Source organism: Actibacterium sp. D185-2 (assembly GCF_054954595.1).
This window is the reverse complement of the sequence record NZ_JBPWNX010000004.1, coordinates 110,693-220,185: the sequence shown is the minus strand read 5'-3', so window position 1 is coordinate 220,185 and position 109,493 is coordinate 110,693. Positions and strand designations below refer to the sequence as shown.

The 109,493-nt window shown below is 65.3% G+C and carries 112 protein-coding genes, 2 tRNA genes and 1 riboswitch (2 of these 115 running past the window's edge); of the genes, 62 read left to right on the top strand and 52 right to left on the bottom strand.

The window, feature by feature from the left end:
- The 3 genes in view from ACSR1C_RS09720 to ACSR1C_RS09710 are tightly spaced (at most 40 nt apart) and all read right to left on the bottom strand, a layout consistent with a single transcriptional unit that may run on beyond the window.
- A protein-coding gene (locus tag ACSR1C_RS09720; protein WP_460259073.1) for a rod shape-determining protein MreD crosses the window boundary here: on the bottom strand, window positions 1-101 show its 5' end (the start). Its footprint begins 439 nt before the window's first position; only the first 101 of its 540 coding nucleotides appear in the window; it begins with the start codon at window positions 99-101; the stop codon falls past the left edge of the window.
- Window positions 98-1,009 carry a rod shape-determining protein MreC gene (mreC, locus tag ACSR1C_RS09715; protein WP_460259074.1) on the bottom strand — a complete coding sequence of 304 codons (912 nt, stop codon included), beginning with the start codon at window positions 1,007-1,009 and terminating at the stop codon, window positions 98-100. The genes ACSR1C_RS09720 and mreC overlap by 4 nt, the downstream gene beginning before the upstream one ends.
- Before the next feature lie 40 nt (window positions 1,010-1,049).
- Window positions 1,050-2,084: a rod shape-determining protein gene (locus ACSR1C_RS09710; RefSeq protein ID WP_460259075.1), complete on the bottom strand. Its 1,035-nt coding sequence runs from the start codon at window positions 2,082-2,084 to the stop codon at window positions 1,050-1,052.
- A gap of 436 nt (window positions 2,085-2,520) precedes the next feature.
- Between ACSR1C_RS09710 and ACSR1C_RS09705 the strand changes: the two genes are divergently transcribed.
- Window positions 2,521-3,696, top strand: coding sequence for a sugar-transfer associated ATP-grasp domain-containing protein (locus tag ACSR1C_RS09705; protein ID WP_460259076.1), 1,176 nt, complete (start codon window positions 2,521-2,523; stop codon window positions 3,694-3,696).
- A gap of 51 nt (window positions 3,697-3,747) precedes the next feature.
- On the opposite strand, the gene ACSR1C_RS09700 is transcribed toward ACSR1C_RS09705, so the two are convergent.
- Window positions 3,748-5,325, bottom strand: coding sequence for a 2-isopropylmalate synthase (locus ACSR1C_RS09700; protein ID WP_460259290.1), 1,578 nt, complete (start codon window positions 5,323-5,325; stop codon window positions 3,748-3,750).
- Between the two features lie 237 nt (window positions 5,326-5,562).
- On the bottom strand, window positions 5,563-7,023 hold the full coding sequence (locus ACSR1C_RS09695; protein ID WP_460259077.1) for an MORN repeat-containing protein: 1,461 nt from the start codon (window positions 7,021-7,023) through the stop codon (window positions 5,563-5,565).
- Between the two features lie 149 nt (window positions 7,024-7,172).
- On the opposite strand from ACSR1C_RS09695, the gene ACSR1C_RS09690 reads away from it, so the two are divergent.
- Entirely contained in the window at window positions 7,173-8,834 is a 1,662-nt protein-coding gene (locus ACSR1C_RS09690) for an NAD+ synthase (protein WP_460259078.1), read from the top strand.
- Here ACSR1C_RS09690 and ACSR1C_RS09685 read toward each other — a convergent pair.
- From ACSR1C_RS09685 to ACSR1C_RS09670, 4 genes are all read right to left on the bottom strand, one after another.
- Window positions 8,809-9,291: a GNAT family N-acetyltransferase gene (locus tag ACSR1C_RS09685; protein ID WP_460259291.1), complete on the bottom strand. Its 483-nt coding sequence runs from the start codon at window positions 9,289-9,291 to the stop codon at window positions 8,809-8,811. The genes ACSR1C_RS09690 and ACSR1C_RS09685 overlap by 26 nt on opposite strands.
- Window positions 9,292-9,295: 4 nt before the next feature.
- Window positions 9,296-10,243, bottom strand: a complete 948-nt coding sequence (locus tag ACSR1C_RS09680; RefSeq protein ID WP_460259079.1) for a 1-phosphofructokinase family hexose kinase — start codon at window positions 10,241-10,243, stop codon at window positions 9,296-9,298.
- A gap of 170 nt (window positions 10,244-10,413) precedes the next feature.
- A complete protein-coding gene (locus ACSR1C_RS09675; protein ID WP_460259080.1) occupies window positions 10,414-11,349 on the bottom strand; it encodes an MBL fold metallo-hydrolase in 936 nt (311 codons plus the stop codon).
- 88 nt (window positions 11,350-11,437) lie between these two features.
- Entirely contained in the window at window positions 11,438-11,848 is a 411-nt protein-coding gene (locus ACSR1C_RS09670; RefSeq protein WP_460259081.1) for a metallopeptidase family protein, read from the bottom strand.
- Window positions 11,849-11,908: 60 nt separating this feature from the next.
- Between ACSR1C_RS09670 and gltX the strand changes: the two genes are divergently transcribed.
- The gene (gltX, locus tag ACSR1C_RS09665; RefSeq protein ID WP_460259082.1) at window positions 11,909-13,225 is read left to right on the top strand and encodes a glutamate--tRNA ligase; all 1,317 of its coding nucleotides are present in this window, start codon (window positions 11,909-11,911) and stop codon (window positions 13,223-13,225) included.
- A gap of 71 nt (window positions 13,226-13,296) precedes the next feature.
- Here gltX and ACSR1C_RS09660 read toward each other — a convergent pair whose 3' ends face one another.
- Window positions 13,297-13,848: a gamma-glutamylcyclotransferase family protein gene (locus ACSR1C_RS09660; protein ID WP_460259083.1), complete on the bottom strand. Its 552-nt coding sequence runs from the start codon at window positions 13,846-13,848 to the stop codon at window positions 13,297-13,299.
- Between the two features lie 73 nt (window positions 13,849-13,921).
- Window positions 13,922-14,010: riboswitch (glycine riboswitch) on the top strand.
- Window positions 14,011-14,152: 142 nt separating this feature from the next.
- On the opposite strand from ACSR1C_RS09660, the gene gcvT reads away from it, so the two are divergent.
- Genes gcvT through gcvP form a run of 4 tightly spaced genes read left to right on the top strand, consistent with a single transcriptional unit; the run spans window position 14,153 to window position 18,869 of the window.
- Window positions 14,153-15,283, top strand: coding sequence for a glycine cleavage system aminomethyltransferase GcvT (gcvT, locus tag ACSR1C_RS09655; protein WP_460259084.1), 1,131 nt, complete (start codon window positions 14,153-14,155; stop codon window positions 15,281-15,283).
- 13 nt (window positions 15,284-15,296) lie between these two features.
- The gene (gcvH, locus tag ACSR1C_RS09650; protein WP_460259085.1) at window positions 15,297-15,656 is read left to right on the top strand and encodes a glycine cleavage system protein GcvH; all 360 of its coding nucleotides are present in this window, start codon (window positions 15,297-15,299) and stop codon (window positions 15,654-15,656) included.
- Window positions 15,653-16,003 (top strand): VOC family protein, encoded by a 351-nt coding sequence (locus ACSR1C_RS09645; RefSeq protein WP_460259086.1) that lies wholly within the window; start codon window positions 15,653-15,655, stop codon window positions 16,001-16,003. The genes gcvH and ACSR1C_RS09645 overlap by 4 nt, the downstream gene beginning before the upstream one ends.
- A gap of 13 nt (window positions 16,004-16,016) precedes the next feature.
- On the top strand, window positions 16,017-18,869 hold the full coding sequence (gene gcvP, locus ACSR1C_RS09640; RefSeq protein ID WP_460259087.1) for an aminomethyl-transferring glycine dehydrogenase: 2,853 nt from the start codon (window positions 16,017-16,019) through the stop codon (window positions 18,867-18,869).
- 184 nt (window positions 18,870-19,053) lie between these two features.
- Here gcvP and ACSR1C_RS09635 read toward each other — a convergent pair whose 3' ends face one another.
- A complete protein-coding gene (locus tag ACSR1C_RS09635; RefSeq protein ID WP_460259088.1) occupies window positions 19,054-19,239 on the bottom strand; it encodes a hypothetical protein in 186 nt (61 codons plus the stop codon).
- A gap of 97 nt (window positions 19,240-19,336) precedes the next feature.
- Between ACSR1C_RS09635 and trxC the strand changes: the two genes are divergently transcribed.
- Together trxC and ACSR1C_RS09625 are read left to right on the top strand one after the other, a co-directional pair.
- Window positions 19,337-19,783, top strand: a complete 447-nt coding sequence (trxC, locus tag ACSR1C_RS09630; protein ID WP_460259089.1) for a thioredoxin TrxC — start codon at window positions 19,337-19,339, stop codon at window positions 19,781-19,783.
- A 35-nt stretch (window positions 19,784-19,818) separates the two neighbouring features.
- A tRNA-Ala gene (locus ACSR1C_RS09625) sits at window positions 19,819-19,894 on the top strand.
- Between the two features lie 7 nt (window positions 19,895-19,901).
- Here the strand turns inward: ACSR1C_RS09625 and ACSR1C_RS09620 are convergent.
- From ACSR1C_RS09620 to ACSR1C_RS09610, 3 genes are all read right to left on the bottom strand, one after another.
- On the bottom strand, window positions 19,902-22,136 hold the full coding sequence (locus ACSR1C_RS09620) for a xanthine dehydrogenase family protein molybdopterin-binding subunit (protein WP_460259090.1): 2,235 nt from the start codon (window positions 22,134-22,136) through the stop codon (window positions 19,902-19,904).
- Between the two features lie 2 nt (window positions 22,137-22,138).
- Window positions 22,139-22,597: a (2Fe-2S)-binding protein gene (locus tag ACSR1C_RS09615; protein WP_460259091.1), complete on the bottom strand. Its 459-nt coding sequence runs from the start codon at window positions 22,595-22,597 to the stop codon at window positions 22,139-22,141.
- 119 nt (window positions 22,598-22,716) lie between these two features.
- Complete coding sequence (locus ACSR1C_RS09610) at window positions 22,717-22,923, bottom strand: cold-shock protein (RefSeq protein ID WP_093965738.1); 207 nt, start codon at window positions 22,921-22,923, stop codon at window positions 22,717-22,719.
- A 203-nt stretch (window positions 22,924-23,126) separates the two neighbouring features.
- Here ACSR1C_RS09610 and ACSR1C_RS09605 point away from each other — a divergent pair, with 203 nt between their 5' ends.
- Window positions 23,127-23,669: a PhnA domain-containing protein gene (locus ACSR1C_RS09605; protein ID WP_460259092.1), complete on the top strand. Its 543-nt coding sequence runs from the start codon at window positions 23,127-23,129 to the stop codon at window positions 23,667-23,669.
- Between the two features lie 51 nt (window positions 23,670-23,720).
- Here the strand turns inward: ACSR1C_RS09605 and ACSR1C_RS09600 are convergent, their stop codons facing one another.
- A complete protein-coding gene (locus ACSR1C_RS09600) occupies window positions 23,721-23,978 on the bottom strand; it encodes a hypothetical protein (protein WP_460259093.1) in 258 nt (85 codons plus the stop codon).
- A gap of 211 nt (window positions 23,979-24,189) precedes the next feature.
- Window positions 24,190-25,575, bottom strand: a complete 1,386-nt coding sequence (rimO, locus tag ACSR1C_RS09595) for a 30S ribosomal protein S12 methylthiotransferase RimO (RefSeq protein WP_460259094.1) — start codon at window positions 25,573-25,575, stop codon at window positions 24,190-24,192.
- Window positions 25,576-25,683: 108 nt separating this feature from the next.
- Between rimO and ACSR1C_RS09590 the strand changes: the two genes are divergently transcribed.
- Window positions 25,684-27,669: an AsmA family protein gene (locus ACSR1C_RS09590; protein WP_460259095.1), complete on the top strand. Its 1,986-nt coding sequence runs from the start codon at window positions 25,684-25,686 to the stop codon at window positions 27,667-27,669.
- A gap of 9 nt (window positions 27,670-27,678) precedes the next feature.
- Here the strand turns inward: ACSR1C_RS09590 and ACSR1C_RS09585 are convergent, their stop codons facing one another.
- From ACSR1C_RS09585 to ACSR1C_RS09575, 3 genes are all read right to left on the bottom strand, one after another.
- Window positions 27,679-29,016 (bottom strand): MFS transporter, encoded by a 1,338-nt coding sequence (locus ACSR1C_RS09585; protein WP_460259096.1) that lies wholly within the window; start codon window positions 29,014-29,016, stop codon window positions 27,679-27,681.
- A 77-nt stretch (window positions 29,017-29,093) separates the two neighbouring features.
- Window positions 29,094-31,607, bottom strand: coding sequence for a CHASE domain-containing protein (locus ACSR1C_RS09580; RefSeq protein WP_460259097.1), 2,514 nt, complete (start codon window positions 31,605-31,607; stop codon window positions 29,094-29,096).
- A gap of 270 nt (window positions 31,608-31,877) precedes the next feature.
- Window positions 31,878-32,477 (bottom strand): GcrA family cell cycle regulator, encoded by a 600-nt coding sequence (locus ACSR1C_RS09575; RefSeq protein WP_460259098.1) that lies wholly within the window; start codon window positions 32,475-32,477, stop codon window positions 31,878-31,880.
- 146 nt (window positions 32,478-32,623) lie between these two features.
- On the opposite strand from ACSR1C_RS09575, the gene ACSR1C_RS09570 reads away from it, so the two are divergent.
- From ACSR1C_RS09570 to argF, 3 genes are all read left to right on the top strand, one after another.
- Complete coding sequence (locus tag ACSR1C_RS09570; RefSeq protein WP_460259099.1) at window positions 32,624-33,427, top strand: ABC transporter permease; 804 nt, start codon at window positions 32,624-32,626, stop codon at window positions 33,425-33,427.
- A gap of 332 nt (window positions 33,428-33,759) precedes the next feature.
- Window positions 33,760-34,950 carry an acetylornithine transaminase gene (locus tag ACSR1C_RS09565; RefSeq protein ID WP_460259100.1) on the top strand — a complete coding sequence of 397 codons (1,191 nt, stop codon included), beginning with the start codon at window positions 33,760-33,762 and terminating at the stop codon, window positions 34,948-34,950.
- Window positions 34,951-34,972: 22 nt separating this feature from the next.
- Window positions 34,973-35,899, top strand: coding sequence for an ornithine carbamoyltransferase (gene argF / locus ACSR1C_RS09560; RefSeq protein ID WP_460259101.1), 927 nt, complete (start codon window positions 34,973-34,975; stop codon window positions 35,897-35,899).
- Between the two features lie 18 nt (window positions 35,900-35,917).
- On the opposite strand, the gene ACSR1C_RS09555 is transcribed toward argF, so the two are convergent.
- Together ACSR1C_RS09555 and hrpB are read right to left on the bottom strand one after the other, a co-directional pair.
- Window positions 35,918-36,367, bottom strand: a complete 450-nt coding sequence (locus ACSR1C_RS09555; protein ID WP_460259102.1) for an NUDIX hydrolase — start codon at window positions 36,365-36,367, stop codon at window positions 35,918-35,920.
- 104 nt (window positions 36,368-36,471) lie between these two features.
- Window positions 36,472-38,925: an ATP-dependent helicase HrpB gene (gene hrpB / locus ACSR1C_RS09550; protein ID WP_460259292.1), complete on the bottom strand. Its 2,454-nt coding sequence runs from the start codon at window positions 38,923-38,925 to the stop codon at window positions 36,472-36,474.
- Window positions 38,926-39,156: 231 nt separating this feature from the next.
- Here hrpB and meaB point away from each other — a divergent pair, with 231 nt between their 5' ends.
- From meaB to ACSR1C_RS09535, 3 genes are all read left to right on the top strand, one after another.
- Window positions 39,157-40,140, top strand: a complete 984-nt coding sequence (gene meaB / locus ACSR1C_RS09545) for a methylmalonyl Co-A mutase-associated GTPase MeaB (protein ID WP_460259103.1) — start codon at window positions 39,157-39,159, stop codon at window positions 40,138-40,140.
- Between the two features lie 94 nt (window positions 40,141-40,234).
- Complete coding sequence (locus tag ACSR1C_RS09540; protein ID WP_460259104.1) at window positions 40,235-40,657, top strand: organic hydroperoxide resistance protein; 423 nt, start codon at window positions 40,235-40,237, stop codon at window positions 40,655-40,657.
- A 6-nt stretch (window positions 40,658-40,663) separates the two neighbouring features.
- Window positions 40,664-41,119, top strand: a complete 456-nt coding sequence (locus tag ACSR1C_RS09535) for a MarR family winged helix-turn-helix transcriptional regulator (RefSeq protein ID WP_460259105.1) — start codon at window positions 40,664-40,666, stop codon at window positions 41,117-41,119.
- A 6-nt stretch (window positions 41,120-41,125) separates the two neighbouring features.
- Here the strand turns inward: ACSR1C_RS09535 and ACSR1C_RS09530 are convergent, their stop codons facing one another.
- Entirely contained in the window at window positions 41,126-41,944 is an 819-nt protein-coding gene (locus tag ACSR1C_RS09530; protein ID WP_460259106.1) for a transglutaminase-like domain-containing protein, read from the bottom strand.
- A gap of 383 nt (window positions 41,945-42,327) precedes the next feature.
- Between ACSR1C_RS09530 and rpmB the strand changes: the two genes are divergently transcribed.
- From rpmB to ACSR1C_RS09510, 4 genes are all read left to right on the top strand, one after another.
- Window positions 42,328-42,615, top strand: a complete 288-nt coding sequence (rpmB, locus tag ACSR1C_RS09525) for a 50S ribosomal protein L28 (RefSeq protein WP_460259107.1) — start codon at window positions 42,328-42,330, stop codon at window positions 42,613-42,615.
- Between the two features lie 100 nt (window positions 42,616-42,715).
- Entirely contained in the window at window positions 42,716-43,063 is a 348-nt protein-coding gene (locus ACSR1C_RS09520) for a hypothetical protein (protein ID WP_460259108.1), read from the top strand.
- 49 nt (window positions 43,064-43,112) lie between these two features.
- Complete coding sequence (locus ACSR1C_RS09515; RefSeq protein WP_460259109.1) at window positions 43,113-43,619, top strand: copper chaperone PCu(A)C; 507 nt, start codon at window positions 43,113-43,115, stop codon at window positions 43,617-43,619.
- Window positions 43,620-43,801: 182 nt separating this feature from the next.
- Entirely contained in the window at window positions 43,802-44,353 is a 552-nt protein-coding gene (locus ACSR1C_RS09510; protein WP_460259110.1) for a 2OG-Fe(II) oxygenase, read from the top strand.
- On the opposite strand, the gene ACSR1C_RS09505 is transcribed toward ACSR1C_RS09510, so the two are convergent.
- Complete coding sequence (locus tag ACSR1C_RS09505) at window positions 44,350-45,048, bottom strand: NAD-dependent deacylase (RefSeq protein ID WP_460259111.1); 699 nt, start codon at window positions 45,046-45,048, stop codon at window positions 44,350-44,352. The genes ACSR1C_RS09510 and ACSR1C_RS09505 overlap by 4 nt on opposite strands.
- Window positions 45,049-45,090: 42 nt before the next feature.
- On the opposite strand from ACSR1C_RS09505, the gene ACSR1C_RS09500 reads away from it, so the two are divergent.
- On the top strand, window positions 45,091-45,546 hold the full coding sequence (locus ACSR1C_RS09500) for a low molecular weight protein-tyrosine-phosphatase (protein ID WP_460259112.1): 456 nt from the start codon (window positions 45,091-45,093) through the stop codon (window positions 45,544-45,546).
- 7 nt (window positions 45,547-45,553) lie between these two features.
- On the opposite strand, the gene ACSR1C_RS09495 is transcribed toward ACSR1C_RS09500, so the two are convergent.
- A complete protein-coding gene (locus ACSR1C_RS09495) occupies window positions 45,554-45,853 on the bottom strand; it encodes a hypothetical protein (protein ID WP_460259113.1) in 300 nt (99 codons plus the stop codon).
- Between the two features lie 237 nt (window positions 45,854-46,090).
- On the opposite strand from ACSR1C_RS09495, the gene ACSR1C_RS09490 reads away from it, so the two are divergent.
- Both ACSR1C_RS09490 and lepA read left to right on the top strand, forming a co-directional pair.
- Complete coding sequence (locus ACSR1C_RS09490) at window positions 46,091-46,918, top strand: SDH family Clp fold serine proteinase (RefSeq protein ID WP_460259114.1); 828 nt, start codon at window positions 46,091-46,093, stop codon at window positions 46,916-46,918.
- A gap of 72 nt (window positions 46,919-46,990) precedes the next feature.
- Entirely contained in the window at window positions 46,991-48,790 is a 1,800-nt protein-coding gene (lepA, locus tag ACSR1C_RS09485; protein ID WP_460259115.1) for a translation elongation factor 4, read from the top strand.
- 76 nt (window positions 48,791-48,866) lie between these two features.
- Here the strand turns inward: lepA and ACSR1C_RS09480 are convergent.
- Window positions 48,867-48,943 (bottom strand) — tRNA-Ile (locus tag ACSR1C_RS09480).
- Between the two features lie 198 nt (window positions 48,944-49,141).
- On the opposite strand from ACSR1C_RS09480, the gene ACSR1C_RS09475 reads away from it, so the two are divergent.
- The 6 genes from ACSR1C_RS09475 (at window position 49,142) to ACSR1C_RS09450 (ending at window position 55,121) form a co-directional block, all read left to right on the top strand.
- On the top strand, window positions 49,142-50,053 hold the full coding sequence (locus ACSR1C_RS09475; RefSeq protein ID WP_460259116.1) for a lipid A-modifier LpxR family protein: 912 nt from the start codon (window positions 49,142-49,144) through the stop codon (window positions 50,051-50,053).
- An 88-nt stretch (window positions 50,054-50,141) separates the two neighbouring features.
- A complete protein-coding gene (locus ACSR1C_RS09470; RefSeq protein ID WP_460259117.1) occupies window positions 50,142-51,212 on the top strand; it encodes a Hint domain-containing protein in 1,071 nt (356 codons plus the stop codon).
- A gap of 163 nt (window positions 51,213-51,375) precedes the next feature.
- Window positions 51,376-51,996, top strand: a complete 621-nt coding sequence (gene rpsD / locus ACSR1C_RS09465) for a 30S ribosomal protein S4 (RefSeq protein WP_460259118.1) — start codon at window positions 51,376-51,378, stop codon at window positions 51,994-51,996.
- 256 nt (window positions 51,997-52,252) lie between these two features.
- A complete protein-coding gene (gene hisC, locus ACSR1C_RS09460; protein WP_460259119.1) occupies window positions 52,253-53,338 on the top strand; it encodes a histidinol-phosphate transaminase in 1,086 nt (361 codons plus the stop codon).
- A complete protein-coding gene (locus ACSR1C_RS09455) occupies window positions 53,335-54,258 on the top strand; it encodes a prephenate/arogenate dehydrogenase family protein (RefSeq protein ID WP_460259120.1) in 924 nt (307 codons plus the stop codon). Before hisC ends, ACSR1C_RS09455 begins: the two co-directional genes overlap by 4 nt.
- Complete coding sequence (locus ACSR1C_RS09450; RefSeq protein WP_460259121.1) at window positions 54,255-55,121, top strand: extensin-like domain-containing protein; 867 nt, start codon at window positions 54,255-54,257, stop codon at window positions 55,119-55,121. Before ACSR1C_RS09455 ends, ACSR1C_RS09450 begins: the two co-directional genes overlap by 4 nt.
- Here ACSR1C_RS09450 and ACSR1C_RS09445 read toward each other — a convergent pair.
- Window positions 55,118-56,086, bottom strand: a complete 969-nt coding sequence (locus tag ACSR1C_RS09445) for a DUF2125 domain-containing protein (protein ID WP_460259122.1) — start codon at window positions 56,084-56,086, stop codon at window positions 55,118-55,120. The two genes, ACSR1C_RS09450 and ACSR1C_RS09445, sit on opposite strands and share 4 nt — an antisense overlap.
- Window positions 56,087-56,153: 67 nt before the next feature.
- Here ACSR1C_RS09445 and ACSR1C_RS09440 point away from each other — a divergent pair, with 67 nt between their 5' ends.
- The 3 genes from ACSR1C_RS09440 to ACSR1C_RS09430 all read left to right on the top strand — a co-directional run bounded on the left by ACSR1C_RS09440 (window position 56,154) and on the right by ACSR1C_RS09430 (window position 59,866).
- Window positions 56,154-56,705, top strand: coding sequence for a gamma-glutamylcyclotransferase (locus ACSR1C_RS09440; RefSeq protein WP_460259123.1), 552 nt, complete (start codon window positions 56,154-56,156; stop codon window positions 56,703-56,705).
- Between the two features lie 81 nt (window positions 56,706-56,786).
- Complete coding sequence (locus tag ACSR1C_RS09435) at window positions 56,787-57,959, top strand: biopolymer transporter ExbB (RefSeq protein ID WP_460259124.1); 1,173 nt, start codon at window positions 56,787-56,789, stop codon at window positions 57,957-57,959.
- A gap of 2 nt (window positions 57,960-57,961) precedes the next feature.
- Window positions 57,962-59,866, top strand: coding sequence for a peptidoglycan -binding protein (locus tag ACSR1C_RS09430; RefSeq protein WP_460259125.1), 1,905 nt, complete (start codon window positions 57,962-57,964; stop codon window positions 59,864-59,866).
- On the opposite strand, the gene ACSR1C_RS09425 is transcribed toward ACSR1C_RS09430, so the two are convergent.
- The 3 genes from ACSR1C_RS09425 to gloB form a co-directional block, all read right to left on the bottom strand.
- The gene (locus tag ACSR1C_RS09425; RefSeq protein ID WP_460259126.1) at window positions 59,867-60,817 is read right to left on the bottom strand and encodes a M23 family metallopeptidase; all 951 of its coding nucleotides are present in this window, start codon (window positions 60,815-60,817) and stop codon (window positions 59,867-59,869) included. It abuts the gene before it with no gap.
- Window positions 60,814-63,147 carry an ATP-dependent Clp protease ATP-binding subunit ClpA gene (gene clpA, locus ACSR1C_RS09420; protein ID WP_460259127.1) on the bottom strand — a complete coding sequence of 778 codons (2,334 nt, stop codon included), beginning with the start codon at window positions 63,145-63,147 and terminating at the stop codon, window positions 60,814-60,816. Before clpA ends, ACSR1C_RS09425 begins: the two co-directional genes overlap by 4 nt.
- A gap of 184 nt (window positions 63,148-63,331) precedes the next feature.
- Window positions 63,332-64,099 carry a hydroxyacylglutathione hydrolase gene (gene gloB, locus ACSR1C_RS09415; RefSeq protein ID WP_460259128.1) on the bottom strand — a complete coding sequence of 256 codons (768 nt, stop codon included), beginning with the start codon at window positions 64,097-64,099 and terminating at the stop codon, window positions 63,332-63,334.
- 62 nt (window positions 64,100-64,161) lie between these two features.
- Here gloB and ACSR1C_RS09410 point away from each other — a divergent pair, with 62 nt between their 5' ends.
- From ACSR1C_RS09410 to ACSR1C_RS09380, 7 genes are all read left to right on the top strand, one after another.
- Entirely contained in the window at window positions 64,162-64,908 is a 747-nt protein-coding gene (locus ACSR1C_RS09410; RefSeq protein ID WP_460259129.1) for a methyltransferase domain-containing protein, read from the top strand.
- A gap of 275 nt (window positions 64,909-65,183) precedes the next feature.
- Complete coding sequence (locus ACSR1C_RS09405) at window positions 65,184-65,744, top strand: F0F1 ATP synthase subunit delta (protein ID WP_460259130.1); 561 nt, start codon at window positions 65,184-65,186, stop codon at window positions 65,742-65,744.
- Window positions 65,745-67,283, top strand: coding sequence for a F0F1 ATP synthase subunit alpha (atpA, locus tag ACSR1C_RS09400; RefSeq protein WP_460259131.1), 1,539 nt, complete (start codon window positions 65,745-65,747; stop codon window positions 67,281-67,283).
- A 22-nt stretch (window positions 67,284-67,305) separates the two neighbouring features.
- Entirely contained in the window at window positions 67,306-68,175 is an 870-nt protein-coding gene (locus ACSR1C_RS09395) for a F0F1 ATP synthase subunit gamma (RefSeq protein ID WP_460259132.1), read from the top strand.
- Window positions 68,176-68,192: 17 nt separating this feature from the next.
- On the top strand, window positions 68,193-69,617 hold the full coding sequence (gene atpD / locus ACSR1C_RS09390; RefSeq protein WP_460259133.1) for a F0F1 ATP synthase subunit beta: 1,425 nt from the start codon (window positions 68,193-68,195) through the stop codon (window positions 69,615-69,617).
- 11 nt (window positions 69,618-69,628) lie between these two features.
- Complete coding sequence (locus ACSR1C_RS09385; protein WP_460259134.1) at window positions 69,629-70,042, top strand: F0F1 ATP synthase subunit epsilon; 414 nt, start codon at window positions 69,629-69,631, stop codon at window positions 70,040-70,042.
- 122 nt (window positions 70,043-70,164) lie between these two features.
- Window positions 70,165-70,518, top strand: coding sequence for an H-type lectin domain-containing protein (locus tag ACSR1C_RS09380; RefSeq protein WP_460259135.1), 354 nt, complete (start codon window positions 70,165-70,167; stop codon window positions 70,516-70,518).
- Here ACSR1C_RS09380 and ACSR1C_RS09375 read toward each other — a convergent pair.
- The gene (locus ACSR1C_RS09375; protein WP_460259136.1) at window positions 70,512-71,534 is read right to left on the bottom strand and encodes a ribose-phosphate pyrophosphokinase; all 1,023 of its coding nucleotides are present in this window, start codon (window positions 71,532-71,534) and stop codon (window positions 70,512-70,514) included. The genes ACSR1C_RS09380 and ACSR1C_RS09375 overlap by 7 nt on opposite strands.
- Window positions 71,535-71,639: 105 nt before the next feature.
- Here ACSR1C_RS09375 and ACSR1C_RS09370 point away from each other — a divergent pair, with 105 nt between their 5' ends.
- Both ACSR1C_RS09370 and ACSR1C_RS09365 read left to right on the top strand, forming a co-directional pair.
- A complete protein-coding gene (locus ACSR1C_RS09370; RefSeq protein WP_460259137.1) occupies window positions 71,640-72,239 on the top strand; it encodes a DsbA family protein in 600 nt (199 codons plus the stop codon).
- On the top strand, window positions 72,239-73,048 hold the full coding sequence (locus ACSR1C_RS09365; RefSeq protein WP_460259138.1) for an alpha/beta fold hydrolase: 810 nt from the start codon (window positions 72,239-72,241) through the stop codon (window positions 73,046-73,048). The genes ACSR1C_RS09370 and ACSR1C_RS09365 overlap by 1 nt, the downstream gene beginning before the upstream one ends.
- Here the strand turns inward: ACSR1C_RS09365 and ACSR1C_RS09360 are convergent.
- From ACSR1C_RS09360 to ACSR1C_RS09335, 6 genes are all read right to left on the bottom strand, one after another.
- A complete protein-coding gene (locus ACSR1C_RS09360) occupies window positions 73,045-74,097 on the bottom strand; it encodes a threonine aldolase family protein (RefSeq protein ID WP_460259139.1) in 1,053 nt (350 codons plus the stop codon). The two genes, ACSR1C_RS09365 and ACSR1C_RS09360, sit on opposite strands and share 4 nt — an antisense overlap.
- 2 nt (window positions 74,098-74,099) lie before the next feature.
- Entirely contained in the window at window positions 74,100-74,570 is a 471-nt protein-coding gene (locus tag ACSR1C_RS09355) for a YcgN family cysteine cluster protein (protein WP_460259140.1), read from the bottom strand.
- A gap of 41 nt (window positions 74,571-74,611) precedes the next feature.
- Entirely contained in the window at window positions 74,612-75,550 is a 939-nt protein-coding gene (locus tag ACSR1C_RS09350; RefSeq protein WP_460259141.1) for a bifunctional riboflavin kinase/FAD synthetase, read from the bottom strand.
- 32 nt (window positions 75,551-75,582) lie between these two features.
- On the bottom strand, window positions 75,583-76,026 hold the full coding sequence (locus tag ACSR1C_RS09345) for a MaoC family dehydratase (RefSeq protein WP_460259142.1): 444 nt from the start codon (window positions 76,024-76,026) through the stop codon (window positions 75,583-75,585).
- 131 nt (window positions 76,027-76,157) lie between these two features.
- Entirely contained in the window at window positions 76,158-77,027 is an 870-nt protein-coding gene (locus tag ACSR1C_RS09340; protein WP_460259143.1) for a TIGR01459 family HAD-type hydrolase, read from the bottom strand.
- Between the two features lie 61 nt (window positions 77,028-77,088).
- On the bottom strand, window positions 77,089-78,009 hold the full coding sequence (locus ACSR1C_RS09335) for a manganese-dependent inorganic pyrophosphatase (protein ID WP_460259144.1): 921 nt from the start codon (window positions 78,007-78,009) through the stop codon (window positions 77,089-77,091).
- Window positions 78,010-78,223: 214 nt separating this feature from the next.
- On the opposite strand from ACSR1C_RS09335, the gene ACSR1C_RS09330 reads away from it, so the two are divergent.
- The 3 genes from ACSR1C_RS09330 (at window position 78,224) to ACSR1C_RS09320 (ending at window position 80,912) form a co-directional block, all read left to right on the top strand.
- Window positions 78,224-78,511 carry a co-chaperone GroES gene (locus ACSR1C_RS09330; RefSeq protein ID WP_460259145.1) on the top strand — a complete coding sequence of 96 codons (288 nt, stop codon included), beginning with the start codon at window positions 78,224-78,226 and terminating at the stop codon, window positions 78,509-78,511.
- 45 nt (window positions 78,512-78,556) lie between these two features.
- Window positions 78,557-80,206, top strand: coding sequence for a chaperonin GroEL (gene groL, locus ACSR1C_RS09325; RefSeq protein ID WP_054537970.1), 1,650 nt, complete (start codon window positions 78,557-78,559; stop codon window positions 80,204-80,206).
- Window positions 80,207-80,393: 187 nt separating this feature from the next.
- A complete protein-coding gene (locus tag ACSR1C_RS09320; RefSeq protein WP_460259146.1) occupies window positions 80,394-80,912 on the top strand; it encodes a GNAT family N-acetyltransferase in 519 nt (172 codons plus the stop codon).
- On the opposite strand, the gene ACSR1C_RS09315 is transcribed toward ACSR1C_RS09320, so the two are convergent.
- On the bottom strand, window positions 80,909-81,361 hold the full coding sequence (locus ACSR1C_RS09315; protein ID WP_460259147.1) for an NUDIX domain-containing protein: 453 nt from the start codon (window positions 81,359-81,361) through the stop codon (window positions 80,909-80,911). The genes ACSR1C_RS09320 and ACSR1C_RS09315 overlap by 4 nt on opposite strands.
- An 81-nt stretch (window positions 81,362-81,442) precedes the next feature.
- Between ACSR1C_RS09315 and ACSR1C_RS09310 the strand changes: the two genes are divergently transcribed.
- Entirely contained in the window at window positions 81,443-82,273 is an 831-nt protein-coding gene (locus ACSR1C_RS09310; RefSeq protein WP_460259148.1) for a DMT family transporter, read from the top strand.
- Here the strand turns inward: ACSR1C_RS09310 and ACSR1C_RS09305 are convergent.
- The 3 genes from ACSR1C_RS09305 to ACSR1C_RS09295 are packed head-to-tail and all read right to left on the bottom strand — an operon-like array spanning window position 82,270 to window position 84,098.
- Window positions 82,270-83,349, bottom strand: a complete 1,080-nt coding sequence (locus ACSR1C_RS09305; protein ID WP_460259149.1) for a 5-(carboxyamino)imidazole ribonucleotide synthase — start codon at window positions 83,347-83,349, stop codon at window positions 82,270-82,272. The two genes, ACSR1C_RS09310 and ACSR1C_RS09305, sit on opposite strands and share 4 nt — an antisense overlap.
- A complete protein-coding gene (gene purE / locus ACSR1C_RS09300) occupies window positions 83,342-83,830 on the bottom strand; it encodes a 5-(carboxyamino)imidazole ribonucleotide mutase (RefSeq protein ID WP_460259150.1) in 489 nt (162 codons plus the stop codon). Before purE ends, ACSR1C_RS09305 begins: the two co-directional genes overlap by 8 nt.
- A 46-nt stretch (window positions 83,831-83,876) precedes the next feature.
- The gene (locus tag ACSR1C_RS09295; protein WP_460259151.1) at window positions 83,877-84,098 is read right to left on the bottom strand and encodes a YdcH family protein; all 222 of its coding nucleotides are present in this window, start codon (window positions 84,096-84,098) and stop codon (window positions 83,877-83,879) included.
- A 169-nt stretch (window positions 84,099-84,267) separates the two neighbouring features.
- Here ACSR1C_RS09295 and ACSR1C_RS09290 point away from each other — a divergent pair, with 169 nt between their 5' ends.
- From ACSR1C_RS09290 to ACSR1C_RS09280, 3 genes are all read left to right on the top strand, one after another.
- Window positions 84,268-84,681: an Hsp20 family protein gene (locus tag ACSR1C_RS09290; RefSeq protein ID WP_460259152.1), complete on the top strand. Its 414-nt coding sequence runs from the start codon at window positions 84,268-84,270 to the stop codon at window positions 84,679-84,681.
- A gap of 21 nt (window positions 84,682-84,702) precedes the next feature.
- The gene (locus ACSR1C_RS09285) at window positions 84,703-84,930 is read left to right on the top strand and encodes a DUF1150 family protein (RefSeq protein ID WP_460259153.1); all 228 of its coding nucleotides are present in this window, start codon (window positions 84,703-84,705) and stop codon (window positions 84,928-84,930) included.
- Window positions 84,931-85,093: 163 nt separating this feature from the next.
- Entirely contained in the window at window positions 85,094-85,591 is a 498-nt protein-coding gene (locus ACSR1C_RS09280; protein ID WP_460259154.1) for a cytochrome b, read from the top strand.
- Window positions 85,592-85,654: 63 nt separating this feature from the next.
- On the opposite strand, the gene ACSR1C_RS09275 is transcribed toward ACSR1C_RS09280, so the two are convergent.
- On the bottom strand, window positions 85,655-87,724 hold the full coding sequence (locus ACSR1C_RS09275) for a bifunctional sulfate adenylyltransferase/adenylylsulfate kinase (RefSeq protein WP_460259155.1): 2,070 nt from the start codon (window positions 87,722-87,724) through the stop codon (window positions 85,655-85,657).
- Between the two features lie 272 nt (window positions 87,725-87,996).
- Entirely contained in the window at window positions 87,997-88,938 is a 942-nt protein-coding gene (trxB, locus tag ACSR1C_RS09270) for a thioredoxin-disulfide reductase (protein WP_460259156.1), read from the bottom strand.
- Window positions 88,939-89,127: 189 nt separating this feature from the next.
- On the opposite strand from trxB, the gene ACSR1C_RS09265 reads away from it, so the two are divergent.
- The gene (locus tag ACSR1C_RS09265) at window positions 89,128-89,628 is read left to right on the top strand and encodes an Lrp/AsnC family transcriptional regulator (RefSeq protein WP_460259157.1); all 501 of its coding nucleotides are present in this window, start codon (window positions 89,128-89,130) and stop codon (window positions 89,626-89,628) included.
- Here the strand turns inward: ACSR1C_RS09265 and ACSR1C_RS09260 are convergent.
- The 5 genes from ACSR1C_RS09260 to lgt form a co-directional block, all read right to left on the bottom strand.
- On the bottom strand, window positions 89,625-90,419 hold the full coding sequence (locus ACSR1C_RS09260) for a Hint domain-containing protein (protein ID WP_460259158.1): 795 nt from the start codon (window positions 90,417-90,419) through the stop codon (window positions 89,625-89,627). The genes ACSR1C_RS09265 and ACSR1C_RS09260 overlap by 4 nt on opposite strands.
- Before the next feature lie 289 nt (window positions 90,420-90,708).
- Window positions 90,709-90,843 carry a hypothetical protein gene (locus tag ACSR1C_RS09255; RefSeq protein WP_460259159.1) on the bottom strand — a complete coding sequence of 45 codons (135 nt, stop codon included), beginning with the start codon at window positions 90,841-90,843 and terminating at the stop codon, window positions 90,709-90,711.
- Window positions 90,844-91,026: 183 nt separating this feature from the next.
- Window positions 91,027-91,782, bottom strand: a complete 756-nt coding sequence (gene pgeF / locus ACSR1C_RS09250) for a peptidoglycan editing factor PgeF (protein WP_460259160.1) — start codon at window positions 91,780-91,782, stop codon at window positions 91,027-91,029.
- Entirely contained in the window at window positions 91,779-92,849 is a 1,071-nt protein-coding gene (locus tag ACSR1C_RS09245) for a class I SAM-dependent methyltransferase (protein WP_460259161.1), read from the bottom strand. The genes pgeF and ACSR1C_RS09245 overlap by 4 nt, the downstream gene beginning before the upstream one ends.
- Window positions 92,846-93,706 carry a prolipoprotein diacylglyceryl transferase gene (lgt, locus tag ACSR1C_RS09240; RefSeq protein ID WP_460259162.1) on the bottom strand — a complete coding sequence of 287 codons (861 nt, stop codon included), beginning with the start codon at window positions 93,704-93,706 and terminating at the stop codon, window positions 92,846-92,848. The genes ACSR1C_RS09245 and lgt overlap by 4 nt, the downstream gene beginning before the upstream one ends.
- Before the next feature lie 95 nt (window positions 93,707-93,801).
- On the opposite strand from lgt, the gene ACSR1C_RS09235 reads away from it, so the two are divergent.
- Window positions 93,802-94,050 carry an accessory factor UbiK family protein gene (locus ACSR1C_RS09235; protein WP_460259163.1) on the top strand — a complete coding sequence of 83 codons (249 nt, stop codon included), beginning with the start codon at window positions 93,802-93,804 and terminating at the stop codon, window positions 94,048-94,050.
- 251 nt (window positions 94,051-94,301) lie between these two features.
- Window positions 94,302-94,646: a cysteine rich repeat-containing protein gene (locus tag ACSR1C_RS09230; RefSeq protein ID WP_460259164.1), complete on the top strand. Its 345-nt coding sequence runs from the start codon at window positions 94,302-94,304 to the stop codon at window positions 94,644-94,646.
- 104 nt (window positions 94,647-94,750) lie between these two features.
- Here ACSR1C_RS09230 and ACSR1C_RS09225 read toward each other — a convergent pair whose 3' ends face one another.
- Both ACSR1C_RS09225 and ACSR1C_RS09220 read right to left on the bottom strand, forming a co-directional pair.
- The gene (locus ACSR1C_RS09225) at window positions 94,751-95,170 is read right to left on the bottom strand and encodes a hypothetical protein (RefSeq protein WP_460259165.1); all 420 of its coding nucleotides are present in this window, start codon (window positions 95,168-95,170) and stop codon (window positions 94,751-94,753) included.
- A gap of 39 nt (window positions 95,171-95,209) precedes the next feature.
- On the bottom strand, window positions 95,210-95,521 hold the full coding sequence (locus tag ACSR1C_RS09220) for an EF-hand domain-containing protein (protein ID WP_460259166.1): 312 nt from the start codon (window positions 95,519-95,521) through the stop codon (window positions 95,210-95,212).
- A gap of 148 nt (window positions 95,522-95,669) precedes the next feature.
- On the opposite strand from ACSR1C_RS09220, the gene ACSR1C_RS09215 reads away from it, so the two are divergent.
- Both ACSR1C_RS09215 and ACSR1C_RS09210 read left to right on the top strand, forming a co-directional pair.
- Window positions 95,670-96,386: a response regulator gene (locus ACSR1C_RS09215; protein ID WP_460259167.1), complete on the top strand. Its 717-nt coding sequence runs from the start codon at window positions 95,670-95,672 to the stop codon at window positions 96,384-96,386.
- Entirely contained in the window at window positions 96,383-97,714 is a 1,332-nt protein-coding gene (locus ACSR1C_RS09210) for an ATP-binding protein (protein ID WP_460259168.1), read from the top strand. The genes ACSR1C_RS09215 and ACSR1C_RS09210 overlap by 4 nt, the downstream gene beginning before the upstream one ends.
- A 2-nt stretch (window positions 97,715-97,716) precedes the next feature.
- Here the strand turns inward: ACSR1C_RS09210 and ACSR1C_RS09205 are convergent, their stop codons facing one another.
- Both ACSR1C_RS09205 and ACSR1C_RS09200 read right to left on the bottom strand, forming a co-directional pair.
- A complete protein-coding gene (locus ACSR1C_RS09205; RefSeq protein WP_460259169.1) occupies window positions 97,717-99,468 on the bottom strand; it encodes a hydantoinase B/oxoprolinase family protein in 1,752 nt (583 codons plus the stop codon).
- The gene (locus tag ACSR1C_RS09200; protein WP_460259170.1) at window positions 99,465-101,525 is read right to left on the bottom strand and encodes a hydantoinase/oxoprolinase family protein; all 2,061 of its coding nucleotides are present in this window, start codon (window positions 101,523-101,525) and stop codon (window positions 99,465-99,467) included. The genes ACSR1C_RS09205 and ACSR1C_RS09200 overlap by 4 nt, the downstream gene beginning before the upstream one ends.
- A 130-nt stretch (window positions 101,526-101,655) precedes the next feature.
- Here ACSR1C_RS09200 and ACSR1C_RS09195 point away from each other — a divergent pair, with 130 nt between their 5' ends.
- The 6 genes from ACSR1C_RS09195 (at window position 101,656) to ACSR1C_RS09170 (ending at window position 107,799) form a co-directional block, all read left to right on the top strand.
- On the top strand, window positions 101,656-103,053 hold the full coding sequence (locus ACSR1C_RS09195; RefSeq protein WP_460259171.1) for a hypothetical protein: 1,398 nt from the start codon (window positions 101,656-101,658) through the stop codon (window positions 103,051-103,053).
- 102 nt (window positions 103,054-103,155) lie between these two features.
- Window positions 103,156-104,460 (top strand): ABC transporter substrate-binding protein, encoded by a 1,305-nt coding sequence (locus ACSR1C_RS09190; protein ID WP_460259172.1) that lies wholly within the window; start codon window positions 103,156-103,158, stop codon window positions 104,458-104,460.
- A gap of 57 nt (window positions 104,461-104,517) precedes the next feature.
- Window positions 104,518-105,444 carry a branched-chain amino acid ABC transporter permease gene (locus tag ACSR1C_RS09185; protein ID WP_460259173.1) on the top strand — a complete coding sequence of 309 codons (927 nt, stop codon included), beginning with the start codon at window positions 104,518-104,520 and terminating at the stop codon, window positions 105,442-105,444.
- On the top strand, window positions 105,441-106,385 hold the full coding sequence (locus ACSR1C_RS09180) for a branched-chain amino acid ABC transporter permease (protein ID WP_460259174.1): 945 nt from the start codon (window positions 105,441-105,443) through the stop codon (window positions 106,383-106,385). Before ACSR1C_RS09185 ends, ACSR1C_RS09180 begins: the two co-directional genes overlap by 4 nt.
- Window positions 106,382-107,104, top strand: coding sequence for an ABC transporter ATP-binding protein (locus ACSR1C_RS09175; RefSeq protein ID WP_460259175.1), 723 nt, complete (start codon window positions 106,382-106,384; stop codon window positions 107,102-107,104). The genes ACSR1C_RS09180 and ACSR1C_RS09175 overlap by 4 nt, the downstream gene beginning before the upstream one ends.
- The gene (locus tag ACSR1C_RS09170; RefSeq protein ID WP_460259176.1) at window positions 107,104-107,799 is read left to right on the top strand and encodes an ABC transporter ATP-binding protein; all 696 of its coding nucleotides are present in this window, start codon (window positions 107,104-107,106) and stop codon (window positions 107,797-107,799) included. Before ACSR1C_RS09175 ends, ACSR1C_RS09170 begins: the two co-directional genes overlap by 1 nt.
- 4 nt (window positions 107,800-107,803) lie before the next feature.
- Here ACSR1C_RS09170 and ACSR1C_RS09165 read toward each other — a convergent pair whose 3' ends face one another.
- Entirely contained in the window at window positions 107,804-108,244 is a 441-nt protein-coding gene (locus ACSR1C_RS09165) for a MarR family winged helix-turn-helix transcriptional regulator (RefSeq protein WP_460259177.1), read from the bottom strand.
- A gap of 131 nt (window positions 108,245-108,375) precedes the next feature.
- Between ACSR1C_RS09165 and ACSR1C_RS09160 the strand changes: the two genes are divergently transcribed.
- Both ACSR1C_RS09160 and ACSR1C_RS09155 read left to right on the top strand, forming a co-directional pair.
- Window positions 108,376-109,227, top strand: a complete 852-nt coding sequence (locus ACSR1C_RS09160) for an FAD binding domain-containing protein (RefSeq protein ID WP_460259178.1) — start codon at window positions 108,376-108,378, stop codon at window positions 109,225-109,227.
- Window positions 109,224-109,493, top strand: partial view of a molybdopterin-dependent oxidoreductase gene (locus ACSR1C_RS09155; RefSeq protein ID WP_460259179.1) — the start only. 2,469 nt of this gene lie beyond the right edge of the window; the window shows 270 of its 2,739 coding nt (coding positions 1-270); its start codon is at window positions 109,224-109,226; its stop codon lies beyond the right edge, outside the window. Before ACSR1C_RS09160 ends, ACSR1C_RS09155 begins: the two co-directional genes overlap by 4 nt.

The following is a 109,493-nucleotide window of genomic DNA, read 5'->3' as shown; positions in this document are numbered from 1 at the left end:
AGGGTGTGCAGCGGCAACAGTTGTAAAAAGAGCAGTGCGGTGGCAAGGGCCGCGAACAAAAGCTGGTAAATCCAGCGCTGGCTGGTTTGCGGGTCGATCACGGGCGTTCCTCCGCCGTGCTCAGTTCGGCCGGGGCGGGGGGGCCGATCACCGCCGGCGCGATCAGGCCGCCGGGATCGCGGATGACCTCGTTGCCATGGCTGCGCAGCACCCGCAGGAATTCGAGCCGCTCGTAATCCGCCGCCAGCCGCACCCGCAGCCGCCGGTCGGCCCCCAGCGCGACCTGCCCGACCAGCAGCCCGGCGGGAAACACCCCGCCATCGCCCGACGACACGACCCTGTCGCCGGGGCGCACCGCTTCGGGGTTTTCCAGAAACTCGATCGGGGGGGCCGCGCTGTTGTCGCCGGCCAGAATCGCGTGCTGGCCCGAGGGCTGGATCGTCACCGGAATGCGGCTGTTGGAATCGGTCAGCAGGATCACCCGCGCGCTGCTGCGCCCGACGCCGGAAATCCGCCCGACCAGGCCCAGCCCGTCAGTGGTGGCCCAGCCATCCACGATGCCGTCGCGCGCGCCGACATTCAGCAGCACCGACTGGCGGAAGGGCGATCCGCTGTCGGCCAGCACCAGCCCGGTGATATAGGTCAGCTGCGGGTCGAGCCGCACCTTGTTGAGATCGAGCAGCTTGGCGTTTTCCTGCTCCAGTTGCAGGGCGGCCTCTTTCCACGCCTTCATCTGGCGCAGCTCGCGGCGCAGTTCCTGGTTTTGTTCGTAGATTCGGGTGTAGGACTGAAACCCCTCGACCATGCCCGCAGCCTTGGTCACCGGCAGCAGGGCCCAGTCGAACGAGGGCACCACCCTGTCCACCAGTGCGGCGCGGAACCGTTCCACCCTGGGGCTGTCGATCCGCCACAGCAGGAACAGGCCCAGCAGACACACCACAAGCCCCCCGATCGCGATACGCCGGATCGGGCGGACATAGTCGGCCTGGTTGTGTCGGTCTCTTGCCACGGCGGCCTCTTTGCGGACGCGGGGCGCGCGTGCGGTTGGCTTAGCTGTCGTAATCTATCACATGGCGGAGTTGTTTTTCATACTCCAGTGCCTTGCCGGTGCCGAGCGCCACACAATTGAGTGATTCATTCGCGACCGAGATCGCCAGCCCGGTCTGCTCGCGCAGGGCCAGGTCCAGCTCGCCCAGCAGCGCGCCGCCGCCGGTCAGCATCACGCCCCGGTCGACGATGTCGGCGGCCAGATCGGGTGGCGTCGCTTCCAGCGCGATCATCACCGCCTCGCAGATCTGTTGCACGGGTTCGGCCAATGCCTCGGCCACCTGGGCCTGATTGATCTCGATTTCCTTGGGCACGCCGTTCAGCAGATCGCGGCCGCGGATATGCATCGACGCGCCACGCCCGTCATCGGGCATCCGCGCGGTGCCGATCGAGGTCTTGATCCGCTCGGCGGTGGCTTCGCCGATCAGCAGGTTCTGCTGGCGCCGCAGATAGGAGATCACCGCGTCGTCCATCCGGTCGCCGCCGACGCGCACAGAGCGCGCATAGACGATGTCGCCCAGCGACAGAACGGCCACCTCGGTGGTGCCGCCACCGATATCCACGACCATGTTGCCGGTCGGGTCGGTGATCGGCATGCCCGCACCGATGGCCGCGGCGATGGGTTCGGCGATCAGCCCGGCGCGGCGCGCGCCTGCCGACAGCACCGACTGACGGATCGCGCGCTTTTCAACCGGGGTCGCGCCGTGGGGCACGCAGACGATGATCTTGGGCTTGGTGAAGGTGGTGCGTTTGTGGACCTTGCGGATGAAATACTTGATCATCTCTTCGGCCACGTCGAAATCGGCGATCACGCCTTCGCGCATCGGGCGGATCGCCTCGATGCTGCCGGGTGTGCGGCCCAGCATCAGCTTGGCATCCTCGCCCACGGCCAGCACCTGTTTGCGCCCGTCCTTGACGTGAAAAGCGACCACCGAGGGCTCGTTAAGGACAATGCCCTTGCCCTTGACATAGACAAGCGTGTTCGCCGTCCCAAGGTCGATCGCCATATCGGACGAAAACAAACTACCAAATGCCATGTCTGACTGTCCTGCTGCCGCTGTCCTGCCCGCGACTCCGTGCGCGAGGGCTTTTTGCGTTATAGTCAGCGTCTACTGGCAGGAAAAGGCCCGTTTCTGGCCGTGCGACGGGATTCCGCTCATGCAGTGCCGGTATGGATCGGGCCACAAGGCTTTGACAGTTCGAATAGTGGAAGTATAACTCCATATTACCTTATAATTCAGTAAAAAATATTTGAATATATAAAAAAATAAGGAGCGGAAGATTCTCTGAAATTCCCCAGCCGAACATGCTGTATTCTGGGAATTGCACGTCCGTGCGCCTGATGACGGTAGAAACCTCAGGCAGCTTAAAACCGTGTAGGGTCCCGGGATGTTATTGATATTTAACCGCCGAGATAACTTCGCTTCAACGACACAATATCACCATATTGCCATGTAGAACTGTTTCCAATTAATGCCTAATCATTGCTGCTGGAGTGAATTCGAGATGACAATTGCAGAACGCGATCAGGCCAATTACCTGTCCGCCCGAGACAGCTCACCCAAGGATCTTTTGATCTATGCGGCCAAGAACTCCGGGCGCTCCGTGTTGCAGATTCAGCGCGAGTTCAACCAGATGGCCAAGTCGCACAGCCAGTTGAACATGGTCGAATACGTGCGCAACGGTCTGTTCGACATAGACCGTTACACACAGGACGAACGCGATCAGTTCATTTCAAACGATCTGCATTGGCCGATCACCCACAAGTGTTGTCACAAGGGCTGGACCAGCGCCGCCGAGGATAAGGTTCTCGCCGCGACGCTGCTTCAGGCGGGGGGTGTCCCGGTCCCCGAGACCGTCGCCGTTTTCGACCAATCTCCACGCATCTATCCAGGCCTCAACAAGATCTCTTCGGTCGAGGGGCTGCGCGAACTGCTGACGACCTATGCCGGCGAACCGCTGTTCTGCAAAATCGTCGACGGCATGGTCAGCTTCGGGGCGTTTCGCATCGAAGATGGGGACGACAACCAAATCGTCTGCACCGGTCACCCGCCAATGTCGCACGACCACTTTCTTGCCGAATTCGTCGGCAGTAACGCCTATGTCATCCAGCGGGAACTGCGCAATCACTCCGGGTTCGCGAAATACGCCTCGGCGCTCGGCACTGTCCGGATGGTGAACATGGTCATGGACACCGGCGTCTATTGCCCCATCGCTTTGATCAAGCTGCCGCAGGGAGGCAATATTGCGGACGCTTTCTGGCGTCCGGGCAATCTCGCCTGCGCGATCGATGTGGAGACGGGCCGTATTCTGACGATCGCACGCCGCGGGATCGAAACCGAGTTTCTGGACGATCACCCCGACCATGCCGGGTTGGTGGGGCTGGAATTGCCGTTTTGGTCCGAGTTGTGCGAAATCAACGACCGTGCGGGGCGTATTTTCGCGCCCATCCGCTATCAGTCGACTGATATCGCGATCACAGAAGCGGGCCCCGTGATCGTCGAGCTGAACTATGGCGGGGGGTTCGATCTGCCGCAATACGCCAGCGGCCGTGGCTTGCTGACGCCGCAAGTGCGCGCCTTCTTCGAAAGCTGCGGGGTTGAATTCGGCCGGAAAAAGAAACGCAGGCTTGGTATTTTCGGCGGTTGAAGACGTGCTGCTGCCCCGGTGGCCGCTGGCCCCGGGGCATTTTCCGTCGTTTCAACTCACGTCGGTGTAAGAGACCGATTTGATGTCGTCCCCAGGTTTCGACTTTTCGCGCCGCACCAGCAGCCGGTTCAGCGCGTTCACATAAGCCTTGGCCGAGGCCACGACCGTGTCGGTATCGGCGGACTGGCCGGTGACGATGCGGCCGTCCTCCTCCATCCGGACGCTGACGGTGGCCTGGGCGTCGGTGCCTTCGGTCACCGCATGGACCTGATAAAGCTGCAGATGCGCCTGATGCGGGAACAGCGCCTTGACCGCGTTGAAGGCGGCATCGACCGGCCCGTCGCCCTGGGCCGTGATCTGGTGATCCGTACCGTCGATGGTCAGGATCAGGTCGGCCGATTGCGGCGCTTCGGTGCCGCAGATCACGCGCAGGAACTTGAGCTGGATCCGGCCGTGCGCCTCGTCCGAGGCGCTGTCGCGCATCAGGGCGATCAGGTCGTCGTCGAACACCTCTTTCTTGCGGTCGGCCAGCGCCTTGAACCGCACGAACACGTCCTGCAATTGATTGTCGGCCAGATCGAAGCCCAGATCGGTCATCTTGGCGCGCAGCGCGGCGCGGCCCGAATGCTTGCCCATCACCAGGTTGGTGGCGCTGAGGCCGACATCCTCGGGGCGCATGATCTCGAACGTTTCGGCGTTTTTCAGCATACCGTCCTGATGGATGCCGGATTCATGCGCAAAGGCGTTCTTGCCGACGATCGCCTTGTTGTACTGCACCGGAAAGCCCGACACGGTGGCCACGCGGCGGCTGATCCCCATGATCTTGGTGGTGTCGATGCCGGTGCGATAGGGCATGATGTCATTGCGCACCTTCAGCGCCATCACCACCTCTTCCAGCGCGGTGTTGCCGGCGCGTTCGCCCAGCCCGTTGATCGTGCATTCGATCTGCCGCGCGCCGGCCTCGACCGCGGCCAGCGCGTTGGCGGTGGCCATGCCCAGATCGTTGTGGCAGTGGGTGGCGAACACCACCGCGTCGGCGCCGGGTACGCAGTCGATCAGGCGGCGGATCAGATCGGCCGACTCGCGCGGGGCGGTATAGCCCACGGTGTCGGGGACGTTGATCGTGGTGGCGCCCGCCTTGATCGCGATTTCGATCACCCGGCACAGATAGTCGAACTCGGTCCGGGTGGCGTCCATCGGCGACCATTGCACGTTGTCGCACAGGTTGCGGGCATGGCTGACCGTTTCATGGATCAGATCGGCCATCGCGTCCTTGCTGAGCTTGGGAATGTCGCGGTGCAGCGGCGAGGTGCCGATAAAGGTGTGGATGCGCGGCTGGGCGGCGTGTTTCACCGCGTCCCAACACCGGTCGATGTCGCGGAAATTGGCCCGCGCCAGCCCGCAGATCACGGAGTTTTTCGAGTTCTTGGCGATGTCGCGCACGGCCTCGAAATCACCTTCCGAGGCGATCGGAAACCCGGCCTCGATGATGTCCACGCCCATCTCGTCCAGCATGGAGGCGATCTCCAGCTTTTCGTTATGGCTCATGGTGGCGCCGGGGCTTTGCTCGCCGTCGCGCAGGGTGGTGTCGAAAATCAGGACGCGGTCCTGTTTGGCAATATCGGTCATGTCGATGTCTTTCATTCTGTCCTTAGCTATGCAGTCCGGCGCTGGTCACCTCTGAGCGGTCGCGCCGAAGGCACGCTCAGCGATGGCTAAGGAGAAGAAGGGCACGGGACAGCAGGGTGCGCGGGGCGGCACCCAAATGCAGGTTGATATGTGCAATCCGTGTCATCGGGGCGGAATATAAGCGCTGGGGCAAGAAAGAGGAAGCCTGAATTTGCGCGGGCATCGGGCAGGCCGGGGTTATTCCGACGTGCCGGGCTGCGGGGCCTCGTCGCCCGTGTCAGGTGCGGCGTCCCCGGCGGTCAGAACGTCGTTTTGCCAGGTGCCGGCGTCCTCTTCGCCGGTGGCGTAATGCATGATGCCTTCGCCCTGGCGCTTGCCGGCGCGGAACATGCCTTCATAGACATCGCCATTGGCATAGGTGGCGACGCCCTTGCCGTCCAGTTCTCCGGCTTTCCAGCCGCCCTCGTATGTGAACCCGTCGGGCATGACGATCTTGCCCTGCCCCTCGCGCTGTTCGGCGACGAAATCGCCCTCATAGACGGTGCCGTCGGCATAGGTCGCCTTGCCGTGACCGTCGCGCAAGCCGTTCTTCCATTCGCCGGTATAGGAATAGCCGTCGGTATAGGTCATGGTGCCCTGGCCGTGATAGCGGGCATTCTTCCATTCGCCGTCATAGACCAGCCCGTTGGCATCGATGGCGATCCCCTTGCCGTCGAAGGCGCCGGCCTTCCATTCGCCCTCATAGCTGGTGCCGTGGGGATAGGTGATCTTGCCGATGCCATCGGGCAGATCGTCGTGGAAATGCCCGACATAGACCGAGCCGTCGGGATAGGTCGCGGTGCCCTGACCCTCGATCCGGCCGGCGACCCATTCGCCGTCATAATGATAGCCGTCGGCGGTGCGCAGCACACCCCGGCCCTGGCGCGCATCGTTGAGGTAAGACCCTTCATAGACATCGCCGGTGGCATAGGTCGTCTTGCCCGCGCCATGGCGCTCGCCGTTCACCAGCAGCCCTTCATAGACATCGCCATTGGCATAGGTCAGCTTGCCCAGTCCGTTGATGTGGTCGTCCTTCCAGGCGCCGACATAGGTATAACCGTCGGGCGTGGTCTGTGTGCCCTGGCCCGCGCGCTGGCCGTTCTTCATGCCGCCTTCATAGATCGTGCCGTCGGGGTCGGTGATCTTGCCCTCGCCTTCCTTGACGCCATTCACCCAGTCGCCTTCGTAGACATAGCCGTTCGGGCTGGTCATCGTGCCCCGGCCATGGTGCATCGAATTCAGGAAGCCGCCCTCATACCGCACGCCATTGGCATAGACCGTGGTTCCGGTGCCGGTGATCTTGTTGTGCACCCAGTCGCCTTCATAGATGCCGCCATCGGCAAAGGTGATCTTGCCGAACCCGTGCAATGTGCCGTTTTCGAAATTTCCTTCATAGACTGACCCGTCGGGAAAGCGCGCGATGCCGGTGCCGCGGATTTCGCCATCGACCCACTGGCCGGAATATTCATAGCCGCTGGGCAGCCGGTAGGTGCCATGCCCGTGCTGCTTGCCATCCTTGAAGGTGCCCTCATAGATGCCGCCGTCGTCATATTGCTTGGTCACGACCTCGTCCGCGCCCTGGGCCCCGGCCAGCCCGGCGGCGGCAAGGAATGCGCCTGTCAGAATCGCCCGTGTCAGCGTTGCGCCTGCCTTATGCACGAAAGTCCCCTTCGACCTGCTGTCTTTAGCACCGATGAATGCCGCCAAAGCCTAATTGAGCACCAGCGGGGAGACAACGGTTTTCACGATCAATCGGCTTTCACTTGCCTGTGGCTCTGATAAGAGGTCAGTTCGACAAGGAGGCGCCCATGGCAGATATGTTTCGCCTGACACTGGCACAGCTGAACCCGACCGTTGGCGCGCTTGATGCGAATGCCGACAAGGCGCGCACGGCCTGGGCGGCGGCGAAAGCGGCCGGTGCCGACATGATCGCGCTGCCCGAGATGTTCATCACCGGCTATCAGGCGCAGGACCTGGTGATGAAGCGCGCCTTCACCGCCGATGCGATGGCCCATGTGGATCAGCTGGCAACCGATTGCGCCGATGGCCCGGCGCTGGGCATCGGTGGGCCCTATTGGGACGGCGCGGCGCTGTATAACGCCTATTTCGTGCTTCAGGGCGGGCAGATCGTGGCGCGGGTTCTGAAACAGCGCCTGCCCAACGAAACCGTGTTCGACGAGGAACGCCTGTTCGTGCCCGGCCCGCCGCAGGGGCCCTACAGCATCGGCCCGCTGCGCATCGGCACCCCGATCTGCGAAGATGCCTGGCACCCCGACTCTGTGTGCGAAACCCTGGCCGAAACCGGGGCCGAGATCCTGCTGGTGCCCAACGGGTCGCCCTATTACCGCAACAAATACCCGGTCAGGGTGAACCATATGGTCGGCCGTGTGGTCGAGACCGGCCTGCCGCTGATCTATCTCAACATGGTCGGCGGCCAGGACGATCAGGTGTTCGATGGCGCCAGTTTCGTGCTGAACCCCGGCGGCGCGCTGGCGGTGCAGATGCCCGTGCTGGACGAGGCGCTGGCCCATGTCGATTTTACCCGCACCCCCGAAGGCTGGCGCGCGGTGCCGGGCGACAAGGCGCTGCTGCCTGACGAGTGGGAGCAGGACTATCGCGTGATGGTCGAGGCGCTGCGCGACTATCTGGGCAAGAGCGGCTTCAAGAAGGTGCTGCTGGGCCTGTCGGGCGGAATCGACAGTGCCATCGTGGCCACCATCGCCTCCGATGCGATCGGGCCGCAAAACGTGCGCTGCGTGATGCTGCCGTCGGAATATACCTCGCCCCATTCGCTGCAGGATGCCGAGGCCGTGGCGCGGGCGCTGGGCTGCCCCTATGATACGGTGCCGATCAGCGCCGGGCGCAAGGCGGTAACCGAAACGCTGGCCCCGCTGTTCGAAGGCTACGCCCCGGATGTGACCGAGGAAAACATCCAGTCGCGCCTGCGCGGGCTGCTGCTGATGGCGATGTCCAACAAGTTCGGCGAGATGCTGTTGACCACCGGCAACAAGTCCGAGGTGGCGGTGGGCTATGCCACGATCTATGGCGACATGGCCGGCGGCTATAACCCGATCAAGGATCTATACAAGACGCGGGTGTTCGAAACCTGCCGCTGGCGCAACGCCAATCACCGGCCCTGGATGATGGGCCCGGCGGGCGCGGTGATCCCGCCCCGGGTGATCGACAAGCCCCCCTCGGCCGAGCTGCGCGCGGACCAGAAGGATGAGGACAGCCTGCCGCCCTATGACGTGCTGGACGCGATCCTGACCATGCTGATCGACGAGGAAAGATCGGTGGCCGAGGTCGTGGCCACCGGGATCGACCGCGACGTGGTCAAGAAGGTCGAGCGGCTGATCTACCTGTCGGAATACAAGCGCTATCAATCCGCCCCCGGCGCGCGGCTGACGCATCGGGCATTCTGGCTGGACCGGCGCTATCCGATCGTCAACCGCTGGCGGGACGAGGGCTGACCGGGGCGGGGCGGTATTCGTACAGGTTGTCCCAGTCTTCCGTGCCCGTCAGCGCAAAGCCCTGACCAAGGTAGAACCGGTTGGCCGCGCTGCCCTTCAGCGCCATCAGCCGCAGCGGCAGGCCGCGCGCCTGCGCGATGTCCTTCAGCGCGGCAAGCGCCTTGCGCCCGGTGCCCCGCCCCTGTGCCGCCGGCAGGACATAGAGGTGGTCAAGATACAGATGATCGCCCTTGTCGCGCAGCACGACCATCCCCACCGCGCGCCCGTCTTGAAAAATCCACCTGGTTTCATCGGGGGTGAACCCGGCCAGAAACCGCTGCCGGGCCCGGTCGGGGTCAAAGCGGCCAAGGGCCAACAGGCTGGGCCGCATCGCGGCCAGGCGCAGATCGGCCAGATCGTCCGCGTCGGCGGCATGGACGGGCCCGAAATCCAGCCCCCGCGCCCGGTCGGGGATCATCACGTCACAGTTCGGTCAGCGGGCACTGGGTCACCAGCCGCTCGACATCGGCGCGGGTGCACAGCCGGGTGGCGTCGGTGGTCACCGCGGCGCTGGCCGCCGCCGCGCCCAGTTGCAGCGCGGTGCCGAAATCCTGACGCCGCGCCAGCGCCAGAACGAAGGCCGCCACGAAACTGTCGCCCGCGCCGACCTTGCTCTTGACCTCGACCGGGGCGGCGGCGGCGTGCAGGCGCACGCCCTCGGCCGCCAGAACCGAGCCATCGGCGCCGCGCGCCACGATCACCACCTTGGCCGCGCCGCGGGCCACCAGCTCGGCGGCGAAATCGGCGCTGTCGGCGCGGGTGGGCAGGCGGCGCCCGGCCAGTTCCTCGGCCTCTTCATCGTCCATGCGCAGCAGATAGGGGGCGGGGCCGGGCACCTCGGCCAGGTGATGCAGCGGCGCGCCCGAGGTATCGACCACCACCCGCGCCCGGCGATCTTGCAGCCGGATACAGACCCGGGTGGCGAAATCCGCCGGGATGCCGGGCGGCAGACTGCCGCTAAGCACCACGAACCCCTCGTCGGGTACCGCATCGGATATGGCGCTCAGGATCGCCTCCAGCCGCTCGGCGTCCCAGACCGGACCGGGCAGGACAAAGCGGTATTGCTGCCCGGTGCTGCGGTCGGTCACGGCCAGGCTTTGCCGGGTTTCGCCCGGGGCGCGGAACGGCAGGATGGCGATGCCTTCCTCGACCAGCAACTGGCGCAGCTTCTTGCCGGTCGGCCCGCCGATCGCCACCAGCGCGCGGGTCTGCCCGCCCAGAATGCGCACCGCGCGCGACACGTTGATGCCGCCGCCGCCGGGGTCGGTCTGCGGCAGGTCACAGCGCAGCTTCGGCCCCGGTTCGACATGTTCGGCCGATGTGGCCAGATCCACCGCCGGGTTCAGTGTCACTGTCAGAATATCCTGCATATGCCGCGCCTTCCGCCTGATTTCAGGGCACAGTGACAGCCCCCCGCGGCGCCGCCAAGGCTGGTTGCGCTAAAAAAGCGGCACCGATGCGCGGGCGGGGCGACTTCTGCCTTGTCTTTGGCAGAAAATCCGCTGCCGCCGCCCATTCGAAAGGCGCTGCGCGCCCCGCGTCAGCCCTCGGACAGCATCATCTGATAGCTGGCGGGCACATAGCGGAAACCCTCGCCGCGCGGTTCGGCATAGCCCATGGCGGGAAAGGGCATGTGATAGCCGATGAACGGCACCCGGTCGGCGGCCATCATCCCCAACAGCCGGCGGCGGGTCGCGGCGGCGGCGGGCTTGTCCATGTCGAACGACACCTCCCAATCGGGATAGCCCAGCGACCAGACATAGTGGTTGGCGAAATCCGCGCCCAACACCATTTGCCGGCCGTCGCTGTCCAGCACGAAGGCCATATGCCCCGGCGTGTGCCCGAAGGCGGCCATGGCGGTGATGCCCGGCGCGACGCTGCCGCCATCGTCCAGAAACCGCATCCTGTCGGCCAGCGGCCGGACCTTGGTGTCGAACCCGTCATTGCCCATCGCGGCCCAGGCGTCGTATTCGACCGCGCCGGTGACATAACGGGCGTTGCCGAAGGTTTCGCCGCCCGCGCCCGACAGCCCGCCGATATGGTCGCCGTGCATATGGGTCAGCACGACCACATCCACCTGATCGGGGCTGTAGCCCGCCGCCGCCAGCGCGCCGGTGATGCCCTCGGGGGTCAGCCCGGTGTCGAACAGGATCAGCTCGGCCCCGGTATTGACCAGCGTCGGGGTGAAAAAGAACTGCGCCTTGTCGGTGGGGATGAAATTGGCGCGTGCCGCTTCGCCGAATTCCGCGTCCGAGGCATTCAGCCCGAAGATCGTGTGCGGGTCGGGCACGGTGCGGGTGCCAGCCAGAAGCGCGGTCACCTCGAACCCGCCCAGCTTGAAACGGTTGAACCGGGTCAGGCCCATGCCCATCATCGGTGCCGCGGCCTGTGCGCCGCCTGCGGCCATGCCGGCCAGCGGCAGTGCGGCCCCCGCACACAGCGCGCTGCGGCGGGTCATCTTGGTCTTGGAATTCATCCTGTCCTCCCGTCGGACTGTGGCGTGTGTCGCACAGGATAGCCGGGTTGCGTGATTTTTACATGTCACGACCTTGCGAGGCGGACAGCTATTCCCACCACCGGTCGATCGCGGCGATATCGTCATCGGACCAGCCCAGATGATGCGCCAGCTCATGCACATAGACATGGGCGACCAGTTCCATCAGCGTGACCCCTTCGCGTTCGGCCCATTCATCCAGCAACGCGCGGCGGAACAGCCAGATCACATCGGGCTGAACGGGTTGATCCATAACCGATTTCAGGGTCAGCGGCACGCCGTCATACAGGCCCGACAGGGAAAACGGATCGTCGATCTCCAGCTCGCGCAGCATATCGTCGGGGGCCAGATCCTCGACCCGCAGCAGCACCTCGCGCGCCTTGGCGGCAAAGGGGGCGGGCAAGGCATCGCGCGCCGCCAGCGCCAGGGCGGCGATGTCGTCGAGGTCGGGTGGGGTGGCGCGGGTCCAGTCGGTGCTCATGCCCCCTATATGGACAATCGCGCGCGTCTGTGAAAGAGCGGGCGCCAACAGGAGACTGCCATGACCGTGACCCGTTTCGCCCCGTCGCCCACCGGATATATCCATGTGGGCAACCTGCGCACCGCGCTGTTCAACTATCTGATCACCCGCAAGGCGGGGGGGACGTTCATCCTGCGGCTGGATGACACGGATCCGGAACGTTCCAAACCCGAATATGCCGACGCGATTCAGGAAGATCTGGAATGGCTGGGCATCACCTGGGACCGGATCGAGCGGCAGTCGGCCCGGCTGGACCGCTATCACGCCGCCGCAGATCAGTTGCGCGGGATGGGCCGGTTCTATGAATGTTTCGAAACCCCGACCGAGCTGGACCTCAAGCGCAAGAAACAACTGAACATGGGTAAGCCGCCGGTCTATGACCGCGCCGGGCTGCACCTGTCGGACGCTGAAAAAGCCGCCCTGCGCGCCGACCGCGCCGGTCACTGGCGGTTCTTGCTGGATCACGAACGGATCGAATGGACCGACGGTATCCTGGGCGACATTTCCATCGATGCGGCGTCGGTGTCCGATCCGGTGCTGATCCGCGGCGACGGGCAGGTGCTTTATACGCTGGCCTCGGTGGTGGATGATGTCGAAATGGGCGTGACCCATGTGGTGCGCGGCTCTGACCATGTGACCAACACCGCGACGCAGATCCAGATGATCCGCGCGCTGGGCGGGGCGGTGCCCCAATTCGCGCATCATTCGCTGCTGACCGGCCCGCAGGGCGAGGCGCTGTCGAAACGGCTGGGCGTGCTGTCGATCCGCGACCTGCGCGCGCAGGGGATCGCGCCGATGGCGTTGCTGAGCCTGATGGCGCGGCTGGGGTCGAGCCAGCCGATAGAGCTGTGCAGCTCTATCGACGAACTGGTGGACGGCTTCGATATCGCCCATTTCGGCGCGGCCCCCACGAAATTCGACGTGAACGATCTGTTTCCGCTGACCGCAAAACATCTGCATTCCCTGTCGCTGCCGGATGTGGCCGATGACGTGGCCGCGCTGGGCGTGCCCGATGCGTTGGCGCCGCAGTTCTGGGATGTGGTGAAGGACAATATCACCGTGAAGGCCGATATGGCCGCATGGTGGGATCTGTTCCGCAACGGTGCGGCACCGCTGGTCGAAGAGGAGGACAAGGAGTTCATCGCCCAGGCGCTGACCCTGCTGTCCGAGCCGCCCTATACGCCGCAAACCTGGGCCGACTGGACCGCCGCAGTGAAAGAGGCCTCCGGCCGCAAGGGCAAGGGGCTGTTCATGCCGCTGCGCAAGGCGGTCACCGGTCGGGCGCGTGGCCCTGAAATGGCAGATGTGATGCCCTTGCTGCAGAAAAAACCGGGCTGATCCGCTTCTTCTCGGCCTCAATACTCCCGCCGGAGGCCCGATTTTTCGCAGAAAATCGAATCTGCGCGCTGTCAGAGCCGTGTGATCACATTGGCCGACAGGCGTGATAGCTGGCCATCGACAAAGCCGCGCTCGTCCGCATCCAGCGGTTGGTGTCGCGGATAGACCGGCGTGATCCGGTCATCCAGGATCGGCGCGTCCCAGCCATCGGTGGTGTCGAAAAACCGCCGCGCGCCGTCCGGCCCGAATTCGCGCAGATAGCCCTGCACGACCACGTCGATATAGCTCAGCAGGATCGGGTGGCGCATGTCGGGATGGTCGGAATGCTGCGGCGCGACGGCATAGATATGCAACTCGTCCAGATCGGGCCGCGCGACCCTGTGGCGGTCATAGGCGTGTTCGCGCGCGTCAAGCGCGGCCCAGTCACGTCCGGGCACTGCGGCGATCAGCCCGTCGATCACCGCGCCGGGCGCTTCGACCACGGTCAGAAAGGCGACCGGGCGCAGCTTGGTGTGCCGCCAGGCGCGCCGCCAGCCGGTCACCTGCGCGGGACTGGCGCGCGGATAGCTGTGGGTGGCGCGGTTGACCAGCGAGCCATACCCGAAAAAGAACGGATCCTGCATGGCTGTAAATCTGGGCAGTTCTGCGATGAAAGCAAGGTCTTGCCGCATCCCGGCGCTTGATCTAGTGTTTCCTGCATCCGCTACGGGAGAATCTGGGGCAACCCAGTGCCGAAGGAGCAACCGCCCCGGTAAACTCTCAGGCCAACGGACCGTTGCGGAGCACGAAACTCTGGAGAGTGGCGCATAGCGCCCGCCGAAGGGATAACGATCTCAGGCGAAGGGACAGAGGGGGCATCGATCTGGCGGCCTTGCGGGGCCGGTAATGCGGTGCCCGGCTTATGCCGGCGATGAGAGGGATTGCTGAATGGCGGAGCCAAAGCGCACGGGGCTATACGATCTGCATCTGGAACTTGGCGCGAAAATGGTGCCGTTCGCGGGCTATGACATGCCCGTGCAGTACAAGCCCGGCGTGATGAAAGAGCACCTGCATTGCCGCGCGGCGGCCGGGCTGTTCGATGTCAGCCATATGGGCCAGGTGATCGTGCGGCCCAAATCCGGCGATCCGGCGGATGCGGCCCTGGCGCTGGAACGGCTGGTGCCGGTCGATGTGCTGGGGCTGAAGCCGGGGCGGCAGCGCTATGCGCTTTTCACCAACGAGGATGGCGGCATTCTGGACGATCTGATGATCGCCAGCCGTGGCGATCACCTGTTTCTGGTGGTCAACGCGGCCTGCAAGGACGCCGATGTCGCCCATCTGCGCACCCACCTGTCCAATAGCTGCGAGATCACGGAAATCACCGACCGCGCGCTTTTGGCGTTGCAGGGGCCGATGGCCGAGGCGGTGCTGGACGGGATCGCGCCGGGCGCGGCTGCGATGCGTTTCATGGATGTGGTCACGCTGGCATCGGCCTTCGGCGATCTGTGGGTGTCGCGCTCGGGCTATACCGGCGAGGACGGGTTCGAGATTTCGGTCGCCGCCGATCAGGCCGACCCCTTCGCCCGCGCGCTGCTGGCCGATCCGGCGGTCGCGCCCATCGGCCTGGGTGCGCGCGACAGCCTGCGGCTGGAGGCGGGGCTGTGCCTGTACGGTCATGACATCGACACCACCACCACCCCGGTCGAGGCCGCGCTGAGCTGGGCCATCCAGAAGGTCCGCCGCACCGGCGGCGCGCGCGCGGGCGGTTTTCCCGGCGCCGACCGCATCCTGACCGAACTGGCCGGGATCACCCCCCGCCTGCGCGTGGGACTGCGCCCCGAGGGGCGCGCGCCGATGCGCGAGGGCACACAGTTGTTCGCGGCGCCCGATGCGCCGCTTCCGATCGGGGCGGTCACGTCGGGCGCGTTCGGCCCGTCGATCGAGGGGCCGATGTCCATGGGCTATGTCGCCACGCCGCACGCGGCCGAAGGCACCACCATCTATGGCGAGGTGCGCGGAAAACGCCTGCCCGCCACCATCACGGCGCTGCCGTTCAGAGCATCCACCTATAAGCGTTGAGGGACCAACACAGATGAAATTCACCGAGGAACATGAATGGCTGCGCGTCGAGGATGACGTGGTGGTCGTGGGGATCACCGAACATGCCGCCGAACAGCTGGGCGACGTGGTTTTCGTGGATCTGCCCGAGGAAGGCACGACCGTCTCCAAGGATGACGAGGTCGTGGTGATCGAAAGCGTCAAGGCCGCGTCCGACATCCTCGCCCCGCTCGATGGCGAGATCGTCGAGGTCAACGAGGCGCTGACCGACAATCCCAGCCTGGTCAACGAAGACGCCCAGGGCGAGGCCTGGTTCTTCAAGATGAAGGTCGAGGATCTGTCCGCGCTGGACGATCTGATGGACGAGGCCGAATACAAAGACTTCATCGCGTGACAGTCCTTCGGATCGTCCCCAACCTTGCCGCCCCCGATCCGGCCGGGCTGGCGGCGTTCTACCGCGATCTTCTGGGGCTGGAGCCGCTGATGGAAATGGCCTTTATTTCCACGCTGGGGGCCCCGAACCAAGCGGCGGTGCAACTGAGCCTGGCCTCCGAGGGCGGATCCGGCACGGCGCTGCCCGCCATATCGGTCGAGGTGGACGATCTGAACGACACGCTGGCCCGCGCCCGGAACCTTGGCGCCGCCATCGAATACGGCCCCGTGGACGAGCCCTGGGGTGTGCGGCGCTTCTTTCTGCGTGATCCGGCGGGAACGCTGGTGAATATTCTGACTCATACCTGAACCGGACGAACACATGCCTTTCACCCCCACCGATTACGACCCCTATGATTTCGCCAACCGCCGCCACATCGGCCCCTCGCCCGAGGAAATGGCCGAGATGCTGCAGGTGCTGGGGGTGGACAGTCTGGACGCGCTGATCGACCAGACGGTGCCGCAAAGCATCCGTCAGGCCGAGCCGCTGAACTTCGGCAAGCCGAAATCCGAGCGCGAGCTGCTCTGGCATCTGCGCCAGGTCGCCAAGAAGAACAAGCCCTTCACCACGCTGATCGGACAGGGTTATTCCGGCACCGTCACCCCGCCGGCGATTCAGCGCAACATTCTGGAAAACCCGGCCTGGTACACGGCCTATACGCCCTATCAGCCGGAAATCAGCCAGGGCCGGCTTGAGGCGCTGCTGAATTACCAGACCATGGTCAGCGATCTGACCGGGCTGGAAATCGCCAACGCCTCGCTGCTGGACGAGGCCACCGCCTGTGCCGAGGCGATGACCATGGCGCGGCGCGTCGCCAAATCGAAGGCGCGCGCGTTCTTTGTCGACAAGAACTGTCATCCGCAGAACATCGCCGTGATCTGCACCCGCGCCGATCCGCTGGGGATCGAGGTGATCGTGGGCGATCCCGAAACCGATCTTGATCCCGCACAGGTCTTCGCCGCGATCTTCCAGTATCCCGGCACCCATGGCGGGCTGCTGGATTTCACCGCCCCGATCGCCGCGCTGCACGATGCCAAGGCTTTGGGCATCGTGGTGGCCGACCCGCTGGCGCTGACCTTGCTGAAGGAGCCCGGCGCGATGGGCGCCGACATCGCCGTGGGCAGCACCCAGCGCTTCGGTGTGCCGATGGGGTATGGCGGGCCGCACGCGGCCTATATGGCCTGCAAGGACGCCTACAAGCGCGCCATGCCCGGCCGTATCGTCGGCGTGTCGGTGGATGCGCGCGGCAACAAGGCCTATCGGTTGTCCCTGCAAACCCGCGAACAGCACATCCGCAGGGAAAGGGCCACCTCGAACGTCTGCACTGCGCAGGCGCTGCTGGCGGTGATGGCCGGGTTCTATGCGGTGTTTCACGGTCCCAAGGGGCTGAAGGCCATCGCGCAGCGGATCCATTCGAAAACCGTGCGTCTGGTCGAGGTGCTGGAGGAGGGCGGTTTCAAGGTCGAACCCGAAGCGTTCTTTGACACCGTGACGGTCGAGGTCGGGCCGATGCAGGGCGTGATCCTGAACGCCGCCCGCGCGTCAGAGATCAACCTGCGCAAGGTCGGCGAGACCAGGATCGGTATTTCGCTTGATGAAACCACGCGCTGGCAAAGCATCGTGAATGTCTGGGCGGCCTTCGGTCTGGGCGATGTGCCGGTGGACCGCAGCCGCAAGTTCCGCATCCCCGGCGCGTTGCTGCGCGACAGCGAGTATCTGACCCATCCGGTATTCCACATGAACCGCGCCGAGACCGAGATGATGCGCTATATGCGCCGTCTGGCCGACCGCGATCTGGCGCTGGACCGGGCGATGATCCCGCTGGGGTCATGTACGATGAAGCTGAACGCCGCGGTCGAAATGATGCCGATCAGCTGGCCCGAATTCGCCCATCTGCACCCGTTCGCCCCCGCCGATCAGGCGCAGGGCTATGCGCAGATGGTCGACAGCCTGGGACAGATTTTGTGTCAGGCCACCGGTTATGACGCGATGTCGATGCAGCCCAATTCGGGCGCGCAGGGCGAATATGCGGGGCTGCTGACCATCGCCGCCTATCATCGGTCGCGCGGGCAGGGGCACCGCAACGTGTGTCTGATCCCGGTATCGGCGCATGGCACCAACCCGGCCTCGGCGCATATGTGCGGGATGCAGGTCGTGGTGGTGAAATCGGCCGAGAACGGCGATATCGATCTGGCCGATTTCCGCGCCAAGGCCGAGGCCGCGGGCGACGCGCTGGCCGCTTGCATGATCACCTATCCCTCGACCCATGGCGTGTTCGAGGAGACGGTGCGCGAAGTCTGCGAGATCACCCACGCCTTCGGTGGACAGGTCTATCTGGACGGGGCCAATCTGAACGCGCTGGTCGGGCTGGTGAAACCGGGCGAGATCGGTGCCGACGTCAGCCACCTGAACCTGCACAAGACATTTGCCATTCCGCATGGCGGCGGTGGCCCCGGCATGGGGCCGATCGGGGTCAAGGCGCATCTGGCACCCTTCCTGCCCGGCCATCCCGAAACCGGCGGTGCCGAAGGCCCGGTCTCGGCCGCGCCCTATGGCTCGGCCTCGATTCTGCTGATTTCCTGGGCCTATTGCCTGGCGATGGGCGGCGCGGGCCTGACCCAGGCCACGCGGGTGGCGATCCTGAATGCCAATTACATCGCCGCGCGGCTGGACGGCGCCTATGATGTGCTGTTCCGGGGCAAAACGGGCCGCGTCGCGCATGAATGCATCCTCGACACCCGGCCCTTCGCCGACAGCGCCGGGATCAGCGTCGACGACATCGCCAAGCGGCTGATCGACAACGGCTTTCACGCCCCGACCATGAGCTGGCCGGTGGCGGGCACACTGATGGTGGAACCGACCGAGTCCGAGACCAAGGCCGAGCTGGACAGGTTCTGTGACGCGATGCTGGCGATCCGGGCCGAAATCGCGGCGGTCGAGGCGGGCGAGATGGACGCGGACAACAACCCGCTGAAACACGCGCCGCATACGGTGAACGATCTGGTCGCCGAATGGGATCGCCCCTATAGCCGCGAACAGGGCTGCTTTCCGCCGGGCGCGTTCCGGGTGGACAAATACTGGCCGCCCGTGGGGCGTGTCGATAACGTTTACGGCGACCGGCATCTGGTCTGTACCTGTCCGCCGGTCAGCGATTATGTCGAGGCAGCGGAATAGAGTGCGCGCCTGCGGCGCACGACATGCGTTCGATTGGGGCGCTGCCCCAAACCCCGGGATATTTGCACCAAAGCAATTGGAAGGGGAGCCTTCGTATGTTGCTTTGGGCGAAATATCCCCGCCGGAGGCATACCGGCCCGCAGGGCCGCAAACCAATGGCTTGCGCCGCAGGCGCGCCGCTTGGTCAACCCTTTCGGCGCGGGTGCAGATCTTCTGCGCTGAAGCTTACCCCATGCGCGGCCAGCCAATCGGTGAACTGTGCGGTCTTGGCTTCCAGCGAACAGGTGCCGGTCAGGCAGGACGGATCGCGCGCATAGTCTTCGCGCAGTTTCAGCTGGGTGTCGGGGTCAAGCTCGTGCCAGGGGGTCATGGGGCGCCTCAATTGACATGCGGGCAAATTCTGCTCTTGTCGAGGCGGGGGTGCAACCCAATATATTCGTGAATTGGAATATTGTGGAGGGCCGGGAATGGCTGCCAGTCTGAAACTCGTCTGCCACGATTGCGGCAGCGCCAACCGGGTGCCCGAGGGTAAGCTGGGCGCGGGTCCGAAATGCGGCACCTGCGGCGCGCGGCTGAGCGATGGCAAGGTGCGCGAGCTGGATTTGAAGACCCTGCTGAAAAGCGCCAAGACCGACGATGTGCCGCTGTTGGTGGATTTCTGGGCGCCGTGGTGCGGTCCGTGCCGGATGATGGCGCCGCAATTCGCGCAGGCCGCGCAGGCGCTGGCGCCGCATGCGCGGCTGGCCAAGATCGACACCCAAGAGCATCCGCAGGCCGCGACGCAGTATAACATCCGCGGTATTCCGGCACTGATCCTGTTCCAGAACGGGCGCGAGGTGGCGCGGCTGGCCGGGGCGCGGCCCGCAGCGGATATCGAGGCGTTCGTGCGCAGCAAGGTCAGGCTGCCCGCTTGACAAGCGCGTGGTCATGCGCAAAGCCTGCCCGCGTTGGGGCCGTAGCTCAGTTGGGAGAGCGCGTCGTTCGCAATGACGAGGTCGTCGGTTCGATCCCGATCGGCTCCACCAAATTTCCTCAGGCGAAATCCACTGCGTGGTGCAGCGGCAGGTGGCGTATGCGTTTGCCTGTGAGGCTGAAGATCGCATTGGCCAGCGCCGGCGCGATCGGGGGCGTCGCGGGTTCGCCCACGCCGCCCGGTGCCCCGCCCGAGGCCAGGATGCGGGTGTCGACCGGCGGCATCCGGTCCATGCGCACCGCGTCGTAGCTGTCAAAGTTATCCTCGACCACCGCGCCATCCGCGAAGGTGATCTCGCCGCTGATCGCGGCACTTAGCCCATAGGTGATGCCCGATACGATCTGCGCCTCGATATTGCGCGGATCCAGCGCAAGCCCGACATCCTGCGCGCACCATATCCGGTCGATGCGCAGGCCCGCCGGGCTGTCTGAAACCTGGACGATCTGCGCGGTGGGCGACCCGAAGGAGTATGAAAACGCCACGCCGCGCGCCGTGCCCGTGAGCAGGGGGCTGCCCCAGTCGGCCATGTCGGCGACGGTTTCCAGCACCTTGGCGGCCTTTGCGCTTTGCCCCGCCAACAACGCCAGGCGCATCGCGACCGGATCCTGCCCGCCGGCATGGGCCAGTTCGTCCAGAAAGCTTTCCATCACGAAGCAGTTGCTTGAATTGCCCACCGATCGCCACGATCCGACCGGCACCGCCACGTCCGAGATATAGCCGCGCACCCGGAAATGCGGCACGCCGTAGGGCTGATCGAACAGCCCCTCGACCAGCAGCTTGTCGGCGCCGGGCGGGGTCATGCCAGCCGCGCGCTTGCCCTGCATCCGGTAGGCCGAGGCCGCGGCCAGATCGACCGACAGTGCCGCGGGCCCGTCCGCGCCGGGCTTGCCCGCGGCCCGCGCGATCACGCCGGGGCGATAGAAATCGTGGCGCATGTCTTCTTCGCGCGAATAGGTCAGTTGCACCGGCGTGCCGGGCAACTCTTTGGCGATCCGCGCGGCCAGATCGGTCACGTCATATTCGGCGCGCCGCCCGAACCCGCCGCCCAGATAGGGGGTGTGCACGGTCACGTCGTCGGGTCTCAGATCCGCGGCCCTGGCGGCGGCGTCGCGGATCAGCGTGGGCGCCTGATTGCCGGCCCAGATCGTCATATGACCGCCCTTGAACAGTGCCACTGCGTTCATCGGCTCCATCGTCGAATGGGCCAGATAGGGCAGGCGGTATTCGGCCTCGATCACGTCGTCGCCCTGCAGCGCATTTGCCACATCGCCGTCATCGCGCAGGGTAGAGTTGGGGCGGCTGTCGAAAGCACCGGCGATTTCATCGAAAATCCCGGCCGTGTCGGCGGGATAGGGCGCAGGGCCCCAGTCGAAGCGGATCGTATCCAGCGCCTGAAACGCGCGCCATGTGTTATCGGCCACCACCGCCACGCCGGTGCCCAGATCGATGATCCGCTGCACACCCGGCATCGTGCGGGCCGTTTCGGCGTGATAGCTGTGCAGCCCGCCGCCCAGGCGCGGGTTCATCCGCACGGCGGCGTGCAGCATCCCGTCCGGCCGCACGTCGATGCCGAACTCGGCGGTGCCGGTGACCTTGGGGACCATATCGAGCCGGGGCAGGGGCTTGCCCAGCAACACCCAGTCTGCGGGCGATTTCAGCGCGGGCGTGGCGGGCGGGTCGATCAGCGCAGCGTCGGCGGCCAGATCCGCATAGCGCAGCGCGGTGCCGTCGGGGGCGATCACGGCGCCGCCCCGGGTCTTCAGCCGATCGGCGGGCAGGTCCAGACGCGCCGCCGCCGCCGCGATCAGCACATGGCGCGCCGCCGCCCCGGCCAGGCGCATCTTGTCATAGCCGTCGCGAATCGAGGTGGACCCACCGGTCACCTGCATCCCCATCACCCTGGCGGCCACACCGGCGGCGGCCGTGGCGATCTCTTTCGTCCGGCTGTCGCGGTATTCGGCGAAGGGCAGGCCGGCGGCGATCACTGCACCGTTGAAATAGGCCGATGCGGCGGGCCCGTGTATGGCGCGAATATCGGCCCAGTCCATGTCCAGCTCTTCGGCCACCAGCGCGGCCAGCGTGGTTTGCACGCCCTGACCCATCTCGGCGCGGGGGGTGACGATGGTCACGCCCGTGTCGGTGATCAGCACATAGGGGTTCAGCGTGACCTCACCGGGGCCGGGGATCAGCGGGTTGTCCACTGGCTTGCCCAGCTCATAGACGCCGAAGGCCACGCCGCCGACGATTGCGGCCGACCCGATCAGCAGGGCGCGGCGGGTGACGGTGCCGGGCATGCTCAACCCTCCCGGATCTGACGCGCGGCGGCGTGAATCGCGGCGCGGATGCGCGGATAGGTGCCGCAGCGGCACAGGTTGCCGGCCATCGCGGCGTCGATCTCGGCATCTGTCGGGGTAGGGATTTCGGCCAGCAGCGCGGTGGCGGCCACGATCTGCCCCGACTGGCAATAGCCGCATTGCGCGACCTGATGATCGACCCAGGCGCGCTGCACCGCGCTCAGCGCGTCGGGGGTGCCCAGCCCCTCGATCGTGGTGACGGCGCCCCAGACATCGCCCACCGGCAAAACGCAGGCGCGGGTCGCTTCGCCGTCGATCTGTACGGTGCAGGCGCCGCATTGGGCGATGCCGCAGCCATATTTGGTGCCGGTCATCCGCAGAACGTCGCGCAACACCCACAGCAGGGGCATGTCGGGTTCGACGTCGATCTGATGGGGGGTGCCGTTTACAATCAGTTCCATGCCGTCCTCGGGGTCGCCGCGCCGCCATGCGGGGTCTTGGCTTTATCGGGGGTGCCACCGGGGCAAGGCAACAAAAAAGGGCGCACGAAGGCGCCCTTTTCGATCATTTGTGACGTGACTTACGCCAGCGCGATGTTGGTCGCGCTTTCGCGGCCATCACGGCCGGCTTCGATGTCGAAGGTCACTTTCTGGTTGTCTGCCAGGGTGCGCAGGCCAGCGCGTTCCAGTGCGGTGATGTGCACGAACACGTCTTTGCTGCCGCCATCGGGGGCGATAAAGCCGAAGCCTTTAGTTTCGTTGAACCATTTAACGGTGCCAGTAGCCATCCGTCTGTCTCCTTTTGATACTGCCCGCGTAGGTGCGGCAGTCCGGCTTAGTCAGTGCTAGATCGAAAGACTGACGCCGGGTGAGGGAAGACAGTGGTCGATAGAGAATAACGTCGCATCGCCCACATGGGGCTTTCCGCGTGACATTGCAAGCAAATTCGTTGCAAGTGCGCGCGGCGGAACATGCGCGAAAGGAACGGCAGATGGCGATTGGCGACGCGGTAATGGCGCGCTGTGGCGGGCAATGCGAACTGTGCGGGGCAGAGGCGGTGCAGGCGGTCGCGGTGGCGCCGCGCGATGACGAGGTGGCGCTGTGCGCGGTCTGTGCCGAAGGTGTGGCCGGGCGCGCGCCCGAGGGGCAGCACTGGCGCTGTCTGCAATCGTCGATGTGGTCCGAGGTGCCCGCGGTTCAGGTGCTGGCCTGGCAGATGCTGACCCGGCTAAAGGCCGAGCCCTGGGCCGCCGAGGCGCTGGACATGCTGTATCTGGACCCCGGTCTGCAAGCCTGGGCCGAGGCCGGCGCGCAGCCCGACGTGGTGCATCGCGACAGCAATGGCACGGTGCTGGCGGCGGGCGATACGGTGACGCTGATCAAGGATTTGCCGGTCAAGGGCGCAGGTTTCACCGCCAAGCGCGGCACCGCGGTGCGGGGCATTTCGCTGGTCGCCGACAATGCCGGGCATATCGAGGGCCGGGTCGAAGGCCAGCGGATCGTGATCCTGACCGAGTTCGTCAAGAAGCGCTGAGCGGCGCAGGCAAGGCACCGTGGGGCGCCCTGCAAATATCGCGGAGTCGGATCAGCGGTTCTTGCCACCACCATTGTTGCCGCCGTCGCGCTGGTCGGCAAGATCGGTATCGAGCTTGCCGCAGGCCTGCTGCACCATTTCGCCAAGCATTTCATCCTCGCCGGGGGTGTCGACGCTTTGCGCGAGGTTTTCCTCGTGGTTTTGCATCAAAAGCGTGTCGTCTTCGTCGGCCCAGGGGTTGGCGTGGCCGGCAAGGGCCGGGGACGCTGTCAGCGCCGCAAGCGCCAGAGAGAGGGTCAGTTTCTTCATTTTCGTGCCTTTGCGATAGGTCTGCCAAAAGGTTCGCGCGCCTTGGGCATCTTGCATTGGGGATATGAGTTAAAAAGGCCACTATGCCGCAGGGCGGGCATGTGTCGGCGTTTGGCGCCGGGGAAAACCGATTGCGGCCGGTTTTCGCCATCCCAAAGCGACCAAACCGGCGGTTTGTCGCGCAACTGGCGGGCAGGTCGCAGGCGTGGCGTTACCCGGCCAGCCGCCCCCACAGATCGTATTCGCCGGCCTCGTCCACCTCGACCGTGACGATATCGCCGGGTTTCAGCGCCTCGAAGCCTTCGTCGATGAACAGGTTGCCGTCGATCTCGGGCGCGTCGGCCTTGGTGCGGCAGGTGGCGGCCTCGTCGTCGACCTCGTCCACAATCACCTCCAGCCGCTGACCGACTTTCGCGGCCAGCTTGGCCTCGGAAATCGCCTGGGCCTTTTGCATGAACCGTTCCCACCGTTCCTGTTTGATCTCGGGGGCCACATGATCGGGCAGGGCGTTGGACCGCGCCCCGGCGACGTTTTCATACTGAAAGCACCCCACGCGATCCAGCTGCGCGTCGTCCAGCCAGTCCAGCAGGGTCTGGAACTCTGCCTCGGTCTCGCCGGGATAGCCGACGATGAAGGTGCTGCGCAGGGTGATCTCGGGGCAGTCGCGGCGCCAGGCGGCGATCTCGTCCAGGGTTTTCGCCGCGGCCGCCGGGCGGGCCATCCGTTTCAGCGTGTCGGGATGGGCGTGCTGGAACGGGATGTCCAGATAGGGCAGGATCAGCCCCTCGGCCATCAGCGGGATCAGATCGCGCACATGCGGGTAAGGGTAGACATAGTGCAAGCGAACCCAGGCGCCCAGCCCCCCAAGGGCGCGCGAAAGGTCGGAAATGTGCGATCTTACCTCGCCGTCTTTCCAGGGGGAAAGGTCGTGTTTTCGGTCTACCCCATAGGCCGATGTGTCCTGGGAAATGACCAAAAGCTCACGCACCCCGGCCTCGACCAGCTTTTCAGCCTCGCGCAGCACCGCATGGGCCGGGCGCGACGCCAGCCGCCCGCGCATGTCGGGAATGATGCAGAACTTGCACTTGTGGTTGCAACCTTCGGAAATCTTTAGGTAGCTATAGTGTCGCGGAGTCAGGGACACGCCCGAGGCCGGCAGCAGGTCAATGAACGGGTCGGGCTGCGGCGGCACCGCGCCGTGCACCGCGTCCAGCACCTGTTCGTACTGATGCGGTCCGGTGACGGCCAGAACCGAAGGGTGGGTGCCGCGGATGTAATCCTCCTCGGCGCCCAGGCAGCCGGTGACGATGACGCGGCCGTTTTCGTTCAAGGCCTCGCCGATCGCTTCCAACGATTCCGCCTTGGCCGAATCCAGAAAGCCGCAGGTGTTCACGATCACCGCATCGGCGCCGGCATAGTCCGGGCTGATCGCATAGCCTTCGGCCCGCAGGCGGGTCAGGATACGTTCGCTGTCGACCAGCGCCTTGGGGCAGCCAAGCGAAACCATGCCGATGGTCGGCTGACCCGCACGGCGGGTGTCATCGATACGCGGCGCGGGCGCAAGATCGGGGCGGAGGTTGGGCGGGTTGGTGCTCATGCGCGCGATATAGGCGCTTTGTTGGTATTGCGAAAGCCTGCTTGATCGTTGGACCGCACGGGGCCTAGGGTTGGGCGACTTCGGTGTGTTGAAAAAGGGGCCTGTGCGATGCGTTGGCTGGTACGCGTGATCTTTACCCTTCTGCTGCTTGTGGCGCTGTTGGCGGGGGCGTTGCTGTTGCTGCCCGCCGACAAGATCGCCGGGCTGGCCAGCGATCAGATCCGCAAGGCCACCGGCCGCGAACTGACGCTGACCGGGCGGTTGAAGCCGTCGATCTGGCCGCAGATTGGCGTGGCCACCGGGCCGGTCACCCTGTCGAATGCCGGTTGGGCCAGCGACACGCCGATGGTGCAGGCCGACGCACTGGAAATCGGGCTTGATCTGGCGGCGCTGCTGGGCGGCGATATCGTGATCCGCAATCTGGAACTGACCGCGCCCCGGATCTTGCTGGAGCGCGCCAGCGACGGGCGCGGCAACTGGCAGATCGAAGCGGCCGAGACGGGCGAAACTACGACCCAGGGGGGCGGGGGCCAGGGGGGCGGGGGCGCTCCGGCGGCGAAGGATCCCGCGGGCTTCACCCTCGACAAGGCGGTGATCACCGGCGGCACGCTGACCTTCATCGACCACGCCGCGGGCACCACCCGCCGGGCCGACGCGCTGGAGGCCACCGTAACCTTGCCCGCGTTCACCGGCCCGGGCAACGTGGCGCTTTCGGCGCAGGTCAACGGGCAGCCCGTGACCGCCAGGGCCGAACTGGCCGGTTTCGCCACCTTCCTGTCGGGCGCGGTTACCGGGGTGACGGCGGATCTGACGGCGGGCAAGGCGCGGGTCGGGTTCAAGGGGCGCGCAGGCACCGCACCGCTGGTTGCCGACGGGGCACTGACGGCGGATCTGAGCGATCTGGCGGCGCTGTCGCAGGTGCTGGGCAGCCCGCCGCCCGCCCTGCCGCCGGGCATGGGCGACAAGATCGCGGTGGCGGGGCAGGTGACCTATGCGCCCGAAGGCTCGGTCCATCTGCGCGGCGGGACGTTCACGCTGGGCGGTAACACCCTGACGGGGGCGGCGGATCTGTTCCCGGGCGGCGCGCGGCCCCGGCTGAACGGGCAGTTCACCACCGGTGTGCTGGATCTGTCGGCGTTTGCCGGCGCTGGCGCCAAGGGCGGCGCGGGCGGTACAAGCGGCGGCACGGGCGGCGGCGGCAAGGCGCGGTCGGGCTGGTCCAGCGATCCGATCGATGTCAGCGCGCTGGGGCTGCTGGATGCCGAACTGGCGATCACCGCCGACAGCGTCGATCTGGGCAAGACCCGGCTGGGCCGCAGCCGCGTTCTGGCCACGCTGACCGACCGCCGGCTGGTGTTCGATCTGCGCGAGGTGCGGGCCTATGGTGGGTTGATCACCGGCAATTTCGTGGTCAACGGGCGCGGCGGCCTGTCGGTCGGCGGCGATCTGACGGTGGCGGGGCTGGCGGTGCAGCAGGCGCTGCGCGATCTGGCGGGCTATGAGCGGTTGAGCACCAGTGCCGACATGACGCTGAAATTCCTCGGGTCGGGCAATTCGGTGAATGCGATCATGAACAGCCTGTCGGGCGGCGGCGCGGTGGCGCTGGGCGCGGGCGTCTTCACCGGCCTTGATCTGGAGCGCATCCTGCGCGGCCGCGACATGGGCGGGGCGGGCGGTAGCGCGCGCACCATTTTCGACAGTGTGGCGGGGCGGTTCACCCTGGCGGAGGGCGTGTTGCGCAATGACGATCTGACGCTTCTGGCCCCACGCCTGACCGCGGGCGGGCGCGGCACGGTCGGAATCGGCAAACGGGTTCTGGACTATCGCGTGACGCCGGTGGCCTTTGCCGGCGATGACGGCAAGGGCGGGCTGAAAGTGCCGCTGCGCATCACCGGCGGCTGGGACGATCCGCAGTTGAAACTGGATCTGGAATCGGTGGCCGACAAGGAGATCGACAAACAGGTGGACAAGCTGCGCGACAAGGCCGGGGAAGAGCTGGGCCTTGATGCCGAAAGTGGCGAAAGCCTGGAAGACGCGGCCAAGCGCAAGGCGCAGGAAGAGGTCATAAGGGGCTTGAAAAACCTGCTGAAATAGCGCGGGGACTTATCCCTGGCCGGGCCAGACCCGGTGTTCGTCATCGATGACAATGGCATGGGCGTGGTGCCGCCCCTGGCCGGGGTGGGCGCGCAGATGCGGGTGATCGGGCTGCAGATCGGGATGGGCATGGGCCAGCGCACCGGGCTCGTGCGCGGGCCACAGCGCCAGCGCCGCCCCGACCCCGGCCAGCGCGACCGCGCCCAGAATGGCCATCGCGGCAGGCAGGCCCAATGCCTCGCCCGCCCAGCCCGCCAGCGGATAGGTCAGCAACCAGCAGGCATGCGACAGCGCGAATTGCGCGGTGAAGACCGCGGCGCGGTCCTGTGCGTGGGCGGAGCGGTGCAGCAGCCGCCCCGAGGGCGTCACGACCGCAGAATAAAGCGCGCCGGTGGTGGCCCAAAGCGCCAGAAACGCGCCCCAGCCGGGCAGGCCGAAGGCCCCGGTCCACGCCGCCTGACCCAATGTCAGAAGGCTTAGCGCCAGCGCGGCGGGCAGCATCACCGCTCGGTCGCTGCGATGTTCCAATAGCCCGGGCAGGGCCAGCGCGGCCAGCATCGCGCCGCCGCCGAACGCGGCCAGTGCCTGCGCCACGGCGACCTCGTCCGCGCCGAAACCCGCGCGGACCACAACCACGGTGTTGACCAGCACGAAGGCGCCCGCCGCCGCCGCGCTCAGGTTCAGCGCTAGCAGCCCGCGCAGCCGTGGCGTGGCCAGATAGATGCGGGCGCCGCGTGTGACCCGCTCGCGAAACGGTCGCACGTGCGGATCGGGCCGGACGGCGGGCAGCGCCGCGCCCGCCACCAGAAGGGCCGATCCGGCAAAGCCCAGGACCGTGCCGACAAACAGCCCGTGATAGCTGATGACCAACAGCATCACCCCCGCCAGCGCCGGGCTGAGCAGGTTTTCCAGCTCATAGGCCAGCCGCGAGAGCGACAACGCCTTGGTATACGCGGCCTCGTCGGGCAGGATGTCGGGGATCGTGGCCTGAAACGCGGGTGTGAAACTGGCCGAGGCCGCCTGCAGCACGAAGATCAGCCCATAGATCTGCCAGATCGCATCAACGAAGGGCAGGCACAGCGCCACCGCCGCACGGATCAGATCGGCGCCGATTAGCACCGCCTTGCGCGGCAGGCGTTCAGTAAGCGCAGCCGCGACCGGGGCCAGCCCGACATAGGCCAGCATCTTGATCGCATAGGCGGTGCCCAGAATTGCCCCGGCCCGTGCCCCGGCCAGATCGAAGGCCAGCAGGCCAAGCGCCACCGACAACAACCCGGTGCCCAGCAGGGCAATAACCTGCGCGGCAAAGAGGCGGGCGTAAACGGGATGCCTGAGAACAGCGAACATGGGGCCGATCGTATTACGCCGGGCGCGCACACGCACCGAAAATCGTAATCGGAACGTATAATCGCGGAGCCGCGCGCTTAGCCCAGGGCCATCGGCCGCCCTTCGGCTGCGACATAGGGAATATTGAAATGGAAGGTTGTCTGCTGGCCGGGCTTGCTGGTGAATCCGATGGCCCCGCCATGCTGATCAACGATCAGCTTCGCGATGCTCAGGCCCAGCCCGGTGCCTTCGCTGTGGCGCGTGTCGGATGAATCCGCCTGGGTGAACTTATCGAATATGAAGGGTTGGGCAGCTTCGGGGATGCCTGCGCCGCTGTCCGTGACGAAGATCTGGGCACTGCTCGCGCCCCGAACCAGAGCAACCTTGACGGTGCCGCCAACGGGGGAAAACTTGACGGCATTGGACAGCAGATTGTCCATGACCTGCATGAGCCGGCTTTCGTTTCCGATCACGAAGATCGGCTCATCGTCGCCTTCGGTCACGAAACGGACCTGAAACTTGTCGGCATAGGTTTCGTTGGCCTGAACCGAACTGCGCAGCACATGGGCGATATCCATCCGGGACATCGCCATTTCCATCTTTCCGGACTCAAGCTTTTCGAAATCGAGGATGTCATTGACCAGCGCCGACAGGCGTTCGCTGTTCCGGTAAGCAACCTGCAGCAGGGACTGGGCCTTTTCGGGCAGCGGGCCGGCGGTTCCGGCCTGAACCAGGCCAAGCGCGCCCCGGATCGATGTCAGCGGCGTTCTCAGCTCGTGGCTGACCGTGGCCAGAAACTCGGATTTCGCCTTTTCGCCTTTCTTGCGTTCGCTGATATCGCGAACGATGGCGACGAAGTGGGGCACTTCGCCTTCGGGCTTGATCAGCTGCACGGTCACTTCGATCGGGGTGGGGGCACCCGTACTCCGTTCGAACGTAAGCGCGTTCTGGCTGCCCGTCACCAGCGGCACGGATTGCATTCTGAACATTTCGGAATCGAACCGCGGGTCGATATCGGCCGGTGTCTTGCCCAGGCATTCAGCCTCGGTCCGGCCCAGCGATTTCAGCGCGGCCTTGTTCAGATAGATGAATTGCAGGTTGTCCGCCCGGCACATGAATATTTCATCCCGGTCCAGATCCAGCGACGATTTAAGCTGGCTGATCTTGTGATCCGCCGCCTTTCGCTCGGCGCTTTCCATCTCTTTTTGCAGGGTGATATCGGTTCGTATGCCGACATATTTTACCGGGTTCCCGTCGCGGTCCAGATAGGGAACGACCGTTTCCAGGCCCCAGAAAAATCCTCCGTCCTTTTTCATATTCCGTATCTCGCCGCGCCACGGCTTGCCGCTTTCGATGGCGCTTGAGATTTCGTCGAAGAACGCTTGGATCTCGCCGGGCGCGTGCAGGAGCTCGTGGCTCTGGCCGATCAGCTCTTCACGGGTGAACCCGGTAACTTCGCAAAGCTTGTCGTTCACAGCGATGATTTTGCCGTCGAGACCGATTTCGCTGACGATCGCGTGTTCGTTCAGGTATTTTTGCAGGAATTCCAGTTCCTGATTGGCGGCTTCCGCCTGTTCCCGCGCGGCCTGCGCGATCCGCTTTTCTTCTTCCAGGTTTTTGGTTCGGGCCTTCACAAGCCGACCGGCCCGCTGGCCGAACTTTGCCAGCGACGCCACCATATAGGTCGCGCACCCGGTCAGGCACAGGCCGGCAGCCGCGACCATCCAGGGAAAGGTGGCCAGAAGCCAGCCCTGACCGATGCCGGTCGCGGCGAAGCGAACGGTCCAGTCGTGTCCCTGAAGTCCGATTGTCCTCACCTTCGTCATGGCCGGGCTTTCACCACCCGTCGTTTCGGTCGCCATGTCATGGCTGGCATACAAAAGCGCGTCCGGCGCGATTTCGGTCCCGTCAAAAATCTCATAGGAGATGTGGGCCGCCCTGTGGGAAAGCTCGTCGTGCAGGATACCCGACATGAAGTCGCCCATCCGGAACGGGCTGTAGACCCAGCCGATAAAGGCCCTGCGCCGATCCGTGGCGTCCTTGAGCGGCATGTTTTTCTGATAGACCGGCACATAGGTCAGGAACCCGCGCTGCACGTCCTTGTTGGTTTCCTGCACCAAGGTGATGATCCCCGAGCGCGCGGCCAGGCCGGTGTCTCTTGCACGGGTCATTGCCGCCCGGCGCATCGGATTGGACCACATGTCATAGCCGAACGCGCGCTGATTGCGCCAGTCGAACGGTTCCAGGAAAATGATCGCGCTATAGGCGTCGCGCTTGCCTTCGGGCCGGATCGTATAGTCGGGAAACCCTTCTTCGCGGATGGCGGCGATATGTGCGGCCTTGTCGGACGGCAGCACCGGCACGCTCAGCCCCATGCCCTGCATGCCGGGCCACTGTTCCTCTACCTTCAGGCTCGCGACATAATCGCGCCACATGGTTCGATCCATTTGCCCGGTCGCGTTGAGAAAACCAACGCCGCCCCACAACACCTGCTCATAGGAAACCAGCCGATCGGAAATCGCGTTTGTGATTTCATCCGCCTGATCGTCGAATTCATGCGCGTTCTCGCGATCCACGAGGATGCGCACCCCGTACCATGAGAAGCTTGTCACGGACAGGCCAAGGCATAGGATCACTATCGTATATACTCGGTTCCGCATCATATTCATCGCTCAAGATTTACGCATACTAGTTACGAGGTTGTACAGTTAAATGAGAATTTTCAGGCAGTTTTGTGTTCGATTTGTTTCAACTTGTAGGCAGTCAACGCAATCATCTGTCTGTTGTGCGAGGTCGGCGCAGGCGCGCTGTCGCGCATCGGGTACAGAAAAAGCCCCGGCGCCGGGCCGGGGCTTTGCATCGTTATGTCACCGGGATTGACCCTAGCGCTTGCGGTCGCGGCGCGAGCTCATCGGCTGAAAGGCGACGCCGACATGGGCCTCGCAATAGGGCTTGCCGGGCTGGGCGGGCAGGCCGCAGAACCAGAAATCCTCGGTCGCGGGGTCGCCGATCGGCCATTTGCAGGTGCGCTCGGTCAGCTCCATCAGGGTCAGGCGTTTGGCCTTCTTCTCGACCTCGCGGACCGAGGCCAGCGCTTCGGGGCTGATTTCATTGGCCGAGGGTTGCGGCGGCAGCGGCTGGCCGGCGGGGATGATCGCCTTGCGCGCGGGCAGGGTGCTGGGCGCCGGGCTTTCGGCCGCCGCAGGGGCGGGCGCCGGTTTGTCGGACGGTTCCGCGGCCTTGGGCTTGTTGGTGCCGGGCTTGGGCATTTCGGCGGCGTCGTGCTTGGCTGCGGGCTTTTCCTTGGCCGCGGGTTTCGCCGCGGTGCCGCTGCCGGCACGGTTCGACAGGCCCAGCCGATGCACCTTGCCGATCACCGCATTGCGGGTGACCCCGCCCAGTTCCTTGGCGATCTGGCTGGCCGACTGACCTTCGCCCCACATTTTCTTCAGCGTTTCGACACGCTCTTCGGTCCAGGACATCTCATTTCCTTGGCTTGTGGCGACCGGCGAGCCTTTGCCCGATCCGTACCGGCACCCTAAAAGTTTTTCGGTTGGCCCCTATTCTATTCGTCAGGGGCATCGGGATACAAGCCCGGTGCGACAGGCAAGCGAATCTGGGGGCGGAAATGCAAAATTCAACCGGGATGGGCGTGCGCCGCTTCGGGCGGGTCAACTGGCTGGGACTGGGTACGCTGATCCGGCGTGAGGTCAGCCGCTTTCTGGCGGTCTGGACCCAGACGCTGGCGGCGCCGCTGGTGACGGCGGGGCTGTTCCTGACGGTCTTCGCGCTGGCCATCGGCCCGTCGCGCGGCGCGGTGATGGGGGTGCCCTTCGTGCAGTTCCTGGCGCCGGGCATTCTGATGATGACGGTGATCCAGAACGCCTTTGCCAATACCTCGTCCTCGATCGTGATCTCGAAGGTGCAGGGCAATATCGTGGACACGCTGATGCCGCCGTTGTCGGCGGGTGAACTGGTGCTGGGCTATGTCGCGGGCGGCGTGGCGCGCGGCGCACTGGTGGCGGTGGCGATCGGCGCGGTGCTGCTGGCGGTGCTGGGCACCGGGCTGGCGCATCCGATCTGGGCGGTGGTTTTCGTGCTGCTGGGCGCGGCGTTCCTGAGCGGGCTGGGCATGGTGGCGGGGATCTTTGCCAACAAGTTCGACCAGATGGCGGCGATCACCAATTTCATGGTCACGCCGCTGAGCTTTCTGTCGGGCACCTTCTATTCGATCGAGACATTGCCGCCGCTGATGCAGCGGATCACCCATTTCAACCCGGTCTTCTATCTGATCGACGGGGTGCGGTACGGTTTTCTGGGCGTCTCCGACAGCTCGCCCTGGCTGGGGTTGGCAGTGTGCGCCGGATCGACGGCGGCGGTGCTTGGCCTGTGCTGGTACTGGTTCCGGCGGGGCTATCGGCTGAAGGCGTAAGGAAACGGCGGCGCGTGCCGCGCCACATCTTTTGTTTTCACGCGCCCTGCCGGGCGCGCGATGTGCCTTCGGCGAGGATATTTTTACGAAAAAGAAGACCGGAGGCGGATGTTTTCGGCGCGGGGCACTTCGCATCTGGACAGCGCGGTGCTTTGCCGCTATCGACTTGCGCCATGATCACGCGCCCCCATATCGCCCCTTTGCGACGCCGACGCACCACCCGCGTCTGACGCCTGATCCCGCGTGCATGGCACGCCCCCTCTTTTTCACATCGTTGACTTGCCCCCGTGCCTGAGGCACCTATCGGGCTTCCATTCGCAAGGATTACAGCCATGATCCCGACCATTCTGCCGACCTATAACCGGGCCCCGCTGAGTTTTGTCAGTGGCGCGGGCTCCTGGCTGACCGAGGCGGATGGTTCGCGATATCTGGATCTGGGCGCGGGCATCGCGGTGAATGTGCTGGGCCATGCCAGCCCCGATCTGATTGCCGCGCTGACCGAACAGGCGGGCAAGCTGTGGCATCTGTCCAATCTGTATCAGATCCCGGAACAGAAGGCGCTGGCCGATGCGCTGGTCGAAAAGACCTTTGCCGATACGGTGTTTTTCACTAATTCCGGCACCGAGGCCTGCGAGCTGGCGGTCAAGATGGCGCGCAAATACTGGTATGACAAAGGGCAGCCGGAGCGGGTCAAGATCATTACCTTCTCGGGGTCGTTCCATGGCCGGTCCTCGGCCGGGATCGCGGCGGCGGGGTCGGAGAAGATGACCAAGGGCTTCGGCCCGTTGCTGCCCGGTTTCGTGCATCTGGAATTCGGCGATCACGACGCGCTGTTTGCGGCGATGAAAGATCCCGAGGTGGCCGCCGTGCTGCTGGAGCCGGTGCAGGGCGAAGGCGGCATCCGCCCGGTGCCCGATCAGTGTCTGAAAGGGTTGCGCGATCTGTGTGACGAGACCGGCACGCTGCTGATCCTGGACGAGGTGCAATGCGGCATGGGCCGTACCGGCAAGCTGTTCGCCCATGAATGGGCGGGCATTGCCCCCGATATCATGATGGTGGCCAAGGGCATCGGCGGGGGTTTTCCGCTGGGTGCGGTTCTGGCCACCGAAGCGGCCGCCAGTGGTATGGTGGCGGGCACCCACGGGTCGACCTATGGCGGCAACCCGCTGGCCTGCGCGGTCGGGCTGAAGGTGATGGAGATCGTCGCCGACGACGCCTTTCTGGTTCAGGTCAACCGCAAGGCGGGCCTGATGCGGCAAAAGCTGGAAGGGCTGGTGGCGGGGCACCCGGATATATTCGAATCCGTGCGCGGATCGGGGCTGATGCTGGGGCTGAAATGCCGCGCGCCGAATACGAATGTGGTCAAGGCGGGCTATGCGCAGCACCTTCTGACCGTGCCGGCGGCCGACAATGTGGTGCGGCTGCTGCCCGCGCTGAACATCACCGATGAGGATATCGCCGAGGCCATCGCGCGGCTGGACAGAGCCGCCAGCGCAATCGAGGCCGCCGCACCGGCGCAATGATACGACCGCAAGGGACGGGAACATGATGCACTTTCTGGATATCGACAAAACCGACCCCGCCGATTTGCGGGGCATGATCGACAGCGCGCTGGCGATGAAATCCGCCCGCAACGGCCGCCCCAAGGGGACGCCGGATGACGCGCTGCCGCTGGCAGGCCATATGGTGGCGCTGATCTTCGAGAAACCCTCGACCCGGACGCGCGTGTCGTTTGATGTGGGCGTGCGCCAGATGGGCGGGCAGACCATGGTGCTGTCGGGCCAGGACATGCAGCTTGGGCATGGCGAGACGATCGCCGACACCGCCCGGGTGCTGTCGCGCTATGTCGATCTGATCATGATCCGCACGTTCGAGGAACAGACCCTGCTGGAGATGGCGGAATATGCCACGGTGCCGGTGATCAACGGGCTGACCAACCGCACCCATCCCTGCCAGATCATGGCCGATATCCTGACCTATGAGGAGCATCGCGGCCCCATCAAGGGCAAGAAGGTGGTCTGGGCCGGGGACGGCAACAATGTGTTCGCCTCGTTCGTGCAGGCGGCGGGCCAGTTCGGGTTCGACATGGTCTTTACCGGCCCGCCGACGCTGGACCCCGAAGCGGTGTTTCTGGACGAGGCCCGCGCCAAGGGCTCGAAGGTCGAGATCATTCGCGACCCGGCGCAGGCGGTGGCGGGCGCCGACCTGGTGGTCACCGACACTTGGGTCAGCATGCACGATCCGCAATCGGCGCGCGAGCGGCGGCACAATCAGCTGCGTCCCTATCAGGTGAACGAGGCGCTGATGGCCCATGCCAAGCCTGACGCGCTGTTCATGCATTGCCTGCCCGCCCACCGCGACGACGAGGCGACCAGCGCGGTGATGGACGGCCCGCATTCGGTGATCTTCGACGAGGCCGAAAACCGTCTGCATGCGCAAAAGGCGGTGATGCGATATTGCCTGGGGGTATAGCGGCCCCCTGTCCCCGGGTCAGAAGACCCGCAAAATGTCGCGCAGCGTGGGGTCGCGCACCAGACGGGCGGCTTTTTGCGGCGTGACCCAGGCCCGCTTGCGTTCTTTGAATTCGGGCCAGGTGCGCGCCAGTCTGGTGACCTCGACCGGAAAGATGTCGGCCCGGACCCAGATCCGTCCGGCCCCCTTCAGCCGCTTGCTGTAGCAAAAGCTGCCGATCGGGCGCGGGGCGACGCGGCCCGATTTGACCCCGGCCTCTTCCCACGCTTCCTGAAGCGCGGAACCCGCGTCGTCGAGCCCCGCAATCGGCCAGCCCTTGGGCAGGATCCAGCGGCCCTGGCCCCGGCTTGTCAGCAACAGGATGTTGGTTTCGCCCTCGCGCCGGCGATAGCACAGGGCGGCGACCTGCCGGTGCAATGGAAAAAGATCCGGGGACGCGGCAGGTGACAGATCGGGGGAAATATCCATCGGCAAATCTGCTCCCTGCCGCGTGTGTCCGAAGTCCACGATATCGGCTTTCGCGGCCTTGGCAAGCGGGTTTGGCGTGGTCTGACAGAACCCTGTTGCGCCCGTCAGCCGTGCGGTTTCGCCCGCAGCGTGGGGTCGGCCTGGGTGGGGTCCTCGGGCCAGGGGTGTCGGGGGTATCGCCCGCGCATATCCTTGCGCACATCGGCATAGGAATTGGCCCAGAACCCGGGCAAATCCATCGTTACCTGCACCGGGCGCTGACCCGGCGACAGCAGGGTGATGCGCAGCGGCAGGCGCTTGGGCCCGACCGTGGGGTGGGTGGTGACGCCGAACATTTCCTGCAGCCGCAGGGCGATCGCCGGTGCCTCGCCGCCATAGTCGATCGGTACCTTGCGTCCCAGCGGGGTGGTGAATTGCGACGGTGCCAGCCGGTCCAGTATCTGCGCCTCGTCCCAACTGAGTGCGGCGCGCAGCGTACCGGTCAGATCGAAGCGTTTCAGATCTTCGGCGCTTTTTACACCATTCAGATGCGGCAGCAGCCAGTCATCCAGCCGCGCCATCAGCCCGGTATCGGAAAAATCGGGCATCGCGGCCCCCTCATAGCGCAGCAACTCCACCCGTGCCTGCAACCGGCGCGCGGCATCCGACCAGGGCAGGCCCAGCTCGCGCACACCGTCTAGCATGGCGCGGGCCACCGCATCGGGCGGCGCGTCCTTCCACACGCGATCTTCCAGCACCAGCGCGCCGAACATCTCGCGCCGCCTTGCCACCACCCGGCGCTGGCGCCTGGACCATTCGCAGATATCGGCCCAGGCGATCTGATCCGCAAAAAGCCCGCGCAGCTCGGCCTCGGTCAGATGGGCGGCCAGCCGCACGCGGGCCTCGCGCGCGTCGCCGTCCAGATCCAGCGCGACGATCAGGCGGCTGCCCGCCATCGGGTCGCCGTCATCCACCAGCGCGCCCTTCCCGCCCGACAGCACGAAGCGTGGCGCGTCACCCTTGCGGCGCAGCCCGATACGGTCGGGATAGGCCAGCGCGGCCATTTCTGCCACGCTCATCGCGGGCGCATCGGGGGCGGCGCGGCCCAGGCGCCTGGCTTCGGTTCGGATACGTTCGACCACGCCGCGATTGGCGGTATAGGGGCGGCGCTGGGCAAAGCCGCGCGGATCGGTCACCGCCTCCAGCCGCAGGGCCAGATCGACGGGCGCACCGCGCAGCGGGTCACGCTCGGCCAGCAGGGCGGTCAGCGGGGCCGCGGCCTTGCCCGCGCGCAGCAGCATATGGCCCAGACGCGGGTGCAGCGGCAGCGCGGCCAGCGCGCGCCCGTGATCGGTGATCCGGCCCGCGCGATCCAGCGCGCCCAGCTGCGTCAGCAGCGCGCGTGCCTCGGCCATGGCGCCGGGGTTGGGCGCGGTCAGAAGGGCCAGCCCCTCGGGCCCTTGCGCGCCCCACAGCGCCAGTTCCAGCGCCAGCCCGGTCAGATCGGCGGATTCGATTTCAGCCGGGGGAAAGGGCATCAGCCCGCCTTCCTCGCCGCGGGTCCAGAGCCGGTAACAGGTGCCGTCCGCCACCCGGCCCGCGCGGCCGCGCCGCTGTTCGGCCTCGGCCCGGGTCACCCGTTCGGTCACCAGCCGCGACATGCCTGAATTGGGATCGAACCGCGCGCGGCGCGCGCGGCCGCCATCGACCACCACGCGGATATCCTGAATGGTCAGCGAGGTTTCGGCGATCGATGTCGCCAGCACCACCTTGCGCCCGGTCTGGGCCGGGGCGATGGCGGCGCGTTGGGCTGCAAAGTCCATCGCGCCGAACAGCGGGCGAATCGCGCAATCCGCGGGCAGGTGGCCTTTCAGCAATCCCTCGACCCGCCGAATCTCGCCCTCGCCGGGCAGGAAGACCAGAACGCCGCCGGTCGTTTCCGCCACCGCCTGTTCCACCAGCGCGGCGACGGCAGGCTCATAGCGCTGGCCCTTGGGCAGGGGCCGCTCCAGCCAGCGGGTTTCGACCGGAAAGCTGCGCCCCTGCGACGTGATCACCGGCGCGTCGTTCAGCAGCGCGGCCACCGGGGCCGCGTCCAGCGTGGCCGACATGACCAGCACCAGCAGATCGTCGCGCAGCGCCTCGCGCACCTCCCATGTCAGGGCGAGGCCCAGATCGGCATTCAGCGAGCGTTCGTGGAATTCGTCGAAGATCACCGCGCCGATGCCGTCCAGCGCCGGGTCGGACTGAATCATGCGGGTCAGGATGCCTTCGGTCACCACCTCGATCCGGGTCGTTTTGCCAACCTTCGCCTCGCCCCGGATGCGGTAGCCCACGGTCGCGCCCACGGGTTCCCCCAGGGTTTCGGCCATCCGCTCGGCGGCGGCGCGGGCGGCCAGGCGCCGGGGTTCCAGCATCAGGATGCGGCCCTTGGTCAGCCCGGCCTCCAGCATGGCCAGCGGCACCACGGTGGTCTTGCCCGCGCCGGGCGGGGCCTGCAGCACCGCGCGGCCCGCGTCGCGCAGGGCGCGCAGCAGGTCGGGCAGGGCATCGTCGATCGGCAGGGCAAAGCGCTTCATCCCGCCGTTATCGGTGATTTGCGGCGGCGGGGCCAGTGCCGGCGGAACAGGGCGGAAGGTCAGGCTGCGGATGCGCAAGCCGCGCGATGCCCGCACCCCATCCCGGCCATGGCGGCCCGTGGCCCGCCCGCTGCTCGCAAACCGGCGGCATCGCCGGAAAATCCTGCCTCTGCTCTGGACAGGGCGGGCCCGGCAAGGGCAAACAGGCCTTCAGATCAGCCGGAGGCCGCAATGGATATCGCCGAACTTGCAGACCGCATCCGCGCGGGCGAACGCCGGGCGCTGGCCCGCGCGATCACGCTTGTCGAAAGCAGGCGCGACGATCACCGCGCCCTGGCCCGCGCGCTGCTGGACCGGCTGGCGGGCAGCGGGCGGCAGGCGCTGCGCATCGGGCTGTCGGGCACACCCGGTGTCGGCAAATCCACCTTCATCGAAAGCTTCGGCATGATGCTGACGGGGCAGGGGCTGCGCGTGGCGGTGCTGGCGGTTGATCCCAGTTCGGCCCGTTCGGGTGGCTCGATCCTGGGCGACAAGACGCGGATGGAGCGGCTGACGCGCGAGCCGAACGCCTTCATCCGCCCCTCGCCCAGCCAGACCGCGCTCGGCGGCGTGGCGCGGCGCACCCGCGATGCGGTGGCCCTGTGCGAGGCGGCGGGGTTCGATATCGTGCTGATCGAAACCGTGGGCGTGGGCCAGTCGGAAACCATGGTGGCCGAAATGGCCGATCTCTTTATCCTGCTGTTGGCCCCGGCGGGGGGGGATGAATTGCAGGGCGTCAAGCGCGGCATCATGGAAATGGCCGATATCATTCTGGTCAACAAGGCCGATGGCGATCTGAAATCCGCCGCCATGCGTACCTGTGCCGATTACGCGGGGGCCCTGCGCCTGCTGCGCAAACGCCCGCAGGACCCCGAAGGTTTTCCCAAGGCGATGACGGTGTCCGCGCTGGAGGAGGAGGGGCTGCAAAAGGCCTGGGACGAGATGCAGGCGCTGGCCGCTTGGCGGCGCGAGAATGGCCATTTCGACGCCCGCCGCGCCGAGCAGGCCCGCCACTGGTTCGGCGAAGAGGTTCGCCTGGGCCTGCTGGCCCGGCTGGAGCGTGACCCCAGGATACGCGCGCGGATGGCGACGCTGGGCGCGGCGGTGGCGCGGGGCGAGGCCAGCGTGTCGGGGGCGGCGGCGGATATGCTGGCAGAGCTGGCCGAACGGGGGTGATGCGGGGCGATCACGAAAATATCAATTGTGCACAATATAATTGCGTGCAATTCATGTTGGGCAATCCGTGAAACCCAACCCGAAGGACATTTCAATGGCTTCCTATCAGACCCGCGTAACGGCCGTCGGCGGCCGCAAGGGCCGTATCATCAGCGATGATGGCCTGCTTGACCTGCCGCTTTCCCTGCCCAAGGCCATGGGCGGTACCGGAATGGCGACGAATCCCGAACAGCTTTTCGCCGGCGGCTATGCCGCCTGTTTCGAAAACGCCATCCTGCATGTGGCCAGCCGCAAGAAACTGTCCCTTGCGGATGACGATGTCACGGTGGTGGCCACTGTCGGGCTTGGCGCGAATGCGGAGGGCGGCTTTGTGCTGTCCGTCGCGCTGGAGACGACGATCAAGGGCATGACCCAGCCCGAGGCAGAGGCGCTGGTGGCAGCCGCCCACGCCGTGTGCCCGTATTCAAATGCGGTGAAAGGGAATATAGAGGTCGGGCTCGTGACCCATGTCGAGTAAGGCCGGATGACCGAAACGGACGACCCCCAGCGCCTGGAGCGCCAGATCTGCTTTCCGCTGTATGCGGCGTCGCATCTTCTGACGCGCAAGTATCGCGCGGCGCTGGGTCCCCTTGGGCTGACCTATCCGCAATATCTGGTGCTGATGGCACTGTGGGAAAGTGCGCCGCGGTCGGTCGGTGCGCTGGGGCAGGCCCTGCATCTGGACAGTGGCACCCTGACGCCATTGCTGAAACGGCTGGAGGCGGCGGGGCTGGTGCGCCGCCTTCGCGACGACGCGGATCAGCGCCGTGTGCTGGTCGCCCTCACCGCAGAAGGCCACGCGATGAAGGACCGGGCGCGCGATGTGCCCGATATCCTGCGCGGCCATCTGAAGGACATGCCCGCACAGGATATCGAACGGCTGCGCGGGCTGCTTTATGAGGTCATGGCGCAGCTTTCGGACGATCCGCCGCCGCAATAGCCGGGCCTATGCCGGGTCCGCCTCCGTGGTCTCATAGGTCCAGACCCGGAACGATTTCAGGATGTGCGGCCCGAAGGAATGGATCAGCGGCACATCCGTCGCATCCCGCCCGCGCGCCACCACGATACGCCCGATCCGGGGCTTGTTGTTGCGCGGATCGAAGGTGACCCAGCGGCCACCGACATAGACCTCCATCCAGGCGCTGAAATCCATCGGATTCAGGATCGGCACACCGATATCGCCCAGATAGCCGTTGATATAGCGCGCCGGGATATTCATGCAGCGGCACAGCGTGATCGCCAGGTGGGCATAGTCGCGGCACACCCCGGTGCGTTCCTGCCAGGCTTCATACGCGGTGCGGGTGACACGGGCGTTCATATAGTCGAAGGCGATGTGGTTATGCACGAAATCGCAGATCGCCTGCACCCGCGCCCAGCCGGGCGGGGTGTTGCCGAACATGTCCCACGCCATCTGGCTCAGCTTTTCGACCTCGCAATAGCGGCTGCCCAGAAGATAAAGCAGGCACTCGTCGGGCAATTGCGCGATCGGGGTCTCGCGTGCGTTCCAGTCCACCGGGTCGGGCATGCCGCTATCGGCCACCGTCCCGTCGCCCCAAAGCGAAAAATCCCCCGGCGGCGCGACGAAGCGCAGGCAGGAATTGCCATAGATGTCACGATAGCGTGTCGTGTCCACATCGGGATTGGTCACCACCTGTTCGGCGGCGCGCAGGTCCGCCCGTCGTTCGTCACGCATCGACAACAGGCACACCATCGGTGTGGGCTGCGGGCAGGTGACGGTGATATCATAGCCGAACCGGATCAGCATGGCGCGGTCCGGACCGGCAGGTGCTGCGCGGATCCTTCTGTGGTGTCGTCAACGGTTGGGATATGGCAGACAATGTGCATATATATGGCGCTTTCTGGGGCCCCGACGGGGGCCGTTACGGCGGTTTCGGGCGGGGCCTGCGGCGCGCGTGATGCGCTGCCCCTTCACTATACATAAAGCGCGGGACGAGGGAACAAGGGTCCTTGCCGGGATCACGGGTGGCAGGCGAACGGGCGCTTTGTCGGCGCCGGGGGCCGATTGTGCTGAGGATTCAGCCAATGAATCACTTGACGCCCCCCGCCATTTGCACTTAAAGCACCCAAACGGAATTCGAGGCGCTGCTTTTGCGGTGCCTTAGTGTTTATGAGACAAGGAAGAGACCCATGTCGCGCGTCTGCGAACTGACCGGAAAAGGCCCGATGTCTGGCAACAATGTCAGCCACGCCAAAAACAGGACCCGCCGCCGGTTCCTGCCGAATCTGAACGACGTGACGCTGATCTCTGACACGCTGGGCCGCTCTTTCAAGCTGCGCGTGTCGGCATCGGCGCTGCGCACTGTCGACCATCGTGGGGGCCTCGATGCGTTCCTGGCGAAAGCCAAGGATGTCGAGCTGTCCACGACGGCGCTGAAAATCAAGAAAGACATCACGAAGGCCCAGGCCGCCGCCTGATCCCTTTGCGGATGAAAAGATATGCGGCCCTGCCAGAAATGGCGGGGCCGCTTCCTTTTGACGCTTCCCCTTGGGGGAAGGTCGGCGGTATAACGCCCCGATGACCCGGACCCGCCCCTATATCGCCGTGCTGCTGGCGCTGATGCTTGGCCTGACGTCGCTGACGCTGGCCGCCGCGCGGGGCCATGCACCGGCCATGGGCGAGGTCGAGATTTGTTCGGGGCTGGGGCTTCAGGTTATCCGCGTCGATGCCGACGGCAACCCGGTCGGCCCGCCGCATCTGTGCCCCGACGCGGTTGCCTCTTTCGTATCCGTCGATGCGCCGTTGCCGGTTCTGCCGCGGCGCCTGCTGGCCAATGGCGAAACCCTGCGCCTGCCCGCGCGCCTGGCCAGCGCCGGGGCCGCGCGCCTGCGCGCCACCGCCCGCGATCCGCCTGTGCCGGTCTGATCAGACGTTTTTTCGACCAGGCAACACACAAATGGATCAGGAGGACGACATGTCCCTCAAGAACACCGTATTCGCGGCCGTGGCCGCATGTTCCACCGCACTGCCCGCCTTTGCCGGCGATATCACCGTGGAAGACCCCTATGCCCGCGCCTCGACCATGATGTCGAAATCCGGCGCGGCCTTCATGGTGCTGCACAACGCGGGCGACACCGACGACCGGCTGATCGGCGCCGCGTCCGACGTGGCCGAGCGGGTCGAGCTGCACACCCATATCCAGGATGCCAACGACGTCATGCAGATGATCGAGGTCGAGGAGGGCTTTCCCGTTCCTGCCGGCGGCAGTCATGCGCTGGCCCGTGGCGGCGACCATGTGATGTTCCTGGGCCTGACCCGGTCGCTGGCGCAGGGCGATACGGTCGTGGTGACGCTGACCTTCGAGCAGGCCGGCGACATGACCGTGCAGATCCCCGTCGATCTGACGCGCAAGCCGATGCACGGGATGATGAACCATTCCGGCATGGGCAGCGGCCAGATGCAGATGAACAGCACCAACTAAGGCGGGCGCGCCCGGCCTTTGGACTACCCGGCCGGTGTCGGTACTGTGTCCCTCCGATCCTGAAACCGGGCTGCGGGCAACATGTTGCCCGAAGGCGGGAAGCGACCTCCCTGTCGTTTCCCGCCGCGACACGGCGCAGGCAGTCGCGCATCCTTGCTGGATCGCCGATTCCCGGAGCGCTTATGCACACCGCCCATACCTGTCCCGATGCTTTCACCCCCGATGAATGCGAACGGATCGTCACGCTGTCGCGGGGCGGTCGCATGGACGATGCCGGGTTGGTGGGCGGGGTGGCCAACCACAACCTGCGCCGCGCCGATATCGCCTGGCTGGACGAGCGTGACGGCGCCGGATGGGTGATGGACCGCATCATAGCGGTGGTGGCAGAGGCCAACCGCAAAAGCTTTGGCTTCGATCTGCGCGAATTCGCCGAAAGCGCCCAGGTCGCCTGTTATGACGGCGCGCGGCAGGGGCATTTTTCCTGGCATTCCGACATCGGCGACGGCCCGGTGGCACGCAAGCGCAAGCTGACCATGGTGGTGCAGCTGTCGCAGCCGGGCGGGTATGACGGCGGTGTGCTGGAATTGATGCCGGATTCGCATATCCACGCGGCTAACCGCAATTGCGGCACGGCGACCCTGTTTCCCAGCTTCGTGCTGCACCGGGTCACGCCAGTGACGGCGGGCGAGCGGTTTTCGCTGACCATCTGGGCGCACGGACCTGAGTTCCGCTAGCCGTCCCGTGCCAGCATTTCCGCGACCCAGTCGGGTACGGTCCGGGTGGCGGGGCCTTGCCGGACCTCGGCAAAGTCATGCGCGCCCAGCGACGGTTCCAGGTTCAGCTCCAGCGTATCGGCCCCGGCGCGGGCGGCGTCCTGCACGAAGGCGGCGGCGGGATAGACATTGCCCGAGGTGCCGATCGACACGAACAGGTCGGCGGTACGCAGCGCGTCCCAGATCGCGTCCATATGGAACGGAAATTCGCCGAACCACACGATGTCGGGCCGGGTGGGGCCGCTGGCGCAGGCCGGGCAGGGGTCGTCGGGCCGCATCACCGGGGGCGCATCCCAGCGGTGGCCACAGGCGGCGCAGCGGGCGCGCGTCAACGCGCCATGCATGTGCCATACGGCCTTTGACCCGGCCCGTTCATGCAGGTCGTCGACATTCTGGGTGATGATCAGAACCTCGCCGGAATAGCAGTTTTCCAACTTCGCCAGCGCGTGATGTGCGGCGTTTGGTGTGGCCTCGGTACAGTTCTTGCGCCGCGCATTGTAGAATTCATGCACAAGGGCGGGATTGCGGTCAAAGCCTTCGGGTGTGGCGACCTGTTGCAGGTCGTATTGCGTCCACAGCCCGTCCTTGTCGCGAAACGTGCCCAGCCCGCTTTCGGCGGAAATCCCCGCGCCGGTCAGAATGACGATCTTGGTCATGGCGTCCCCTTTGCGCTATCACTTTGCAAAACGGAGGCGCCGATGACCACCCGAATCCTGTTCGTCTGCCTTGGCAATATCTGCCGCTCGCCCACCGCGCACGGGGTGTTCGCGCATATGGCCGCCAAGACCGGGCTGGATGTGCATGTCGAAAGTGCGGGAACCGGCAACTGGCATCTGGGCGATCCGCCCGATGCGCGCGCCGCGCAAGCGGCGGCCGCGCGCGGCTATGACCTGAGCGCCCTGCGCGCGCAACAGGCCACGGCGGCCGATTTCGGCCGGTTCGACCTGATCCTGGCGATGGATCGCGCCAATGTCGCCGTGTTGGAGCGGATGCGCCCGATCGACAGCGAAACCCCGGTCGCGCTGTTCCTGACCTATGCCGATACCGGACGCATCGAAATACCCGACCCCTATTACGAGGGCGGGTTCGATCTGGTGCTGGATCTGGTCGAAGCGGCCAGCCGGGGCCTGTTGGACACGCTGGCGCAGCGTTGAAGCCGGATCAGCCGCAATAGGTTTCGGCGGTGGTGCCGAACTGCCTGTAGCGGAGCCAGAACGCTTCGTCGCTGCGGTTGTCCGACTGGCGGATTTCCTGCGCCTTGTGCGGGTCCTTGAAGAATTTCGCGGCCATGCGCTGATCCCTGCGGTCCAGCGTCAGATCCGCGGCCTGCTGAATGCAGCCGCACAGGCTGCGCGAGGCGGCCTTGCGATCCGAGCTCAGGCAGGCGCGTTCGATCGCGCCGGCCGATACCATGGGGGTTGTCGTTACGACGATCACCGCCGCCAAAACCAGTTTTTTCATCTGTCTGCCTCGATCCGGGGGGCGCGGCGGTTGGCCCGTCGTCATCCCTGTCTGGAGAATGCGGCGAGTATGCCGCAAATCGGGGAATTTTCAATCGCTCCCGTGCAATGTCGGCGTGCTTTGCTCCCCCTGTGGGACGATCTGACGCTGGGGGCGGGGCGAAATCGCACGGTTTCGGGCGGCGTCCGCCCGCCGGAATGCTAAGCTGCGTCGAAATTGCAGGGAATCAGTGACGCCATGCCGACGGAACTTTCAGGTCTCTTCTTTCTCTTTCTTCTCGTGATGGTCTTGCAGCCGATGGTGGCAAGCCGACTGTTCGCGATGCGCCGGGCGCAGGCGATCCGGGCGATCGGGCGGAAGCGGGGCGCGCGGCTGATCACGATGATCCACCGCCAGGAACAGCGCAACATGTTCGGGATGAACATCTCGAAACATATCGACCTGGAGGATGCCCAGACCATCATCGCCGCGATCAAGGAAACCCCGGCGGACATGCCGATCGACCTGGTGCTGCACACGCCCGGCGGGCTGGTCATCGCGGCCCAGCAGATCGCCCGCGCACTGGAGGCGCACCCGGCCAAGGTGACGGTCCTGGTACCGATCTATGCGATGTCGGGCGGCACACTGATCGCGCTGGCCGCCGATGAAATCGTGCTGGGCGAGTTTTCCATGCTGGGCCCGATCGACCCGCAGATCCTGGGCCTTCCGGGGGCCAGCATCGTGCGGGCGCGCGATGCCAAGCCGGTCGAGCATGTCTCGGACCTGACGATGGTGCTGGCCGATGTCAGCGAAAAGGCGATTGCGCAGCTCAAGCGCGGCGCGGTCGAGGTACTGACCCCGCGCATGGCCCTGCCCGAGGCCGAGGCGCTGGCCGAAAAGCTGGTCGGCGGCCACTGGACCCACGACTATGCGCTGATGGCGCCCGAGGCGCAGGAGCTGGGCCTGCCGGTCACGGTCGGGATGCCGATCGAGGTGCTGGAGCTGATGAAGCTTTATCCGCAGCCGGTGCGCGGCAGCGCGGTCGAATTCCTGCCCATCGACGCCCCGACGCGCAAGCTGATCTGAGGGGCCGGGCAGGGGGATCGCCGCGCAATCCCCATTGACCAGCCCCCGAATCCACCGCATATCGCTCGGATCATGACCGAGCTTGAAAACATCCGCAATTTCTCCATCGTGGCGCATATCGACCACGGTAAATCCACGCTTGCCGACCGGCTGATCCAGTTGACCGGCACGGTGGCCGCGCGCGATATGAAGGCGCAGCTGCTCGATAACATGGATATCGAGCGCGAGCGCGGCATCACGATCAAGGCCAACACCGTGCGGATCGAATATCCCGCCAAGGACGGTCAGACCTATATCCTGAACCTGATCGATACGCCGGGCCATGTGGACTTTGCCTATGAGGTCAGCCGCTCGATGCGCGCGGTCGAGGGGTCGCTGCTGGTGGTGGACGCGACCCAAGGGGTCGAGGCGCAGACGCTGGCCAACGTCTATCAGGCGATCGACGCGGATCATGAGATCGTGCCGGTTCTGAACAAGATCGACCTGCCGGCGGCCGATTGCGACCGCGTGGCCGAACAGATCGAGGATGTGATCGGGATCGACGCCTCTGATGCCGTGCAGATCAGCGCCAAGACCGGCATCGGCATCCCCGAGGTGCTGGAGGCCATCGTGACCCGTCTGCCGGCGCCCAAGGGGGACCGCGACGCGCCGTTGAAGGCGATGCTGGTCGACAGCTATTACGACGCCTATCTGGGCGTGGTCGTCATCATCCGCGTCATCGACGGGATGATCAGGAAGGGCGACAAGATCAAGATGATGCGCACCGGCGGTGCCTATCCGGTAGAGCGTCTGGGCGTCTTCCGGCCCAAGATGGAGAATATCTCTGAACTGGGTCCGGGCGAGATCGGCTTTCTGACCGCTTCGATCAAACAGGTGCGCGACACCCGCGTCGGCGACACGATCACCCATGAAAAGAAACCCTGCGCCGCCGCCCTGCCGGGCTTCAAACCGGCGCAGCCGGTGGTGTTCTGCGGTCTGTTCCCGGTCGATGCCGCCGAATTCGAAGACCTGCGCGAAGCGATCGAAAAGCTGGCCCTGAACGACGCCTCGTTCAGTTACGAGATGGAAACCTCGGCCGCGCTCGGCTTTGGCTTTCGCTGCGGTTTTCTTGGGCTGCTGCACCTCGAGGTGATCCGCGACCGGCTGGAGCGTGAATATGACATCGACCTGATCACCACCGCGCCCAGCGTGATCTATCACGTCTATCTGCGCGACGGCACGATGATCGAACTGCACAACCCCGCCGATATGCCCGACATGGCCACCGTCGATCATATCGAGGAACCGCGCATCAAGGCGACCATCCTGGTGCCCGACGAATATCTGGGCGACGTGCTGAAGCTGTGTCAGGACCGGCGCGGTGTGCAGATGGACCTGACCTATGCCGGCACCCGGGCGATGGTGGTCTATGATCTGCCGCTGAACGAGGTGGTGTTCGATTTCTACGACCGGCTGAAATCGGTGACCAAGGGCTATGCCAGCTTCGACTATCAGATGATCGGCTACCACGAGGATTTCCTGGTCAAGATGCAGGTGCTGGTGAATGACGAGCCCGTGGACGCGCTGTCGACCATGGTGCACCGCGATCGGGCCGAGGCGCGCGGCCGGGCGATGGTCGAGAAGCTGAAAGAGCTGATCCCGCGCCACATGTTCAAGATCCCGATCCAGGCGGCCATCGGCGGCCGCGTCATCGCGCGCGAAACGCTGTCGGCGATGCGCAAGGACGTGACCGCGAAATGCTACGGCGGCGACGCCACGCGGAAGAAAAAGCTGTTGGAAAAGCAGAAGGCGGGCAAGAAGAAGATGCGCCAGTTCGGCAAGGTGGAGATCCCGCAGCAGGCGTTCATCAATGCGTTGAAGATGGATGACTGATGCGATTTAAACGGGCGTAGGACGGGGGCCAACCCACTGCCCGCACCTACCCTGCGAAATCGCGACAAGGACGGCGTGGTAGGCCCGGAGGGACTCGAACCCCCAACCAAAGCGTTATGAGCGCTCTGCTCTAACCAATTGAGCTACAGGCCCGTCCGGCCCCTCAGTATCAAAACCCCGGGGGCGGTCAAGCATCCTTGATGCGGCGCGGGGGGGCGTCGTTTCGCACGAACCGTGTCCGATTTGCCGCGTCGGCCGATTGTTGCAGTCCTGCACTTGGCGCAAATCGTCGCAGGCGTTATTCTTGGCGCCAACGAGCAGGATAATAATAATTCGGATTGAGGGTTCGGCATGAAAATGGCCATTCAGGCGGCGCTGGTTCTGGCGTTGCTTCCCGCCGCAGGTGTGCAGGCGCAAGAGCGCGAGGTGCTGGGCTACGGCACCATGTTCAACAACGATTTTCTGGGCGATGGCGAAGACCGCTGGCGTTCGGGCAGCTATACGATCAGCCGTGTCACCGGGCCGGGCTGGTCCGGCGGGCTGCCGTCGGACTTTGGCGAAATCCGCGAATTGCGGATGCAGGCACAGATCATCGCCCCGGCCAATCTGTCCAACCCGGCCCCCGGTGATCGGCGCTATGCGGGTGTTCTGTCCGTCGGGCTGCACACCCATTTCGCGCGCGGGCCGGTGGCGTATTCGCTTGGCGCCGATATGGTCGTGACCGGATCGCAGACCGGCATCGCCTCGTTTCAGGACTGGGCGCATGACTGGCTGGACGGGACCGACCCCAAGCCCGCGACCGACAATCAGATCGGCAATGCGATTTATCCCACCGTTCTGGGCGCCGCGACCCTGCCGTATCAGGTATCCGCGCTGGTCGAGGCGCGCCCCTTTGTCGAGGCGCAGGCCGGGGCCGAGACATTGCTGCGCGTCGGCGGCGATCTGGTCTTCGGCAGTTTCGGGCAGGGCGACCTGATGGTGCGCGACTCCACCACCGGGCATCTGTACAACACGACCCATACCGGCGGTCCGGGGGTGGGTTTCGTGGTCGGCGGCGACGTCGCGTTCGTGTCCGACAGCCATTACCTGCCGTCTTCGGATGGGTATGAGTTGACCGATGCCCGCACAAGGCTGCGCGCCGGGATGAACTGGCAGGGGCAGCGGCTGGGCATGTATTACGGCCTGACCTGGCTGGGCGAGGAATTCGAGGCCCAGCGCGAGGGCCAGTTGCTGGGGTCGCTGAACGTGCGGCTCGAATTCTGACGGCACGGCTGCAAACCCGGCTTTTCAGAATTAAGAAAACGTGCTAACCTGTCGTCAATAATAAAAGATATCGAGGCAGGCATCAGGTATGAAAACGGGCTTTCGCGGCACGTTTGTCATTCCCTGGTCGCAGACAGAAGTGGATGGGGTGCTGGCGGCACCTGTGGCGGCGCTGACGGTTGGGTCGTCGTGGTGCCGGGTGGGCCAGGCGATGCGGGTGGACGGACCCGCGGATCTTCTGCTTTTGGATGGCGCGGAGGGGGAGGCAGATCTTCGCAAACGGGCGGCGCGGACGGTTCACCGGTTGGTGGGCGCTGCGCTGGATCCCGTCAAGACCATCGATGACGCGCCCGCGGGTCCGCTTCTGGACCGCGGCTTCGTGGTGACCGACGGCGTTGACACCTATACCGCGACCGAGATTTCCGCCGGGCCGGGCCGGTCGCCGCTTTTGATGTTCATGGACGAGTTGCCCCCCGAAGGGGCAGAGATGTGGGTCGTGCGCGAACTGGCCGACGCGCCGTCCGTCAAAAGCTATCCCGACGGGCCCGCCGGCGTGATCTGCTTTGCCCAGGGCACGCTGATCGACACGCCCGAGGGTCAGCGACGGGTCGAGGATCTGCACGAGGGCGACAAGCTGCACACCAAGGATGACGGTGTGCAGGAGGTGCTGTGGACCGGCCGGCGCCGCATGTCCGGCGCGCGGCTGTATGCGATGCCACATCTGCGGCCGGTGCGGATCCGCGCCGGCGCGCTGGGGCTGGACCGGCCCGACGGTGATCTGATCGTGTCACCGCAGCACCGCGTGCTGGTCCGGGGGCGTGCCGCCGAGATGCTGTTTCAGACCCCGGAGGTTCTGGTCGCGGCCGAGGATCTGATCAACGATCGCACCGTCGTCACCGACCACCAGCTGCGCGAGGTGACCTATTTCCATATCATGCTGGCCCGGCATCAGGTGGTCTGGGCCAACGGGCTGGAAACCGAAAGCTTCCACCCCGGCAATACCTCGCTGGATACGGTCGACCCGGATCAGCGGGCGCGGCTGCAGGCGCAGTTCCCCGGCATCGCGGACGATCCGTTCTCCTATGGCGATTTCGCCCGGCGCAATCTGAGCCATTCCGAAGCTGCGATTTTGCAGCACGAAGGCGGGCTGCGGCATTGACACCACCCCGCGCGGCTGTATAAGCCCGCCATTCCGGCCCCCGTGGCCGGGCTATTCATTGGTGTTGGTGGCCCCCGCAAGGGAATGCCTGTCTCCCGTCAGGGAAAGGACAACGCCCTTCATAGACGCCCCTGGGGCGTCGCGCTAACGAAGGAGATCAGCCGTGACCAAACGCACGTCTGCCAAGCATAAAATTGACCGCCGGATGGGTGAAAACATCTGGGGCCGTCCGAAATCCCCGGTCAACCGCCGCGAATACGGCCCCGGCCAGCACGGCCAGCGCCGCAAGGGCAAACTGTCCGATTTCGGTATTCAGCTGCGCGCCAAGCAAAAGCTGAAGGGGTATTACGGTGACATCACCGAAAAGCAGTTCCGCCGCGTTTACGCCGAAGCCGAGCGTGTGAAGGGCGACACCGGTGAGAACCTCATCGGTCTGCTGGAGCGCCGCCTGGACGCCGTGGTTTACCGCGCCAAGTTCGTGCCGACCATCTTTGCCGCCCGTCAGTTCGTGAACCACGGCCACGTCACCGTGAACGGCCAGAAGGTCAACATCCCCTCCTACCGCGTGAAAGAGGGCGACCTGATCGAAGTGCGCGACCGTTCCAAGCAGATGGCGCTGGTTCTGGAAGCCGTGCAACTGGCCGAGCGCGATGTGCCCGATTACCTGGAGGTCGACCACTCCAAGCTGACCGCCACCTTCACCCGCACGCCGCTGCTGGCCGATGTGCCTTATCCGGTGATGATGGAACCGAACCTGGTGGTCGAATTCTACGCAAAGAACTGATCTTCGCCGCACCACGGACCGTCTGGAAAACCCGCCCGTCGAGGCGGGTTTTCTTTTTTCGTTGCGTGCATGGCGCGAGGTGGAAAAGGTTGGTTATCCTCCATTTCGCAAGCGTCACTTGCAGCGCACCGATGGCTCGGATACCCGCAGCCTGCGGTTTGTGGCAGGAAATACTAAGGTATTCCTGACCGGGCGGTGTTTCCATCTGGCCTTGGCCCGGCACCGGGGCTAGAACCCTGCGAGACAGGAGAAGACCATGACAGACATCCGCCCCCAACCCGGCATCATGGAGATTGCGCTCTATCAGGGCGGGCAATCCCATATCGAGGGCGTGGCGGATGTGGTGAAGCTGTCGTCGAACGAAAATCAGTCCGGCCCGTCCGACAAGGCCAAAGAGGCCTTCGCGCGGACGGTGCATCAGCTGCACCGCTACCCGGTCACCGATCATGCGGCACTGCGCGCGGCAATCGCCGAGGTGCATGACCTCGACGCTGACCGTATCATCTGTGGCGTCGGGTCAGACGAGGTGCTGCAATTCGTGGCGCAGGCCTATGCCGGGCCGGGTGACGAGGTGATCCACACCGAGCACGGGTTTTCGATGTATCCGATTCTGGCCCACGCGGTCGGCGCCACGCCGGTCATGGTGCCCGAACGCGAGCGCACGGTGGATGTGGACGCCATTCTGGCCGCCTGCACCGACCGCACCAAGCTTGTTTTCATCGCCAATCCGGGCAACCCGACCGGCACCATGATCGGCGGGAACGAGGTGGCGCGCCTGGCCGATGGCCTGCCGCGCGGCGCGATCCTGGTGCTTGACGGGGCCTATGCCGAATTCGTCGAAGGCTATGACGGTGGCGCGGGGCTGGTCGAGTCGCGCGAAAACGTGGTCATGACCCGGACCTTTTCCAAAATTTACGGGCTGGGCGGGTTGCGTGTGGGGTGGGGCTATGCCCCCAAGCCGATCATCGAGGTGCTGAACCGGCTGCGCCAGCCGTTCAACCTGTCGCAGACCCAGCTTGCCACCGCCGAGGCCGCGGTGCGCGATGTCGAATATGTCGAGAAATGCCGCGCCGACAACACCCGGCTGCGCGCCTGGCTGGCCGAGGCGCTGGCCGAAATCGGCGTGCCTTCGGATACTTCGACCGCGAATTTCATCCTGGCCCGCTTCGCGTCGCAGGCCGAGGCCGAAGCCTGTGATGAATACCTCAAGACCCAGGGCATTCTGGTGCGCCGGGTCGGGGGGTATCATCTGCCGCATTGCCTGCGGATCACTGTGGGCGACGAAGCGTCGTGCCGCCGCGTGGCCCATGCGGTGCGCGCCTTCAAGGGGCCGGTGGCATGAGCGTGATCTATGATCGGGTGGCGCTGATCGGGCTGGGGCTGATCGCGGGGTCGATGGCCCATGCGATGCGCCGCGCCGGGCTGGCCGGTGAAATCGTGGGCACCGCCCGCAGCGCCGAAACCCGCGCCACCGCGCGCGCGATCGGGCTGTGCGACCGGGTGGTCGATACGGCGGCCGAGGCGGTGCAGGACGCCGATCTGGTGGTTCTGGCGGTGCCGGTCGGCGCGATGGGCGCCGTCGCGGCCGAGATCGGTCCGCATCTGAAACCCGGCGCCACGCTGACCGATGTGGGGTCGGTCAAGCGCGCGGTGATCGATGCGGTCGCGCCGCATGTGCCCGAGGGCGTGCATTTCATCGCCGGCCACCCGCTGGCCGGGACCGAGCATTCCGGTCCCCGCGCGGGTTTTGCCGAACTGTTCGACAATCGCTGGTGCCTGCTGGTCCCGGTCGAGGGCACCGATCCCGCGGCCACCGCGAAACTGCGCGCGCTGTGGGAAGGCCTGGGCGCCCATGTCGACGAGATGGAGGCAGACCACCACGATCTGGTTCTGGCGGTGACCAGCCATGCGCCGCATCTGATCGCCTATACGATGGTCGGTGTGGCCGATGATCTGCGCCGCGTGACCGATAGCGAGGTGATCAAGTATTCCGCCGCCGGTTTCCGGGATTTCACCCGGATCGCCGCCTCGGATCCCACCATGTGGCGCGACGTGTTTCTGAACAACAAAGAGGCGACGCTGGAAATCCTGGGCCGCTTCACCGAAGAGTTGTTTGCGCTGCAACGTGCGATCCGCACTGGCGACGGCGATCATCTGTTCGATTATTTTACCCGCACCCGCGCGATCCGTCGCGGCATCATCGAGGCGGGGCAGGACACGGCCGAGCCGGATTTCGGCCGGGCGCACAAGTCCGGCGCATGAGGCGCCGGGCCGCCCTTTGCGTGCTGGTCGCGTTGATGGCGGGCCAACAGGCCGTGGCCGGGATTGACCGTTCGCCCCTGCCGCGATTGCGCCCGGATGTTGCGGCGCCGGTCCGCTATCTGCCCAAGCGGCTGCCGGTCTTCGGGCCGTCGGTCGATACGGTGCGCCCGCGCCCGCGCCCGTCTTTCGCGCCGCCTGGGGGGCAGGCCGCCGTACGGGCCAGCAGCATGACGCAGGTCCCGACCGCGCGCTCGCTTCCGCCCCGCGCGCGCCCCTCTGTGGTGCCGCAAAGGGCCGCTGCGGTCAGCAGCCAGCCGGCACGGGTCCTGTCGGCCGCACAAGGTGCGGTCTGCGGCGACAAATCCATCCGGGGCGCGGCGCTGGCCCCGATCCCCGGCAAGATCAAGGGCTGTGGCGTTTCAAAACCGGTGCGCGTGACCGCAGTCGACGGGGTGGCGTTAAGCCAGCCGGCGACGATGGATTGCGATACGGCCAAGGCGCTGAAACGCTGGGTCAACAAGGGCGTGAAACCGACGGTCGGGCGGCTGGGCGGTGGGGTTGAATCGCTGCAGGTCATTGCGCATTATTCCTGCCGCACCCGCAACAACCGCCCCGGCGCGAAGATTTCCGAACACGGGCGCGGCAAGGCAGTGGATATCGCGGCGATCAATCTGAGCAACGGCAGTTCGCTGGTGGTGCTTGACGATTGGGGCCGGGGCGCCGAGGGCAAGCTGCTGCGCCGGATGCACGAAAAAGCCTGCGGCCCGTTCGGCACCGTTCTGGGGCCGAAATCCGACAAGTATCACCAGAATCATTTTCACCTGGATACCGCCCGCTATCGCTCTGGCCCCTATTGCCGCTAGGGCAGGCGCAGCATCGGTGCCGGGCCGACCGGCACCGCGCCGGAAAATATCTGCCCCTCGCGGAATGACAGCGGCAGTTCCAGCGTCCCGTCCGCCCCGCCCAGCAAGGTCAGAACCTGTCGCCACTGAGCGGGAATCAAACCCGTTTCCAGTCCCTGCCGCCAGCCGGTCAGGTGCAGGGTCATATCGCCGCTCGGCCGGCCTTGCGCATCGACGCTGACAGCGCCTGTGCCATTGGCCACCAGGCCGCCCCAGGTGATGTGCGCCCCGGTCAGCACCCGGCGCGTGATGCGCGGCGCGGCAGCGCCAAGCACGAAACGGTTCAGCGGGCGGTCGAACCCCAACTCGGCGGTCAGCCCCAGCTTTTCCATCTGCCGGGGGGCGGTTGGCGACAGGCCCATCTGCGCCAGCAGGGCGGCGGGCAGGGTGGCCCCGGTGATTTCCAGCCCCAACTCGTGCGTGTCGGGCTGCATCGGCACCAGCCGCGTGGCGAACCGGGCGTTTTCGGCGTCGATCTGCCAGCCGCGATCCGACAGCACCGACAGCCCGTCGATCACCGTGGTCACATGGTCCAGCGCCAGATCGGTGCGGGCCTGAAACGTCACGCTGGCGCGCATGTCGGTGCTGGCGATGGCGAAGGCGCCCAGCGGGGTGATCAGGGTCTGGTCATGCGGCCAGACGGCGATGACATGATGGGGCCGGTAGCTGAGCATCAGCATCTGCACGAAGGGCGCGCGCCAGATCACTGTGCCGCCCGGATCGCCCACGGTGATCTCCTCGATCGTGGTGTCCAGACGGCTGGGAAAGCCGCGCACCCGCAGCGCGCTGTGCCCGATCCGCCAGCCCGCCTGCTGTTGCGCCGCGATCCCGGCGCGCAGCCCGTTATCCAGCGCCCGCGCGGCGATGAACCAGTATCCGCCCCACAGCGTGGCGGCCACGACGATCAACACGACCAGCCTGCGCATTTCTTCGGGCCCTTTCCCCTGACTGCCCGCTGGTGTTTACAGGGGCAAAGCAAGGAGGGCCAGACGGATGGCGCGCGCGGAACTTTGGGTGTTTGGTTATGGATCACTGATGTGGAACCCCGGCTTTGCCGTGGCCGAGCAGCGGATCGCCCGGCTGGCGGGCTATCACCGCTCGTTCTGCATGCGGTCGATCCATCATCGCGGCACGGTTGCGGAACCGGGGCTGGTGCTGGCGCTGGATGCCGCCCATGGCGCGGCCTGTCAGGGGCTTGCGTTCCGCGTGACCCCCGGCGCCGAGGATGAAACCGTCGCCTATCTGCGCGAGCGCGAACTGATCTCGTCCGCCTATCTGGAGGCCGAGCTGGAGCTGGAGCTGCGCGACGGGCCCCGCGTTGCCGCGCTGGCCTATGTGATCGACTCCGATCATGTGCAGTATTGCGGCGGCCTGCCGCTGGACGAACAGGCCAGCATCATTGCACGGGCCGTCGGCGGGCGTGGGCCGAACCGCGACTATCTGTACAACACCGCCGCGCATCTGGACGAACTGGGCATTGCCGATGCCGAACTGAGCTGGCTTGCACAAAGAGTGCGCGAAATCCTCACTTCGCCGCAAGCGTGACCGCCGCCCCCGATTGCGTGTTGTGACCGGATTGCGCATCCCCTAGAGTTTTGCCAAGAAATCAGGGTCAGGACCCGTCGAATGGACATGACCGAGCGCGAGGCCGAGCCGCATTTTTCGCAACCCGTGCGCCAGATCTTTCTGATGCTGGTGGCGGTGGGGCTGTTTTCCTTCGGGGCCTATGTGGCCTATCCGCGGGTGGCGCCGGTGTTCCTGGCGAACCCGTTTCTGAACGGGGTCATTTTGCTGGTGTTCCTTGTCGGCGTGCTGGCCTGTTTCTGGCAGGTGGTGCAGCTGATCACGTCGGTCCACTGGATCGAAGGATTCGCGCAGCAAAGACCCGACCACGAACTGAAGCGCGCCCCGCGCCTGCTGGCCCCGCTGGCGGCGCTGCTGCGGGCCCGCGGCACACGGATGCAGATCGGGGCCTCGTCGGCGCGCTCGATCCTCGAATCCGTTGCCACGCGGATCGAAGAGGCCCGCGACATCACCCGCTATATCGTCAACCTGCTGATCTTCCTGGGCCTTCTGGGCACGTTCTATGGCCTGGCCACGACGGTACCGGCGGTGGTGGACACGATCCGCTCGCTCGCGCCCAGCGAAGGCGAGGGCGGTGTCGAGGTGTTTTCGCGCCTGATGACCGGGCTTGAGGCCCAGCTTGGCGGCATGGGCACGGCGTTTTCCTCGTCGCTGTTGGGGCTGGCTGGATCGCTTGTCGTCGGTTTGCTGGAACTGTTTGCAAGCCACGGTCAGAACCGATTCTACCGCGAGTTGGAGGAATGGCTGTCGACCATCACGCGGCTGGGCTTTTCCAGCGGCGAGGGCGAGGGCGGCGAAGCCGGCGTTGTCGCCGGGATGCTGGAGCAGATGTCGCTACAGCTTGAAGCATTGCAGGATGTGTTCACCCGCTCCGAGGCCGGGCGCGACGCGGTGAATGACCGTCTGCGCCATGTCGCCGACGCGGTCGAGCGGCTGACCGCCCGGCTGGAGTCAGACAGCGGCGCGCCCCAGGCGCTGACCCGGATTGCCGAGGGGCAGGAGCGGATGATCGCCGCGCTGGAAACCCAGATCGAAGAGGGCGGCGCCCATGTGGATGCCGAAAGCCGGATGCGCCTGCGCTCGATCGACGTGCAACTGCTGCGGATCCTCGAGGAAATCTCGGCCGGGCGGCAGGAAACGCTCAGCGATCTGCGCGGTGACCTGGCGACGCTGACCCGCGCGATCCGCGATGCGACCAGCGGGTCGGGGGGCTAGCCATGGCGCTGCCCCGCCGCACCGGACAGCGCTTTCAGGCCTCGATCTGGCCGGGTTTCGTGGATGCGATGACGGCGCTGCTGCTGGTGCTGATGTTCGTGCTGTCGATCTTTATGATCGTGCAGTTCATGCTGCGCGAAACCATCAGCGGGCAGGCCAGCGAACTGACCGAACTGAACAGCGAACTGGCCGCGCTGGCCGAGGCGCTGGGCCTGCAGAAACAGCGCAATTTCGAGCTGGAAACCGAGGTGGGCGCGCTTGGCGGGCAGCTTGACGATGCCCGCGCGCAGGCCACGGCGCAGGCCTCGCTGATCGCCTCGCTCAACACCCGGCTGGACGCGCAGGCCGCCGATCTGGCGGGCGCGCAGGCCCGCATCACCAGTTTCGAGGCGCAGGTGGCCAGCCTGCTGGCGCAGCGCGACAAGGCACAGGCCGCCGGGGCGGCGCTGGAACAGCAGCTTGCCGCGCTGGACGATGAACGCACGCGCCTGCTGAGCGAACAGGAACAGCTGCAACTGGCGCTGGCCCGCGCCCGGGACGAGGTCGACGCCCAGGCCGAAACCGCCCGGCTGGCCGCCGCCCGGCGCGAGGCGCTGGAGGCGCTGATCGCCGATCTGCGCCAACGTGCCGACGAAACGGGCGCGACCAATGCCGCCCTGACCGCGCAGGTGAGCGGGCTGGAAGAACAGCTTTCGCAAGAAGAGACCGCGAAACTGGCCGAGGCCGCCGCAGCCCAGGCCCTGCGCGACAAGCTGAAAGGCGCCGAGGACGAGTTGACGGCGATGACCCTGGCGCTGGAGGAGCAGCGCAAGCGCGCGGAGGAAACCCTGACCCTGTTGGCTGCAGCCAATGCGGTGAAACAGGATCTGGACGTCAAGCTGGCCACCGCCTTTCTGGCGCGGCAGGAGTTGTCGGAGGAACTGGCCAAGGCGACCGAAGGGCGCGACAGCCTGTCGGCCGAACTGGATACGGCCCGCGCCGAACGCGATGCGCTGGCCCGCGAACTGGCGGCGCTGCGCGGAATTTCGGGCGACAAGGCCGCGATCGAAAAGCAGCTCGCCGCGGCACTCGCGGCCAAGCTGGCCGCCGAGCAGCAGGCCGAGGACCGGTTGACCGCCGCCGAGGAACGCGCCGCCCTGCTGGCCACCGCCCGCGTGGCGCTGGCCCAGGAAACGGCGAAATCCGAGGAGAGCCAGCGCAAGATCGCCTTGCTGAATCAGCAGCTTGCGGCGCTGCGGTCGCAACTGGGTTCGCTCCAGGCATTGCTGGATGCCGCAGCCGACCGCGACAGCGATGCCAAGGTGCAGCTGGACGCGCTGGGCAGTCAGCTCAATGCCGCGCTGGCGCAGGTCGCAAGCGAGCAAAAGGCCCGCGCCGAGTTGGAAGAGGCCGAGCGCAAGCGGCTGGAGGCCGAGGCCGAGGCGCTGAAATCCGAGGCGCGGAAGCTGGAAAACTACCGCTCCGAATTCTTCGGAAAGCTGCGCGAGGTTCTGGCCGGGCGCGAGGGTGTGCGCATCGTGGGCGACCGTTTCGTGTTCTCGTCCGAGGTGTTGTTCGAGCCCGCCTCGGCCGAGTTGTCGCCGGGGGGCCGCGCCCAGATTGCCAATGTGGTCGGGATCCTGCGCGATATTGCGGACGAGATCCCGCCGGAAATCGACTGGATCATCCGGGTGGATGGCCACACCGACACCGTTCCGCTGTCGGGCACCGGCCAGTATCGCGACAACTGGGAGCTCAGCCAGGGCCGGGCGCTGTCGGTGGTGCGCTTCATGACCGACGCGTTGGGCTTTCCACCCGACCGGCTGGCCGCTACGGGTTTTGGGGAATATCAGCCGGTCAACCGCGCCGATACCGATGCGGCCCGGGCGCAAAACCGGCGGATCGAGCTGAAACTGACCGAACGCTGATCATTCACCGATGCGAATTGAAACGCCGCGCCGGTCCAGCACAGCACCGTCGCGCAATATCTGCACCGTGCCCTGATAAAGGCCCGGCGGCCAGTCCGCGCGCCCCGGTTTGCCCGCTGCGCGAAAGAACTGCGCCTGCGCGCGGGTCAGGCCCGCGTCGCGGGCGACGATGGCACCGTGCGGGCCGGTCAGGGTCAGGCGCATCACATCGCCCGGCCGTCCGCCATAGGCAAACCCCCAAAGCACCAGCGCGGAGGCGTCGCGCGGCAGGATGCCGGGCATGTCCGGTCCGGCCTTGATGCTGTCATAGTCCGGCAGTTCGCTGCTGATCCCCGCCGCGATCAGGCCACCGGGGCGATAGGCGGGCACGGTCTGCCACAGGTGTTCGGGCGTCTTGTCACACGGAGCCGGGCCGGTGGCGAAGGGATCGACCACCGCGCCGTGGCGGCGCACCGACAGATGCAGATGCGGGAATTCGCTGCGCCCGCTTTGCCCGACCTCGCCCAACACCTGGCCGGTGGCGACGCGCTGCCCCTTGGTCGCGATGACCGAGCCCTGTTTCATGTGGCAATACTGTGTCTCCCAGCCAGCGCCATGGCGGATCAGCACACCATTGCCGCAATCGCGCCCGTCCGGTTCGGGCGCGGCGCCGGCGATATCGGGCATCCCGTCGCGGGTGGCGACCACGGTGCCGGGGGCGGCGGCCAGAACATCGATGCCCGCGCGCATCGCCGCCAGCGAGGGCAGGGCGAAATCGGTGCCTTTGTGACCGTCATAGCTGAGCCGCCCACAGGCGAAATCCGCAACCCCCGGCCCCGGATCGCGGTCCACATAGTTCTGGATATGGCAATCGTGACCGGGCGTGCAATCGATGGGCAGATCCAACGAAAACGCCCCCGCAGCATGTGGCGCTGCGAGGGCGATGATCAGAACCGCAGTGGCGCGGATCACTCGGCCGTCAGAAGCGGCGGCTTTTTCGTCGAAATCTGCCGCTTTGTCGGCTCTTCGATCAGCAGATCGATTTCGCCGTCCTTGACACCGACCTTCACCACGCCGCCTTTGGCAAGCTTGCCAAACAGCAACTCTTCGGCCAGCGGCTTCTTGATATGCTCCTGAATCACGCGGCCCAGCGGGCGGGCGCCCATCTTGTCGTCATAGCCCTTGTCGGCCAGCCATGCGGCGGCGGGCTCGGTCAGTTCAATGGACACGTTGCGGTCCATCAACTGGGCCTCCAGTTGCAGCACGAACTTTTCGACCACCTGCATGATGACCTCTTTGGGCAGCGGTGCAAAGCTGATCACCGCGTCCAGACGGTTCCGGAATTCGGGCGTGAAGGTCCGCTCGATCGCCGCCGTATCCTCGCCCTCGCGCCGGTCGCGGCCGAAGCCGATGGCGGATTTGGCCTGTTCGGCGGCACCGGCGTTTGAGGTCATGATCAGGATCACATTGCGGAAATCCACCGCCCGGCCGTTATGGTCGGTCAGCTTGCCGTGGTCCATCACCTGCAACAGGATGTTGAAGACATCCGGGTGCGCCTTTTCGATTTCGTCCAACAGCAGCACACAATGCGGGTGCTGGTCGATGCCATCGGTCAGCATGCCGCCCTGATCGAAGCCGACATAGCCCGGCGGCGCGCCGATCAGGCGCGATACGGCGTGTTTCTCCATGTATTCCGACATGTCGAACCGCAGCAGTTCCACGCCCAGCGTATCGGCCAGCTGTTTGGCGACCTCGGTCTTACCGACGCCGGTGGGGCCGGCGAACAGATAGTTGCCGATTGGCTTTTCGGGTTCACGCAGACCGGCACGGGCCAGTTTGATCGCCGAAGACAGCGCCTCGATCGCCTTGTCCTGACCGAACACCACCCGCTTGAGCGACGCTTCGAGGTCTTTCAGAACCTCGGCATCGTCCTTCGAGACGTTCTTGGGCGGGATCCGGGCGATCTTGGCCACGACGGCCTCGATCTCTTTGGTGCCGATGGTCTTGCGGCGCTTGCCGGCGGCGACCAGATGCTGCGCGGCGCCGGCCTCGTCGATCACGTCGATCGCCTTGTCGGGCAGTTTGCGGTCGTGGATATAGCGCGCCGACAGTTCCACCGCGGTCTTGATCGCGTCCGAGGTGTATTTGATGTGGTGGTGATCCTCGAAATAAGGCTTCAGCCCCTGAAGGATTTTCACCGCATCATCCACCGAGGGTTCCGACACGTCGATCTTCTGGAACCGGCGCGACAGTGCGCGGTCCTTCTCGAAATGCTGGCGGAACTCCTTGTAGGTGGTGGACCCCATGCAGCGCAGCTTGCCGCCCTGCAGCGCGGGTTTCAGCAGGTTGGAGGCATCCATCGCCCCGCCGCTGGTGGCACCTGCGCCGATCACGGTGTGAATCTCGTCGATAAACAGAATCGCGTCGGGGTGATCCTCCAACTCGGTCACGACGGCCTTCAGCCGCTCTTCGAAATCGCCGCGATAGCGGGTGCCGGCCAGCAGCGCGCCCATGTCGAGCGAAAAGATCGTCGATTTGGCCAGAACCTCGGGGGTTTCGCCGCTGACGATCTTGCGCGCCAGCCCCTCGGCGATGGCGGTCTTGCCCACGCCGGGATCCCCCACCAGAAGCGGGTTGTTCTTGCGGCGCCGGCACAGGACCTGCACGCAGCGCTCGACCTCGGAATCGCGGCCGATCAGCGGGTCGACGTCGCCCGCGCGGGCCTTGGCGTTGAGGTCCACACAATATTTCGACAGCGCCGATTCCCGGGCCTCGGCCTCGTCGCTTGCGGCGGTATTGGCCTGGGTGGCCTCGTCGAATTCGGGCGCGCCGGTCACGGTGCGCGATTCGCCGAAGGACGGGTCCTTGGCCACGCCATGGGCGATGAAATTCACCGCGTCATACCGGGTCATGTCCTGTTCTTGCAGGAAATAGGCGGCGTTCGATTCGCGTTCGGCGAAGATCGCGACCAGAACGTTCGCGCCGGTCACTTCGGTCCGGCCCGAGCTTTGCACATGGATCGCGGCGCGCTGGATCACGCGCTGGAATGCGGCTGTCGGCACCGCCTCTGACCCTTCGATGTCGGTCACGAGCGTCGACAGTTCCTCGTCGACGAATTCGACCAGGGTTTTACGCAATTCTTCCAGATCGACGGAACAGGCCTGCATCACCTTGGCGGCCTCGGGTTCGTCGATCAGGGCCAGCAGCAGATGCTCCAGGGTTGCGAGTTCATGGCGCCGCGCATTGGCCAGCGCCAGCGCCGCATGGATGGATTGCTCGAGTGTGTTCGAAAACGAAGGCACGTGACGTGCTCCTTTCCTGTAGGGCGGAGGGGACCGGAAGGCCCGTCCTCAACCGTGGCCTCATAGGTTTAAGGTTCGGTTTTTGTGTCCGGGCTTCAAGTGTTTTCTGATCAATTCTGATCACCAGGGGGGCAACGGCGCAAAAAATGGGCGTTTAGCGCGTGGGCAAGCCCTGGGGGGAGGCTCAGAAATGATCCTTTCGGCGGCGGATCTCTGCGAAAACCTCTGTGTCGGAGGAACCGGCCATATCCAACCCCATCTTCACCTGCGGTAGGGACGCCCGCAGGAAAGGATTGGTCGCCAATTCCTCCGACAAGAGGGAGGGAACGGTAGGCTGCCCCGCGGCGCGTGCCTTGGTCACAGCTTCCTGACGAGAGATAAGAGCGGAATTCGCCGGTTCAATACTTAGCGCGAATTTGGCGTTGTTGGCGGTGTATTCGTGGCCCGAGCAGACCAGCGTTTCGGGCGGCAGGGCGGCCAGTTTCGACAGGCTGGCCCACATCATTGCCGGCGTGCCCTCGAACACCCGCCCGCATCCCAGCGCCATCAGGCTGTCGGCGGTGAAGACCGCGCCGGTTTCGGGAAAGTGGAACGCGATATGCCCCACGGTATGGCCCGAGACATCCAGAATCAGGGCATTCTCGCCACAGATCGTTACCGCGTCGCCGTCGGCGACCGCCAGATCCAGCGGCGGCAGGCGATGCGCATCGGCGGCCGCCCCGATCACCCGGGCGCCGGTGGCGGCGCGCAGGGCCTCCAGCCCGTCGATATGGTCCCAGTGGTGATGGGTGATCAGGATATCGGTCAGCCGCCAGCCGCGCTCGGACAGCGCCGACAGGATCGGCCCGGCCTCGGGCACATCCACCACGGCGGTCTCGCCGCTGTCGGCATTATGCAGCAGATAGGCGTAATTGTCGGCAAGGCAGGGCAGGGTGACGATTTCAAGGGGCATGGCATTCCTGTTCCGCTGGGCTATTCTGGCCCTGACTGTTGCTGATCCCGAGGCGGGCCGCAATGCACCTGGACGTGCTTGATCTGAGGAATTTCTACTACCGCACCAATCTGGGGCGTGTGGCGCAGCGGGCGATCCGTGACCAGATGCTGCAATTCTGGCCCGAGGCCAAGGGCCAGTCGGTGGCGGGTTTCGGGTTCGCGGCGCCCCTGCTGCGCCCCTATCTGGCCGACGCCCGGCGCGTGGTGGCGGTGATGCCGGGTCAGCAGGGGGTGATGCCCTGGCCCGCGGGCCGCGACAATGTGTCGGTCCTGTCGGAAGAGACCCGCTGGCCGCTGTCCACCGGGCTGATCGACAAGCTGGTGCTGCTGCACGGGCTGGAAACCAGCGAACATCCCGCCGCCGTGCTGGAAGAGGCCGCGCGCGTGCTGGGCCCCGGCGGCCGGGCGTTGTTCGTCGTGCCCAACCGGTCGGGCCTGTGGGCGCGGCGCGATGTGACGCCCTTCGGCTTTGGCCGGCCCTATTCGCTCAGCCAGCTCGAGGCGCAGCTCAAGGCGCACGGGTTCCAGCCCGAAAGCCACCGTGCCGCGCTTTACGCCCCGCCCAGCCACCGGCGGTTCTGGCTGAAGACTTCGGCCGTGCTGGAAAAGGCGGGCCGGCAGGTCAGCAGCTATTACGCGGGCGGGGTGCTGATGGTCGAGGCGTCGAAACGGGTTTACCGCCCCGCCGGTCCGGGGCTGGAAGAGGCGGTGCGCCGCCCGCTGCGGGTGCTGGAAGGGGTGCCCGCGGCGGGGGCCGAACCGGCCTGAACGTCGATTTTCCGGGAACCGCGACCGCAGTGGCAGGCGGTTCCGCCCGCGCCACAAAGCCGCAGTATCGTGCACGATATGGCGCCGTTAGCGCCAACCCTTGTCGTTAACGGCCATCACCCTCACATAATGGTGTTCTTGCCTGTTGCGAGGGTGCATTTGCTCTGCTACACCCACGCCGATTTCGGGACGTGCCCATCCGGGCGCGAGGCTAGAGCTGCCCCCGCCGCTTCCCTGCGGTATCCCCGGGGGCTACAGACATCGGAAGGGTGGACGTGTCCGAACCAGCTTCGATCTCAACCGGCATTGCTGCGCGCTATGCCAAGGCGGTCTTTGGACTGGCCAAGGACGATAATCAAATTGCGGCGCTTGAGGGCGACCTTGACACGCTGGAGGCCGCGTCGGCCGACAGCGCCGAGTTCCGCGCGCTGATCGCATCGCCGATCTATACGCGCGAAGAACAGGGCAGGGCGATCGCGGCGCTGGCTGCGAAGATGGGCCTTTCGGGGGTGATGACGAACACGCTGGGCCTGATGGTCGCCAAGCGGCGCCTGTTCGTGCTGCCCCAGATGTCCGCCACGCTGCGCGACCTGATCGCCGACGAAAAGGGCGAAGTCACCGCAGAGGTCACGTCCGCGACCGCCCTGACCGAAGACCAGCAGAACAAGCTTGCCGCCACGCTGAAGGCGAATGTCGGCAAGGATGTAAAGATCAACATGGCCGTCGATGACTCGCTCATTGGCGGTCTCATTGTAAAAGTGGGCTCGAAAATGATCGACACGTCGATCCGCTCGAAGCTCAATGCACTTCAGAACACCATGAAAGAGGTCGGATAAATGGGTATCCAAGCAGCTGAGATTTCTGCGATCCTCAAGGAGCAGATCAAAAACTTCGGTCAAGAGGCCGAAGTCGCCGAAGTGGGCCGTGTGCTTTCTGTCGGCGACGGCATTGCGCGGGTCCACGGCCTCGACAATGTTCAGGCCGGCGAGATGGTCGAATTCCCCGGTGGCATTCGCGGCATGGCGCTGAACCTCGAGGTCGACAATGTCGGCGTCGTGATCTTCGGCTCCGACCGGGACATCAAGGAAGGCGATCAGGTCAAGCGCACCAAGTCGATCGTGGACGTGCCGGCGGGCGAGGCCCTGCTGGGCCGCGTCGTTGACGGCCTTGGCAACCCGATCGATGGCAAGGGCCCGATCGCAACCACCGAGCGCCGCATCGCCGACATCAAGGCGCCGGGCATCATCCCGCGTAAATCGGTGCATGAACCGATGGCGACCGGCCTGAAATCGGTCGACGCCATGATCCCGATCGGCCGCGGCCAGCGCGAGCTGATCATCGGCGACCGTCAGACCGGCAAGACGGCGATCGCGCTCGACACCATCCTGAACCAGAAATCCTATAACGAAGCTGCCGGCGACGACGAGAGCAAGAAGCTCTACTGCGTCTATGTGGCGATCGGCCAGAAACGCTCGACCGTGGCGCAGCTGGTGAAGAAGCTGGAAGAGACCGGCGCGATCGACTACTCCATCGTCGTGGCCGCCACCGCATCCGACCCCGCGCCGATGCAGTTCCTGGCGCCCTATGCCGCCACCGCGATGGCCGAGTATTTCCGCGACAACGGCAAGCATGCGCTGATCGTCTATGACGATCTGTCGAAACAGGCGGTGGCCTATCGCCAGATGTCGCTGCTGCTGCGCCGCCCGCCGGGCCGCGAAGCCTATCCGGGCGACGTGTTCTATCTGCACTCCCGCCTGCTGGAGCGTTCGGCCAAGCTGAACGAAGATTTCGGTGCCGGGTCGCTGACCGCGCTGCCGATCATCGAAACCCAGGGCGGCGACGTGTCGGCGTTTATCCCGACCAACGTGATCTCGATCACCGATGGCCAGATCTTCCTGGAAACGGAACTGTTCTATCAGGGTGTCCGCCCGGCCGTGAACACCGGTCTGTCGGTGTCGCGGGTTGGCTCTTCGGCCCAGACCGATGCGATGAAATCGGTTGCGGGTCCGGTCAAGCTGGAACTGGCGCAGTACCGCGAAATGGCGGCCTTCGCCCAGTTCGGCTCTGACCTCGACGCCGCCACGCAGAAACTTCTGAACCGTGGCGCCCGTCTGACCGAGCTGATGAAGCAGCCGCAATACGCGCCGCTGACCAACGCCGAGATCGTCTGTGTGATCTATGCGGGTACCAAAGGGTACCTGGACAAGGTCGCGGTGAAGGATGTCGGTCGCTTCGAGGCCGGTCTGCTGGCGCATCTGCGTCAGAAGAATGCCGACCTGCTGGCCGATATCACCAACAACGACCGCAAGGTCAAAGGTGAGCTGGAAGACAAGATCAAAGCGGCACTTGACGATTTCGCAAACGATTTTGCCTGAGCGGGCTTAAGGGAGAGGACATATGCCAAACCTTAAGGACCTCAAGAATCGGATCGCGAGCGTCAAGTCGACGCGCAAGATCACGAAAGCCATGCAGATGGTCGCGGCGGCAAAGCTTCGCCGCGCCCAGGAAGCTGCCGAAGCCGGGCGGCCCTATGCCGAACGGATGAATGCCGTGCTTGGCAGTCTCGCGGCGTCGGTCGCGGGATCGGACGGCGCGCCGAAACTGCTGTCGGGCACCGGCGCGGATCAGGTTCACCTGCTGGTGGTCATGACCTCGGAACGGGGTCTGTGCGGCGGCTTCAACTCAAGCATCGTGCGGCTGGCCCGTGGCAAGATCGAGGCGCTGCTGGCGGCGGGCAAGACGGTGAAAATCCTGACGGTCGGCAAGAAGGGCCGCGAACAGCTGAAGCGGGACTATAGCGCCTACTTCGTCGGCCATGTGGATATGAGCGAAGTGAAGCGCCTGGGCTATGTGAATGCGCAGGATATCGCCAAAGACGTTCTGACCCGGTTCGATGCCGGCGAGTTCGACGTGGCGACCATCTTCTTTGCGCGGTTCAAGTCGGTGATCAGCCAGATCCCGACTGAACAGCAGATCATCCCGGCCATGTTCGACGCGGTCGAGGCTGACACCACGCTGTACGATTACGAACCGTCGGAAGAGGGCATTCTGGCCGATCTGCTGCCACGCGGTGTGGCCACGCAAATCTTCGCCGCACTGCTTGAAAACGGGGCGTCCGAACAAGGCGCCCGGATGAGCGCGATGGACAATGCCACGCGCAACGCTGGTGACATGATCGACAAGCTGACGATCGAGTTCAACCGCTCGCGTCAGGCTGTCATCACCAACGAGCTTATCGAAATTATTTCGGGCGCCGAGGCGCTCTAAGGAACCGGAGAAACGACATGGCAAACGCAAAAGGCAAAGTGACCCAGGTCATCGGCGCCGTTGTGGACGTGCAGTTCGAAGATCACCTGCCTGAGATTCTGAACTCGCTGTCCACCGACAACAACGGCAAAGCGCTGGTTCTGGAAGTTGCCCAGCATCTTGGCGAAAATACCGTGCGGACCATCGCGATGGACGCGACCGAAGGTCTGGTGCGCGGCGCCGAAGTGATCGACAGTGGCGCGCCGATTTCGGTGCCGGTGGGCGACGCCACCCTGGGCCGCATCCTGAACGTGATCGGCCAGCCGATTGACGAAAAGGGCCCGGTCGAGACGGATCAGACCCGCTCCATCCATCAGCCTGCCCCCGAGTTCGCCGAACAGGCGACCAGCTCGGACATCCTGGTGACGGGGATCAAGGTGATCGACCTTCTGGCCCCCTATTCCAAGGGCGGCAAGATCGGCCTGTTCGGCGGCGCCGGCGTGGGCAAGACGGTTCTGATCATGGAACTGATCAACAACATCGCCAAGGTGCACTCGGGCTATTCGGTGTTCGCCGGTGTCGGCGAGCGGACCCGCGAAGGCAACGACCTGTATCACGAGATGATCGAATCCGGCGTTATCGTACCCGATGATCTGGTGCAGTCGAAAGTGGCGCTGGTCTATGGCCAGATGAACGAGCCCCCGGGCGCGCGTATGCGTGTGGCCCTGTCCGGCCTGACCCTGGCCGAACAGTTCCGCGACCAGTCCGGGACCGACGTTCTGTTCTTCGTCGACAACATCTTCCGCTTCACCCAGGCCGGTTCCGAGGTGTCCGCACTTCTGGGCCGTATCCCTTCGGCTGTGGGCTATCAGCCGACGCTGGCCACCGACATGGGTGCATTGCAGGAACGGATCACCTCGACCAAGGCTGGTTCGATCACCTCGGTGCAGGCGATCTATGTGCCCGCGGATGACCTTACCGACCCGGCGCCGGCCACCTCGTTCGCGCACCTCGACGCCACGACCGTTCTGTCGCGCGCGATCTCGGAGCTGGGGATCTACCCGGCCGTTGACCCGCTCGACTCCACCTCGCGTCTGATGGACCCGTCGGTTGTGGGCGAAGAGCATTACAGCGTTGCCCGCGATGTGCAGAACATCCTTCAGCGCTATAAGTCGTTGCAGGACATCATCGCCATTCTGGGCATGGACGAACTGTCGGAAGAGGATAAGCTGACCGTGGCCCGTGCCCGGAAAATCCAGCGTTTCCTGTCGCAGCCGTTCGATGTGGCCAAGGTGTTCACCGGTTCCGACGGTGTGCAGGTTCCGCTGGACAAGACGATCGCCTCGTTCAAGGCGGTTGTCGCCGGTGAATACGATCACCTGCCCGAATCCGCGTTCTACATGGTCGGCGACATCGAAGACGTGATCGCCAAAGCCGAGAAAATGGCGGCTGACGCTGCCTAAGGGGGCCTCTGATGGCTGATACGATGCAATTTGATCTGGTGTCGCCCGAGCGGAAGCTTGCTTCCGTTCAGGCCACCGAGGTCAGAATTCCGGGCACCGAGGGTGACCTGACTGCGATGCCGAACCACACACCGGTGATCACCACCCTGCGTCCCGGCGTGCTGGTGGTGATCACCCCTGCGGGCTCGACCACCTATGTGGTGACCGGCGGCTTCGCCGAGGTGACGACGGACGGCATTACCGTGCTGGCCGAACGTGCCCACGCGGTCGAGGAAGTCACCCAGGCGATGATCGACGAAATGATCGCCGAGGCCCACGAGGCCCACAAGACGGCGCATCCGGACGTTGTCGACCAGGCGGCCAAGCTTTTGTCCGACATGGTTGCCATGGGCGGCCATATCGGGCTGGACCCGAGCCTGCCCTGAGGTCGGCCCTGACCCTGCGATCTTTTGCAAAGGCCCTGCATATGTCGGGGCCTTTGCCTTTTTTACACCGAATTCCTGTCCAAATCCGACGATAGACTGTCCGACGGGAAGGACTGACGCCTATGTTGAAAATCGAAAGCCGTTTTCTGGGTATCGCCCAGGGCTCAAAAGTATTGTTCTCGGATTACGAGCATGACGGTGTCATGTGGACAGGCACGGGCCCCCGCGCCATATCCGTTGCGGTGCGGTTCAAACAGCCCTTCCGGTCGAACCCGGTTGTGACCGTCAGCATGTCGATGTGGGACATGGATCAAAAGACCAACCCGCGCGCCGACATTTCGGCCCGCAAGATCACGCCGGACGGGTTCGAGATCGTGTTCAAGACCTGGGGCGATACGCGGGTGGCGCGGATCCGGGCCGACTGGACAGTCCTTGGCGAGCTGCCCAATGACGACGACTGGGAACAGCTTTACTGACCGACCGAATACATGCCTTCGTAGATCGGCATCAGGGTCTGGGTGTCGAACAGTGACGACACCGATGTGCCGTGCCAGATGTTCAGGATCGCCTGGGCAAACATCGGCGCGGTCGGCACGATCCGGATATTGGGCGCATTGCGCACCGCCTCGGTCGGCTCGATCGAGTCGGTGATGACCAGACTTTTCATGACCGAGTTGCTGATCCGTTCGACCGCGGGGCCGGACAGAACCCCGTGCGAGATATAGGCGTGCACTTCGACCGCGCCGGCCTGTTGCAGCATATCGGCCGCCTTGCACAGGGTGCCGGCGGTGTCGCAGATATCATCGACGATGATGCATTTCTTGCCTTCGACATTGCCGATCACGGTCATCTCGGCAATCTCGCCGGGTTTTTCGCGGCGTTTGTCCACGATCGACAGCGGTGCGCCGATCCGCTGCGCCAGTTCGCGCGCGCGGGCCACGCCGCCGACATCGGGCGAGACCACCATGATATCGTCCATTGTGCCCTTGAAATGGTGCTGGATATCCAGCGCAAAGACCGGCGAGGCATAGAGGTTGTCCACCGGGATATCGAAAAAGCCCTGAATCTGCGCGGCGTGCAGATCCATGGTCAGGACCCGCTCGATCCCGGCTTCGGCGATCAGGTTGGCGACCAGCTTGGCCGAAATCGGCGTGCGCGCCTTGGTGCGGCGGTCCTGTCGGGCATAGCCGAAATAGGGGATCACGGCGGTGATGCGCCCCGCCGACGAACGGCGCATCGCATCGGCGATGATCAGCAGTTCCATCAGGTTGTCATTCGCCGGGTTCGAGGTCGACTGGATGATGAACATGTCCTCGCCCCGGACATTCTCATAGACCTCGACGAAAATCTCCTGATCGTTGAAGCGTTCAACGCGGGCATCCACCAGCCCGACATTGACCCCGCGATGCATTGACATGCGGCGGGCAATGGCGGCGGCCAGCGGGCGATTGGCATTGCCCGAGATCAGTTTAGGTTCGGTGACAGAAGGCATGGCAGCAGGTCCCAGAGAAACATCCAGATGACGGATTCGTGACGTTGACACCGCTTACCACCCGGTTACCGTCTTGCAAACCTAGTGCGGCAGAGAGGCGGCCAAATGGCTCATATTGATTACTACTTTTCCACGATTTCACCCTTTACCTATCTTGCCGGAACCCGGCTGGAGGAGATCGCGGCGCGCCACGGCGCGACCCTGACCTACAAGCCGATCGACATCATGGGATTGTTCGGCCGTACCGGCGGCACGCCCCTGCCGCAGCGCCATGAAAATAGGCGGGCCTATCGCCTGGCCGAGCTGCGCCGCCAGTCGGTCAAGACCGACCTGCCGATCAATCTCAAACCCTCGGTCTTTCCGGCCAATGCGGCGCCTGCGTCCTATGCGATCATCGCCGCGCAGGCTGCGGGCGGCGGGGATCTGGGCGCGCTGGCGCATGGTATCCTGCGCGCCTATTGGGCCGAGGACAAGGATATCGCCGAGGATGCGGTGATCCGCGATTGCCTGTCCGCCGCCGGGTTCGACCCGGCGCTGGCCGATAGCGGGTTGCTGTTGGGGGCCGAAACCTATGCCCGCAACCTGGAAGAGGCGGTCGCGGCGGGTGTGTTCGGCGCGCCGTTCTATATCGTCGATGGCGCCGAACCCTTCTGGGGGCAGGACCGGCTGGGCGATCTGGATCTGTTTCTGGCGGGGAAACTCTGATGCCCGAAGGCCGACCTGGCGGGCACCCGACCTATTGGACCCATCTGGGGCAGGGGCCGCGCCCGGCGCTGTTGCTGCATTGCTCGCTGTCGCGTGGCGGCAGTTGGTCGGGGCTGATGCGGCGGCTGGGCGATACGCTGACCGCCACAGTCCCCGATCTGCCGGGCCACGGGCTGAGCGGCGACTGGGACCGGCACCGCGATCTGCATGCGCTGTCCACTGCCGTGGCCGCCGATCTGCTGCCGCCGGGCCGGGTCGATCTGATCGGCCATTCCTTCGGCGCCACCGTGGCGCTGCGGCTGGCGCTGGAGCAGCCCGAGCGGGTGCGCAGCCTGATCCTGATCGAGCCGGTGCTGTTCGCCGCGGCCCGCGGCACCGAAACCTATACCGACCATGCCGAAGAGAACCGCCAGATGGCCGCAGCCCTGGCGGGGGGCGATCTGGACGGCGCCGCGCGCGCCTTCACCGGGCGTTGGGGCGTCGCCATCCCGTGGGAGGTGATGCCGGATTTCCAGCGCGACTATTTCACCCAGCGCATCCATGTGATCGACGCCGCGTCGGACGTTCTGTTCGACGATACCGCCGGGATGCTGGAGCCGGGACGGATGGAGGCGCTGCGCGTCCCCGTGCTGCTGATCGAGGGCGAAACCTCGCCGCCGATCGTGGGGGCGGTGCATACGGCGCTGGCGGCGCGGCTGCCCATGGCCTGGCGCGCGGCGATCGGTGGTGCGGGCCATATGGCGCCCATCACCCATCCGGACGTGGTGGCCGAGGTCGTTTCCGCCTTTCTGGCCGAAACCGGGGATTAGCCCCGGATCAGCGTCAGAAAATTATCCACATCCTGTTCGGTGGTGGACCAAGAACAGACCAGCCGCGCCGATAGCGGCGCATCTTCGGGGCCTTCCAGCGACTGGTTCATCGGCCACAGGTAATAGCGCGCGCCCGCCGCCTGCGCCCGCCGATGCCCGCCGCGCGGCCAGCTGGCAAAGACCGCATTGGCCTGGGTCGGGTGCATCAGGGATGCGCCGGGCACGGCCAGAATGCCCTGCGACAGGCGCGCCGCGGCGGCATTGGCCCGCGTGGCCAGTTTCAACCACAGATCATCCGCCAGATAGGCCGCCATCTGTGCCGACAGGTAGCGATGCTTGGAAAACAGATGGCCGCCGCGCTTGCGCCGCAACTCGAATTCCCAGGCGCGGGCCGGGTCGAACAGAACCACGGCCTCTACCCCCATCAACCCGTTCTTGGTGCCGCCGAAGGACAGCACATCGACACCGGCCTTCCAGGTCATTTCGGCCGGGGTGCAGCCGGCGCTGACCAGCGCATTGGCAAAGCGCGCGCCGTCCATATGCACCGGCAGGTTCTGTGTGCGGGCCACATCGCAGATCGCGCGGACCTCGTCGGGGGTATAGATCGCCCCGGCCTCGGTCGCGTTGGTGATCGACACCGCGCCGGGCTGCACGTTATGCACACCTGCACGGGCGGCAAAGCCCGCCGCCTGCGTCAACGCGCCGGGCGTGATCTTGGCATGTTCACCGTCCAGCAGCGTCAGCTTGGCACCGCCGCTGAAGAATTCGGGGGCGGCGCATTCATCCTCTTCGATATGGGCGTTGCGGTGGCAAAACACCGTGGCCCAGGGCGGACACAAACAGGCCAGCGCCAGCGCATTGGCCGAGGTCCCGGTGGCCACCAGATAGACCGCGGCCTCGGGTGCCTCGAACACCTCGCGGATGCGGTCGCGCACCTGATCCATGATCGGATCGTTGCCGTAAGGCATGGCATAGCCGCGATTGGCCTCGATCAGCGCTTCCATCACCTGCGGCGGCACCGGCGAGGCATTGTCGGATGCGAAATACATGCTCAGATTTCCTCTTCGATGATGTAATCTTCCCAGTCTTCCAGCGGCACGTCGAATTCCGGCACCGTCCAGCCCCGCACCGACTGGCCGGCGCGATGCACGCTTTCGGGATCGCCGGAAATCAGCGGGTGCCAATCATACAGCGCCTTGCCTTCCCACAGCAGCCGGTACGCGCAGGTGGCGGGCATCCAATAGGCGATATCGGCCAGGTTGCCGGGTTTCAGTACCACGCATTCCGGCACGATTGTCTTGCGCACCTCGTAATGGGCGCAGCGGCAGGTTTCATCGTCCAGCAAGCGGCAGGCGATGCGGGTGAACGCGACCTCGCCGGTATCGGCGTCTTCCAGCTTGTTCAGGCAGCATTTGCCGCAGCCATCGCACAGCGCCTCCCACTCTCGCTGGGTGAGGTTCTTGAGCGGCACGCGCTCCCAGAAATCCGGGCGCAGCCCGTCACGGTTGATCGGATCTTTCATCGGGCAAAGCCTAGCGTGCAGGGTCGGAAAGGAAAGAGGGGTCAGAGAGCGGCCAGAATGGCGCGGGCCTGATCGCAGTCGCGGCCCATCTGGTCGGTCAGCCCCTGAAGGTCGTCGAATTTCGCCTCGGGGCGCAGATAGTCGATCAGCGCGACCGACAGATGCGTGTCGTAAAGGTCGCCGGAAAAGTCGAACAGGAAGCTTTCGCAATTCGGGGTGTTGATGCCGAACATCGGCCGCACCCCGATCGAGGCGGCGCCGTCATAACTGCCCTGATGCGGGCCCGACAGCACATCGACCTTCACCGCATAGACGCCGAAACGCGGAGGGTGCAGGCCGGCAATGTTCATGTTGGCGGTGGGAAACCCCAGATCGCGGCCACGCTGATCGCCCTGAATGACGGCGCCTTCGATCCGGTGCCAATGGCCCAGCATCGCGGCGGCCTCGCGCGGTTGGCCCGCGCTCAGCGCCTTGCGGATCGCGGTGGACGAGACCGCGCTTTTGCCCCGGCCGATCAGTTCGGCCACGGTCACGCCAAAGCCCATCCCGGCGCCGAAGCGTTGCAGATCGGCGGCGCTGCCCTTGCGATCCTTGCCGAAGCGGAAATCGGCGCCGACCACCACATGCGACAGGCCCAGCCCGTCGGCCAGAACGGTGCGCGCGAACTGTTCGGGTGTCAGGGCGGCCAGATCCGCGTCGAAGGGCAGCTGATACAGGCGCTCGACCCCCAGCTTGGCCAGGCGATTGGCCTTGGCCTCGGCGTTCATCAGGCGAAAGGGCGGGGCGGTGGGGGCGAAAAATTCGCGCGGGTGGGGCTCGAAGGTCAGAATGCCCAGCGGCGCGCCGGTGCGCTGTGCTGTGTCACGGGCCATGTCGATGACCGCACGATGGCCCAGATGCACCCCGTCGAAATTGCCGATCGCGGCAGAGGCGCCGCGATCGTCGGATGTCAGCCCGGTCAAGGTGGTATAGGTCTTCATCGTCCCCCGGCGTGCCGGGTTACGGCACCGCGTCAGTCAAACTTGCGGCTTGGCGCCAGGACCAGCGCTTCACCCTTCAGGACGACCGTATCGCCCACGGCGCAGTGACAATCAAGGGTCACGCGGCGTTTGCGATGGTCAATATCGCGCACCTCGACCTCGGCATAGACCACGTCGCCGGGACGGACGGGGGCAAGGAATTTCAGGGTCTGGCCCATATAGATCGTGCCATGACCGGGAAGCTGTTCGCCGATCACCGCCGAGATCAGTCCGGCGGTCAGCATCCCGTGCGCGATTCGCCCGTGAAACACGGTGTTCTCGGCGTAATCGTCATCCAGATGCACGGGGTTGTGGTCGGTCGTGACCTCGGCAAACAATTCGATGTCGCGGTCGGTGATTTCCTTGCGCAGATACCGGCGCATACCGATTTCCATATCTTCGATGCAGATCGTGCCGCGGGGCATGTTGTCCAGCATCCTATCGCTCCCGGAGTCGTTCATATTGCGGCGCAGCATATCGAATGCCGCGCGCCCCCGCAATCCGAAAGGTAATTTATTTATAGAATTTCCGCATCGCACGCAATTTTGTTGCCGTTCGGTGCGGGCTGTCAGCGCAAAAAGCCGATCGCATAGGTCGGATCCATCTGCGCCTGCTGAAGAAAATCGTTCAGCGCGCCGGCGTCGGGCTGATCGGTGGTTCCCGTCTCCTGTGCGGCCAGACCGCCGGTGATGAACAGACAGTCCAGATTTTCGCCCATGGCGCCGCGGATATCGGTGGCGATGCCGTCGCCGATGCACAGGATCCGATCCTCGGACACCTGGCCCAACTGCGCCAGCCGGCGGCGTGCCAGATCATAGATCGGCGGGTGCGGTTTGCCAAAATACAGGCTTTCGCCGCCCATTTCGGTATAAAGCGCTGCAATCGCGCCGGCGCACCATTCGCGCGCCTCGCCCCGGTCGACGACGATATCGGGATTGGCGCACAGCAGCTTCATCCCCTTGTACTTGGCGTACAAAAGCTGGGGCTCCAGCACTTTCGGATCGGCAAGCGGGTCGAACGGGCCGGTACAGACGATGCCTTCGGCCTGTTCCAGCGGCACTTTGGTGATCTCGACCGGGTTTTCGATGATGTGCAGCGGCTCGAAAAAGCTGTGATCGGTGTCTTCGCCAATCAGATACACGTCCGAGCCGACCACGCCGCGATACATCGCCGCCCGTGCGCTGTCGCCCGAGGTGGCGATCGTGTCCCAGCAATCCGGGGCCACGCCCAGTTCGGCGATCTGGGTTTCCACGGCCTGCCGGGGGCGTGGCGAATTGGTCAGCAGCACCACGATCCCGCCCTGCGCCCGATAGGCGCGCAGCGCCTCGACCGCAGCGGGAAAGGCGGTGTGGCCGTTATGAACGCAGCCCCACAGGTCCACGAACATCGCGTCGTAATCTGTGGAAATCTCGGCAAGGGCGGTGATGATCCGGGTCATGGGGCTGCTTTCAAAGTGAAAAGGAGCGCTGGACGCGCTCCTTTGTATCATGGGTCGGCGTTCAGACCTTGAGGTTCGGAATGATCTGCTTTTTGCGGCTGACGACGCCGGGCAGAACCACGCTGTCGCCCTCGGCGGTGATGCCAAAGCTTTTCTCGGCCACGCTCTTCACCAGATCGTTGGGGATCAGCAGGGTCGATTCCTCGTTCAGGATGTCCACCACGAACAGCAGTACCTGATCGACGCTATCTTCGGCGGCGACGGCGGTCATGCTGTCCATCAGGCTGGCCTTGCGGTCCAGCACCGTGGCGGGCGAGGTGGTTTCCAGAACCGAAACCCGGAACTTGGTGCCGTCGACCGCGTATTCCTTGCTGTCCATGCGCAGCAGTTCGGCATCGGAAAAGGCGGAAATGTCGGATTTCGCCTTGAACATCTCGGCCGCATACTGGGCGATGTTCAGATTCAGCTCGCCGGCCAGTTTCACGGCCAGATCGCGGTCGATGTCGGTGGTGGTCGGGCTGCGGAATTCCAGCGTGTCCGACAGAATGCACGACAGCATCGCGCCCTTGATATTGTCGGGCATTTTGGCGGCGTCATCGCCCATCAGGTCGTGCATGATGGTGGCGGTGCAGGCCAGCGGCTTGATGACGATGTCGATCGGCTCTTTGGTTTCCAGCCCGCCGGTCAGCTTGTGATGGTCGATGATCTGAATCACATGCGCGTCGTTGATCGCGTTGGGCAGTTCGGCGGGGTTGTTGGTGTCGACGATCACCACATCTTCGTCGGCACCGATTTCGGAAATGATCTCGGGCTTGTCGAGGGCCCATTTTTCCAGCACGAAGGCGGCTTCGGTATTGGGTTCGCCCAGCAGCTTGGCTTCGGCGGGGGTGCCCTTGATTTCAGACAGATACCACGCCCAGATCAGCGGCGAGCCGGTGGAGTCGGTGTCGGGGGATTTGTGGCCGAAAACTTTGATTGTCATGTGCGATGTCCGGTTGGTTTCATGTCAATTCGGCGCCCTTATAGGGGTGGGGGCACGGCTTGTCACGGGGGCGCGGGCGTGCGGATTTCGCAGGTGGGCGGTTTTGCCCAAGTGGCTGTTGACTCGCTGCGCCGTGCCGCTTAGATCCAGCGCGTTAGCACTCGACTGAGGTGAGTGATAACGCTGGAAAAAACGAACCAAGGAGCGTTCCGAAATGGCATTTACTCCGCTTCACGACCGGGTTTTGGTCGAGCGCATTGAAGGCGACGACAAAACCGCCGGTGGCCTGATTATCCCCGATAGCGCAAAAGAAAAGCCCGCCGAAGGTCTGGTGGTTGCTGTTGGCGCTGGCGCCAAGGACGAAGATGGCGATCGCATTGCCATGGACGTCAAGGCCGGGGACAAGGTCCTGTTCGGCAAGTGGTCCGGCACCGAAGTCACCATTGACGGCAAAGAACTGCTGATCATGAAAGAAAGCGACATCCTTGGCCTTATCGCCTGAGCCGTCGCCCAACAAACCTAATTCAGACAACCAGGAGCAAGCAAAATGGCTGCTAAGGACGTCAAATTCGACACCGATGCCCGCAATCGTATGCTGAAGGGTGTTAACATCCTCGCTGATGCGGTCAAAGTCACCCTGGGCCCCAAAGGCCGCAACGTGGTGATCGACAAATCCTTTGGCGCACCGCGCATCACCAAAGACGGTGTGACGGTCGCCAAGGAAATCGAACTGGAAGACAAGTTCGAGAACATGGGCGCCCAGATGGTGAAAGAGGTTGCCTCTCGCACCAATGACGAAGCGGGCGACGGCACCACCACCGCCACCGTTCTGGCCCAGGCCATCGTCAAGGAAGGCATGAAATCGGTTGCCGCCGGCATGAACCCGATGGATCTGAAGCGCGGCATCGACCTGGCCACGGCCAAGGTTGTGGAAGCGATCAAGGCCGCTGCCCGCCCGGTGAACGATTCCGCAGAGGTTGCGCAGGTTGGTACGATCTCTGCCAACGGCGAAGCTGAAATCGGCCGTCAGATCGCCGACGCGATGCAGAAGGTCGGCAACGAGGGTGTGATCACCGTCGAGGAAAACAAGGGTCTGGAAACCGAGACGACTGTTGTCGAAGGCATGCAGTTCGACCGCGGCTACCTGTCGCCCTATTTCGTGACCAACCCGGACAAGATGATTGCGGATCTCGAAGACTGCATGATCCTGCTGCACGAAAAGAAACTTTCGTCGCTGCAGCCGATGGTTCCGCTGCTGGAATCGGTGATCCAGTCGCAAAAGCCGCTGCTGATCATTGCCGAAGACGTGGAAGGCGAAGCGCTGGCCACCCTGGTGGTCAACAAGCTGCGTGGCGGTCTGAAGATCGCTGCCGTCAAGGCGCCGGGCTTCGGCGACCGCCGCAAGGCCATGCTGCAGGACATCGCGATCCTGACCGGCGGCCAGGTGATTTCCGAAGATCTGGGCATGAAGCTTGAGTCCGTGACCATGGACATGCTGGGTTCGGCCAAGAAAATCACCATCACCAAGGACGAAACCACCATCGTGGACGGCCATGGCGAAAAGGCAGAGATCGAGGCGCGCGTTGCCCAGATCCGCACCCAGATCGAGGAAACCACCAGCGACTACGACCGCGAAAAGCTGCAGGAACGCGTGGCCAAGCTGGCTGGCGGTGTTGCCGTGATCCGCGTCGGTGGCATGACCGAAGTGGAAGTGAAAGAGCGCAAGGACCGTGTCGATGACGCGCTGAACGCAACCCGCGCCGCGGTGCAGGAAGGCGTGATCGTGGGCGGCGGTGTTGCTCTGGTTCAGGCTGGCAAGTCGCTCGACGGCCTGACCGGCGAGAACTCCGATCAGAACGCCGGTATCGCCATCGTGCGCAAGGCGCTCGAAGCGCCGCTGCGTCAGATCGCCGAAAACGCCGGTGTTGACGGTGCGGTCGTGGCCGGCAAGGTCCGCGAAAGCGCCGACCTGACCTTCGGCTTCAACGCGCAGACCGAAGAATATGGCGACATGTTCAAGTTCGGCGTGATCGACCCGGCCAAGGTGACCCGGACCGCGCTGGAAGATGCGGCTTCGATCGCCGGTCTGCTGATCACCACCGAAGCGATGGTTGCCGACAAGCCCGAGAAAGCCGGCGCAGCCGGTGGCGGCATGCCCGACATGGGCGGCATGGGCGGCATGGGCGGCATGATGTAAGCCTGCCGCAGGCTTTGAAATTGGGAAAGGGGGGCCTCGCGCCCCCCTTTTTCGTGACCGATGCATAATTTATTCGCAAAAGATTTGGTTTCCGCCCGCCGATGTAGTTTTCTTTGTTACAGGCTCTCCGTGTTGCTGAATTTTCTGTGCCACTGACCGCCGCGCCTGCATAGCCGTGGAGAATGACGTGACGACCCAACAGGATAGTGACCCCAGGAACATGAATTTGCGCCCGGTGACACAGCAGGACTGGACCGCGGTATCGGTTCTTCTGGATACCGCCTTTGATGGCCCGAGCGAGGCGCGGCTGGTCGATCGTCTGCGCCGCGAGGGGCATATGGCGATGGAGCTGGTGGCCGAGGATCACACCGGAATTCTGGGCTATGTCGCCTTCGCCGAAATGCTTGCGCCTGCGGGGATGTGGTCGCTTTCGCCGGTGGCGGTGCGTCAGGCGAAACAAGGCCACGGCATCGGCAGCGAGTTGATCCGCTATGCGCTGGACGAGGTGCGCAAATCGCATGACGCCCGCGCGGTTGTCGTGCTGGGCGCGCCCGAATATTACAAACGCTTCGGGTTTTCGCTGAAGGCGGCCGAGAACCTGACCACGCCGTTTTCCAAAAGCAACACGATGCTGTTTCCGATCGCGCCGGGAAGCGGGGGGATGCAGGCCGCGCTGAGTTATCCAGCCGCGTTTTCCGAAGTTTAACGCTGGATCGGCTCCAGCGGGTCATAACCGATCGCGCCGGGCGCGCCGAAGGCCACATCCGGCAGGCTGTCGGGCTTGAAGCGAATCGTGGACAATGCGGCGCGTGAAAAGAACCGCCGCTGGGTCACGATGCCTTCGGGGTCGCGCCAGCCGTCATCCAGATGGCCGGCCAGGATGGTGCAGCGAAAATAGACATCGACCTGATGGAACGTGCCCGCGGGGTCGTGAAATTCATTCACCAGACAGGGCGCGCCCACGGTGATGTGCAGGCCGGTTTCCTCGTGCACCTCGCGCGCCAGATTGTCGGGCAGCGACTGGCCGCGCTCGACCCCGCCGCCGGGGGCGCACCACAGATCGCTTTTGCCGCCGGGCCAGGCGTTGACCAGCAGCAGCCGGTCGTCCCGAAGGATCAGCGCGCGCACGGCAAGGCGGGGGGAAAGCTGTGTCATGGGCGCAGCTTGCCGAAACCGGCGCAGCGCGACAAGCGGAATGGCTTGCACCTGCCGGGCATCTCTCTGCATGGTCGGCCCATGCGCCTGTTCCTGCTGACCGCCCTGACCATGATCGCCTTTGCCGCCAATTCGGTCCTGAACCGGCTGGCGCTGGCCGATGGCGGCATCGGCCCGGCCAGTTTCGCGGCGATCCGGCTGGGCGCGGGCGCGGCGGTTCTGGTGGCGCTCAGCCTGGCCGCCGGGCACGGGGTCCGGCTGCTCGGCCGGCACCGGGCGGGCGGGGCGCTGTCGCTGGCGCTGTATGTGCTGGGGTTTTCCTTTGCCTATGTCAGCCTGCCCGCCGGGGTCGGCGCGCTGGTGCTGTTCGGCGGCGTGCAGATCACGATGTTCGCGGGTGCGGTGTTGTTGAAAGAGCCGGTTCCGCCGCAACGCTGGTTGGGGGCGGTGCTGGCTTTTGCCGGGCTGATCTGGCTGTTGTGGCCGGGGGGCGCGTCGGCACCGCCGCTGGTGGCCTGCCTGCTGATGGGGGCCGCGGCGCTGGGGTGGGGGCTCTATTCTCTGATCGGGCGTGGGGCGGCGGATCCGCTGCAATCAAGCGCCGCGAATTTCGTGCTGGCCCTGCCGGTGGGGCTGTTGGTGCTGGCGCTGTGGCCCGATGCGGTCAGTGTGCGCGGTGCGGTGCTGGCCGTGCTGTCGGGGGCGGTGACATCGGGGCTGGGCTATGCGCTGTGGTACGCGGTGCTGCCCCGGTTGGGGGCAGCGCGCGCGGCGGTGGCGCAACTGACCGTGCCGGTGATCGCGCTGGCCGGGGGCATGGTGTTTCTGGACGAGGCGTTGACCCTGCGCTTTGCGGTGGCCAGCGCGCTGGTGCTGGGCGGGGTCGCGCTGTCGCTGGTCCGGCGCGCCTAGCTGGCTGCCGGGCCCAGCCGCCGGTTCACATGGCCCATCTTGCGGCCCGGCTTGACCTCGGCCTTGCCGTAAAGGTGAAGCGCCACATCGGGCTGCGTGGCCAGATCCGGCACCAGATCCATATCGTCGCCGATCAGGTTCAGCATCTCGATATCCGAATGCCGCCGCCCGTCGCCCAGGGGCCAGCCCGCCACCGCGCGGATATGCTGCTCGAACTGGTCCACCACACAGCCGTTCTGCGTCCAGTGGCCCGAGTTGTGCACCCGCGGCGCGATCTCGTTTACCAACAGCCCGGCGGGGGTCACGAACAGTTCGACCCCCAGCACGCCGACATAGTCCAGCGCGTTCAGGATACGGCCCGCCAGCAGCACCGCATCGGTGCGCTGCGCCGCCGACAGCCGGGCGGGCAGGGTGGTGGTGTGCAGAATGCCGTCCTTGTGGACATTCTCGCCCGGGTCGAAACAGGCGACCGCGCCGTTCAGCCCGCGTGCGGCGATCACCGACACCTCATGGCTGAAGTCGACAAAGCCTTCCAGAATGGCCGGGGCGCCGGCCAGCGCGGCAAAGGCAGCGCCTGTGTCGCCGGGCACCATGATCCGCGCCTGGCCCTTGCCGTCATAGCCCATGCGGCGGGTCTTCAGGATGGCGGGCGTGCCCACGGCGGCGATGGCGGCGTCCAGATCGGCGCGGCTGTCCACGGGCGCGAAGGGCGCGATGGTCAGGCCCAGTCCGGTCAGAAACTCTTTTTCCAGCAGCCGGTCCTGCGACACGCGCAGCGCCTCGCGGCCGGGGCGGATCGGTTTCAGCGCCTCCAGCAGATCCAGCGCCGAGGTCGGGATATTCTCGAACTCATAGGTGATGACATCGACGCTGTCGGCGAAGGCGCGCAGCGCATCGGCGTCGTCATACCCGGCGGTTGTCACACGGTGCGCGACCTGACCGGCGGGCGGGGCGCTGCCGGGCTCGTAGATATGGCACAGAAAGCCAAGGCGCGAGGCCGCGACCGACAGCATCCGGCCCAGCTGACCGCCGCCCAGAATCCCGATCACCGCGCCGGGGGCCAGCATATCACTCATCGCTGGGCTCTTCGGGGATAGAGGCCGACAGGGCCGCGCGCCAGTCGTCCAGCCGCTGCGCCAGCGCCGGATCACCCAGCGCCAGAATGCCCGCGGCCATCAGCCCGGCATTGGCCGCGCCGGCCGCCCCGATCGCCATGGTCGCAACCGGAAAGCCCTTGGGCATCTGCACGATGGAATAAAGGCTGTCCACACCCGACAGCGCCTTGGTCTGCACCGGCACGCCGATCACCGGCACCCGGGTCTTGCTGGCCATCATGCCCGGCAGATGCGCGGCCCCGCCCGCCCCGGCGATGATCACCTGAAGGCCGCGCGCGACGGCGGTCTTGCCATAGTCCCACAGACGGTCGGGCGTGCGATGGGCCGACACGATCCTGGCCTCATAGGGCACACCAAGGTCGTCCAGAATATCGGCGGCAAGCTTCATGGTCGGCCAGTCCGACTGGCTGCCCATGATGATGCCCACTTTCACGTCCGTCATGCTGTCCTCGCTGCAAGAGAGGCGGCACTATAACCGGATCAGGGGCTTACGCAATAATGTCGGGGGTCAGTCGATCTTCGAGACTGGAAATGCGGTCTTTCAGCGTCAGCTTCTGCTTTTTAAGACGCCGGATCGTGAACTGGTCGGCCACGCCGCCCATATCCTCCAGCGCGCGGATCGCGTCATCCAGATCGCGATGTTCGCATCGCAGCACCTCCAGCTTTACGCGGAGCATGTCGTCGCTGTTCATCTCATTGGCGATGTTCATCGGCCCTCACGGCTGAGTCGGACAAGGGGCAGGACCATTAACATAGCGTTTTTCAGGGCTTCCGGGAAGGGTGGCCTTGCACAGCCCCGGCTGCTTCCCCATATCGGGATCAGGCCGCCGCATGACGGGGCCGAGGATTTCCCAGGTCGCTTGCTCAAGGACTTGCACGATGACAAAACTGACCCTTGCCTCGCATCCCTATCTTTTGGGTTTCGAGCAGCTTGAACGCCTTCTCGAACGGAACGCGAAATCCGGGAACGAAGGCTATCCGCCCTTCAATATCGAACAGACCTCCGAGCGCGGTTATCGCATCACGCTGGCCGTGGCCGGATTCTGTGACGCGGACCTGTCGATTACTGTCGAGGACCGCCAGTTGGTGATCCGTGGACGACAGGAGGACGACACCGGCGAACGTGTGTTCCTGCACCGCGGCATCGCGGCGCGCCAGTTCCAGCGCTCTTTCGTGCTGGCCGAAGGCGTCGAGGTCGCCGGCGCGACCATGGAGAACGGATTGCTTCATGTGGATCTGCATCGGGCCGCGCCCGAAACCGTTGTGCAGACGATCCGCATCGAAACATTGTAACGAGGAAAAAGGGGAAACGCGATGAACACCAAATACGATTTCATGCCCGAGGCCGAGAACAAGATCGTCTATGTGCGTCAGGTGGTCGTGGCCGACCTGCCCAAGGACGTGCAGGAACAGGCGATGGGCGCCGAGCGGATCTATGCCGTGCATGACGCGCAGGGCGAACGGCTGGCGCTGGTCAAGGACCGCAGCCTGGCCTTTATCCTGGCCCGCCAGCACGATCTGAACCCGGTCACCGTACACTGATCTGACGGCCCGGCCGAACCGGGCCGCTCTTTCTGCTTGCGGTACATTGACTTTGCGACCTTGCGTGGCGATTTACGCTACGTGAAGGGCGCGGCGGTGGATTGCATCACGCCGCGTCCCGCAGCCACCGGCGGTTCGGGTCTGCCGCAATGGAAAAATCACAATGAAGACGAGCGAAAGCTACAGCAAGCTCCAGGTTGCCCTGCGCTGGGGCGTCGTGGTGCTGATTGCGGTGAACTATGTCGTCAGCGACAACATGGGGCGCGCCTTGCAGGCGGTCCTTAAGGGCGGGGCCGTCACCGGCCTGACGCCGAAGATCCATGTCTATGTCGGTCTTGCCATACTTGCCCTTGTGGCGGTGCGGCTTGTGGTGCGTCTGATCCAGGGCGCGCCGGCCGCCGACGCGGCTGGGCCGGACCTTCTGAAGAAGGCAGTCGCAGCGGCGCATGGGCTGCTGTATCTGCTGCTGGTCGCCGTGCCCGTTCTGGGTGCCCTGACCTGGTTCGGCAGGATCGGTGTGCTGGGCGATGTGCATGTGGTCGCGATGAACGTGATGCTGGCGATCGCCGGTCTGCATGCGGCGGCGGCGCTTTACCACCATTACATCCTGAAGGATGGCGTGTTGCTGCGGATGATCCGCCCCGGACAGGCGCGCGGCTGACGCCGGAACGAAAAACGCCCCGGCGATGACCGGGGCGTTTGTCTTGTCGGGTCCGGTTGCGGCTCAGCCCGCGACCAGGCCCATCTGTTCGAGTTTCAGCAGAACCTGATGGGCGCAGTTGTCGACATCGACGCCTTCGGTCTGCAGCACCAGTTCGGCGTTTTCGGGCACATCGTAAGGGTCCGAGATGCCGGTGAACTCTTTGATCTTGCCTTCGCGCGCCAGCTTGTACAGCCCCTTGCGGTCGCGCTTTTCGCATTCCTCAAGGCTGGTCGCCACATGCACCTCGACAAAGGCGCCGTAGGCTTCGACATCCTCGCGCACCGCGCGCCGCGTCGTGGCATAGGGCGCGATCGGGGCGCAGATGGCGATGCCGCCGTTCTTGGTGATCTCGGACGCGACATAGCCGATGCGGCGGATGTTCAGATCGCGGTGCTCTTTGGAAAAGCCCAGCTCGGAGCTGAGGTTCTTGCGCACGATATCGCCGTCCAGCAGCGTCACCGGGCGGCCGCCCATCTCCATCAGCTTGACCATCAGCGCGTTGGCGATGGTCGACTTTCCCGACCCCGAGAAGCCGGTGAAGAACACGGTAAAGCCCTGCTTGGCCCGCGGCGGGCGGGTGCGGCGCAGCTCCTTGACCACTTCGGGGAACGAGAACCATTCGGGGATCTCCAGCCCCTCGGCCAGACGGCGGCGCAGCTCGGTGCCCGAGATGTTGAGCACGGTCACGCCCTCTTCGATCTCGTCGGCGGGCTCGTACTGGGCGCGCTCCTGCACATAGACCATGTGCTTGAACGGCACCATCTCGACGCCGATCTCGGCCTCGTGTTCCCTGTACAGTTCCTGCGCGTCATAGGGGCCGTAGAAATCCTCGCCCGCGCTGTTCTTGCCGGGGCCGGCATGGTCGCGCCCGACGATGAAATGGGTCACGCCGTGGTTGCCGCGGATCAGCCCGTGCCAGACCGCTTCGCGCGGGCCAGCCATGCGCATCGCCAGGCTCAGCAGGCTCATGGAGGTGGTCGCGGCCGGGTATTTGTCCAGCACCGCCTCATAGCAGCGCACGCGGGTGAAATGATCCACGTCGCCCGGCTTGGTCATGCCGACGATCGGATGGATCAGCAGGTTGGCCTGCACTTCCTTCGCGGCGCGGAAGGTCAGTTCCTGATGCGCGCGGTGCAGCGGGTTGCGGGTCTGGAACGCGACGACGCGGCGCCAGCCCAGCTTGCGGAAATAGGCGCGCAGCTCGTTCGGGGTGTCGCGGCGGGCCTTGAAATCGTAATGCACCGGCTGCTGAATGCCGGTGATCGGGCCACCCAGATAGACCGGGCCGGCATGGTTGTGCAGATAGTTGACCGCCGGGTGGGCCAGATCATCGGCGCCGAACACCTTTTCGGCCTCGCGCGCCTTGTTCGGGGTCCAGCTGTCGGTGACCGACATGATCGCCAGGATCACGCCTTCCTGATCGCGCAGGGCGATGTCCTGGCCGGGTTCGAGGCTGTCGGCGAAGGCCTGGCTGACATCCAGCGTGATCGGCATCGGCCACAGCGACCCGTCGGCCAGCCGCATGTTTTCCACGACGCCATCGTAATCGGCCTCGGTCAGGAAACCCTTCAGCGGGTAAAAACCGCCATTCATCAGAAGTTCAAGATCGCAAATCTGGCGCGGTGTCAGGTCCCAGCTGGGCAAATCGCCGGCTTCGTCCTTCAGTTTCAGCGCGCTTTCGTAAGACACGTAAAGCTCGGGGATGGGAGCGAGGTTTTTTTCCATTAGATAGGTCCTGTTTTTTAGCGGAACCAGCCCGCTGGTGGTACCGGTCAGTTCGGCGTGCAATGCGTTGTATTCGGCAAGTTTGCGGGCGAGAAATTGATCTGTGAGCCGTGCTTTTTCAGCCCCGCCCCGCGAGGTCAGCGCATAGGCGAACCTTTGACGCTTGTCCGGGCCGGAGCGTTCGCTGACCTTGATCAGACCCGCATCCGCCGCGGTGCGCAGCAAGGCATTCAGATGCCCTAGCGAAATGCCGATCGCGGCAGCCGTCGCGCGTTGCGATGCGTCTGGCGCTGTATCGAGCTGACGCAGAAGCCGGAAGAGCTGATCTTCCTCGGCCGATCTGGATTTGGTTACGGGCAGCGTCATTACAGGCGACTCAAAGTGTGTTCACCCGTGAACGCATCGCACGGATCGGGTGCGCGGCAAAGAATTAATTGTCCGGTGGGGGCGAAAATTCAGGCCGTTGCAATGCTGCAACGCAACATCCCCTTGGCCCCGTGGGGCAAAGGGAAGCGGGGCGCCAGCGACCCGAAACAGGCCGCGGTTTGCCCGCTGTGGTGAAACGGCCCTTGGGGGGTACCGGCAGCGTCGCATCCTGCCCGACGGCATTCAGGCGAAAGGCGTTGCCGGACAGGGGATCATTCCTGTTCGGCCAGCCACCGTTCGGCTTCCAGCGCGGCCATGCAGCCCATGCCGGCGCTGGTGACCGCCTGCCGGTATTTGTGATCGGTCAGATCGCCCGCGGCGAACACGCCGGGGATCGAGGTTTCGGTGCTGTCGGGCTTGGTCACCACATAGCCGCCCATGTGGGTTTCCAGCTTGTCCTTGACCAGTTCCGACGCCGGCGCGTGCCCGATGGCGATGAACACGCCCTTGCACGGCACCTCGGTAATTTCGCCGGTGTCCACATGTTTCGCGCGCACCGCTTCCACACCCATCGGGTTGTCGCTGCCGGTGATCTCGTCAATCGCGTGGTTCCACAACAGTTCGACCTTGGGGTTCTTGAACAGGCGATCCTGAAGGATCTTTTCCGACCGCAGGCTGTCGCGGCGGTGGATCAGCGTGACCTTGGAGGCGAAATTGGTCAGGAACAGCGCCTCTTCGACGGCAGTGTTGCCGCCGCCGACCACGACGACTTCCTGGCCGCGATAGAAGAACCCGTCGCAGGTGGCGCAGGCGGATACGCCGAATCCCTTGAATTTCTCCTCGGACGGCAGGTCCAGCCATTTCGCCTGGGCGCCGGTCGCAAGGATCAGCGCGTCGCAGGTATAGGTGGTGCCGCTGTCGGCGATGGCGGTGAAGGGGCGCTTGGACAGGTCCAGCGCGTTGATGTAGTCGGCGATGATCTCGGTTCCGACGGCGCGGGCGTGGGCCTCCATCTTGATCATCAGGTCGGGGCCCTGGATCTCGATCTCGCCGGGCCAGTTTTCCACCTCGGTGGTGATGGTCAGCTGGCCGCCGGGCTGGATGCCCTGGATCAGGACCGGCTCCAGCATCGCACGGGCGCCGTAAACCGCTGCGGTATAGCCCGCGGGACCCGATCCGATGATCAACAATTTGCTGTGCCGCGTTTCGCCCATGACTGACCCTTTCGAAAACCGTTCGCGCAGCATATAGCCACGCCGCGCCGCGCATGAAAGGGCGATCCCGCCGCAATGGCCCGCGCGAACCGATTTTCATAAAGTCGTCAAATGAATTGCTCAAGCGTGAAATAATATTGCGTCCAGCCCGGCCCGTGCATAGTATCTGCGAAAATTCCAGGAGCAGGCATGCAGGGTTCGAAACTCGATCCGATCGATCGAAAGATACTGGCCGAGTTGCAGGCCGACGGGCGCATGACCAATGTCGAGCTGGCCAAGCGCGTCGGCATTTCCGCGCCACCTTGCCTGCGCCGGGTGCGGACGCTGGAGGAGGCGGGCTTTATCCGCGGCTATCACGCCGATGTCGATGCGCGCGGGCTTGGCTTCGAGGTTCAGGTCTTCGCGATGGTGGGGTTGCAAAGCCAGGCCGAATCCGACCTGTCGGCGTTCGAGGAAAGATGCCGCAACTGGCCGCTTGTGCGCGAATGCCACATGCTGAACGGCGAGGTCGATTTCGTCCTCAAATGCGTGGCGCCCGATTTGTCCACCTTTCAGCGGTTCCTGACCGAACAACTGACCGCAGCCGACAATGTGGCCAGCGTGAAAACCTCGCTGGTGATCCGGTGCGCCAAGGACGACCCCGGCGTGCCTTTCGACGTGCTGGAGGCGCGGCTGGGCAAATCGTCCTAGGCGACGTTCAGCCCTTCGTATTCGAAGGCGGTCAGGCGTGGATGCGGCATCGGGCCGAAATCGGCGATGCTGCGGGCATGCGGGAACAGACCCAGGAACAGATCCCAGGTGGCCTTGTCCATCATCGTGTCGGCGCGGTCGCCGGGGTGAAAGCTTTCGACCTCGATCCCGTTGGCGCGGATGATGTGCTGGCCATGCAGCGCCAGATGATAGACCCGGACCGGGGTGGCGGGTTTGACCGAAATCATGCTGGTGCCATCGGCGAAGGCACGGGCCGGGGCAAAGGCCGCCGGGGTGCCGAACATGGTGACGCAGCCGGAATGCCGGAACAGAAGGCGCGCGCGCGGGCCAAGCATCAGATCAGACATCGGCCGGCCCAGACCGAACGTGTCGGCCGTGATCCGGGTCAGGCGCACGTCATCCTCGTTCAGGCCGGGCAGGCTGGGAAACACCATCATCGATCCCACCCACAACAGCTTTTGGGGACCGGCATCGGCGGTCAGGAGGTCCATGCCGGGGATCAGGTCCTCGATCGCGACGGGCCCCTGGAGGGTGGCGATCAGCGTTCCGCGGGCAAAGCTGGCGCAGGCGGATTCGAAATCCGGCGTGGCGGGCGCGACAGTTGAGAAATCGACATGACGGCCGACGGGTGTCAGACCGGCAACTTCGTATCGGCGCGTAAGAGGCGTTGCGCGCGAAGGTTGCCGGTCCGACGTGACCGTCGAGAGAGCGGGCAGAGCGGCCCGGGGACCCGCCGCGAAACCAGCGGCAGGGAGGCGAGGGTGCGACATGCGAACAGTCCTTCAGGTCCGGTCACATCTGCATCGGCCCCCACCGAAAACTTGCAGACGAAATAATAACTAACCCGGATTTGCCTTATTTCCCGGGGGGCTGTCAAAGGAATCTCATCTTTGCCGCCGGGCCGCCGGGCAATCCCGCTTTTGTGCGTGGTATTGTTTCGCGGCGACGGCCAGTTCTGCCACATTTGCCCAAAGCCGCCAGCGAATCAAAAACCCCCCGTGCCGGTCAGCACGGGGGGCGAAAAAATCTGTCGGGGCCGCAAGCGCCGGTGGGCGAAGGTCAGGCGCGGGCGGCGTGCATGGCCTTGGCCGGTCGGGCGCGGGTCGGGCGCGTGCCGCGGGCCCAGGGCAGGGCGGCGGTTTTCTTGGTGCTTTCTGCCAGAATCGAGGTCATCCAGCGGCGCTTCGTTTTCATCTCACACACTCCCGTTCTTCCGCCAGGCCGCCCGTGATGGGCGGGCCTGTATATTTCACATGTCCTTTGGCCGTGACCGGCCTCATTGCGTAATCTGGCGCGGCAATGGGGCGGTGCTGTGACGCGGAATGTGTCCTTTCGCGGTCATCATGCGGTGGAATTGTGGCGAACGGTCCGGTGCGCCTAAAGCCGGATCACCGAAATCAGGCGGCCGTAATCGGCCTCGCCCGCATGGGTGGCGCGGCGATAGGAAAAGAATCGGTCGGGGTCGGAATAGGTGCAGTGGCGGGTCCATTCGGCCTGTCCGATCCCGGCCGCGCGCAGTCGGTGCAGCCCGAAGGCGGGCAGGTCGAACAACATCCTGTCGCCCGTGCCGCCGGCGAAAAAGCGGCTGTTGTCGGGGTCATCGGCCAGGAAGGCATCAAGGAATTCGGGGCCGACCTCATAGGCACGCTGGCTGATGCAGGGGCCGATCACCGCCACCGTGTCGGCCCGATCGGCGCCCAGCGTCTCCATCGCGTCCAGCGTCGCCTCCAGCACCCCGTCCAGCGCGCCGCGCCAGCCGGCATGGGCCGCGCCGATCACGCCGGCCCGTGCGTCGGCGAACAGCACCGGCTGGCAATCGGCGGTCAGAATCGCCAGCGCCACGCCCGGTGTGGCGGTAACGGCGGCATCGGCGCGGGGCTTTTGGTCCAGCGGCCCCTGCACATGGGCCACATCGGCGGAATGAACCTGATTGATATGGATCAGCGTCTCTAGGCCGACCTCCATCGCGTCGGCCACGCGGGTGCGGTTGATCTGCACCGCCTCGGCCAGATCCGTTGAACCGGGCCCGCAGTTCAGCCCGTGAAACACCCCCGAAGACGCCCCGCCGCGTCGGGTGAAAAATCCGTGGCGCAGCGGCAACAGCGCGTCGGAGGTCAGAATTTCCAATGTCATGGCGCGAATCCCGGTGGGGTTGGCGCGCCCCTGGGCAACAGGGCGAGCGTTTTGAAGAGCGTTCCCATTTCCTGCGGGTGGGTCAAGCGGCGATGCGCGGCGACGTGGCTTTCCAGCGCCGGACCGCTCAGATCGCGGGCCAGGGCCAGGGCCTGGGCGCGGGCGGTGATGCCCAAGCGTTCCAGAAACACGCCTTGCGGGGTCAGGGGCGCGTGGGTCACGCCGGTTGCGGCCTGTGCCAGCGCCTCGAAATCCACATGGGCGGTCAGATCGGCCTCGCCCGGCATGGCCAGCGGATCGACGGGTTGATGCCGGTGCAGCGCCTGAAACGTGTCGCCCAGGGAATGCCAGCCGCCATAGTCGATGATCAGCGCGCCGCCGCCCTGCGCCGCGATTCGGCTGGCGATCTCGGCCATGACCGGGGCGGCGGCGGGGCAGGTTTCCACCACATCGCCTGGCCGCGTGTCGGCCAGCCGGTGGTCCAGCGCCGCGATCGGGGCCGGTGCGGACAGGCCGAACCGCAGCGCGCCGTCGCGCACCGCCACCTGCCGTTCGCGCCAGCCCTTGGCGTCGCGCTGGAACTGGCGGATCGGCAGGGCGTCGAAAAATTCGTTCGCGACCAGAAACAACGGTGCCTCGGGCAGATCGGCGGAATGATCCAGCCAGATCACCGGCAGATCGCCCAGCGTGTCGCGCTGCACACGGCGCAGGGTCGCCGATGCCTCGACCAGATGCAGCCGCGCGGCGGCGTGAAATCCCGGAACCGCGCGCGTGACCCGCCAGATATCGGCCATCAGCGTGCCGCGCCCCGGCCCGATCTCGACCAGGGTAAACGGCGCGGGGGCCCCCTGATCGAGCCAGATTTGCGCCAGGCACAGGCCTACCATTTCGCCGAACATCTGGCTGATCTCGGGGGCGGTGGTGAAATCGCCGTCCGCCCCGAACGGATCGCGGGTGGCGTAATAGCCGTGCTGCGGATGCAGAAGGCATTCGGCCATGAAATCGGCCAGGGTGATCGGCCCGGTGGCGGCGATGCGGCGGGCCAGGATATCGGCCAGCGGGGTCACGCCCGGCGCCGCGCAATCAGGATCAGAGCGATCCCCAGCGCGACCATCGGCAGTGACAGCAGTTGACCCATGGTCACGCCGACCCCATGCCAGTGCAGCGCGAATCCGATCGGGTTGTCGGGGCTGACGAACTGAAAATCCGCCTGCCGGAAATATTCGACACAGAACCGCGCCAGACCATAACCCAGAAAGAACGCCCCGGCGGTCTGTCCCGGCACCCGCAGCCAGCCCCGGCGATAGACCAGATAAAGCAGCACAACCCCCAGCAGCAGCCCCTCAAGCCCGGCCTCGTAAAGCTGCGAGGGGTGGCGCGGCACGCCCGCCGGATCGGTCGGAAAGATCATCGCCCAGGGCACATCGGTTTCGCGGCCCCAAAGTTCGGCATTGACGAAATTGGCCAGCCGGCCAAAGAACAGCCCCGGCGGCGTCGCCAGCGCCAGCGCGTCCGCCGCCGACATCAGCACCACGCCCTGTTTGCGGCAAAACAGGATCAGCGCGACCATCACCCCGATCAGCCCGCCGTGAAACGCCATGCCGCCATGCCACAGCATCGGAATTTCCAGCGGGTTCTGCAAATAATAGCCGGGCTTGTAGAACAGCACGAAGCCCAGCCGCCCGCCCAGGATCACGCCCAGGATCACCCAGGTCAGCAGTTCCTCGACCTGTGTGGCCGTCATCGGTGCCCGCGCGCCGGGCCACAGCCGGTCGGTCCTGACCAGCCGCACCACCAGCCGCCAGCCCAGCAGCAGCCCCACCATATAGGCCAGCGCGTACCAGCGCAGCGCCAGCTCGAAACCGAAGACCGAGATCGAAAAGATCTCGGGGCTGATATCGGGATATTTCAGGATCGCTTGCATGTCTGCCTCTTGCCCGTTGCCCGGCGGCGAAGTCAACCTTGAGCTTGCCGCCCCCGAGGCCCATATAGGGAAGGAGTGTAACGCCGGAGGGGACAATGCAGACCCGCAACAAGTTTTTCGACGATATGTCCCAGCTGATGACCAACGCCATGGGCGTGGCCCAGGGCGCCAAGGACGAGGCCGAGACCGCCTTCAAGGGGATGGTCGACCGCTGGCTGGCGGATCGCGATTTCGTAACGCGCGAAGAATTCGACGCCGTGCGCGCCATGGCCCAGAAAGCGCGCGAAGAAAACGAGGCGCTGAAGGCCCGGATCGCGGCGCTGGAAGACGACGCAGACGCCTGAGGGGCGGTCGATTCGATCAGACAGGCCGCGTCCGGCGGGGCGCGCCTTTTGCGTTCTGACTTTCGTTCGGGCGGCGGAGAATCCGCGCGTTACCAGAAATTACATTGCGCACATCAAGGATCACGCTGCGGCTGCTAGCCCATGGGCATATCGGCGCGGGTTGCGCCGATCCAACGTAAGCCCGGGGCCCAAGGCCCCTTGTCCCGCTCACGGAACGGCCCCGGGCTTATTCATCATGAACGGAGCGAATGATGTTTCATATTCCAAGAAACCTTGCCGCCGCCGCCGCGGTGGCCCTGCTGGCTGCAAGTGCGGTGCCGGTCCATGCGCAAAGCGGCACGATGCCCGAGATGACCAGCGAACAGCGCAGCCAGATGCGCGCCATCGGCCGCGCCTGCCGCAAGGACATCAAGACCTATTGCGCCAACGCCCCGCGCGGCGACGGTGGCATTCTGGCCTGTCTGGAGGCGAACGCCGCGCAGGTGTCCCCCGACTGCACCACGATGATCCCGCAGGCCCAGGCGCTGCTGGCCGAGCTCAACGGCACCACGACCGAAACCGGCGAAACTGGCGAAGCGGCGACCACCGGCAACTAGGGTGTGCGACGGTTTCGAACTCTCGACACGAAAGCCCCGCGGCCTTGAAGGGCGGCGGGGCTTTCTTTTGGTGCGGTTCCCGGGCCGGGATCGGGGCCCCGAAATCAGGGATTGACGCTCAGCCAGCGGGTGCGGTTGACGCTGCGCCCGTTGCTGCCTTCGGTCGTCACCGTCTTGGTGCCGGTGCCATCGGCATAGCTGCGCTGGGTGGTGCTGCTGACGCTGTTATTGGCGCCCGACGCGGTGGCCGATTTTTCGCAGCTTGCGCCGCCGGTGCCGGTCGTGGCGCAGGTGGTGGTGCTGTTGTGGGTGACAGTCTGGCCGCTGTTGGTGGTGGCGGTGCCGCTGCTGGTATAGGTGCCGGTCGCCGCGTCATAGCTGCCGGTGCTGTCGCGGGTAACGCCGCGGCCGTTGCTGCCCTGGATCGTGGATGAGCGGCTGATGCCGTCGGCCAGGGCGCCGGTGGCCGTCAGGGTCAGGCACAGGGCGGCGCCAAGGGCGGGGATAAGCGGGGTGCGGGTCATTGTGGTTTCTCCTGTCTGTGGGGCTGGGGTGGGATTGGGTCAGTGGGCGACGCCCAGAACCGCGCGGACTTCGCGGGCCTTGGCGCGGATTTCCTTGCGGGTGATCATGTCATCGCCATCGGCGTCGATCACGTCGAAGCCCTGTACGAAATTCTGCACGAATTCCGTTTGGGTCAGGGTTCCGTCGCCGTTGGCGTCGAGCATGGCAAACCGGGCGGTGGCCATGTTCACCACCTCGGTCTGCGAGATTTTGCCGTCGTCATCGGCATCCACCGGCATCATGGTCTGCGCGGCGGCGGTGCCGGCGATGACGGTCAGCGCCAGCGCCAGGGGGGACAGTTTGATCGGCATCGGGTCCTCCATCGGGTGTCTTTCGATGGGGTCAACATGGCGTGTGCGCGTAAGCCGGGAATTTGCGGTGTGAAACGCTTTGTAAAGAATTGTAAGTGGGCGCTGTGGCATCTTCCGGCGGGGCGGGGCGCTGCTGTAGGCTTCGGCCATGGAGTTGAAACAGCATATCGCCATCGTCGAGGACGAGCCCGAGATCCGCGCCATGGTTGCCGCCATGCTCGAGGAAGAGGGATATGCCGTCTCGCCGCTGTCGGGCGGGGCCGAGCTTGACCGCCTGCTGGCGCGCGCCAATCCCGATCTGGTGGTGCTGGATCTGATGCTGCCGGGCGAGGACGGGCTGTCGATCTGCCGCCGGCTGACGGCGCGGGGCGGGCCGCGCATCCTGATGCTGACCGCGCGCGGCAGCGATATCGACCGGATCGTCGGGCTGGAACTGGGCGCCGACGACTACCTGCCCAAACCCTTTAACCCGCGCGAGTTGCTGGCGCGTGTGCGCGCGGTGCTGCGGCGTGGTCACGCGCCCGCCGGGCCGGACCGGCAGATCGCCGAATTCGCCCACTGGCGGCTTGATTTCAGCGCCCGCACCCTGACCGAACGCGCCACGGGCCGGCATGTGGACCTGTCGTCCGGGCAATTCGACCTGCTGGCCTTTTTCGTGCAGCATCCGGGCCGGGTGCTGAACCGCGATCAGCTGCTCGACGGCACCCGTGGCCGCATGACCAACCCGTTCGACCGGGCGATCGACGTGCAGGTGTCGAAGCTGCGCCGCGCCTTGGGCGACGATCCGGGCCGCCCGCAGGTGATCAAGACGGTGCGCGGCGGCGGCTATATGCTCAGCGTGCCGGTGCAGCGGGGCCTGGCATGAGGCGGCTGGGCCTGACCGGGCGTCTGATCCTGCTGCTCGGGCTGGCCTTCGTGTCGCTTCAGGGGATCATGACCACCGCCTATCTGACCGAGCGCCGCAGCGCCGCGCCTACCGATCTGTGGCTGCCCTATCCCGATCAGCTTGCCGCGATGGTGGCGCTGTTCGAACAGGCCGATCCGGCCGGGCGCGACCTGCTGCTGCGCGCCTTCAGCGATGGCAACCTGTTGCTGCGGATCGCGGCATCGGCCCCGGAAACCGCCGGGGTGGCGGGTGATCTGGGCATGCCCGCCGCAACCGCCCGGCTGCGCAGCTATTCGCAGGTTTTCAAGGGGCGCGCGGTCAACGTGGCCGTCGCCGCCGATTACGCCGATACGCCCTTCGCCCGCCTCCGGGGCTTCATGAATCCGGGGCGGGTGCGGGTCAGCGTTGCGCTGGACGACGGCACCTGGCTGGTGCTGCAGCGTCAGGGCGGCGGCACCCTGACGCTGGGCGGGCTGCCGGTCGGGCAGGTGGGCGGGTTCATGGGCACATTCGTGGCGTTTCTGGTCATTTTCGCGGTCTGGCGCGAGATGCGGCCGCTGCGCCAGCTGCGCAGTGCCGCGGCCGAGTTCGGCGACAGCCTGCTGCCGCGCCCTGTTCCGCCCACGGGGGCCGCCGATCTGCGCGAACTGATCCTGGCCTTCAATGCGATGCAGGGCCGGATCGCGCGGCTGGATCAGAACCGCACCGACATGATCGCGGCCATCGCCCATGACATCCGCACGCCGCTGACCCGGCTGCGGCTGCGGCTGCGCGGGCTGGACCCCGGATTGCAGGCCGACGCCGAGCGCGACATCGAAGAGATCAGCCGCATCTCGGACGAAGCGGTGCGCTTTGCCACCGCCGGGCTGGCCACGCTGGATCAGAAGGTCGATCTGGCGCAACTGCTGCGCGGGCTGGCGCGGCATGACGCGGTGTTGGTCCGGATCAACGCGCCGCTGGGCGGCACCGCGATCACCGGCAATTCCGAACTGATGGCGCGATGCTTCGACAATCTGGTGTCAAATGCGATGCACCATGCCGATCGGTGCGAGGTCACCCTGACCGCCCGGCCCGGCGCGCTGGTGGTGACGGTGGACGATGACGGGCCGGGCATCGCGCCGGGCGACCGGATGCGGCTGCTGCAACCGTTCGAACGCGGCGAGGCATCGCGCAACCGGGCCACCGGCGGCACCGGGCTGGGCCTGGCGCTGGCCGACCGGATCGTGCGGCGCCATGGCGGTCAGCTGCATCTGGAACAGGCCGATCTGGGCGGGCTGCGCGTGCGGCTGGTGTTCGCGTCGGTCTGACCTTAGCCCCGGTTGGCCTGCGCGCGCCGCCGCGTTGTGGCGTCGTGGTCGATTGCCAGCGGCGCCCCGGTCAGCACCACCCCGAACCCGTCGCGGGCCTGATCCGCACTGCACCGGCCCAGCCGCACGTCTTCCAGCACCGCCTCGGGCGCGCGGGTGAACGGGTCGCCATAGCCGCCACCGCCCGGCGTGCGCACGTGCACCCGGTCGCCGGGCTGCAACGCGATGTCCTGTTCCTTTGACAGATGCGCGGGCGTATAGGCCACGCCACCGCGCCAGACGGTGACCTCGTTCACCGCGCCGTCGCCGCCGCCCAGCACGCCCTGCGGGCCGAAGCGGCCATGATCCATCACGAAACTGGCCCGCGCCGCGCCGCGGCGCAGCTCCAGCGCGTAATCGAGCCCGAACCCGCCGCGATGCCGCCCCGTGCCGCACGACCCTTCGCGCAGCGCGTAATGGTGGTACAGCACCGGAAAGGCCTGCTCCATGATTTCGACCGGCGGGGCCTTGGAAATGCCGATGGTCGAGCAGCCGTTGCTCAGCCCGTCGTGATCGGCATTGCCGCCATAGCCGCCGCCCGACAACTGATACATCACGAAATCGCGCCCCGTGGCCGGATCGTGCCCGCCCAGTGCGAAATTGCCGCTGGTACCGGCGGGCGCGGCGGTGACGCGGTCGGGCAGGGCGGGGACCAGGGCGGCGAACACCGCCTCGGCGATCCGCTGGCTGACCTCGGCGGCACAGCCCGACACCGGGCGCGGATAGCGCGCATCCAGAAAGGTGCCCGCGACCCCGGTCACCTGTAACGGCTCGAACGCGCCGGCACTGATCGGCACTTCGGGGAAGATGTGACGCATCGCCAGATAGACCGAACTGAGCGTGGTCGCCAGAACCGAATTCATCGGCCCCGTGCAGGGCGCGCTGGAGCCGGTGAAATCGAAATTCAGCGTTTCGCCGGCGCGGGTCACGCACAGGCGGATTTCCAGCGGTTCATTCACCACGCCGTCGCTGTCGATCCAGGCGGTGGCCGGATAGCGGCCCTCGGGGATGTCGGCGATGAAGCTGCGCATCTGCGCCGCCGCCCGCTGGCGCAGCTCGGCTATGGCGTCGCGCACTGTGTCGTCGCCATAGCGATCAAGCAGGGCGTTCAGCCGCTCTTCGCCCACCATCAGCGCGGCGGCCTGTGCTTTGACATCCCCGATCCGTTGATCGGCCACCCGGATGTTGGAACAGATGATCGCATAGATTTCGTCGTCCAGCACACCTTGCTTGAACAGCCGAACGGGCGGCAGGCGCAGCCCTTCCTGTTCCACACTGGTGGCCGAGGCCGAAAACCCGCCGGGGACCGCGCCGCCGGTATCGGGCCAGTGGCCGGTATTCGACAACCAGCAAAAGATTTCGCCGTCCCGATAAAACGGCCGGGCAAAGCGCACATCCATCAGGTGGGTGCCGCCCAGATAGGGGTCGTTGACGATATAGATGTCACCCGGTTGCGGCGGCACGGCGCGGCCCTCGGCGATCATCTCGATCAAGGTGCGGGTCGAATACTGCATCGTGCCGACAAAGACCGGCAGCCCGCCCGCGCCCTGCGCGATCAGCGCGCCGTCATCGGCGGCATAGATTCCGTCCGAGCGGTCGTTGGCCTCGGCGATCACGGGGGAAAAGGCGGCGCGCGAAAAGCTCAGGTCCATCTCGTCGCAGACCTGTTGCAGGCCGGCCTGAATGACCGACAGGGTGATCGGGTCGATACTCATGCTGCACCTTTGATCGTGATGATGATGTTGCCGTCCGCGTCGCCGGTGGCCACGTCGCCCGGCTCGATCAGCACGGTGGTGTCCATCTGCTCGACAATGGCGGGGCCGGTCAGGGCGAAATCGCGGGGCAGGTGATCGCGCCAGTAGACCGGCGTCGTGTGCCATGTGCCATCGAAAAAGGTCTGGCGCGTCTCGGTCTGTGCTTCGGCCAGCGTCGGTTTGCGCCCGGCCGGGTCGATCAGCGTCGACAGATCCAGCGCCGCGCGTTCCCCGATGACCGAACAGTTGGCATTGACCACGGTGGCGCGGATCTGGGCCAGCTCGACCCGGAAGCGGCGGAAATAGGTTTCCTCGAACCGTGCGCGCAGGCTGTCGCGGTCGATCCGGGGGCCGTCCAGCGGCACCCGCAGCAGATGGGTCTGGCCGACGAATTGCATATCGACGCTATAGAGCCGCTTCAGGGTGCGGATCTCGATGTTTTCCTTGCCGATCAGCGCCTCGCCTTCACGGGTCTGGTGGGCAAAGACATCGTGCAGGCGGGCCATGTCCAGCCCCTCCAGCGGGGCGTTCAGCGTACTGACGAAATCGTGCCGCAGATCGGCCACGACGCAGCCCAGTGCATTGGTGATGCCGGGGCGGCAGGGCACCAGCACGCGCGGCACCCCCAGTTCGCGCGCCAGCGCCGTGGCGTGCAGCGGCCCCGCGCCGCCAAAGGCCAGCAGCGCGAAATCGCGCGGATCCGCGCCCAGCGACACCGAAACCATGCGGATCGCGCCAGCCATCTTGATATTGGCCAGCCGGATCACGGCCTCGGCCGCGCCGGTGGCATCCAGCCCCAGTTCCGCGCCCAGCCGATCCTCGAACGCGTGGGCGACATCGGCCACGCTTATCCCGCCCTCGACCGATTTCAGCTTGGCCGGGTTCAGCCGGCCCAGCAGCAGATTGGCGTCCGATATCGTGGGTTCGGTCCCGCCGCGCCCGTAACAGATGGGCCCCGGCACGGCGCCCGCGCTGTGCGGCCCGACCTCCAGCAACCCCGCCGCGTTGACCCGCGCGATCGAGCCGCCCCCCGCGCCCACGGTGCGCACATCGACCATCGGTACATGGATCGGCATGGCATATTCAATCTCGATCTCGTTCGACACCGACGGTTCCGCCCCCCGGATCAGCGCCACATCGGTCGAGGTGCCGCCCATGTCATAGGTGATCAGGTCCGACATTCCCGCCCGCCGCCCGGTATAGGCCGCCGCCATCACCCCAGAGGCCGGGCCGGACATGACGGTTTTCGCGGCCTCGCGCGACACCAGTCGCGACGACACCATGCCGCCATTGCCGTTCATCACCAACAGCTCGCCACCATACCCGCCCTGTTCCAGCTCTTCGACCAACCGGCGGATATAGCGTTCCAGCAAGGGCTGGACCGAGGCGTTGACGGCCGCGGTCACCCCGCGCTCGAACTCGCGGCTTTCGGACAGCAGGGCGTGGCCCATCGTGATGTGATCGTTGGGCCAGAATGCGCGCAATATCTCGGCGGTGCGCAACTCATGCGCGGGGTTGGCATAGGCGTGCAGGTAATGCACCACGACCGACACGCAGCCCGCCGCCAGCAGCGCCCGGCCGGCATCGGCCACCGCGGCCTCGTCCAGCGGGGTGACGACCTGACCGGCGGCGTCCATCCGTTCGGGCACGTCCAGCCGCAGGTCGCGCGGGATCACCGGCGTGAATTCACCCTTCATGCCATAAGGGTGCGGCCGGGTGCGGCGGCCCAGTTCCAGAACGTCGCGGAACCCGGCGGTGGTGATCAGCCCGGCGCGGCTGAGCTTTCGCTCCAGCACCGCGTTGGTGGTGGTGGTGGTGCCGTGCACGATCAGATCGATGGCGCGCAGATCGGCCCCGGCCTCGTCCAGTGCGGCCAGAACCCCGAAGGCCTGATTGTCCAGCGTGCTGGGCACCTTGGCCAGCCGGACCTGGCCGGTGGCCTGATCCAGCAGGATAAGATCGGTGAAGGTGCCGCCGACATCGACGCCCACAATCTGGCCTGTCGCTGATCCGCCCATGAGTCGCATGTCCTTTTGCGATGAGAAACTGTTGGTGTGCAAATGATTTGTCCGTGCCGGGCAAAAGTCAACGCGCCTGTGCGGCGTCTTGGATGTTTCCCCGGCGCGAAAAATGCCGGATGCTGACATCATGACACGATTGCTCCGCCTGCTGCCTGCGGCCTTTATGGTCGCCCTTGCGCCCGCCCGCATTGCCCACGCCCACGCCACCGAGGGCGGGTTTGTGCTGTTGTTGCCCACGACCTTTTACATCGCGGGGGGCGTGGCCAGTGTGCTGCTGACGGTGATCCTGGTCTCGGCCCTGCCGGACCGGATGGCGCTGGGCCTGTTCCGGCCGCTGGCGCTGATCCGCAGCCGGGGTTTCAGCGCGCCCGCCTGGGTCAGCCTGTTGTCGTTTCTGGTGCTGACGGCGCTGGTCGCGGCGGGCTGGGCCGGGTCGCATAATCCGATGCACAACCCGCTGCCACTGGCGGTCTGGAGCCTGTGGTGGGTCGGTTTTGTCACCTTGCAGGGCGTGCTGGGCGATCTGTGGCGCTGGGTCAACCCGTGGACCGGACCCTATACACTGCTGCAGCGCCTGTTTGGCCTGCACCGGCTGGCGGTGCTGCCCGGCTGGGTCGGCCACTGGCCCGCGCTGATCACCTTTCTGGGGTTTGCCGCCGTGCTGCTGGCCGATCCGTCGCCATCCGACCCGGACCGGCTGGCGCCGATGGTGGCGGGATATTGGGCGCTGCATTTCGCGGGGCTGGTGGTGTTCGGCCCGAAATGGCTGCGCCGCTGCGAAGGGCTGAGCGTGCTGTTGCGCAACTATGCCTCGGTCGCGCTGTTCGGCAAGTCCGGCGGGCGCTGGCGCGTCGGGCTGCCCGGCTGGCAGATTCTGTGCCGCCGCGCGCCGCCCCCGGGGCTGGCGGTGTTCATGGTCGTGATGCTGGCGGTGGGCAGCTTCGACGGGCTGAACGAAACCTTCTGGTGGTTTGGCCGGCTGGGCATCAACCCGCTGGAATTTCCCGGCCGCTCGGCGGTGATCGGGCCCAATCTGATCGGTCTGCTGGTGGCGGTCGTGCTGCTGGTGGCGGTTTTTGCGCTGGCGGTTCAGGCCGGGCTGCGGCTGGCGGGGGCGCGGGGCATGTTCGCCCAAGGGTTTCGCAGCTTTGCGCCGGCGATCCTGCCGATCGCGCTGGGCTATCATTTCGGCCATTACCTGCCCAGCCTTCTGGTCGAGGGGCAATATGCGCTGTTGACCGCGACCGACCCGCTGGACCGGGGCGCCGATCTGCTGGGTCTGGGCGAGTTCTATGTCACCACCGGCTTTTTCAACACCCAAGCTACGGTGCGCGCGATCTGGCTGTCGCAGGCGGGCGCGGTGGTGCTGGGGCATGTTCTGGCGATCCTTTTATCCCACGCTTTGGCGGTACGTCTTTTCAGTTCGCACAGAAAAGCGGCGCTTAGTCAGATACCTTTGGCAACATTCATGGTTCTTTACACGCTTTTCGGGCTTTGGCTGCTGGCGTCGCCACGCGGCGTGTGACGTAAAGGGAAAAAAGTTGGACAAAACATATGTGTGCATACAGACTGATCCACAGAACATCCAATAAAAGACCGATCAAATCCACCAACAGGGATCTGTTTCATGTCCGACTCCAAAACGACCCCCAACTCACCGTCGCGCCGCAAGGCCCTGAAAACGCTGGCTGTTGGCGCCGGGGCCGCTGCCGGCGCCACGGCGCTGCCGATGTGGGCGCGTTATGCGCAGGCGCAAACCTCTGAACCGATCCGCATCGGGTTCCAGATGCACGCAACCGGCATCGGTGCGTCCTACGGGCGCTGGTACGACCGCACCACCCAGGCCGTCGTCAAGCAGATCAACGACGCCGGCGGCATCAATGGCCGCCCGGTCGAGATTGTGACCGAAGATGACGGTACCGACCCCAAGCGCGGCGCCGAAATCGTCGAGAAATTCGCCACTCAGCACAACTGCGATCTGGCGTTTGGAACACTGTTCAGCCATGTGGTGATCGGGTCGGCCCCGCGTGCGGGCGAACTGAAACTGCCCTATTTCGTGGTGTCCGAAGGGCATCACGTTGCCTCGGGGATGCTGAACCGCTGGACCATCCAGCCCGGCATCACCGATGTGAAAAGCCAGGTGCAGGCGATGGCGCCTTTCGTGGCCGAAAACCTGGGCAAGAAGGTCACGATGATCTATCCCGATTTCGCCTTCGGCCATGACCACCGCGATTATTTCTCGGCCGCGATCGAGGCGCAGGGCGGCGAGGTGGTGGCCAAGATTGCGATCCCGCCGGCGGAAACCTCGTTCACCAAGTATTTCCCCAAGATTCCGCGCGACACCGAGGTGATCTATCACGTCATGGTCGGCCCTGCCGTGCTGACCTTCGTCAAGGAGATGGGCGAATTCTTCGGCCCCAACGCGCCCGAGATTTTCGGCTTCATCGACAGTCTCGAAGCGGTCGATCTGTCCAGCCCCGGCCTGGAGTTCCTGGAAGGCACCTATTTCTGGGAAGGCATGCCGCGTTACGCCCAGCCCGATCAGACCGAGTATGACAAGCAGTATCGCGCCGCCATCGGTGTCGATGAAAACGGCGCCTCGGTCAGCGACCCCAAGGACGTGTCGACCTATGCCCACATGTTCGGCTGCTGGGAAACCATGTATGTCATCAAGGCAGGCATGGAGGCTGCGGGCTATACCGGGCCCAAAGACCGCGCCGCGCTGATCGAGGCGGTCGAGGCGATGACCGATATGCCGTTGTCTAACGAGCATCCGCAGGGCGCCAAGCTGTTCAACGGCAAGACCCATCAGGTGTTCGGCCCGCAATACATCTCGAAGGTCACGGACGGAAAGCTGCTGGTCGCGCATACCGCGTCGATCGAGGACACGCTTTATCCCGACGAGGTCGATTACACGACGCAATCCTTCTGAGCGAACAGGCCTCGGGCGCATTCCCGCGCCCGAGGCCGCGTCTGGCGCGGGAATCGCATGGAATTCGGACCCTATCTTGTTCTGGCCTCGCTTGAGGGCGCGGTGCTGGCTGCGGTGCTGGCGCTGATGGCGTCGGGGCTGAGCCTGGTCTTCGGCGTGATGCGCGTGGTCAATGTCGCGCATGGCGAGTTTTACATGCTGGGCGCGGTTCTGGCCTGGTGGGTGACCTCGTTCATCGGCGGCGGCCCGGCGCTGGCCTTCGTGGCCGCGCTGATCTTGGCGCCGCTGATCGTGGGGGTAATCGCCGCGCTTGCCGACATGACGGTGCTGAAACATCTGGATTACGACCCCGAGCGCACGATCGTCGCCACGATCGGGCTGTTGTATATCCTGCAGCAGGTCACGCTGATGACCTATGGCCCCGATGCACGCCCGGTGGCGCCGCCGTTCAACGCCCGGATCGCGCTGCCCTGGGTCGAATTCGTCGAGGGTCGGATGCAGATGTTCTGGCCCTGGGGGCTGAGCATCACCAGCTACAAGCTGTTCGTCATCGGCGCCGCTGCCGCCGTGCTGCTGGGGATCTGGGCGATGATGGCCAAAAGCCGGATCGGCCTGCTGATGCGCGCGACCCAGCTTGACCGCGAAACCGCGCAGGCCTTCGGCATTCCGGTGGAACGGGTCTATGCGCTGGTCTTCGGGATCGGGGCGGCGCTGGCGGCGTTGGCCGGTGTGCTGATCGTGCCGATCCAGCAGGCGCATTACCTGATGGGGGGCGAGGCGCTGCTGCTGTCGTTTATCGTGGTGATCATCGGCGGGTTGGGCAGCATGGCGGGCACCGTCATCGCTGCGATCCTGATCGGGATGAGCGACGGTATCATCTCGGTCTTCTTTTCGCCGACGCTGGCCAAGATCATCGCCACGCTTCTGGTGGCCTTCGTGCTGGTGTTCCGCCCGCAGGGCCTGTTGGGAAAACCGGCAAGATGAGCGAAACCGCCAAGGTTATCACCCTGCATGTGGGGCTGGTGGCGCTGCTGTTCGCGCTGAATTTCGTGCTGCCGGCCTATCACCACGGCAATCTGGCGCGGGTGATGGTGCTGGCCACCTATGCGATCGGCTATAACGTCATGTTCGGCTATACCGGGTTGCTGAGCCTGGGCCACGCGATGTTCTTTGCCGCCGGCATGTACGGCATGGGGCTCAGCATCCGGCATCTGGGATTTGCGCCCGCGCCCGCGCTGCTGGCGGGTATTGCGTCGGGCCTTATGCTGTCGCTGGTGGTGGGGGTGCTGGCGCTGCGGACGACCGGGGTGGCCTTCATGATCGTGACGTTGATGTTTTCGCAGGCGGTATATCTGACGATCCTGCTGTTCGGCGAATATACCCGCGGTGACGAGGGGTTCGTGATTCAACAGGCCGAACGGATCATGGCCGGAATCGATCTGAGTGATCCGGTCAACCGCTACATGGCGGCGCTGCTGATCTTTGCGGTCTGTCTGTTTGCCACGCTTTGGCTGATGCGGCGGCCCACGGGCAAGGTGCTGGTCGCGATCCGCGAGAATGAGGAACGCGCGCAGTTGCTGGGCTATGACGTGTTCCGGCACAAGTTGGCGGCGGTGGTGATTTCGGGCACGATCTCGGCCACGGCCGGGGCGGGCTACGGGCTGCTGTTCGGCTATGCCGGGGCCAGCTTCGCCACGGTGCAATATTCGATCTTTCCGCTGCTGTGGGTGCTGCTGGGCGGGGCGGGCACGGTGATCGGACCGTTCATTGGAACGCTGTTCATGTTCTATCTGATCGACCTGTCCAGCGGGATCACCAGCGCCTATATGCTGATCGCGGGGGTGGCGCTGGTGCTGCTGACGCTGTTCGCGCAACAGGGGCTGGCGGGCGAGCTGCGCAAGCGGCTGTGGCGGTGGCTGCCATGACGGTGCTGTTGTCCACCCGTGGCCTGTCGCGCAGCTTCAACGGGTTGCGCGCGGTGCATAATGTGGATTTCGACCTGCCCGAGGGCCAGATCCGCGCGCTGATCGGCCCCAATGGCGCGGGCAAGACCACCTTTGTCAGCATGTTGATCGGGCGCATCGCGCCCAGCGACGGGCGGGTGAAATTCGATGGCGCCGACATCACCGATCTGCCCGCGCATAAGCGGGTGGCGCGCGGCATGGCCTATACGTTTCAGATCACCTCGGTCTTTGCCGATCTGACGTTGCGCGAAAACGTGGCGCTGGCGGCGCGGCGGCGGCTGGGGCGCGACCGGGCCGCAGTGACGCGCGAGGTGGACGCCGCCCTGGCCCGGGTCGGGCTGGCGGGCTATGCCGGTCAGGTGGCCAGCGATCTGAGCTATGGCCATCAGCGCCTTCTGGAGGTCGCGATGGGCATCGCCCAGAAACCCCGGCTGCTGATCCTGGACGAGCCCACCCAAGGGCTGGCCGACAGCGAAATCGCCGAGTTCAAGGCGTTGATCCGGGCACTGTCGGGCGAAACCACGGTTCTGCTGATCGAGCATAACATGAGCGTGGTGATGGAGATGGCCGATTACGTCACGGTCCTGAATTTCGGCGAGATTCTGGCCGAAGGCACCCCGGCCGAGATTCATGCCAATACTGCGGTGCAGACCGCCTATCTGGGCACGGGGGTGGGTTGATGCTGCAGATCAAGGGCATCGATGTGGCCTATGGCCCGGCGCAGATCCTGCGCGGCCTGTCGCTGGAGGTGAACGCGGGCGAAATCGTCTGCCTGCTGGGCCGCAACGGTGCGGGCAAGACCACCACGATGAAGGCGATCATGGGGCTGTTGCCGCTGAAGGCGGGGCGGATCCTGCTGGATGGCACCGATCTGGGCGCGTTGCCCGCGCATGAGGTGCCCAGACGCGGCATCGGCTATGTGCCGCAGGGCCGGCGGCTGTTCGCCGAACTGACCGTGGCGCAGAATCTGGAAATCGGGATGATGACCCGCAACAGCGGCCCCGAGGTGCTGGAACGTGTGCTGACGCTGTTCCCGCGTCTGCGCGAACGGTTGGATCAGCGCGCCGATACCCTGTCGGGCGGCGAGCAGCAGATGCTGGCCACGGCGCGGGCGCTGTGCCTGCGCCCCACGGTGCTGTTGCTGGACGAGCCGACCGAGGGGCTGCAGCCCTCGATGATCGAGTTGATCCGCCAGGTGATCGTGCAGATGCGCGACGAAGGCGTGGCCGTGCTGCTGGTGGAACAGCGGATCGACGCGGTGCTGTCGGTGGCCGACCGGGTGGCCTTTATCGAAAATGGCCAGAACCGCGATACCTTGCCCGCCGCCGCGCTGCAGGCCGATCCGGGATTGCTGAAGCGCTATCTTGGGGTCTGAGACCTCAGGTCAGTTTCAGCAGCAGCGCCAGAAAGGTGGCGCGCTCTTTCACGGTCAATGGGGCCAGGGTTTCGCGCGTGACCTCATGCGCGGCCTCGCGGTAGGTTTCGAACAGGTCGCGCCCGGCCTGGGTCGGCATCACGATGATGCGGCGCAGATCGTCGGGGTCGGGTTCCGAACAGACCAGCCCCTTGCGGCGCAGCCGGTCCACCACGCCTTTGATCGTGGCCGCATCCATCGCGGTCTGCCGCCCCAGCGCGTTTTGCGAGGTCGGCCCCAGGTGGCACAGTTTGGCCAGCGCCGCGAATTGGGTCGAGGTCAGCGTCGGGATCATCTCGGCGAAAAGCGCCAGGTGCCGCTGCGTCGCGCGCCGAAGTTGAAATCCGACCTGATTTTCGAGCACATAGTCGGATTCGGCGTCAACGGGGGGGGCTGAATTGTTCATACGGAATCATTCCTGCAATCCACGCCCGGCTTCAAGGTCGAATTTGCGATTGACAGAAAAACCGGCGCGCCTCAAAATCCATTGGTATACCAACAATAAATCCCATTCCACCCGGTGGCAGGAGGGCTGACGTGACGGCGTATCTCAGACCCCGAACCCTGTCCGCGGCAGTGGCGGCGGCCGCGTCGGGCCGGGCGACCATCGCGGCGGGCTGTACCGATCTGTTCCCGGCGACGCAGGGGCAGTGCCTGCCGGGGGATGTGCTGGATCTGACGGGCATCGCGGCACTGCGCGGCGTGTCCGAAGCCGCCGGGCAGATCCGCATCGGCGCGCTGACCACCTGGGCCGAGCTTCAGCGCACCGATCTGCCGCCCGCCTTTGACGGGCTGAAGGCCGCCGCGCGCGAGGTGGGATCGGTTCAGATCCAGCGCGCGGGCACCCTTGGCGGCAATCTGTGCAATGCCTCGCCTGCCGCCGACGGCGTGCCCTGCCTGTTGACGCTGGATGCGCGGGTCGAGCTGACCTCGCAGGCCGGGGTGCGGGTGCTGCCGGTGTCGGAGTTCCTGACCGGGGTGCGCCGGACCGCCCTGGCGCCGGGCGAGATTCTGACCGCAGTTCTGATCCCGCAGGATGCGGCGCGCGGGCATTCGGCGTTTCTGAAGCTGGGCGCGCGGCGTTATCTGGTGATCTCCATCGCCATGGTCACGGCGCGGCTGGTGGTCGAGGATGGCCTGGTGGCCAGCGCTGCGCTGTCGGTCGGGGCTTGCAGCGCGCAGGCGGTGCGGCTGCCGGGGCAAGAGGCCGCGCTGCTGGGCCGGCCCGTGGCCGGTCTGGCCGGGCGGATCAGCGCCGGGCTGGTCGCGCCCGCGCTGGACCCGATCGCGGATATCCGGGCAGATGCGGCATATCGGCGCCACAGCGCCACCGAATTGCTGCGCCGCGCGGTCGCGGGGCTGTGTGCGCAGACCGGAGGGGTGGCATGAACAAAGCGGATGTGCGGATCGGGCTGCGGGTGAATGGCCAAAAGGTTGCGGTTGGCGGTGCGCCGGGGCGGCGCCTGTCGGATGCGCTGCGCGAGGATCTGGGCCTGCGCGGCACCAAGGTCGGCTGCGACGCGGGCGATTGCGGGGCCTGCACGGTGCTGCTGGACGGCGAAGCGGTCTGCGCCTGCCTGACCCCGGTGGCGCAGGCGGATGGCCGCGACGTGACCACGGTCGAGGGATTGTCGTCCGGCGGGCTGTCGGATCTG

What these genes read in the sequence shown, in the direction of transcription:
- ACSR1C_RS09710 (WP_460259075.1), bottom strand. Translation starts at nt 2,084, where the DNA reads ATGGCATTTGGTAGTTTGTTTTCGTCCGATATGGCGATCGACCTTGGG.
- ACSR1C_RS09705 (WP_460259076.1), top strand. Translation starts at nt 2,521, where the DNA reads ATGCCTAATCATTGCTGCTGGAGTGAATTCGAGATGACAATTGCAGAA.
- ACSR1C_RS09700 (WP_460259290.1), bottom strand. Translation starts at nt 5,325, where the DNA reads ATGACCGATATTGCCAAACAGGACCGCGTCCTGATTTTCGACACCACC.
- ACSR1C_RS09690 (WP_460259078.1), top strand. Translation starts at nt 7,173, where the DNA reads ATGGCAGATATGTTTCGCCTGACACTGGCACAGCTGAACCCGACCGTT.
- ACSR1C_RS09685 (WP_460259291.1), bottom strand. Translation starts at nt 9,291, where the DNA reads ATGATCCCCGACCGGGCGCGGGGGCTGGATTTCGGGCCCGTCCATGCC.
- ACSR1C_RS09680 (WP_460259079.1), bottom strand. Translation starts at nt 10,243, where the DNA reads ATGCAGGATATTCTGACAGTGACACTGAACCCGGCGGTGGATCTGGCC.
- ACSR1C_RS09675 (WP_460259080.1), bottom strand. Translation starts at nt 11,349, where the DNA reads ATGAATTCCAAGACCAAGATGACCCGCCGCAGCGCGCTGTGTGCGGGG.
- ACSR1C_RS09670 (WP_460259081.1), bottom strand. Translation starts at nt 11,848, where the DNA reads ATGAGCACCGACTGGACCCGCGCCACCCCACCCGACCTCGACGACATC.
- gltX (WP_460259082.1), top strand. Translation starts at nt 11,909, where the DNA reads ATGACCGTGACCCGTTTCGCCCCGTCGCCCACCGGATATATCCATGTG.
- ACSR1C_RS09660 (WP_460259083.1), bottom strand. Translation starts at nt 13,848, where the DNA reads ATGCAGGATCCGTTCTTTTTCGGGTATGGCTCGCTGGTCAACCGCGCC.
- gcvT (WP_460259084.1), top strand. Translation starts at nt 14,153, where the DNA reads ATGGCGGAGCCAAAGCGCACGGGGCTATACGATCTGCATCTGGAACTT.
- gcvH (WP_460259085.1), top strand. Translation starts at nt 15,297, where the DNA reads ATGAAATTCACCGAGGAACATGAATGGCTGCGCGTCGAGGATGACGTG.
- gcvP (WP_460259087.1), top strand. Translation starts at nt 16,017, where the DNA reads ATGCCTTTCACCCCCACCGATTACGACCCCTATGATTTCGCCAACCGC.
- ACSR1C_RS09635 (WP_460259088.1), bottom strand. Translation starts at nt 19,239, where the DNA reads ATGACCCCCTGGCACGAGCTTGACCCCGACACCCAGCTGAAACTGCGC.
- trxC (WP_460259089.1), top strand. Translation starts at nt 19,337, where the DNA reads ATGGCTGCCAGTCTGAAACTCGTCTGCCACGATTGCGGCAGCGCCAAC.
- ACSR1C_RS09620 (WP_460259090.1), bottom strand. Translation starts at nt 22,136, where the DNA reads ATGCCCGGCACCGTCACCCGCCGCGCCCTGCTGATCGGGTCGGCCGCA.
- ACSR1C_RS09615 (WP_460259091.1), bottom strand. Translation starts at nt 22,597, where the DNA reads ATGGAACTGATTGTAAACGGCACCCCCCATCAGATCGACGTCGAACCC.
- ACSR1C_RS09610 (WP_093965738.1), bottom strand. Translation starts at nt 22,923, where the DNA reads ATGGCTACTGGCACCGTTAAATGGTTCAACGAAACTAAAGGCTTCGGC.
- ACSR1C_RS09605 (WP_460259092.1), top strand. Translation starts at nt 23,127, where the DNA reads ATGGCGATTGGCGACGCGGTAATGGCGCGCTGTGGCGGGCAATGCGAA.
- ACSR1C_RS09600 (WP_460259093.1), bottom strand. Translation starts at nt 23,978, where the DNA reads ATGAAGAAACTGACCCTCTCTCTGGCGCTTGCGGCGCTGACAGCGTCC.
- rimO (WP_460259094.1), bottom strand. Translation starts at nt 25,575, where the DNA reads ATGAGCACCAACCCGCCCAACCTCCGCCCCGATCTTGCGCCCGCGCCG.
- ACSR1C_RS09590 (WP_460259095.1), top strand. Translation starts at nt 25,684, where the DNA reads ATGCGTTGGCTGGTACGCGTGATCTTTACCCTTCTGCTGCTTGTGGCG.
- ACSR1C_RS09585 (WP_460259096.1), bottom strand. Translation starts at nt 29,016, where the DNA reads ATGTTCGCTGTTCTCAGGCATCCCGTTTACGCCCGCCTCTTTGCCGCG.
- ACSR1C_RS09575 (WP_460259098.1), bottom strand. Translation starts at nt 32,477, where the DNA reads ATGTCCTGGACCGAAGAGCGTGTCGAAACGCTGAAGAAAATGTGGGGC.
- ACSR1C_RS09570 (WP_460259099.1), top strand. Translation starts at nt 32,624, where the DNA reads ATGCAAAATTCAACCGGGATGGGCGTGCGCCGCTTCGGGCGGGTCAAC.
- ACSR1C_RS09565 (WP_460259100.1), top strand. Translation starts at nt 33,760, where the DNA reads ATGATCCCGACCATTCTGCCGACCTATAACCGGGCCCCGCTGAGTTTT.
- argF (WP_460259101.1), top strand. Translation starts at nt 34,973, where the DNA reads ATGATGCACTTTCTGGATATCGACAAAACCGACCCCGCCGATTTGCGG.
- ACSR1C_RS09555 (WP_460259102.1), bottom strand. Translation starts at nt 36,367, where the DNA reads ATGGATATTTCCCCCGATCTGTCACCTGCCGCGTCCCCGGATCTTTTT.
- hrpB (WP_460259292.1), bottom strand. Translation starts at nt 38,925, where the DNA reads ATGAAGCGCTTTGCCCTGCCGATCGACGATGCCCTGCCCGACCTGCTG.
- meaB (WP_460259103.1), top strand. Translation starts at nt 39,157, where the DNA reads ATGGATATCGCCGAACTTGCAGACCGCATCCGCGCGGGCGAACGCCGG.
- ACSR1C_RS09540 (WP_460259104.1), top strand. Translation starts at nt 40,235, where the DNA reads ATGGCTTCCTATCAGACCCGCGTAACGGCCGTCGGCGGCCGCAAGGGC.
- ACSR1C_RS09535 (WP_460259105.1), top strand. Translation starts at nt 40,664, where the DNA reads ATGACCGAAACGGACGACCCCCAGCGCCTGGAGCGCCAGATCTGCTTT.
- ACSR1C_RS09530 (WP_460259106.1), bottom strand. Translation starts at nt 41,944, where the DNA reads ATGCTGATCCGGTTCGGCTATGATATCACCGTCACCTGCCCGCAGCCC.
- rpmB (WP_460259107.1), top strand. Translation starts at nt 42,328, where the DNA reads ATGTCGCGCGTCTGCGAACTGACCGGAAAAGGCCCGATGTCTGGCAAC.
- ACSR1C_RS09520 (WP_460259108.1), top strand. Translation starts at nt 42,716, where the DNA reads ATGACCCGGACCCGCCCCTATATCGCCGTGCTGCTGGCGCTGATGCTT.
- ACSR1C_RS09515 (WP_460259109.1), top strand. Translation starts at nt 43,113, where the DNA reads ATGTCCCTCAAGAACACCGTATTCGCGGCCGTGGCCGCATGTTCCACC.
- ACSR1C_RS09510 (WP_460259110.1), top strand. Translation starts at nt 43,802, where the DNA reads ATGCACACCGCCCATACCTGTCCCGATGCTTTCACCCCCGATGAATGC.
- ACSR1C_RS09505 (WP_460259111.1), bottom strand. Translation starts at nt 45,048, where the DNA reads ATGACCAAGATCGTCATTCTGACCGGCGCGGGGATTTCCGCCGAAAGC.
- ACSR1C_RS09500 (WP_460259112.1), top strand. Translation starts at nt 45,091, where the DNA reads ATGACCACCCGAATCCTGTTCGTCTGCCTTGGCAATATCTGCCGCTCG.
- ACSR1C_RS09495 (WP_460259113.1), bottom strand. Translation starts at nt 45,853, where the DNA reads ATGAAAAAACTGGTTTTGGCGGCGGTGATCGTCGTAACGACAACCCCC.
- ACSR1C_RS09490 (WP_460259114.1), top strand. Translation starts at nt 46,091, where the DNA reads ATGCCGACGGAACTTTCAGGTCTCTTCTTTCTCTTTCTTCTCGTGATG.
- lepA (WP_460259115.1), top strand. Translation starts at nt 46,991, where the DNA reads ATGACCGAGCTTGAAAACATCCGCAATTTCTCCATCGTGGCGCATATC.
- ACSR1C_RS09475 (WP_460259116.1), top strand. Translation starts at nt 49,142, where the DNA reads ATGAAAATGGCCATTCAGGCGGCGCTGGTTCTGGCGTTGCTTCCCGCC.
- ACSR1C_RS09470 (WP_460259117.1), top strand. Translation starts at nt 50,142, where the DNA reads ATGAAAACGGGCTTTCGCGGCACGTTTGTCATTCCCTGGTCGCAGACA.
- hisC (WP_460259119.1), top strand. Translation starts at nt 52,253, where the DNA reads ATGACAGACATCCGCCCCCAACCCGGCATCATGGAGATTGCGCTCTAT.
- ACSR1C_RS09455 (WP_460259120.1), top strand. Translation starts at nt 53,335, where the DNA reads ATGAGCGTGATCTATGATCGGGTGGCGCTGATCGGGCTGGGGCTGATC.
- ACSR1C_RS09450 (WP_460259121.1), top strand. Translation starts at nt 54,255, where the DNA reads ATGAGGCGCCGGGCCGCCCTTTGCGTGCTGGTCGCGTTGATGGCGGGC.
- ACSR1C_RS09445 (WP_460259122.1), bottom strand. Translation starts at nt 56,086, where the DNA reads ATGCGCAGGCTGGTCGTGTTGATCGTCGTGGCCGCCACGCTGTGGGGC.
- ACSR1C_RS09440 (WP_460259123.1), top strand. Translation starts at nt 56,154, where the DNA reads ATGGCGCGCGCGGAACTTTGGGTGTTTGGTTATGGATCACTGATGTGG.
- ACSR1C_RS09435 (WP_460259124.1), top strand. Translation starts at nt 56,787, where the DNA reads ATGGACATGACCGAGCGCGAGGCCGAGCCGCATTTTTCGCAACCCGTG.
- ACSR1C_RS09430 (WP_460259125.1), top strand. Translation starts at nt 57,962, where the DNA reads ATGGCGCTGCCCCGCCGCACCGGACAGCGCTTTCAGGCCTCGATCTGG.
- gloB (WP_460259128.1), bottom strand. Translation starts at nt 64,099, where the DNA reads ATGCCCCTTGAAATCGTCACCCTGCCCTGCCTTGCCGACAATTACGCC.
- ACSR1C_RS09410 (WP_460259129.1), top strand. Translation starts at nt 64,162, where the DNA reads ATGCACCTGGACGTGCTTGATCTGAGGAATTTCTACTACCGCACCAAT.
- atpA (WP_460259131.1), top strand. Translation starts at nt 65,745, where the DNA reads ATGGGTATCCAAGCAGCTGAGATTTCTGCGATCCTCAAGGAGCAGATC.
- ACSR1C_RS09395 (WP_460259132.1), top strand. Translation starts at nt 67,306, where the DNA reads ATGCCAAACCTTAAGGACCTCAAGAATCGGATCGCGAGCGTCAAGTCG.
- atpD (WP_460259133.1), top strand. Translation starts at nt 68,193, where the DNA reads ATGGCAAACGCAAAAGGCAAAGTGACCCAGGTCATCGGCGCCGTTGTG.
- ACSR1C_RS09385 (WP_460259134.1), top strand. Translation starts at nt 69,629, where the DNA reads ATGGCTGATACGATGCAATTTGATCTGGTGTCGCCCGAGCGGAAGCTT.
- ACSR1C_RS09380 (WP_460259135.1), top strand. Translation starts at nt 70,165, where the DNA reads ATGTTGAAAATCGAAAGCCGTTTTCTGGGTATCGCCCAGGGCTCAAAA.
- ACSR1C_RS09375 (WP_460259136.1), bottom strand. Translation starts at nt 71,534, where the DNA reads ATGCCTTCTGTCACCGAACCTAAACTGATCTCGGGCAATGCCAATCGC.
- ACSR1C_RS09370 (WP_460259137.1), top strand. Translation starts at nt 71,640, where the DNA reads ATGGCTCATATTGATTACTACTTTTCCACGATTTCACCCTTTACCTAT.
- ACSR1C_RS09365 (WP_460259138.1), top strand. Translation starts at nt 72,239, where the DNA reads ATGCCCGAAGGCCGACCTGGCGGGCACCCGACCTATTGGACCCATCTG.
- ACSR1C_RS09360 (WP_460259139.1), bottom strand. Translation starts at nt 74,097, where the DNA reads ATGTATTTCGCATCCGACAATGCCTCGCCGGTGCCGCCGCAGGTGATG.
- ACSR1C_RS09355 (WP_460259140.1), bottom strand. Translation starts at nt 74,570, where the DNA reads ATGAAAGATCCGATCAACCGTGACGGGCTGCGCCCGGATTTCTGGGAG.
- ACSR1C_RS09350 (WP_460259141.1), bottom strand. Translation starts at nt 75,550, where the DNA reads ATGAAGACCTATACCACCTTGACCGGGCTGACATCCGACGATCGCGGC.
- ACSR1C_RS09345 (WP_460259142.1), bottom strand. Translation starts at nt 76,026, where the DNA reads ATGCTGGACAACATGCCCCGCGGCACGATCTGCATCGAAGATATGGAA.
- ACSR1C_RS09340 (WP_460259143.1), bottom strand. Translation starts at nt 77,027, where the DNA reads ATGACCCGGATCATCACCGCCCTTGCCGAGATTTCCACAGATTACGAC.
- ACSR1C_RS09335 (WP_460259144.1), bottom strand. Translation starts at nt 78,009, where the DNA reads ATGACAATCAAAGTTTTCGGCCACAAATCCCCCGACACCGACTCCACC.
- ACSR1C_RS09330 (WP_460259145.1), top strand. Translation starts at nt 78,224, where the DNA reads ATGGCATTTACTCCGCTTCACGACCGGGTTTTGGTCGAGCGCATTGAA.
- groL (WP_054537970.1), top strand. Translation starts at nt 78,557, where the DNA reads ATGGCTGCTAAGGACGTCAAATTCGACACCGATGCCCGCAATCGTATG.
- ACSR1C_RS09315 (WP_460259147.1), bottom strand. Translation starts at nt 81,361, where the DNA reads ATGACACAGCTTTCCCCCCGCCTTGCCGTGCGCGCGCTGATCCTTCGG.
- ACSR1C_RS09310 (WP_460259148.1), top strand. Translation starts at nt 81,443, where the DNA reads ATGCGCCTGTTCCTGCTGACCGCCCTGACCATGATCGCCTTTGCCGCC.
- ACSR1C_RS09305 (WP_460259149.1), bottom strand. Translation starts at nt 83,349, where the DNA reads ATGAGTGATATGCTGGCCCCCGGCGCGGTGATCGGGATTCTGGGCGGC.
- purE (WP_460259150.1), bottom strand. Translation starts at nt 83,830, where the DNA reads ATGACGGACGTGAAAGTGGGCATCATCATGGGCAGCCAGTCGGACTGG.
- ACSR1C_RS09295 (WP_460259151.1), bottom strand. Translation starts at nt 84,098, where the DNA reads ATGAACATCGCCAATGAGATGAACAGCGACGACATGCTCCGCGTAAAG.
- ACSR1C_RS09290 (WP_460259152.1), top strand. Translation starts at nt 84,268, where the DNA reads ATGACAAAACTGACCCTTGCCTCGCATCCCTATCTTTTGGGTTTCGAG.
- ACSR1C_RS09285 (WP_460259153.1), top strand. Translation starts at nt 84,703, where the DNA reads ATGAACACCAAATACGATTTCATGCCCGAGGCCGAGAACAAGATCGTC.
- ACSR1C_RS09280 (WP_460259154.1), top strand. Translation starts at nt 85,094, where the DNA reads ATGAAGACGAGCGAAAGCTACAGCAAGCTCCAGGTTGCCCTGCGCTGG.
- ACSR1C_RS09275 (WP_460259155.1), bottom strand. Translation starts at nt 87,724, where the DNA reads ATGACGCTGCCCGTAACCAAATCCAGATCGGCCGAGGAAGATCAGCTC.
- trxB (WP_460259156.1), bottom strand. Translation starts at nt 88,938, where the DNA reads ATGGGCGAAACGCGGCACAGCAAATTGTTGATCATCGGATCGGGTCCC.
- ACSR1C_RS09265 (WP_460259157.1), top strand. Translation starts at nt 89,128, where the DNA reads ATGCAGGGTTCGAAACTCGATCCGATCGATCGAAAGATACTGGCCGAG.
- ACSR1C_RS09260 (WP_460259158.1), bottom strand. Translation starts at nt 90,419, where the DNA reads ATGTCGCACCCTCGCCTCCCTGCCGCTGGTTTCGCGGCGGGTCCCCGG.
- ACSR1C_RS09255 (WP_460259159.1), bottom strand. Translation starts at nt 90,843, where the DNA reads ATGAAAACGAAGCGCCGCTGGATGACCTCGATTCTGGCAGAAAGCACC.
- pgeF (WP_460259160.1), bottom strand. Translation starts at nt 91,782, where the DNA reads ATGACATTGGAAATTCTGACCTCCGACGCGCTGTTGCCGCTGCGCCAC.
- lgt (WP_460259162.1), bottom strand. Translation starts at nt 93,706, where the DNA reads ATGCAAGCGATCCTGAAATATCCCGATATCAGCCCCGAGATCTTTTCG.
- ACSR1C_RS09235 (WP_460259163.1), top strand. Translation starts at nt 93,802, where the DNA reads ATGCAGACCCGCAACAAGTTTTTCGACGATATGTCCCAGCTGATGACC.
- ACSR1C_RS09230 (WP_460259164.1), top strand. Translation starts at nt 94,302, where the DNA reads ATGTTTCATATTCCAAGAAACCTTGCCGCCGCCGCCGCGGTGGCCCTG.
- ACSR1C_RS09225 (WP_460259165.1), bottom strand. Translation starts at nt 95,170, where the DNA reads ATGACCCGCACCCCGCTTATCCCCGCCCTTGGCGCCGCCCTGTGCCTG.
- ACSR1C_RS09220 (WP_460259166.1), bottom strand. Translation starts at nt 95,521, where the DNA reads ATGCCGATCAAACTGTCCCCCCTGGCGCTGGCGCTGACCGTCATCGCC.
- ACSR1C_RS09215 (WP_460259167.1), top strand. Translation starts at nt 95,670, where the DNA reads ATGGAGTTGAAACAGCATATCGCCATCGTCGAGGACGAGCCCGAGATC.
- ACSR1C_RS09210 (WP_460259168.1), top strand. Translation starts at nt 96,383, where the DNA reads ATGAGGCGGCTGGGCCTGACCGGGCGTCTGATCCTGCTGCTCGGGCTG.
- ACSR1C_RS09205 (WP_460259169.1), bottom strand. Translation starts at nt 99,468, where the DNA reads ATGAGTATCGACCCGATCACCCTGTCGGTCATTCAGGCCGGCCTGCAA.
- ACSR1C_RS09200 (WP_460259170.1), bottom strand. Translation starts at nt 101,525, where the DNA reads ATGGGCGGATCAGCGACAGGCCAGATTGTGGGCGTCGATGTCGGCGGC.
- ACSR1C_RS09195 (WP_460259171.1), top strand. Translation starts at nt 101,656, where the DNA reads ATGACACGATTGCTCCGCCTGCTGCCTGCGGCCTTTATGGTCGCCCTT.
- ACSR1C_RS09190 (WP_460259172.1), top strand. Translation starts at nt 103,156, where the DNA reads ATGTCCGACTCCAAAACGACCCCCAACTCACCGTCGCGCCGCAAGGCC.
- ACSR1C_RS09185 (WP_460259173.1), top strand. Translation starts at nt 104,518, where the DNA reads ATGGAATTCGGACCCTATCTTGTTCTGGCCTCGCTTGAGGGCGCGGTG.
- ACSR1C_RS09180 (WP_460259174.1), top strand. Translation starts at nt 105,441, where the DNA reads ATGAGCGAAACCGCCAAGGTTATCACCCTGCATGTGGGGCTGGTGGCG.
- ACSR1C_RS09175 (WP_460259175.1), top strand. Translation starts at nt 106,382, where the DNA reads ATGACGGTGCTGTTGTCCACCCGTGGCCTGTCGCGCAGCTTCAACGGG.
- ACSR1C_RS09170 (WP_460259176.1), top strand. Translation starts at nt 107,104, where the DNA reads ATGCTGCAGATCAAGGGCATCGATGTGGCCTATGGCCCGGCGCAGATC.
- ACSR1C_RS09165 (WP_460259177.1), bottom strand. Translation starts at nt 108,244, where the DNA reads ATGAACAATTCAGCCCCCCCCGTTGACGCCGAATCCGACTATGTGCTC.